This is a genomic window from Serratia proteamaculans (assembly GCF_004684015.1).
Classification (GTDB): domain Bacteria; phylum Pseudomonadota; class Gammaproteobacteria; order Enterobacterales; family Enterobacteriaceae; genus Serratia; species Serratia proteamaculans_F.
The window spans coordinates 1-113878 of sequence record NZ_SRIA01000013.1 but is presented as its reverse complement, the minus strand read 5'-3'; the positions used below and the strand labels follow the sequence as shown (position 1 = coordinate 113878).

At 54.2% G+C, this 113878-nt stretch carries 112 protein-coding genes, 3 tRNA genes and 3 pseudogenes (1 of these 118 cut by a window edge); 49 read left to right on the top strand and 69 right to left on the bottom strand.

What is annotated here, in order from left to right; genetic code table 11:
* The 3 genes from E5C26_RS09895 to E5C26_RS09885 all read right to left on the bottom strand — a co-directional run.
* Positions 1 to 719 carry the 5' portion of an ABC transporter permease gene (locus tag E5C26_RS09895; protein ID WP_135316136.1) on the bottom strand. The gene continues 310 nt to the left of window position 1, outside the view, so 719 of the gene's 1029 nt are visible here — the first part of the coding sequence; its start codon is at positions 717 to 719; its stop codon lies beyond the left edge, outside the window.
* A 17-nt stretch (positions 720 to 736) separates the two neighbouring features.
* Positions 737 to 2221, bottom strand: a complete 1485-nt coding sequence (locus E5C26_RS09890) for a sugar ABC transporter ATP-binding protein (RefSeq protein WP_135316135.1) — start codon at positions 2219 to 2221, stop codon at positions 737 to 739.
* 77 nt (positions 2222 to 2298) lie between these two features.
* Positions 2299 to 3228, bottom strand: coding sequence for a sugar ABC transporter substrate-binding protein (locus tag E5C26_RS09885; RefSeq protein WP_135316134.1), 930 nt, complete (start codon positions 3226 to 3228; stop codon positions 2299 to 2301).
* Between the two features lie 535 nt (positions 3229 to 3763).
* Here E5C26_RS09885 and E5C26_RS09880 point away from each other — a divergent pair.
* From E5C26_RS09880 to dcuR, 3 genes are all read left to right on the top strand, one after another.
* Positions 3764 to 4606: a class I fructose-bisphosphate aldolase gene (locus E5C26_RS09880; RefSeq protein WP_135316133.1), complete on the top strand. Its 843-nt coding sequence runs from the start codon at positions 3764 to 3766 to the stop codon at positions 4604 to 4606.
* Positions 4607 to 4727: 121 nt separating this feature from the next.
* Positions 4728 to 6329 carry a sensor histidine kinase gene (locus tag E5C26_RS09875; protein WP_135316132.1) on the top strand — a complete coding sequence of 534 codons (1602 nt, stop codon included), beginning with the start codon at positions 4728 to 4730 and terminating at the stop codon, positions 6327 to 6329.
* A gap of 3 nt (positions 6330 to 6332) precedes the next feature.
* Positions 6333 to 7046 carry a two-component system response regulator DcuR gene (gene dcuR / locus E5C26_RS09870; protein WP_135316131.1) on the top strand — a complete coding sequence of 238 codons (714 nt, stop codon included), beginning with the start codon at positions 6333 to 6335 and terminating at the stop codon, positions 7044 to 7046.
* A gap of 39 nt (positions 7047 to 7085) precedes the next feature.
* On the opposite strand, the gene E5C26_RS09865 is transcribed toward dcuR, so the two are convergent.
* Positions 7086 to 7634: a nuclear transport factor 2 family protein gene (locus E5C26_RS09865; RefSeq protein WP_135316130.1), complete on the bottom strand. Its 549-nt coding sequence runs from the start codon at positions 7632 to 7634 to the stop codon at positions 7086 to 7088.
* A 17-nt stretch (positions 7635 to 7651) separates the two neighbouring features.
* Entirely contained in the window at positions 7652 to 8749 is a 1098-nt protein-coding gene (locus tag E5C26_RS09860) for an NAD(P)-dependent alcohol dehydrogenase (RefSeq protein WP_135316129.1), read from the bottom strand.
* A 117-nt stretch (positions 8750 to 8866) separates the two neighbouring features.
* Here E5C26_RS09860 and E5C26_RS09855 point away from each other — a divergent pair, with 117 nt between their 5' ends.
* The gene (locus E5C26_RS09855; RefSeq protein ID WP_135316128.1) at positions 8867 to 9799 is read left to right on the top strand and encodes a LysR family transcriptional regulator; all 933 of its coding nucleotides are present in this window, start codon (positions 8867 to 8869) and stop codon (positions 9797 to 9799) included.
* Positions 9800 to 9893: 94 nt separating this feature from the next.
* Here the strand turns inward: E5C26_RS09855 and fabV are convergent, their stop codons facing one another.
* Positions 9894 to 11093 (bottom strand): enoyl-ACP reductase FabV, encoded by a 1200-nt coding sequence (gene fabV, locus E5C26_RS09850; protein ID WP_012006373.1) that lies wholly within the window; start codon positions 11091 to 11093, stop codon positions 9894 to 9896.
* Positions 11094 to 11310: 217 nt separating this feature from the next.
* A complete protein-coding gene (locus tag E5C26_RS09845) occupies positions 11311 to 11661 on the bottom strand; it encodes a DUF4377 domain-containing protein (RefSeq protein WP_135316127.1) in 351 nt (116 codons plus the stop codon).
* Between the two features lie 209 nt (positions 11662 to 11870).
* Between E5C26_RS09845 and E5C26_RS09840 the strand changes: the two genes are divergently transcribed.
* Complete coding sequence (locus E5C26_RS09840; RefSeq protein ID WP_240775958.1) at positions 11871 to 12407, top strand: DUF4136 domain-containing protein; 537 nt, start codon at positions 11871 to 11873, stop codon at positions 12405 to 12407.
* A gap of 118 nt (positions 12408 to 12525) precedes the next feature.
* Here the strand turns inward: E5C26_RS09840 and E5C26_RS09835 are convergent.
* Positions 12526 to 12942, bottom strand: a pseudogene (locus E5C26_RS09835) (GNAT family N-acetyltransferase); the annotation flags it as partial.
* A 7-nt stretch (positions 12943 to 12949) separates the two neighbouring features.
* A complete protein-coding gene (locus tag E5C26_RS09830) occupies positions 12950 to 13843 on the bottom strand; it encodes a LysR family transcriptional regulator (RefSeq protein ID WP_240775957.1) in 894 nt (297 codons plus the stop codon).
* A gap of 116 nt (positions 13844 to 13959) precedes the next feature.
* On the opposite strand from E5C26_RS09830, the gene E5C26_RS09825 reads away from it, so the two are divergent.
* The 4 genes and pseudogenes from E5C26_RS09825 to E5C26_RS09810 form a co-directional block, all read left to right on the top strand.
* Complete coding sequence (locus E5C26_RS09825) at positions 13960 to 14715, top strand: SDR family NAD(P)-dependent oxidoreductase (protein ID WP_135316125.1); 756 nt, start codon at positions 13960 to 13962, stop codon at positions 14713 to 14715.
* Between the two features lie 21 nt (positions 14716 to 14736).
* A complete protein-coding gene (locus E5C26_RS09820; protein ID WP_135316202.1) occupies positions 14737 to 15684 on the top strand; it encodes an alpha/beta hydrolase in 948 nt (315 codons plus the stop codon).
* A gap of 220 nt (positions 15685 to 15904) precedes the next feature.
* A pseudogene (locus E5C26_RS09815) lies at positions 15905 to 16647 on the top strand (transposase).
* Between the two features lie 35 nt (positions 16648 to 16682).
* A pseudogene (locus tag E5C26_RS09810) lies at positions 16683 to 16844 on the top strand (tyrosine-type recombinase/integrase); the annotation flags it as partial.
* Positions 16845 to 17162: 318 nt separating this feature from the next.
* On the opposite strand, the gene E5C26_RS09800 reads toward E5C26_RS09810, so the two are convergent.
* The 4 genes from E5C26_RS09800 to ftnA all read right to left on the bottom strand — a co-directional run bounded on the left by E5C26_RS09800 (position 17163) and on the right by ftnA (position 19683).
* Positions 17163 to 17504, bottom strand: coding sequence for a YebY family protein (locus E5C26_RS09800; protein ID WP_135316123.1), 342 nt, complete (start codon positions 17502 to 17504; stop codon positions 17163 to 17165).
* Between the two features lie 69 nt (positions 17505 to 17573).
* Positions 17574 to 18455: a copper homeostasis membrane protein CopD gene (copD, locus tag E5C26_RS09795; protein WP_135316122.1), complete on the bottom strand. Its 882-nt coding sequence runs from the start codon at positions 18453 to 18455 to the stop codon at positions 17574 to 17576.
* A gap of 3 nt (positions 18456 to 18458) precedes the next feature.
* Positions 18459 to 18842, bottom strand: coding sequence for a CopC domain-containing protein YobA (gene yobA / locus E5C26_RS09790; protein ID WP_135316121.1), 384 nt, complete (start codon positions 18840 to 18842; stop codon positions 18459 to 18461).
* A gap of 322 nt (positions 18843 to 19164) precedes the next feature.
* The gene (gene ftnA / locus E5C26_RS09785; protein WP_135316120.1) at positions 19165 to 19683 is read right to left on the bottom strand and encodes a non-heme ferritin; all 519 of its coding nucleotides are present in this window, start codon (positions 19681 to 19683) and stop codon (positions 19165 to 19167) included.
* Positions 19684 to 20057: 374 nt separating this feature from the next.
* Between ftnA and E5C26_RS09780 the strand changes: the two genes are divergently transcribed.
* Positions 20058 to 20288: a DNA polymerase III subunit theta gene (locus E5C26_RS09780; protein ID WP_012006365.1), complete on the top strand. Its 231-nt coding sequence runs from the start codon at positions 20058 to 20060 to the stop codon at positions 20286 to 20288.
* Positions 20289 to 20466: 178 nt separating this feature from the next.
* Here E5C26_RS09780 and pip read toward each other — a convergent pair whose 3' ends face one another.
* Complete coding sequence (gene pip / locus E5C26_RS09775) at positions 20467 to 21420, bottom strand: prolyl aminopeptidase (RefSeq protein ID WP_135316119.1); 954 nt, start codon at positions 21418 to 21420, stop codon at positions 20467 to 20469.
* A gap of 172 nt (positions 21421 to 21592) precedes the next feature.
* Positions 21593 to 22018, bottom strand: a complete 426-nt coding sequence (gene dksA / locus E5C26_RS09770) for an RNA polymerase-binding protein DksA (RefSeq protein WP_135316118.1) — start codon at positions 22016 to 22018, stop codon at positions 21593 to 21595.
* A 437-nt stretch (positions 22019 to 22455) separates the two neighbouring features.
* Here dksA and exoX point away from each other — a divergent pair, with 437 nt between their 5' ends.
* Complete coding sequence (gene exoX / locus E5C26_RS09765) at positions 22456 to 23124, top strand: exodeoxyribonuclease X (protein WP_135316117.1); 669 nt, start codon at positions 22456 to 22458, stop codon at positions 23122 to 23124.
* Positions 23125 to 23157: 33 nt separating this feature from the next.
* Here exoX and E5C26_RS09760 read toward each other — a convergent pair whose 3' ends face one another.
* The 6 genes from E5C26_RS09760 to E5C26_RS09735 form a co-directional block, all read right to left on the bottom strand.
* Positions 23158 to 25191, bottom strand: a complete 2034-nt coding sequence (locus E5C26_RS09760) for a S9 family peptidase (RefSeq protein WP_135316116.1) — start codon at positions 25189 to 25191, stop codon at positions 23158 to 23160.
* Positions 25192 to 25259: 68 nt separating this feature from the next.
* Positions 25260 to 25913 (bottom strand): tellurite resistance TerB family protein, encoded by a 654-nt coding sequence (locus tag E5C26_RS09755; protein ID WP_135316115.1) that lies wholly within the window; start codon positions 25911 to 25913, stop codon positions 25260 to 25262.
* A gap of 169 nt (positions 25914 to 26082) precedes the next feature.
* Entirely contained in the window at positions 26083 to 26670 is a 588-nt protein-coding gene (locus tag E5C26_RS09750) for a TorD/DmsD family molecular chaperone (protein ID WP_135316114.1), read from the bottom strand.
* Positions 26671 to 26713: 43 nt separating this feature from the next.
* The gene (locus E5C26_RS09745; RefSeq protein WP_135316113.1) at positions 26714 to 27451 is read right to left on the bottom strand and encodes a phosphatase; all 738 of its coding nucleotides are present in this window, start codon (positions 27449 to 27451) and stop codon (positions 26714 to 26716) included.
* An 86-nt stretch (positions 27452 to 27537) separates the two neighbouring features.
* The gene (gene ghrA, locus E5C26_RS09740; protein WP_135316112.1) at positions 27538 to 28479 is read right to left on the bottom strand and encodes a glyoxylate/hydroxypyruvate reductase GhrA; all 942 of its coding nucleotides are present in this window, start codon (positions 28477 to 28479) and stop codon (positions 27538 to 27540) included.
* Between the two features lie 126 nt (positions 28480 to 28605).
* On the bottom strand, positions 28606 to 30108 hold the full coding sequence (locus E5C26_RS09735; RefSeq protein ID WP_135316111.1) for a peptide MFS transporter: 1503 nt from the start codon (positions 30106 to 30108) through the stop codon (positions 28606 to 28608).
* Positions 30109 to 30519: 411 nt separating this feature from the next.
* Here E5C26_RS09735 and E5C26_RS09730 point away from each other — a divergent pair.
* Together E5C26_RS09730 and E5C26_RS09725 are read left to right on the top strand one after the other, a co-directional pair.
* Positions 30520 to 30609: transfer RNA gene (locus E5C26_RS09730), tRNA-Ser, on the top strand.
* Between the two features lie 222 nt (positions 30610 to 30831).
* Positions 30832 to 30921: transfer RNA gene (locus E5C26_RS09725), tRNA-Ser, on the top strand.
* Positions 30922 to 30978: 57 nt separating this feature from the next.
* Here the strand turns inward: E5C26_RS09725 and E5C26_RS09720 are convergent.
* The gene (locus tag E5C26_RS09720) at positions 30979 to 31335 is read right to left on the bottom strand and encodes a helix-turn-helix domain-containing protein (protein ID WP_135316110.1); all 357 of its coding nucleotides are present in this window, start codon (positions 31333 to 31335) and stop codon (positions 30979 to 30981) included.
* A gap of 295 nt (positions 31336 to 31630) precedes the next feature.
* Here E5C26_RS09720 and E5C26_RS09715 point away from each other — a divergent pair, with 295 nt between their 5' ends.
* On the top strand, positions 31631 to 32818 hold the full coding sequence (locus E5C26_RS09715; RefSeq protein WP_135316109.1) for an efflux RND transporter periplasmic adaptor subunit: 1188 nt from the start codon (positions 31631 to 31633) through the stop codon (positions 32816 to 32818).
* 23 nt (positions 32819 to 32841) lie between these two features.
* Positions 32842 to 35988 (top strand): multidrug efflux RND transporter permease subunit SdeB, encoded by a 3147-nt coding sequence (gene sdeB / locus E5C26_RS09710; protein WP_135316108.1) that lies wholly within the window; start codon positions 32842 to 32844, stop codon positions 35986 to 35988.
* An 83-nt stretch (positions 35989 to 36071) separates the two neighbouring features.
* Here sdeB and E5C26_RS09705 read toward each other — a convergent pair whose 3' ends face one another.
* The 9 genes from E5C26_RS09705 to hinT form a co-directional block, all read right to left on the bottom strand.
* Positions 36072 to 36557, bottom strand: coding sequence for an RrF2 family transcriptional regulator (locus E5C26_RS09705; RefSeq protein WP_135316107.1), 486 nt, complete (start codon positions 36555 to 36557; stop codon positions 36072 to 36074).
* Positions 36558 to 36847: 290 nt separating this feature from the next.
* Complete coding sequence (locus tag E5C26_RS09700) at positions 36848 to 37384, bottom strand: glycine zipper 2TM domain-containing protein (protein ID WP_167796634.1); 537 nt, start codon at positions 37382 to 37384, stop codon at positions 36848 to 36850.
* 360 nt (positions 37385 to 37744) lie between these two features.
* Positions 37745 to 39049, bottom strand: a complete 1305-nt coding sequence (locus tag E5C26_RS09695) for an NAD(P)/FAD-dependent oxidoreductase (RefSeq protein ID WP_135316106.1) — start codon at positions 39047 to 39049, stop codon at positions 37745 to 37747.
* A 332-nt stretch (positions 39050 to 39381) separates the two neighbouring features.
* Positions 39382 to 39924, bottom strand: coding sequence for an alpha/beta hydrolase YcfP (ycfP, locus tag E5C26_RS09690; RefSeq protein ID WP_135316105.1), 543 nt, complete (start codon positions 39922 to 39924; stop codon positions 39382 to 39384).
* A gap of 72 nt (positions 39925 to 39996) precedes the next feature.
* Positions 39997 to 41016 (bottom strand): beta-N-acetylhexosaminidase, encoded by a 1020-nt coding sequence (gene nagZ, locus E5C26_RS09685; RefSeq protein WP_135316104.1) that lies wholly within the window; start codon positions 41014 to 41016, stop codon positions 39997 to 39999.
* A gap of 31 nt (positions 41017 to 41047) precedes the next feature.
* Positions 41048 to 41917, bottom strand: coding sequence for a phosphotransferase (locus E5C26_RS09680; protein WP_135316103.1), 870 nt, complete (start codon positions 41915 to 41917; stop codon positions 41048 to 41050).
* Positions 41898 to 42485 (bottom strand): penicillin-binding protein activator LpoB, encoded by a 588-nt coding sequence (gene lpoB, locus E5C26_RS09675; RefSeq protein WP_135316102.1) that lies wholly within the window; start codon positions 42483 to 42485, stop codon positions 41898 to 41900. Before lpoB ends, E5C26_RS09680 begins: the two co-directional genes overlap by 20 nt.
* 27 nt (positions 42486 to 42512) lie before the next feature.
* Positions 42513 to 42902, bottom strand: coding sequence for a YcfL family protein (locus tag E5C26_RS09670; protein WP_135316101.1), 390 nt, complete (start codon positions 42900 to 42902; stop codon positions 42513 to 42515).
* Between the two features lie 12 nt (positions 42903 to 42914).
* A complete protein-coding gene (hinT, locus tag E5C26_RS09665) occupies positions 42915 to 43265 on the bottom strand; it encodes a purine nucleoside phosphoramidase (protein ID WP_026142310.1) in 351 nt (116 codons plus the stop codon).
* A 254-nt stretch (positions 43266 to 43519) separates the two neighbouring features.
* On the opposite strand from hinT, the gene E5C26_RS09660 reads away from it, so the two are divergent.
* Positions 43520 to 44425, top strand: coding sequence for an ABC transporter substrate-binding protein (locus tag E5C26_RS09660; RefSeq protein WP_135316100.1), 906 nt, complete (start codon positions 43520 to 43522; stop codon positions 44423 to 44425).
* Here the strand turns inward: E5C26_RS09660 and E5C26_RS09655 are convergent.
* Positions 44422 to 44799 (bottom strand): winged helix-turn-helix transcriptional regulator, encoded by a 378-nt coding sequence (locus E5C26_RS09655; RefSeq protein WP_135316099.1) that lies wholly within the window; start codon positions 44797 to 44799, stop codon positions 44422 to 44424. The two genes, E5C26_RS09660 and E5C26_RS09655, sit on opposite strands and share 4 nt — an antisense overlap.
* Positions 44800 to 44898: 99 nt before the next feature.
* On the opposite strand from E5C26_RS09655, the gene E5C26_RS09650 reads away from it, so the two are divergent.
* Positions 44899 to 45645, top strand: coding sequence for an SDR family oxidoreductase (locus tag E5C26_RS09650; RefSeq protein WP_135316098.1), 747 nt, complete (start codon positions 44899 to 44901; stop codon positions 45643 to 45645).
* A 52-nt stretch (positions 45646 to 45697) separates the two neighbouring features.
* Here the strand turns inward: E5C26_RS09650 and E5C26_RS09645 are convergent, their stop codons facing one another.
* A complete protein-coding gene (locus E5C26_RS09645) occupies positions 45698 to 46216 on the bottom strand; it encodes a YybH family protein (protein WP_135316097.1) in 519 nt (172 codons plus the stop codon).
* 155 nt (positions 46217 to 46371) lie between these two features.
* Here E5C26_RS09645 and E5C26_RS09640 point away from each other — a divergent pair, with 155 nt between their 5' ends.
* Together E5C26_RS09640 and E5C26_RS09635 are read left to right on the top strand one after the other, a co-directional pair.
* A complete protein-coding gene (locus E5C26_RS09640) occupies positions 46372 to 47283 on the top strand; it encodes a LysR family transcriptional regulator (RefSeq protein ID WP_135316096.1) in 912 nt (303 codons plus the stop codon).
* A gap of 292 nt (positions 47284 to 47575) precedes the next feature.
* Entirely contained in the window at positions 47576 to 47851 is a 276-nt protein-coding gene (locus E5C26_RS09635) for a hypothetical protein (RefSeq protein WP_135316095.1), read from the top strand.
* Between the two features lie 54 nt (positions 47852 to 47905).
* Here E5C26_RS09635 and E5C26_RS09630 read toward each other — a convergent pair whose 3' ends face one another.
* Positions 47906 to 49210: an Nramp family divalent metal transporter gene (locus tag E5C26_RS09630; protein ID WP_135316094.1), complete on the bottom strand. Its 1305-nt coding sequence runs from the start codon at positions 49208 to 49210 to the stop codon at positions 47906 to 47908.
* 228 nt (positions 49211 to 49438) lie between these two features.
* On the opposite strand from E5C26_RS09630, the gene mntR reads away from it, so the two are divergent.
* Positions 49439 to 49909, top strand: a complete 471-nt coding sequence (mntR, locus tag E5C26_RS09625) for a manganese-binding transcriptional regulator MntR (protein WP_135316093.1) — start codon at positions 49439 to 49441, stop codon at positions 49907 to 49909.
* Between the two features lie 57 nt (positions 49910 to 49966).
* Here mntR and ptsG read toward each other — a convergent pair whose 3' ends face one another.
* From ptsG to yceD, 14 genes are all read right to left on the bottom strand, one after another.
* The gene (gene ptsG, locus E5C26_RS09620; RefSeq protein WP_135316092.1) at positions 49967 to 51400 is read right to left on the bottom strand and encodes a PTS glucose transporter subunit IIBC; all 1434 of its coding nucleotides are present in this window, start codon (positions 51398 to 51400) and stop codon (positions 49967 to 49969) included.
* Between the two features lie 339 nt (positions 51401 to 51739).
* Positions 51740 to 52516, bottom strand: coding sequence for a metal-dependent hydrolase (locus tag E5C26_RS09615; RefSeq protein ID WP_012006337.1), 777 nt, complete (start codon positions 52514 to 52516; stop codon positions 51740 to 51742).
* Positions 52517 to 52530: 14 nt separating this feature from the next.
* Complete coding sequence (gene holB, locus E5C26_RS09610; protein ID WP_135316091.1) at positions 52531 to 53538, bottom strand: DNA polymerase III subunit delta'; 1008 nt, start codon at positions 53536 to 53538, stop codon at positions 52531 to 52533.
* The gene (gene tmk, locus E5C26_RS09605) at positions 53538 to 54176 is read right to left on the bottom strand and encodes a dTMP kinase (RefSeq protein ID WP_135316090.1); all 639 of its coding nucleotides are present in this window, start codon (positions 54174 to 54176) and stop codon (positions 53538 to 53540) included. Before tmk ends, holB begins: the two co-directional genes overlap by 1 nt.
* The gene (mltG, locus tag E5C26_RS09600) at positions 54166 to 55191 is read right to left on the bottom strand and encodes an endolytic transglycosylase MltG (protein WP_135316089.1); all 1026 of its coding nucleotides are present in this window, start codon (positions 55189 to 55191) and stop codon (positions 54166 to 54168) included. The genes tmk and mltG overlap by 11 nt, the downstream gene beginning before the upstream one ends.
* Before the next feature lie 13 nt (positions 55192 to 55204).
* Complete coding sequence (gene pabC / locus E5C26_RS09595; RefSeq protein ID WP_135316088.1) at positions 55205 to 56002, bottom strand: aminodeoxychorismate lyase; 798 nt, start codon at positions 56000 to 56002, stop codon at positions 55205 to 55207.
* A 177-nt stretch (positions 56003 to 56179) separates the two neighbouring features.
* Entirely contained in the window at positions 56180 to 57421 is a 1242-nt protein-coding gene (gene fabF, locus E5C26_RS09590) for a beta-ketoacyl-ACP synthase II (protein WP_135316087.1), read from the bottom strand.
* An 81-nt stretch (positions 57422 to 57502) separates the two neighbouring features.
* Complete coding sequence (acpP, locus tag E5C26_RS09585) at positions 57503 to 57739, bottom strand: acyl carrier protein (protein WP_004719003.1); 237 nt, start codon at positions 57737 to 57739, stop codon at positions 57503 to 57505.
* A gap of 154 nt (positions 57740 to 57893) precedes the next feature.
* The gene (gene fabG, locus E5C26_RS09580) at positions 57894 to 58628 is read right to left on the bottom strand and encodes a 3-oxoacyl-ACP reductase FabG (protein WP_012006331.1); all 735 of its coding nucleotides are present in this window, start codon (positions 58626 to 58628) and stop codon (positions 57894 to 57896) included.
* Positions 58629 to 58639: 11 nt separating this feature from the next.
* Positions 58640 to 59569 (bottom strand): ACP S-malonyltransferase, encoded by a 930-nt coding sequence (gene fabD / locus E5C26_RS09575; RefSeq protein WP_135316086.1) that lies wholly within the window; start codon positions 59567 to 59569, stop codon positions 58640 to 58642.
* Positions 59570 to 59586: 17 nt separating this feature from the next.
* On the bottom strand, positions 59587 to 60540 hold the full coding sequence (locus E5C26_RS09570) for a beta-ketoacyl-ACP synthase III (RefSeq protein WP_135316085.1): 954 nt from the start codon (positions 60538 to 60540) through the stop codon (positions 59587 to 59589).
* Positions 60541 to 60546: 6 nt separating this feature from the next.
* Positions 60547 to 61581, bottom strand: a complete 1035-nt coding sequence (gene plsX / locus E5C26_RS09565; RefSeq protein WP_012006328.1) for a phosphate acyltransferase PlsX — start codon at positions 61579 to 61581, stop codon at positions 60547 to 60549.
* Positions 61582 to 61592: 11 nt separating this feature from the next.
* Positions 61593 to 61760, bottom strand: coding sequence for a 50S ribosomal protein L32 (rpmF, locus tag E5C26_RS09560; RefSeq protein WP_012006327.1), 168 nt, complete (start codon positions 61758 to 61760; stop codon positions 61593 to 61595).
* A 16-nt stretch (positions 61761 to 61776) separates the two neighbouring features.
* Positions 61777 to 62298: a 23S rRNA accumulation protein YceD gene (gene yceD, locus E5C26_RS09555; protein ID WP_012006326.1), complete on the bottom strand. Its 522-nt coding sequence runs from the start codon at positions 62296 to 62298 to the stop codon at positions 61777 to 61779.
* A 141-nt stretch (positions 62299 to 62439) separates the two neighbouring features.
* Here yceD and E5C26_RS09550 point away from each other — a divergent pair, with 141 nt between their 5' ends.
* Complete coding sequence (locus E5C26_RS09550) at positions 62440 to 63021, top strand: Maf family protein (RefSeq protein WP_135316084.1); 582 nt, start codon at positions 62440 to 62442, stop codon at positions 63019 to 63021.
* Positions 63022 to 63029: 8 nt separating this feature from the next.
* Here E5C26_RS09550 and rluC read toward each other — a convergent pair whose 3' ends face one another.
* Positions 63030 to 63992 carry a 23S rRNA pseudouridine(955/2504/2580) synthase RluC gene (rluC, locus tag E5C26_RS09545; protein WP_135316083.1) on the bottom strand — a complete coding sequence of 321 codons (963 nt, stop codon included), beginning with the start codon at positions 63990 to 63992 and terminating at the stop codon, positions 63030 to 63032.
* Between the two features lie 552 nt (positions 63993 to 64544).
* Here rluC and rne point away from each other — a divergent pair.
* Positions 64545 to 67913: a ribonuclease E gene (gene rne, locus E5C26_RS09535; RefSeq protein WP_135316082.1), complete on the top strand. Its 3369-nt coding sequence runs from the start codon at positions 64545 to 64547 to the stop codon at positions 67911 to 67913.
* Between the two features lie 63 nt (positions 67914 to 67976).
* On the opposite strand, the gene E5C26_RS09530 is transcribed toward rne, so the two are convergent.
* Positions 67977 to 68264: a putative quinol monooxygenase gene (locus E5C26_RS09530; protein ID WP_012006322.1), complete on the bottom strand. Its 288-nt coding sequence runs from the start codon at positions 68262 to 68264 to the stop codon at positions 67977 to 67979.
* A gap of 224 nt (positions 68265 to 68488) precedes the next feature.
* Here E5C26_RS09530 and pyrC point away from each other — a divergent pair, with 224 nt between their 5' ends.
* From pyrC to E5C26_RS09490, 8 genes are all read left to right on the top strand, one after another.
* The gene (gene pyrC / locus E5C26_RS09525) at positions 68489 to 69535 is read left to right on the top strand and encodes a dihydroorotase (RefSeq protein ID WP_135316081.1); all 1047 of its coding nucleotides are present in this window, start codon (positions 68489 to 68491) and stop codon (positions 69533 to 69535) included.
* Between the two features lie 80 nt (positions 69536 to 69615).
* A complete protein-coding gene (gene dinI / locus E5C26_RS09520) occupies positions 69616 to 69855 on the top strand; it encodes a DNA damage-inducible protein I (protein WP_135316080.1) in 240 nt (79 codons plus the stop codon).
* Between the two features lie 137 nt (positions 69856 to 69992).
* On the top strand, positions 69993 to 70271 hold the full coding sequence (locus E5C26_RS09515) for a hypothetical protein (protein ID WP_135316079.1): 279 nt from the start codon (positions 69993 to 69995) through the stop codon (positions 70269 to 70271).
* Positions 70272 to 70468: 197 nt separating this feature from the next.
* Entirely contained in the window at positions 70469 to 70723 is a 255-nt protein-coding gene (bssS, locus tag E5C26_RS09510) for a biofilm formation regulator BssS (protein WP_012006318.1), read from the top strand.
* A 143-nt stretch (positions 70724 to 70866) separates the two neighbouring features.
* Entirely contained in the window at positions 70867 to 71982 is a 1116-nt protein-coding gene (gene solA / locus E5C26_RS09505) for an N-methyl-L-tryptophan oxidase (RefSeq protein WP_135316078.1), read from the top strand.
* A gap of 225 nt (positions 71983 to 72207) precedes the next feature.
* Entirely contained in the window at positions 72208 to 72834 is a 627-nt protein-coding gene (locus E5C26_RS09500; RefSeq protein ID WP_135316077.1) for a helix-turn-helix transcriptional regulator, read from the top strand.
* A 120-nt stretch (positions 72835 to 72954) separates the two neighbouring features.
* Positions 72955 to 73071: a DUF2770 family protein gene (locus E5C26_RS09495; RefSeq protein ID WP_135316076.1), complete on the top strand. Its 117-nt coding sequence runs from the start codon at positions 72955 to 72957 to the stop codon at positions 73069 to 73071.
* Positions 73072 to 73074: 3 nt separating this feature from the next.
* Entirely contained in the window at positions 73075 to 74052 is a 978-nt protein-coding gene (locus E5C26_RS09490) for a zinc-dependent alcohol dehydrogenase family protein (protein ID WP_135316075.1), read from the top strand.
* Here the strand turns inward: E5C26_RS09490 and E5C26_RS09485 are convergent.
* On the bottom strand, positions 74039 to 75091 hold the full coding sequence (locus E5C26_RS09485) for an AI-2E family transporter (RefSeq protein WP_135316074.1): 1053 nt from the start codon (positions 75089 to 75091) through the stop codon (positions 74039 to 74041). The two genes, E5C26_RS09490 and E5C26_RS09485, sit on opposite strands and share 14 nt — an antisense overlap.
* A gap of 424 nt (positions 75092 to 75515) precedes the next feature.
* Between E5C26_RS09485 and E5C26_RS09480 the strand changes: the two genes are divergently transcribed.
* On the top strand, positions 75516 to 76070 hold the full coding sequence (locus E5C26_RS09480) for a cytochrome b (protein ID WP_135316073.1): 555 nt from the start codon (positions 75516 to 75518) through the stop codon (positions 76068 to 76070).
* Between the two features lie 23 nt (positions 76071 to 76093).
* A complete protein-coding gene (locus E5C26_RS09475) occupies positions 76094 to 76672 on the top strand; it encodes a YceI family protein (protein ID WP_135316072.1) in 579 nt (192 codons plus the stop codon).
* Between the two features lie 60 nt (positions 76673 to 76732).
* On the opposite strand, the gene torD is transcribed toward E5C26_RS09475, so the two are convergent.
* From torD to torC, 3 genes are read right to left on the bottom strand one after another with little or no spacing between them, the layout of a single operon-like run.
* A complete protein-coding gene (gene torD / locus E5C26_RS09470; RefSeq protein ID WP_135316199.1) occupies positions 76733 to 77368 on the bottom strand; it encodes a molecular chaperone TorD in 636 nt (211 codons plus the stop codon).
* Complete coding sequence (torA, locus tag E5C26_RS09465; protein ID WP_135316071.1) at positions 77349 to 79925, bottom strand: trimethylamine-N-oxide reductase TorA; 2577 nt, start codon at positions 79923 to 79925, stop codon at positions 77349 to 77351. Before torA ends, torD begins: the two co-directional genes overlap by 20 nt.
* Positions 79926 to 79937: 12 nt before the next feature.
* Positions 79938 to 81101, bottom strand: coding sequence for a pentaheme c-type cytochrome TorC (gene torC, locus E5C26_RS09460; RefSeq protein ID WP_135316070.1), 1164 nt, complete (start codon positions 81099 to 81101; stop codon positions 79938 to 79940).
* Positions 81102 to 81226: 125 nt separating this feature from the next.
* Between torC and torR the strand changes: the two genes are divergently transcribed.
* Positions 81227 to 81958: a two-component system response regulator TorR gene (gene torR / locus E5C26_RS09455; RefSeq protein ID WP_135316069.1), complete on the top strand. Its 732-nt coding sequence runs from the start codon at positions 81227 to 81229 to the stop codon at positions 81956 to 81958.
* On the opposite strand, the gene torT is transcribed toward torR, so the two are convergent.
* The gene (gene torT, locus E5C26_RS09450) at positions 81931 to 82974 is read right to left on the bottom strand and encodes a TMAO reductase system periplasmic protein TorT (protein ID WP_135316068.1); all 1044 of its coding nucleotides are present in this window, start codon (positions 82972 to 82974) and stop codon (positions 81931 to 81933) included. The genes torR and torT overlap by 28 nt on opposite strands.
* A 78-nt stretch (positions 82975 to 83052) precedes the next feature.
* On the opposite strand from torT, the gene torS reads away from it, so the two are divergent.
* Positions 83053 to 85791 (top strand): TMAO reductase system sensor histidine kinase/response regulator TorS, encoded by a 2739-nt coding sequence (torS, locus tag E5C26_RS09445; protein WP_135316067.1) that lies wholly within the window; start codon positions 83053 to 83055, stop codon positions 85789 to 85791.
* A 22-nt stretch (positions 85792 to 85813) separates the two neighbouring features.
* Here torS and trhO read toward each other — a convergent pair whose 3' ends face one another.
* The gene (gene trhO, locus E5C26_RS09440) at positions 85814 to 86869 is read right to left on the bottom strand and encodes an oxygen-dependent tRNA uridine(34) hydroxylase TrhO (RefSeq protein ID WP_135316066.1); all 1056 of its coding nucleotides are present in this window, start codon (positions 86867 to 86869) and stop codon (positions 85814 to 85816) included.
* 176 nt (positions 86870 to 87045) lie between these two features.
* On the opposite strand from trhO, the gene E5C26_RS09435 reads away from it, so the two are divergent.
* Positions 87046 to 88143, top strand: a complete 1098-nt coding sequence (locus E5C26_RS09435) for an NADH:flavin oxidoreductase/NADH oxidase (protein ID WP_135316065.1) — start codon at positions 87046 to 87048, stop codon at positions 88141 to 88143.
* A 16-nt stretch (positions 88144 to 88159) separates the two neighbouring features.
* On the opposite strand, the gene E5C26_RS09430 is transcribed toward E5C26_RS09435, so the two are convergent.
* A complete protein-coding gene (locus tag E5C26_RS09430; protein WP_135316064.1) occupies positions 88160 to 88321 on the bottom strand; it encodes a histidine kinase in 162 nt (53 codons plus the stop codon).
* A gap of 276 nt (positions 88322 to 88597) precedes the next feature.
* Here E5C26_RS09430 and E5C26_RS09425 point away from each other — a divergent pair, with 276 nt between their 5' ends.
* The 4 genes from E5C26_RS09425 (at position 88598) to E5C26_RS09410 (ending at position 93369) form a co-directional block, all read left to right on the top strand.
* On the top strand, positions 88598 to 89518 hold the full coding sequence (locus E5C26_RS09425) for a Kdo(2)-lipid IV(A) acyltransferase (RefSeq protein ID WP_135316063.1): 921 nt from the start codon (positions 88598 to 88600) through the stop codon (positions 89516 to 89518).
* Positions 89519 to 89617: 99 nt separating this feature from the next.
* Positions 89618 to 89902 (top strand): YciI family protein, encoded by a 285-nt coding sequence (locus tag E5C26_RS09420; protein WP_135316062.1) that lies wholly within the window; start codon positions 89618 to 89620, stop codon positions 89900 to 89902.
* A 201-nt stretch (positions 89903 to 90103) separates the two neighbouring features.
* Positions 90104 to 91339, top strand: coding sequence for a multidrug efflux MFS transporter MdtG (mdtG, locus tag E5C26_RS09415; protein WP_135316061.1), 1236 nt, complete (start codon positions 90104 to 90106; stop codon positions 91337 to 91339).
* 476 nt (positions 91340 to 91815) lie between these two features.
* Positions 91816 to 93369 (top strand): peptide MFS transporter, encoded by a 1554-nt coding sequence (locus E5C26_RS09410; protein WP_135316060.1) that lies wholly within the window; start codon positions 91816 to 91818, stop codon positions 93367 to 93369.
* A gap of 49 nt (positions 93370 to 93418) precedes the next feature.
* Here the strand turns inward: E5C26_RS09410 and E5C26_RS09405 are convergent, their stop codons facing one another.
* Genes E5C26_RS09405 through E5C26_RS09390 form a run of 4 tightly spaced genes read right to left on the bottom strand, consistent with a single transcriptional unit; the run spans position 93419 to position 94982 of the window.
* Positions 93419 to 93817, bottom strand: a complete 399-nt coding sequence (locus tag E5C26_RS09405) for a VOC family protein (protein ID WP_135316059.1) — start codon at positions 93815 to 93817, stop codon at positions 93419 to 93421.
* Complete coding sequence (locus tag E5C26_RS09400; protein WP_135316058.1) at positions 93804 to 94235, bottom strand: YeeE/YedE family protein; 432 nt, start codon at positions 94233 to 94235, stop codon at positions 93804 to 93806. The genes E5C26_RS09405 and E5C26_RS09400 overlap by 14 nt, the downstream gene beginning before the upstream one ends.
* A gap of 4 nt (positions 94236 to 94239) precedes the next feature.
* Entirely contained in the window at positions 94240 to 94674 is a 435-nt protein-coding gene (locus E5C26_RS09395; RefSeq protein WP_135316057.1) for a YeeE/YedE family protein, read from the bottom strand.
* Positions 94671 to 94982 carry an ArsR/SmtB family transcription factor gene (locus E5C26_RS09390; protein WP_135316056.1) on the bottom strand — a complete coding sequence of 104 codons (312 nt, stop codon included), beginning with the start codon at positions 94980 to 94982 and terminating at the stop codon, positions 94671 to 94673. Before E5C26_RS09390 ends, E5C26_RS09395 begins: the two co-directional genes overlap by 4 nt.
* Before the next feature lie 137 nt (positions 94983 to 95119).
* Between E5C26_RS09390 and E5C26_RS09385 the strand changes: the two genes are divergently transcribed.
* Positions 95120 to 95881 carry an AraC family transcriptional regulator gene (locus tag E5C26_RS09385; RefSeq protein ID WP_135316055.1) on the top strand — a complete coding sequence of 254 codons (762 nt, stop codon included), beginning with the start codon at positions 95120 to 95122 and terminating at the stop codon, positions 95879 to 95881.
* Here E5C26_RS09385 and leuA read toward each other — a convergent pair.
* Entirely contained in the window at positions 95866 to 97536 is a 1671-nt protein-coding gene (gene leuA, locus E5C26_RS09380) for a 2-isopropylmalate synthase (protein WP_135316054.1), read from the bottom strand. The two genes, E5C26_RS09385 and leuA, sit on opposite strands and share 16 nt — an antisense overlap.
* 206 nt (positions 97537 to 97742) lie before the next feature.
* Here leuA and E5C26_RS09375 point away from each other — a divergent pair, with 206 nt between their 5' ends.
* Entirely contained in the window at positions 97743 to 98120 is a 378-nt protein-coding gene (locus E5C26_RS09375; protein ID WP_135316053.1) for a MysB family protein, read from the top strand.
* 65 nt (positions 98121 to 98185) lie between these two features.
* Positions 98186 to 98734 carry a GNAT family N-acetyltransferase gene (locus tag E5C26_RS09370; protein WP_135316052.1) on the top strand — a complete coding sequence of 183 codons (549 nt, stop codon included), beginning with the start codon at positions 98186 to 98188 and terminating at the stop codon, positions 98732 to 98734.
* Positions 98735 to 98736: 2 nt separating this feature from the next.
* Here the strand turns inward: E5C26_RS09370 and E5C26_RS09365 are convergent, their stop codons facing one another.
* The 3 genes from E5C26_RS09365 to E5C26_RS09355 all read right to left on the bottom strand — a co-directional run bounded on the left by E5C26_RS09365 (position 98737) and on the right by E5C26_RS09355 (position 103267).
* Positions 98737 to 98982, bottom strand: coding sequence for a YceK/YidQ family lipoprotein (locus tag E5C26_RS09365; RefSeq protein ID WP_135316051.1), 246 nt, complete (start codon positions 98980 to 98982; stop codon positions 98737 to 98739).
* 162 nt (positions 98983 to 99144) lie between these two features.
* Positions 99145 to 101706 carry a glucans biosynthesis glucosyltransferase MdoH gene (gene mdoH, locus E5C26_RS09360; protein WP_135316050.1) on the bottom strand — a complete coding sequence of 854 codons (2562 nt, stop codon included), beginning with the start codon at positions 101704 to 101706 and terminating at the stop codon, positions 99145 to 99147.
* A complete protein-coding gene (locus tag E5C26_RS09355; protein ID WP_206194255.1) occupies positions 101699 to 103267 on the bottom strand; it encodes a glucan biosynthesis protein G in 1569 nt (522 codons plus the stop codon). The genes mdoH and E5C26_RS09355 overlap by 8 nt, the downstream gene beginning before the upstream one ends.
* Positions 103268 to 103525: 258 nt before the next feature.
* Here E5C26_RS09355 and mdoC point away from each other — a divergent pair, with 258 nt between their 5' ends.
* The 4 genes from mdoC (at position 103526) to E5C26_RS24880 (ending at position 107611) form a co-directional block, all read left to right on the top strand.
* Complete coding sequence (mdoC, locus tag E5C26_RS09350) at positions 103526 to 104656, top strand: glucans biosynthesis protein MdoC (protein WP_135316048.1); 1131 nt, start codon at positions 103526 to 103528, stop codon at positions 104654 to 104656.
* A gap of 319 nt (positions 104657 to 104975) precedes the next feature.
* On the top strand, positions 104976 to 105200 hold the full coding sequence (locus tag E5C26_RS09345; protein ID WP_135316047.1) for a hypothetical protein: 225 nt from the start codon (positions 104976 to 104978) through the stop codon (positions 105198 to 105200).
* Between the two features lie 286 nt (positions 105201 to 105486).
* Complete coding sequence (locus E5C26_RS09340; RefSeq protein ID WP_135316046.1) at positions 105487 to 107208, top strand: potassium/proton antiporter; 1722 nt, start codon at positions 105487 to 105489, stop codon at positions 107206 to 107208.
* A gap of 274 nt (positions 107209 to 107482) precedes the next feature.
* Positions 107483 to 107611, top strand: a complete 129-nt coding sequence (locus tag E5C26_RS24880; protein ID WP_017892392.1) for a hypothetical protein — start codon at positions 107483 to 107485, stop codon at positions 107609 to 107611.
* Between the two features lie 85 nt (positions 107612 to 107696).
* Here the strand turns inward: E5C26_RS24880 and E5C26_RS24875 are convergent, their stop codons facing one another.
* The 4 genes from E5C26_RS24875 to E5C26_RS24605 all read right to left on the bottom strand — a co-directional run bounded on the left by E5C26_RS24875 (position 107697) and on the right by E5C26_RS24605 (position 109110).
* Positions 107697 to 107828: a hypothetical protein gene (locus E5C26_RS24875; protein ID WP_260516241.1), complete on the bottom strand. Its 132-nt coding sequence runs from the start codon at positions 107826 to 107828 to the stop codon at positions 107697 to 107699.
* A 69-nt stretch (positions 107829 to 107897) separates the two neighbouring features.
* Positions 107898 to 108401, bottom strand: coding sequence for a YlaC family protein (locus tag E5C26_RS09335; protein WP_135316045.1), 504 nt, complete (start codon positions 108399 to 108401; stop codon positions 107898 to 107900).
* A 127-nt stretch (positions 108402 to 108528) separates the two neighbouring features.
* On the bottom strand, positions 108529 to 108828 hold the full coding sequence (locus tag E5C26_RS09330) for a hypothetical protein (RefSeq protein WP_012006289.1): 300 nt from the start codon (positions 108826 to 108828) through the stop codon (positions 108529 to 108531).
* A gap of 187 nt (positions 108829 to 109015) precedes the next feature.
* Positions 109016 to 109110 (bottom strand) — tRNA-OTHER (locus E5C26_RS24605).
* 252 nt (positions 109111 to 109362) lie between these two features.
* On the opposite strand from E5C26_RS24605, the gene E5C26_RS09325 reads away from it, so the two are divergent.
* Genes E5C26_RS09325 through E5C26_RS09315 form a run of 3 tightly spaced genes read left to right on the top strand, consistent with a single transcriptional unit; the run spans position 109363 to position 113849 of the window.
* Positions 109363 to 110544: an efflux RND transporter periplasmic adaptor subunit gene (locus E5C26_RS09325; RefSeq protein ID WP_135316044.1), complete on the top strand. Its 1182-nt coding sequence runs from the start codon at positions 109363 to 109365 to the stop codon at positions 110542 to 110544.
* The gene (locus tag E5C26_RS09320) at positions 110541 to 112481 is read left to right on the top strand and encodes a MacB family efflux pump subunit (protein ID WP_135316043.1); all 1941 of its coding nucleotides are present in this window, start codon (positions 110541 to 110543) and stop codon (positions 112479 to 112481) included. Before E5C26_RS09325 ends, E5C26_RS09320 begins: the two co-directional genes overlap by 4 nt.
* Before the next feature lie 3 nt (positions 112482 to 112484).
* Entirely contained in the window at positions 112485 to 113849 is a 1365-nt protein-coding gene (locus tag E5C26_RS09315; protein ID WP_135316042.1) for a TolC family protein, read from the top strand.
* The last annotated feature ends 29 nt before the right edge of the window (positions 113850 to 113878 follow it).

Here is a 113878-nt window from a genome sequence, read left to right as displayed (position 1 = left end):
ACCGTCACCAGGTATTTATTGACGTTAATCCCGGATACCCTGGCCGACGTCATGTTGCCGCCGATAGCGTAGATGTATTTACCGTAACGGGTGTGCTTGAGCGCAATATGGAAGATCACCGCAACCACCAGGAAGATGATCACCGGCATCGCGCCCTGGCCGATAGAGGTAAAGCCGTCGGACAGGAAGCTGACCGGGTTACCCTGGGTGTAGTACTGCGCCAGACCGCGAGCCGACACCATCATGCCCAGCGTGGCGATAAAAGGTGGGATACCGGTGCGGGTAATCAGGAAGCCGTTGATGAAGCCACAGATAATGCCCACTCCGATCCCGGCGCCGATAGGGATCGCCGCCGGCAGGTCGAGCAACGCCGGGTACATCGGTGAAATGCTGTCCGAGGTTTGCGCCAGGCTGGCCGCCACCACCGCAGTTAAGGCAATCAGCGAGCCGGAGGAAAGGTCGATACCGGTGGTGATAATAACCTGGGTCACACCCACCGCGATGATGCCGATAATCGCCACCTGCAACACAATCAGCAACAGGCGGTTGGGGTTCATCAGGAATGACTGGTCGCGGATGTACCAGCCAAGAATTTCAAACACCAGCGCAATACCGACCATCACGATGAAGATGCCGGTATCTTTCGGCATTTTGCCACTCAGGCCAGCGAACAGCGGCGCTTTACCCGTAAGTGGCTTCTCGATTTTTACATTACTCATGGGGATTCACCTTTGCGTTATTCAGAGGCCAGCGCCAGGATTTTTTCCTGATTCGCTTCTTCTTTATCCAAAATGCCGGTAATACGACCGCCGTGCATCACCATCACCCGGTCGCTCATGCCAAGGATTTCCGGTAACTCCGATGACACCAAAATAATGGCGACACCACGGTTCGCCAGTTCGCTGATCAGGCGGTAGATTTCCGCCTTGGCGCCCACATCGATGCCGCGCGTTGGCTCATCGAGGATCAGTATTTTCGGCTGGGCCAGCAGCCAGCGGGCGATCAGTACCTTCTGCTGATTGCCGCCGCTCAGGTTATTGATGATTTGATCCATCGTCGGGGTCTTGATGTTGAGCTTTTTGATCTGATCCATGCAGTCTTTGGCCATTTGCACATGGCTGACAAAACCATTCTTGCCGATGTATTCCGACAGGTTGACGATGCTCATGTTCTCGACCACCGACAGCACCAAAAACAGTCCGGATTTTTTGCGATCTTCGGTCAGGAACGCCAGCCCGAGTTCAATCGCCCTGGAAGGGGAGTCGACCTTTGCCGCCTTGCCCTCAATAATGATGCTGCCGCCGTCCGCCGGGTGCATGCCGAACAGGCTTTCCATCACCTCACTGCGGCCGGCGCCCACCAGCCCGGCGACGCCGAGGATCTCGCCGCGTTTGACGCTGAACGAAATATCGTGGAACCAGTCGGCACGTTGCAGTCCTTCGACACGCAGCACTTCCTCGCCGATATTATTGTTGAATTTGGGGAACATCTGGGTCAGTTCGCGCCCGACCATCATGGTGATCAGCGATTGTTTGGTCAGGTTTTCGGTCTTGTCGCAGGCGATGAAGGTACCGTCGCGGAAAATACTGACTTCATCGGTAATGGCAAAAATCTCGTCCATCTTGTGGCTGATATAAATAATGCCTTTGCCCTGATCACGCAGTTCGCGAATGATGGCAAACAAGTGCGCGACTTCACTTTCAGTGAGCGCCGACGTGGGCTCGTCCATGATCAGCACGTCCGCGTTGTAGGAAACTGCCTTGGCAATCTCCACCATTTGCTGGCTGGCGATACTCAGTTCGCCAACCAGTTTCTCTGGTTTGAGTTTAATGTTCAGTCGCGCCAGCAATTCGGCAGTCTGCTTGTTCAATTGGTCATGATTGACAAAGCCCAGCTTTGCCGGCTCACGGCCCAGCCAGATGTTTTCCGCCACCGTCATATAAGGCACCAGGTTGAGTTCCTGGTGGATCATGGAAATACCCGAATGCAGCGCCTGCAGCGTATCGCTGAAGGTCACCGGCTGGCCTTTTATTTTAATGGTGCCTTCATCGGGGTGATAAATGCCGATTAAACATTTCATCAGCGTGGATTTACCCGCGCCGTTTTCTCCCATTAGTGCGTGTACGCTGCCTGGTTTGATTTTAATTGAGACTTTATCCAGCGCCTTCACGCCGGGAAACTGCTTACTGATGCCTTCAGCCTCAAGAACATAAGGATACATGCTGATAACCTCCGCCGTTCGTCAATGCATCCCTGCCCGGTATATGCGGCAGGGATATAACTGCGCTGCCTTAACGCTTATTTTCTGTTCTTGTCGGCAAATTCCTGATAGTTGGCCTTGGTGATCAGTTGGTACGGGATCAGCACGTTGCTTTCCACCTTCTCGCCTTTCACCAGTTGAATGGCCGTTTGCACCGCACCTTCCCCCTGCCCCTTGGCATCCTGGAACACGCTCAGCGCCAAATCGCCCTTCTTGATGAACTCCAGTGCGTCCGGTGTGCCGTCAACGCCGGCCACCAATACCCCGCTTTTCTTCGCCTGCTTCAGCGCCAGGATGGCACCAATCGCCATTTCGTCGTTGTTGGAGGCAATGGCATCAATCTTCTGGCCGGTCAGCACCCAGTCGGTGGTGATGTCGACGGCCTCTTTACGGCCCCACTTGGCAGTTTGCTTGTCGAGGATTTTGATGTCGGGATACTTGGCCGCCACCTCTTCCACGCCGCGGGTACGGTCGCGGGTCGCTTCATTGGACAGTTCGCCCATCAGGATCATCACATTGCCCTTGCCGTTCATCAGCTTGGCCAACTCTTCCATCTGCAGCTTCCCGGCCAGTTTGGAGTCGGAACCTACATAGGCCATGCCCTCAGGAAACTTGACTTCCGGGCGACGGTTGACGAACACCAGTGGGATTTTGGCGTTTTCCGCCAGTTTGATCATCGGCTTCACGCCCTGGGTATCGACCGGGTTGAGGATGATGGCGTCGACGCCCTGGCTGACAAAGTTCTCGACCTGTTGGATCTGCTGGGCGATATCCCCTTTCGCATCTTCAAACTGACCGCTGACATTGCCGTCCTGTTTCATTTTGTTCTGCATTGACTGGCGTAGGATGGTGAGAAAATTGTCATCAAAATAAGCCATGGATACGCCGATTTTGATGTCTTTTGCCAACACGCTGGCCGGCAACATGCACATCAATACCGAGGTGACGATCAGTTTCTTCAGCTTCATGTTCTGTACCCTTTAATCGTTAGAGTGAAGAGGCCTGTTGATTTGACAGCTAATGAAAAATATTTTTTACATTCAAACAACAATCCGTTCGGTGTTATCCCTTTGATACGGCAGATTTATCGCTTTATTCCCGTATTCAGATGCGGTGTAAAACTTTGATCAATGTCTCAAAATAGAACAAAAACAACATCTTGAAATAAACCCTTTGCCAACTGATTTATGTTATCAGGTCGTTATCAAATGTTTATTTCAAAATTGAGATTATTGAAACTTTTTAACTCAAACAAGCGAAACATGCGTTTTGGAATGGCCAAGTAACAAAAACATGACACGGATCTAACAAATGGCGCAAAAGCCAGCAGCCTGCTCGTGGTTCAAGTGTGACAGACCGCGATAAGGGGCCTGCCGCGATGAAAAATGGCTCTGCGCTTTCTCACCAAATGTGCGAGCGAGCACGCAGTTTGCAGATCCGCTGTTTCATCCCCGGCGTTACTCGACAATACTGAATGGACGTGTATTTTCAGGAGGATCAGACATGCAGCTCAGCAGTAAGGTACGGATGAACCGGCTGTTTAATAACGGCAAATGCCTCGACGTGGCGATTGATCACGGGATTGCCAATGAACCGGATTTTTTAATTGGCCTGGAAGATATCGAACGGGTAATGGACAGCCTGATCGTCGCCCGCCCTGATGCCATTCAGGTCAACTACGGTCAGGCGGATTTATTGCAACGTGCCACCCAGCGCGATAAACCGGCACTAGTGATGCGTACCGACGTCGGCAACGCTTATAACGCTGCACGCCATCGTGAAATGTGGGCGGTATTGCATAACCCGGAAGCACCGATCCTCGCGGCGTTGCAGATGGATGCGGCGGCAGTGGTGGTTAACCTGTACCTGATCCCCGATGAGCCGGGTATTTTCCGTCAATGCGTCGAGAATATTGGCCGCCTGCGCCATGCCTGCGATCGCTACGCCATGCCGCTGATGATCGAACCGCTGGTGATGGCTCCGGCCGGCCAGGGCTCCGCCTATGGCTCGCTCGGCGACGTAGAAAAAATGGTGCCCCTGGTGCGTCTGGCGCGTGAATTAGGTGCCGATATCATCAAGGCCGACCCCACCGAGCGGGTGGAGGACTTCCATCGCGTTGTGGAGGCGGCACGTTGCCCGACGCTGGTGCGCGGCGGCGGTAAAGGTGAACTGGGCGCGGTGCTGGAAAAGTCTGCCGCGCTGATGGCGCAGGGTGCATCCGGCATGGTGTATGGCCGTAATGTCTATCAACACAGCAACCCCTCTAAAGTGGTCAGCGCGTTAATGGCCATCATCCATCAGGGTGCCAGCGGCCAGCAGGGGCTGGAAATCTACCATCAACCCTGACAACCGCTTTTGTAATTAAAATAATCCCCCTCCGGCGGCAGCATGTTATAACCTGCTGCCGGTCGCTGCCCCGCGCTCCATTCCCCGCTATTATCCTGACTGGCCCATTCGGAGAACCGCCATGCCCAAACAACGGATACCGCTGAAGCTCAGCACCACGCTCACGCTGATGGTGTCTGCCATCATCGCTTCGGTGCTATTGGTGGTATATGCGCTGTTTTTCGTGCAGATGAATCATCAGGGACAAGATCAGCAACGTCAAAAAGCGATGGCGATTGCCGAAACGCTGGCGCTCTCCGGGAATGTGATTGATGGCCTGCTGCGTGAAGATCACAGCGGTGCGGTCCAGCGCTTTGCCGAGCAGGTACGCCAAAAGAATGAATTACTGTTTGTGGTGATAGTGGACATGAAAGGCATCCGCTACTCACACCCCAAGCCCTGGCTTGTCGGCCAACATTTTATCGGTGACGATTTGGAGCCTGCGCTACGCGGTGCAACCAACAGCGCCATTAATCGCGGCGCATTAGCCCCTTCACTGCGGGTTTTTGCCCCGGTTTACGACAGCGAACGGCGGCAGATTGGCGTGGTGGCACTGGGGATTGCGCTCGACACCGTTCAACGCGTAGTGGGCGAAAGCCGCTGGATCATCTACTGGACACTGGCCTTCGCCGCACTGGTCGGTACGCTCGGCATCTTCTTTTTGGTTAAGGCCCTCAAGCGCATTATGCTCGGTTTTGAACCTTACGAAATCTCCAACCTGTTTGAACAGCGCAATGCCATGCTGCAATCAATTAAAGAAGGTGTTATCGCGGTCGATAACCAATCACGCATCACCATTGTCAACGATGAAGCCAAACGTCTGTTGCGCCAAAATGGGCCTTTCGAAAACCTGCTGTTGGAATCCGCCAGCAAATACTGGCCGACACAGCTGCATCTGGCGGAAGTGTTGGAAAGCGGTCAACCGCTACGTGACCAGCAGATCAGCTTTAATGGCAGCGAACTGCTGACCAATACCGTGCCGGTGATCGTCAAGGGCCAGGTGATTGGTGCTATCGCCACCTTCCGCGATAAAACCGAAATCAGCCAGTTGGTGCAGCGCCTGAGCGGCATGGCACACTATGCCGACGCGTTACGCGTCCAGTCACATGAATTTATGAACAAGCTGCATGTGATCCTCGGCATGCTGCATATGAAGGCCTACCAGCAGTTGGAAAACTACATCATCAACACCGCCAGCACCTATCAGGAAGAGATCGGCGCACTGCTGAGGAAAATCCAGTCGCCGGAAGTGGCGGGCTTCTTTATCGGCAAAATCAACCGCGCCCATGAAGCCGGTATTGAGCTGACCATTGACGAAACCAGCCTGCTGCCGGAAACCGACGATGCGGAAACCACCCACGTGCTGATCAGCGTACTGGGCAATTTGATTGAAAATGCCATTGACGCTATCGATGGCGTTGAGGGGCACGAGATCAACCTGAGCTTTCATCACAATGAGAATCACTTACACTGTATAGTCAGCGATGACGGTCCCGGTATCGATCCGGCTCTCGGCGCACGTATCTTTGAACAGGGTGTTTCAACCAAAGGGCCGGGGCGTGGTATCGGGCTGGCGTTGATCCGCAGCAGTCTGGAAAAACTGGGCGGCAGCATTGATTTCGAATCTGAACCGGGTGAACTAACCCAATTTTTTGTCCATATCCCCTATCAGGCCAAGGGCTGAACCATGATTAACGTATTGATTATCGACGACGACCCGATGGTGGCGGAGTTAAACAAATACTACCTGAGCCAGGTGAGCGGCTTTCACTGCCTGGCGACGGTCGCCACCCTGGCACAAGCACGCGCACTGCTGGCCGACGCCGAAGTCAGTATCGATCTGGTGTTGCTGGATATTTATATGCAGCAGGAAAACGGGCTGGACTTACTGCCTGGCCTACGTGAATTGGGTGAAAAAACCGACGTCATTATCATCTCTTCCGCCAGCGACGTGGATACGGTGCAACGCGCCCTGCACTACGGCGTGGTGGATTACCTGATCAAACCTTTCCAGTTTGGGCGTTTCAAAGAGGCGTTAAATAACTATCAGCAACAGTCGCAAATTTTGGCGCAGCGCGAATTCTCGCAAGGGGATGTGGACAGCCTGTTACGCCGCCAACCCACCAGCACCGAAGGGAAGAAGCTGCCGAAGGGGCTGACCAGCATCACACTGAGTACGGTGTGCGAATGGATTGAACAACAGCACGACGGTGAATTTTCAACCGACAACCTGGCTAATGCCATCGGGATTTCACGCGTTTCTTGCCGAAAATATCTGATCTATTTGGCGGAAAGCGGCATTCTCGGCACCCGTATTCTGTATGGCACTACCGGCAGGCCGGTCTATCTTTATCAGCTAAAGCCGGATGCCATCGCCATGCTGAAAGAGTATTGCCGTTAGCCGATGTCCCCGGAGCGAACCGGGGGCATCTACGGGCTGTTATTGCGTTTTACGGATCAGACCAAAATCATGCAGCGCCACATACGGGTTCCAATATTCGCGGGCGCTGGCAATCTGCCCATCGTTGATGGTCACGATGGCAATAAACTGCTGATTATAATCGCCGCCACTTTGTTTGATTTTACCGCTGCTGGTGTATTCAAACACAAACACGCCAGGTTCCGCCGTCACCACTTTTCTCCAGCCCTTCCAGTCGGCATATTTCAGATCGCCGAGGTATTCGCTCATGCCGGTAAAGTAACGGGTCATATTTTCACGCCCCTTGGAGGCCGTGGCAAAGAAGCTGAAATCTTCTACCGGCGCATAAGGCAGTTCAAACACCCCTTGCGGCGTAAAGTATTTCGCCACATTATCCGGTTTTTCCGACCAACCGTTCAGGCTACGCCAGTAAAACTCGGCGACATCATTAACGTCGTAGCCTGGCTGCAAGTAATACAGCCCCTGTTTTTCGATAATATGGTCGTTAGCCTGCACGGACGCAGCCGCGCCCATCAGCCCCAGCAGGGCCGCTGAAAAAAGTTTTTTCATGTTATTTACCTTGAGGGTTACATACGAATAACGGCTTTAATGGTTTCACCGGATTGTGAATCCGCCATCGCCTGGTTGATGTCTTTCATCGCATAAAAACGGATCAGGCGATCGATCGGGAACCGCCCTTGTTGGAACAACTGTGCCAGCATCGGGATAAACACCGCCGGTGCCGCATCGCCCATAATGGAGCCCTGCACTGCCCGCCCTCGGATCAGATGCATAATGTCGAGCGGCAAGGATTCGCCTTGTGGCACCACGCCGGTCAGCACACATTTGCCATTTTCCGCCAGCACCTGCACCGCATTCGCCATAACACCCGCGTGCCCGGCAGCTTCAACGCTATAGTCCGCACCGCGCCCACCGGTCAGTTGATTAATCACCTCGGCGACATCCGCCGTTTTCGGGTTAATCACCGTAGTGGCTCCCAGTTCTTTGGCCAATGCCAGACGATTCTCTTTGATATCCACGGCGACAATTTGGCCGCAGCCCACCACCCTCGCCGCCATCACTGCCGCCAGTCCCACCGCCCCCAGACCAAACACCACCAACGTGGAGCCCACCTGCGCCCGCAGGGTGTTAATGACGGCCCCCGCACCGGTCATCAGCCCGCAGGCCAGCGGCCCAAGGAACTCCAGCGGAATGGCTTTATCGATCGGTACAATACTGCTGGCATTGACCACCGCGTATTGCGCAAATGAAGACTGGCCGAAAAAGTGGCTGTGTACGTCGCCCTGCTCATCACTCAGGCTGACCGAACCGTCACTGCGCTGTGCCAGCCAGTTTAACGGCACATGTTGGCGACAATAAGTCGGCAGGCCGATACTGCACTTGTCACAAGCGCCGCACGAGGCCAGAGACAACACGACATGATCGCCGGGTGCCACTTTACTGACACCGGCCCCGACCCGCACCACCACCCCGGCCCCTTCGTGCCCCAACACCACCGGCGCTGGCATCGGGATAATGCCTTTGTGTGCCGCGATATCGGTATGACACAGGCCGGTAGCCACCAGTTTAACCAACACTTCGTCAGCACGGGGGTCGCCAAGCTGCAATTGCTTGAGGGAAAAACCCTCGGCCGCGCTTTCACTGACTGCTGCTGTAATTTCCATATTCTCTCCCACTGAACCTGATGCTGATGCTTTGGTGTGGAGCAGTATAGGGTGCGCTATTGGACGCAAAAAGATGCCATACTCTGATTCACTGTTCTCAAATTAGGGACAATAAGCATGCAGAAAGGCATATTGAAAGATCTGAACGACCTTTATTATTTCGCCCAGGTGGCCCAGTACGGCGGGTTTTCCGCGGCCAGCCGTGCGCTGGATATCCCAAAATCCAAACTGAGCGCCCGTGTGCTGGCACTGGAAGAGCGTCTTGGCGTGTTGCTGTTCCAACGCACAACCCGACGGGTCAAGCTGACGGAGACCGGCTCGATGCTGCTGCGTCATGCGCAGGTGGCGATCAACGAGGCTGAGACAGCCCAGGAGATGATTGACCAAAGCATGGCGAAACCTTCCGGTCTGGTACGCGTCAGTTGCCCAAAACTGGCAACCGATGTGTTGCTTTCCCCTTGCCTGCCCGCCTTTATGGCAGCAAACCCCGGTATTCAGGTGCAGCTGCTGGCAAGCGACACCCGGTTTGATCCCGTGGCCGACAAAATCGATGTGGCATTGCGTTTGCGCCAACGCAAAGACATGAGTGAAGGCATGATAGCCCGTGAGCTGGGCCAAAGCGTGCGTATCCTGGTCGCTTCGCCGCAGTATCTGGCGCAACACCCCCCGTTGACCGATCCGCAACAATTGGGCACTCACGATCTGCTGACGCTGGTCGACATTTGCGAACAACAAACCTGGGATTTAGAAGGCCCCGACGGGGAAAAAAGAGCAGTGCGCGTTAACCCACGCTTGATGTGTAGCGAATGGGGGGTTATCCACAGCGCGCTTTATCAGCATCTGGGTATCGCGTTGCTGCCGGACATCAGCTGTCGTCAGGCGCTGATGCAGGGTGAGCTGGTCCGAGTGTTACCACAATGGGCCTGCGCACCACTGATCATGCACGCGGTGTTTCCGACCCGACGCGGCATGCTGCCTTCGGTTCGTGCACTGGTAGATTTTTTGGCGTTGCAGGTACCGCCGCTGCTGTTGAAAGGTGCGGTGAAATAATATCGAGTCTTGGGTTGTTAGCGGATTTTTGCAGCAGATGCAGTTAGAGAAAAGGCCGGGATTTCTCCCAGCCTTCTCTCAATGCCCGAGGAAGTTAGACTAACTCAACCACATCAAACTTAACTTCACCGCTGAGGTCGGCTTCGTAATCAACACCTTGCAGACCAAAACCGAACAGGCGCAGGAACTCGGCCTTATAGCCCAGGTAATCGGTCAGTTCATTGATGTTGTTATCGTTGATCTGTGCCCAGATTTCACGGCAGGTGTTCTGCACGTCGTCGCGCAGTTCCCAGTCATCCAGACGCAGACGGTGCTTCTCATCGGTATCCGGTGCGGTGCCACTGTACAGCTTGGTGGCGAACAGGCGCTGGATTTGTTCGATGCAACCTTCGTGGATCCCCTGTGCCTTCATGATTTTGAAGACGATAGAGATATACAACGGCATTACCGGAATAGCGGAAGAAGCCTGAGTCACCACCGACTTCAGCACGGCAACGTAAGCCGCGCCGCCTTTGGCCTTCAGTTTCTGATCGATGGCCAAAGCCGCGCGATCCAAATCTTCTTTTGCCTTGCCCAAAGTACCGTGCCAGTAGATTGGCCAGGTCAGATCGGTACCGATATAGGAGTAAGCCACGGCCTGCACGTTGTCCGCCAGCACGCCGGCTTCTTCCAGTGCGTCCATCCACAGCTGCCAGTCCTGGCCGCCCATCACTTTGACGGTATCAGCAATTTCTTGCTCGTTGGCCGGTTCAACCACGGCTTCAACCAGCACGTCTTTGTTGGTATCGAGCGCCACGGATTTGTACGGTTCGCCGATAGGTTTCAGCGCGGAGCGCACCACTTCACCGGTTTCCGGCATTTTACGCACTGGCGAGGCCAGCGAGTAAACCACCATGTCGATCTGGCCCAGATCCTGTTTAATCAGGTCGATAACCGTTTGGCGGCATTCGTTGGAGAACGCGTCGCCGTTAACGCTTTTTGCGTACAGGCCTTCTTCTTTAGCTGCCTTGTCAAAACCAGCAGAGTTGTACCAGCCGGCAGAACCGGTTTTGGCTTCGCTGCCCGGCTTTTCAAAAAATACGCCGATGGTGGCTGCACCGCTGCCGAATGCGGCATTGATACGTGACGCCAGGCCGTAACCGGTGGAAGCACCGATCACCAGCACTTTTTTCGGACCGTTTTTCAGTTCACCACGTGACTTAACGTAGGCAATTTGCTCACGGACATTGGCTTCACAACCTGCCGGATGAGCGGTAGTGCAGATAAAACCACGAATTTTAGGTTTGATAATCATAGTAATTTTTTCTTGGTAGCTAAAAACCGAAGGACAATATACCTGATTTTCTCAATATACTTAAGCTGGGTGCGTGGCAGAATCGCAACAAGTGCAGTGAACAGACCAGTTGTGCCGTTTAAAAACTTGTTAACGCAGCAGGATCATGGGGACAGGCGCGAGGGGCCTGGGGGAGTTTCAAGGCCAGGCGGTTGTGCGCCCGGCCCGATAAAACCACTCAGGCTTTATTCTTTTCCAGCTGTTCAATCAACGTATAACGCAGAGAGGAAGCATCGGCCGGCGGGTTTTCCACCTCCGTCACCTGCACTTTCAGGCGATAGTTATAGCCCGGTTCAAAAGTAAAACCTTCAATTCCGGTATAGAACAGCCCCCACGGCTCTTGCGCGGAATGACGCACCTGCATGCACTTCATTGGGGCAACGCCCGTACAATTTACCAGCGCGCTGTTCACCAGCAACACTTCCGTATGGTTTCCGTCTTTAGTCACGGGTTGGCTCACTTTCGTTCCCTCTTGGCTGCAGCCGACCAGACCGGCCAGGGCCACAAATAACAACGCTTTGATTTTCAATGTAATGTGCCTTTAAGTCTTTAGGTGGTGCGAATAGTAACAAAGCTACCGCTACCGGGGCCAGAGGCGCATGCTGAATTTGGGTCATCGTTAAGGGAGCCTGCGTTCCCTCATACGCCCAACACAAAAAAGTGACTTCTTTTCGTCATTTGCTAACCCTGACTTCTGAGTATAAGTTTATGAAACCAATAATCCTTAAGGGGTTTTCTATGCGTTCACTTTCTTGCATTTTTGTCGCCGGTTCGATGGCTTTACTATCGGGTTGCGCCAGCCAACCGCAGGTGACCAGCGATTATGACCACAGCGCTAACTTCACCCAATATCACACCTACGGTTTTGCCACAGAGACTACCGAGCAATACCAAACCTTGACGGGTAAATACATTCAAACGGCGATTAAGCAACAGATGGAACAGCGCGGTTATCAACCCAGCGCAACCCCTGATCTCTTGGTCTACAGCAGCGTTATGAAACAAAACAAAGTACAGGTGAATGACGCCCCGGTTCCGGTTGGCCGCCGAGGTTATGCAGGCTGGGGCGGTTACAATCAAACCGTTTGGAGCTATACCGAAGGCACCCTGACGGTTGACCTGGTGGACAGCAAGAAAAAACAATTGGTTTGGCGTGGAACCGCCAGTAATACGCTCAATTCGGATGGTAAACCAGCCAGTCAGACCCAGATCCAACAGGCGGTGACCGCCCTGTTTGCCACTTACTCCTTTAAGGCCGGCCCGGCAAGTCGGTGATTGTTTTGCATTGGTCAGAGCGACAGCCCTATTTCGGTAAATAGGGCTTAATGCAGCGTATAAATTCAGGATTTTTACCCTTAGCTCTCTGGTCGACTTGCCAGCACATGGAGTTACTTCATTCCGCTACTGCTGCTATTTTGAAAAATGCTTCAAGATTGCACTTTTGAGTTCCACCTTTTGTGAAGTTATCGGGTGAAAGCCAACCTGAAAGAGCCCTGTCTATAATTGGCCATTCGATATCGATAACTGATAACCAGTTCGTATCGCGGTTACGTTGTTTACGAGTCATCGCCTGACGAAAACATCCTTCAAACGAAAACCCCAGCCTTTCAGCAGCCTTTCTTGACGCCACATTCAGTGAATCACAACGCCACTCAACCCGACGGTAGCCTAAAGAAAATGCACTTTTGAGTAGCAGTTGTATGGCCTCTGTACCCATGGTGGTTCGTTGCATTAATGGTGACCAGGTAACATGCCCTATTTCCAGTGCGCCGTTAACGGTATCGATGCAGCTATAGCAGACAACGCCAACTTAGCTGTCATGTTCTCTGCCTGAGCGCCGTGAGGATAACGTTGAATGCGGTAGAAGATTGCAAACGACTGGTGTAATACAAGTAGTATTCGGGATGGGTGATACTGAAGGTTTCCAGCACGGTAATCAGATTGCCGGACGTGAGGTGAGTTTGTGCTAATGCCTTGGGTAAAAAGGCAAAACCATAGCCGTCGATGGCAGCCTGGAGTGCCTGATTAATCCCATTCACCACCAGTTGCCCATTCACACTCAGCTTGTGCTCTCGCCCCTCAATGGAAAATACCCAGGGTAAATTTTTGCCGTGGGTAGGCAACTGCAGATTGATACAGGGGAATGCCAATAATTCACTGGGTACGCGGGGTGATGGGTGTTCAGAAAGAAATTTTGGGGAGGCTACGACCACCATGTGGTGTTGTCCACTGATCGGAACGGCAATCATATCTTTGGCGATCATGCCACCACGTCGCACCCCCGCATCAAAGCGCTCTTTGGCGATATCGACCAAACCATAATCCGTGATGATTTCCAGTTTGATTTCAGGATAATTTTTGAGTACTGGAGCCAGCTTGGGCCACAGGACCTGTTGCACCGCGTATTCATCAGCTGAAATACGCACCGTGCCGGAGGGCTTCTCACGCAGATCTGCCAATTGATTCAATCCGGCGGAAATTTCTTCAATGGCGGGGCCGACCAGACCGAGTAGCCGCTCCCCGGCTTCTGTCAGCGTCAGGCTGCGGGTCGTCCGATTCAACAGTTTGAGCTGCATTCTGCGCTCCAGGTTACTGATAGTTTGACTGACGGCAGATTGCGATGTGCCGGCTTTTGCCGCTGCGCGAGTAAAGCTTCTTTCCTGGGAAACCGTTATAAACGTGACCAGATCGTTGAGATTTTCTTTCATCATTTTATAACCTAAACTTATAACTGAAATCTGATTATCCCTACTAATCAAAGTGAATGTACAGACTTATCATGAATCACATCATTCTTGAATTTGTATACACACTCGGAGATATCCAGATGAAATACACCCTGATCACCGGTGCCAGTTCAGGCATTGGCAAAGCCCTCAGCTATCAGTTCGCCGAGCGTGGCCATAACCTTATTATTACCGCCAGACGAGAAGAGGAGCTGAACCAGATCAAGCAGGATATCGAGGCGCGTTATCAGGTCCAGGTACTGGTTAACGTCTGCGATCTGTCGCAAGAGTGGGCGGCTGAACGTCTTTATAATCAGCTGCAGCATGTTGAGCTGAGTGTCATGATTAACAACGCTGGATTTGGCGATTTCTCCATGCCCTGGGAGCTGGATCTGGTCAAGGCAAACCGCATGCTGGACTTGAACATCAAGGCACTGACGACGCTTTCGTTACTGTACGTTAAAGACTACGCAAATCAGGACGCGACCTTGATTAACGTCGCTTCGGTTGGCGGTTATGCCATTTTTGACATTGCTGTGACCTACTGTGCCACCAAATTCTATGTTGCAGCCTTTACCGAAGGGCTGGCGCAAACGCTACGCGATCAGGGCAAAAGCCTGCGGGCGAAAGTGATTGCCCCGGGCCCCACGCACAGTGAATTCGTAACTCAATCGTCGGATAAAGGCGCGATTGCGGGAGATGGCCTGTTTGCCGAAGACGCTTTCATCACCGCAGAACAGTTGGCGTCTTATACCTATCAGTTGTTTGAAAGCGAGCAGGCCGTGGGGATCGTCAACGAAAACCGCCAACTGGTGCTGCAATCCCCGGTTTATCCGTATATCAACGTACCGCACTAACCAGCATACAGGAGCCAAATGATGAAGAATGTCCTCTTTAAAAACCGGGACTGGACCGTTGCCGCCGTCATCCGTTTCCCTGAAGGTTTCGATGTCAAGCAAACCTATCCGGCAATTATTTGCGCGCATCCTATCAGCAGTTGTAAGGAACAAACCGCCGGGAGTATCTATGGAGAAGCGTTGGCCAAGGCCGGATTTATCACGCTGGCTTTCGACGCATCCACACAAGGTGGGAGCGGCGGTACACCACGCTTTAGTGAGGATCCGGCCACCCGTACGGAAGATTTCCGTTGCGCCGTCGATTACCTAGTGACGCTGCCTTACATCGATGAGAATCGAATTGGGGTGTTGGGTGTATGCGGTGGAGGTGCTTACGCGGTAAACGTTGCGATGACCGAAAAACGTATCAAAGCGGTGGGCGCAGTGGTAGCGACCAATTATGGCCGAATGATGCGTGAAGGAGATATGTCGCCGGACGCAGCACTGAATCTACTGGAGTTCCTCGGGCAGCAGCGCACAGCCGAAGCCCGGGGTGCAGAACCGTTGATCACCGGTTACATTCCCTTTGCCAGCCAGGCGGAATGCGAAGCAGCGGGAGTACAGGAAGTGGATATGCTCAATGCGGTTGATTACTACTTAACGCCGCGCGGCCAACAACCTGGCTCGCCGAATAAACTGCGCCTGACCAGCACCGCAGCGGCCATTGGCTGGGACGCCTTCCATCTGGCGGAAAAACTGTTGACTCAGCCGTTGCATGTAATTATTGGCAGCGTCCCCGGAGCTTTTGGTTCTTATCGTGATGGGTTTGAGCTTTACCAGCGCGCACGCTCAACTGAGAAAACCCTGCAGGTAGTGGAAGGTGCTAGCCATTACGACTTGTACGATCAACATGAAGCGACCACCAAAGCGCTGGAACAGTTAATTCCGTTTTATCAAAAACATCTCTGTGACGCGGCAAGCAAGCAATAGGGTAAGTCGGAGAAAACCATAACGATATAGAGCCCGCAGGGACACTTCTGCGGGCTTTTAGCTGTTCTCAGTGGTAAGTGTATCCATGAACAGGTTTGCCATAGAGGTCGCTTTTTTACCAAGAAAAACACCTCGTTTGAGGTAGCATCTGACCTGCTCCCCGTTGATTAATACACCCTGATGTTAGTAATGTCTTCATAAGCCACATGAGGACATCCCCATGAAGAAGCGTTTTTCCGACGAACAGATCATCAGTATTCTCCGCGAGGCTGAAGCCGGGGTATCCGCCCGTGAACTCTGCCGCAAGCACGCCATTTCCGACGCCACGTTTTACACCTGGCGTAAAAAGTATAGCGGTATGGAGGTGCCCGAGGTTAAGCGCCTGAAGTCGCTTGAGGAAGAGAACGCCCGACTCAAGCAGCTGCTGGCCGAAGCCATGCTGGATAAGGAGGCGCTTCAGGTGACCCTGGGCCGAAAGTACTGACGACAGACCAGAAGCGGGAAGCCGTGGTGTTGATGTGTGATGCGACCGGTCTGTCGCAACGTCGTGCCTGCAGGCTGACAGGTTTGTCCCTGTCGACCTGCCGTTACGAAGCGCAGCCTCCGGCATCGGATGCGCATTTATCCGGACGCATCACCGAACTGGCACTGGAGCGCAGGCGTTTTGGCTACCGCCGCATCTGGCAGTTGCTGCGCCGTGAAGGGATTCATGTTAATCACAAGCGAGTATACCGGCTCTACCATCTCAGTGGACTGGGCGTAAACGGGCGCTTTCGCGATGAATGCCTGAATGAACACTGGTTCAGCGACGTCAGCCATGCCAGGAAAACCATCAGTGAATGGCGTCAGGATTATAACGAGTGCCGCCCGCACTCCACGCTGAATTATCAGACGCCGTCTGAGTTTGCGGCGGGCTGGAGAAAGAGTAATTCTGAGAGTGAAGGATCCGACATTACTAACTGAGCGTTGTATCTAATCCTGGGGGCAGGTCAGATCTTGGTGACAATCCACCAACATTTCACGAGATTCGCAGCCTCGCGTCACGGCTATACAGCATGGAAAAAGGGGAAGAGTTTGCACAGCGCCTACTGGGCCACAAATCAGCAATCATGACGAAGAAATATCTCGATCCCAGAGGCAAGGAATACGTACTTGTCTAAAAAGACCGGATATAGGTTTTCGTGGAAATTTCGTGTATTTTCGTGCGTGGGTGAAATTTTACCTTATAAATCAAACACACAAAAAAAGACCGAATACGATTCCTATATTCGGTCTAGGGAAATGGCTCTTGGGAGAGAGCCGTGCGCTAAAAGTTGGCATTTTGTGCAAAGCTTGTTCAGCCGTGCACTTTAAGAGTAGCTTACCGCGCTATTTTTGCCAGCCTGCCACACGGCGAGTGATAGTTTCATTAAGAAATTATTTCTGCGTAATTTTTCGTCACCGGTTAACCCCAAACTAAACCATTGTGGGATAAGCGATTAGTTAGCGCACAGCTTCTCGGCACGTTCGCGGTACGGCTCAACACTCATTTTATGACCGGGATTAGCAACGTCATCCAACAGGATCACGTCCAGCGGCTGGGCGCGCTGCTGCCCTGCTTTCACCTGCGCCTCTGCGGCTTCGTTGAGCGGGTACTGCATCAGCGTGCTGTTGTTGAGTACGAACAGTGCGCCGCCGCTGCGGCACTGCAATGTCACCTCTTCTTTGGTGAACGCCCATTGTTTGCCGTATTCCAACTTGGTGATGTTCACCAGTTGATCTGCCGCCAGCGCACCGGTCGCGGTTGCCAGCAGCGTTATGCCAAGTAATGCCGATTTCATGTTGTGGCCTTAAGGTTGCTATTTGATTCAATTTTCCCGCAGTTTGGGGGCATCCGGCAAGCCGCAATGTTACACCGGCGCATAAGTTGCAAATAAACTGACCAGCAGCAGCACGCCCGCGCCCAACCCCACTTCAATCCAGCAGGCCAACACCAGCCCGCGCTGTGCCAACTGCGGCATGCTGCTCATCGCCGGGACGATGGCGTATCGGTTGGCCAACGCCACCATCATCATCAGCGCCACCAGTGCGGTTTTGAACAGCAGCAGGCGCTGGTAAGGAGAATCAACATCCAGCGGCCAGCTACCGAGAATAATCAAACTGTTGATTACGCCGGTCAACACCACCAGCGCTACCGCCAGGTGGCCCCAACGCGAGAAGCGTATCAGCGTGGTAACCGCGTCGCTACGGCTTTGTGGTTCAGCCAGATAACGCAGGCAAACCAGCAACGGCAACAAGCTGCCAAACCAGTAACCAGCGGCCAGCAGGTGCAGTGCGTGGTTAAAACGATGCAGTGCGCCCAATGCCCCTTCATGCATCGCTGCATGACCGATAAACGCCATGCTGATCAGCAACAATGTGGAAAGCAGCGCCAAAATCTGCGTGCGGCGCGGTTCTGCCAACCACAGGCTCAGCAACGCCAATAATGAAATGCCCAGGTGCCAGCGCCAGACCTCACCGAAGGTGGTCCCCAGTACCGCCCACCACACGTCCAGCCGCCAGGTGTCGGCCCAGCCGTCGCCCATCTGTCCGGCCTGAATAGCCAGCAGCGCCACGGCAGAAAGCCCGGCAAGCCAGGTGCAGGAGACCAGCAAAGGACGCACATCACGGGTGAGATACGGGGAAAGGCGCTGCGGCGACAATAAGGCGGTGAACAAGCTGGATCCAAACATCAGCATCACCGCCGCAAAGTGCACAAAGCGACACAGGACAAACAGGGTCGCCAGACTCATCAGTTAGTTTACGGTGAAGCTGTACTGGCCTTTGGTTTTATGACCGTCGACCGAAACCACATGCCAGCTGACGTTATATTTTCCTGCCGCCAGGTCACCTTCGATAGGCAGGTTAACCTGGGTATTGTTGTTCGCATCAAGCTGCAATTTGCCGGTTTTTACTTCGGCATTGTTCGGCCCGGTGATTTTAATGCCGCTAAAGTTAGGCTCGATACCTTCGGAGAAGTTAAGCGTCAGCACTTTTGGTGCCGGGCTAACGCTGGCATCTGCCGCCGGCGTTTCAACTTTCAAATGAGCATGCGCCAGCGCCTGCTGTGAAGACAGCCCGACAAACAGCACGAAAATAGTGGAAAGCAGGCGATAAGAAGAACGAATTTTACCAATCACAGTGATATCCCTTAAAGCAATAATCGAGGGTGATAAGGGTTAAGGCTAACCGCCAGGACGATGTATCAGCAGCCCAACCCACCGCAGATGATTGCGCCACGGGTAAACAGAAGAAGGGATTAACCAGTAACCCACTGTTTTAACTCTCTACCCTCCCTGTAGCGTATCGGGTCAAATGATAACGAGTGTCATTATGCAAGTCGAGCAGAACGCTGACATTTTGCGATCTGGTAGCACATATCGCTGTATAACCGCGATAAACTCAGGGCATAAAAAAACCGCGCACCGGGCAAAGCCGATACGCGGTTTTCAATAAGGGCAATTAAACCTGGCCGTTACCGTTCTCGCCGGCCGCACCCATTTTCTTCAGATCTTTATCAATGAAGAACAGTGCATTACCGCTGTTACCCACCAGCGCCAGTTTATCCAGCACGGATTTGAACAATTTCTCTTCTTCGTGCTGCTCGGCAACATACCACTGCAGGAAGTTGAAGGTAGAGTAATCGTGGGCAGTCATGGCAGCATGCGCCAGTTCGTTGATCTGACGGGTAATCAATTGTTCATGTTCGTAAGTCTGCTTGAACACATCCGCCAGGGAGGCAAACTCAACCGGCGGTGCAGCGATGCTGCCCAGCAGAGGCAGGGAACCGGTGTCGCTCAGGTATTCGAACAGGCGTTGCATGTGCTGCATCTCTTCCTGAGAATGCTCTTTAAGGAATGAGGCAGCCCCTTCAAAGCCTTTATCGCTACACCATGCGCTCATTTGCAGGTACAGGTTAGCAGAGTAAAACTCCAGGTTCAGTTGCTCATTCAGCTTCTTGGTCATTTCTGGCGTCAGCATAATCATTCCTTTATTTTGCAGGTATCAACTTAATTTTCCGCATTATGCCTTGGTGAAAACAAAATAAATACACCTGATTCACATCATTACCCATTTAATTTTTAATTACTTCAAAATCAGTGGCTTATTAAAAACTCAAATTACTCATTTAAATTATTATGATAACCATTTACATCTTTATATTTAATCAAAAGGCGAATCATTCTTATTTAAAATAATAAATAGATTACATTGCCATCAGTGTAATAAATAACCCTTCATACCGCCTGCCATTCTTTGTACTTAACTCCCCTTCTGCGCTTCAGGCTTGCCAAGCGCCGCCGGGTGCATTACCTTCTGCGCTGATCCAATGCGGTAACAGTAAGGAGAATACGGTGGGTTACAATCTGGCAGAGCTTTCCAAAGAAGAGATGGACAAAGTGAACGTTGATCTCGCAGCTTCTGGCGTGGCGTTTAAAGAACGCTACAACATGCCGGTGATCCCGGAAATGGTTGAGCGTGAACAGCCGGCGCACCTGCGTGACTATTTCCGCGAGCGCGTGGCGCATTACCGCGTCGAATCACACAAGTTTTCACGTCTGCCCTACGAGCCGAAGTCCAAATAGTAAAAAGCCCGCCGTCATGGCGGGCTCAGATTGCTGACAAAGTTCTTTGTGCTTAAAAGTCTTGATTTGGGGGCTAATAAAAACAAAGAATTATGTCCTCTGATTTACCCCAAACATCCGAAAACCACGTTTTTCGGGTGTTTGTCATCAGATTAAGCCCGCCGGGGCGGGCTTAATGTCACTTGCCGGCAAACCTGTCAGTGGCCAGCATCAGCTGATGCAGGATACCCGGTTCGTCAAACGAGTGTCCGGCCCCCTCGACGATATGCAGTTCCGCCTCCGGCCAGGCCTTCGCCAAATCCCAGGCGTTTTGCACCTGGCAAGCCATATCGTAGCGACCATGGATAATCACCGCCGGGATATGGCGGATCAGCGGGACATTGCGCAGCAGTTGGTCATCGCTTTCCAGGAAGCCCAGATGGGTGAAATAGTGGTTTTCTATGCGGGCAAACGCCAGCGCAAAGTCATCCTCACCAAAAGAAGCCGACTCGCTGCTTGGCAGCAAGGTAACCGTCTCCCCTTCCCACACGCTCCACAGCTTCGCCGCCTCAAGCTGCACCTGCAAATCCGTTGAGGTCAGACGCTGGCGATAAGACGCAATGACGTCCTTACGTTCTTCCTCTGAAAGAATCGACAAGACACGCTCCCATTTCTCCGGGAAGAAGCGCGAAGCACCGTCCTGATAGTACCAATGCAGCTCCTGCTTACGCAGTGTGAAGATACCGCGCAGCACCATTTCGCTGACGCGTTGCGGGTGGGTTTGCGCGTAGGCTAACGCTAGCGTCGAGCCCCAGGAACCACCAAACACCAGCCACTGATCGACACCGGCCATTTCGCGCAGCCGTTCAATGTCCTGCACCAGATGCCAGGTAGTGTTGTTGTCCAGACTGGCGTGCGGCTTGGAACGGCCACAGCCACGCTGATCAAACAGCAACACCTTATAACGCTGCGGGTCGAACAGTTGGCGATGATAAGGGGAAATACCACCGCCCGGCCCGCCGTGAATAAACACCGCCGGCTTACCGTTAGGGTTGCCGCTCAGCTCCCAGTAGATCCGGTGGCCATCTCCAGTGTCCAGCCAACCGCTGTCATATGCTGCTAACGGCGGGTACAAACCTCTTAATTGTTCCATGGCGCTTCCGTCTCTGAGTGGGTCATACCCTCATAAAAGCCGAAGCCACTCATTTGGTCAACGGTAAAACCTGAAAACTCCTACCCTCCCCAACAAGTTAGGGTGCGTTTGCTTAAAATGAATACGAACTGACTGCAAAATAGCGGCTGACCACGAGTAGCCAGCCGTGAACTTAGCCCCGTTTACGCAGATGTGGCTCACGCATTTCCTGAGCGGTTTTGGCTTCAATGCTTAGCTCCGCCGTCGGTCGCAGCAACAGGCGCGCCAGCCCGATAGGCTCACCACTTTCACGGCAATAACCGTATTCGCCGTTATGTAATCGCGTCAACGCCGCGCTGATTTTCGGCAGCAGACGGCTTTCACGATCCAACTGGCGGAAAAGCAATCGCAGGTCCTCTTCGCGGGCGGCTTTATCCGCTTCGTCACCGGACACCTCCCCGCCATCGATATCCCGCTTCAGCGCATCAATGTGCTGCAACAGCTTTTGTTGCTCATCCAGCAAGCGCTGGCGGAAGAAAGCCCGCTGCGCCGGGTTCATGTAATCAGACTCCGGCATGGCCAGGAGCTGCTGTTGGTTTAGTAAGGTCACAACGTTCATTGCGCTCTCCGGTTATCGTTTAATTGTTATATTATAACATATCAAAACAATTAAGCAGCCATGCATAAGAAAACAAAATTGCACCTATAAACAATCGATTAACAAAACCACCGACTTTCCTGCTTGCATCCGACAGGCGTAAGGGGGTTAATGACTGAGCAACCCACCCAACCATAGGTAACTGAGAGGCCATCATGAGTAAGGGAATGGATAGCAAAAAAAATGCGAAGAAGAAGCCGTTGAAAACCCCTGCAGAAAAACGTGCAGGCAAACGCGCGAAGAAAGGCCAGTCGACCGGCGAGTAAGCGAACTTCTAACCGTAATTAAACCCGCCAAGGCGGGTTTTTTGTTGCCTGAAATAACTCCACGCCTTTCAGCGGTTGGCAGGCGCAGGCCTGCCGGTTAAGCTAAACCTGTGCAGCCACTCTGAGGAAACCATGAATTTACGCGTAATAGACACTGAAACCTGCGGGCTGGAAGGCGGCGTGGTAGAGGTGGCCTCTGTTGATCTGATCGACGGACAGATCGCCAACCCAATGAGCGATTTAATCAGCCCAGACCGCCCTATTGGCATTGAGGCCATGGCCATTCACCATATCACCGAGCAGATGGTCGAAGGGAAACCACGCATCGCGGTAGCGATCGGTCGCTATCAGGGCAGTCCCTACTATGTCGCGCATAATGCGGCATTCGATCGCGGCGTGTTACCAGAAATGCACGGCGCCTGGATATGCACCATGAAACTGGCGCGCAACCTGTACCCGGACATCAAATACGGCAACCAATATCTGCGCTATGCGCTGAATCTCGATGTTCAACTGCCGCAGGACACCACGCTTTACCCACACCGGGCGTTATACGACTGCTACGTCACCGCTGCGCTGTTGCAACGCATCATCAAGGATTCAGGTTGGACGCCGGAACAGATGGAGCAAATCACTGACCAGCCAGTGCTGCTGAAGAAGTTTAAGTTCGGTAAGTATCGTGGACAGGAAATTGATCGCGTAGCGCAGGAAGATCCCGGCTATTTGCGCTGGATGCTGAAATCTATCGAAGACCTCAGTCCGGACATGAAGCACACGCTGAAATACTATCTGATTGGTTGAAAAAGCGGGCAGCGCCAGCCGCCCGCCTGAAGGTTACTCCGCCAGCGCCAGAATAAAGGCGTACTCCAGCGCGATATCTTCATAAGCTTTGAAACGCCCGGACTTGCCGCCGTGGCCGGAATCCATATCGGTATACAGCAACAGCTGGCGATCGTCGGTCTTCAGCTCACGCAGCTTGGCCACCCACTTGGCCGGCTCCCAATACTGTACCTGAGAGTCATGCAGGCCGGTAGTGACCAGCATATGTGGATAATCCTGCGCCTTAACCTGATCGTACGGGCTGTATTGCAAAATGTAGTCGTAATACGCCTGTTCGTTCGGGTTGCCCCATTCGTCGTACTCACCGGTTGTCAGCGGAATAGACTCGTCGAGCATGGTGGTGACCACATCAACAAAGGGCACCTGCGCCACAATGCCGTTGAACAACTTGGGTGCCTGATTAATCACCGCGCCCATCAGCAAACCACCGGCACTGCCGCCCATGGCGAACACCCGTTTGGCATCACCGTACCCCTGGGCGATTAACGCTTCGGTCACGTCGATAAAGTCGTTGAAGGTGTTTTGCTTTTTGAACAGTTTGCCGTCTTCATACCACAGTTGCCCCAGCTCACCGCCGCCGCGAATGTGTGCCAGTACAAATACAAAACCGCGATCCAACAGGCTTAAGCGGCTGGCGCTGAAGGCCGGATCCATGCTGCTGCCGTAGGATCCGTAGCCATACACCATCAACGGGTTAGTACCGCGCGTAAAGCTATCGTGGCGGTAAACCAGCGAAACCGGCACTTCGACGCCATCGCGAGCCTTCACCCATACCCGCTCGCTGCGGTAATTTTCCGGGGTGAAGTTTTTCACTTCCTGCTGCTTGAGCATCACGCGCTCACCGCTATCGAGATTAAGCTCATACAGCGTGGTCGGCGTGGTCATCGAAGAATAGCCATAGCGCAGCAGCTCGGTTTCCGGTTCCGGGTTATACGCCAGCCAGGTGGTGTAGGTAGGATCGTCGAAGGCAATGCGCTTCACTTCGCCGCTCTGCCAGTGGATCTGTCGCAGTTGGGTGAGGCCTTCGCTGCGCTCTTCCACCACCAGCCAGTCGCGGAACAGGCTAAAGCCCTCCAGCATCACTTCGATGCGCGGAGCGATCAGCGTCTGCCACTGCACCTCATCCGCCTGCTCACTCTGGTAGAGGCCAAAGTTCTTGCCGTCCTTGTTGGAACGGATATAGAAATGCTGGTGATAGTGATCGATACCGTATTCATGATCCTTACGACGCGGCACAAACATCTGCGGCTTGCTGTCGGCGCGATCGGCGTCCAGCAGCAGGATTTCCGAAGTGGTGGTGCTGCTCAGGTGGATCAGAATAAAACGATCGGAGGTAGTCTTTTCCAAGCCGACGTAGAAGGTGTCATCCTTTTCTTCGTAGATCAGCTCATCGAGTTGCGGATCGGTGCCCACCACGTGGCGATAGACCTGATAAGGCAGCAGCGTTTTGGCATGTTTGCGTACGTAATACACGGTGGCCGAGTCGTTGGCCCATTCAAAGCTGCCGGAGGTATTTTCCAGCACTTCGTCAGTCCAGCTATCGTCGCTGAGGTTTTTGAAACGAATGTCGTACTGGCGACGGGAAAGGAAATCCTCCGCGACCGCCAGCTTTTGGTTGTCAGGGCTGACTTCCAGCCCGCCAAGGGTATAAAACTCACGCTGCTCGGCACGTTGGTTACTGTCGATGAGGGTGTCCCAATGCTCGCTCTCGGCCTGCGGCTGACGGACGTAAATCGCGTATTCATTGCCCGGTTCGAAGCGGGTCTGATAACGGTAGCCGTGCCGGACGTAAGGCACCGAATGTTCCTGCTGGGGAATACGCGCCACCATCTCTTCATACAGAGTTTCGCGCAGCGCCTGCTGCGGTTTCAACACTGCGTCGGTAAAGGCGTTTTCCGCCTGCAGATAGTCCAGCACCTGGGGGTCTGCGCGCTCATCGTCGCGCAGCCAATAATAGTCATCTACCCGTGTGTCGCCGTGGGTAGTGATGGGATAAGGACGTTTTTCTGCCTTAGGGGGTGTCATCATTGCTAAATCATCCGCTTACCTTGATTAAGGCAAGAGTGACACGATTCCCCCCGGCTTGCCAAGCGGCGCTATGCCAGCTCGCGCTTTTTCTCGTTCACGTCGTTTTCGATGCCCTGCTTAACGTCCGCCGGGATCTTCAACGACTGCGCCAGCGCGTCGAGATAACCACGCTCCATAAAGTGATCGACGTCGATCACCATGCAGCTCAGGTAATAAACTTCTAACGCTTCGTCTTCATTCTTCACGCTCTGGGCGATCAGATCCGGGTTCAGCGGCTGATCGATGGCCTCTTGCACCCATTTTTGCGCTTCTTCCCCTACCTGCAGCTGTTCCAGGCTGTGGTCGATAGCGAGCTTTTCTTCCGCATCGATATGGCCATCGCTCTTGGCGGCAAACACCAGTGCCTGCACCAGCCGTTTAGCGCGTAAATCCACCGGTGTGGCTTGCAGACCGAACTGCGGTTCATCCTGATGGGTTTCTTTCACTCTCTGCTTGTACTTGTTCCACAACACCGCGCCCACCGCCGCGCTGCCGCCGATAATCAACGCGTTCTTGCCGAATTTACCCACCAATTTGCGTGATGACTTGTTCGCCAGCAAGACGCCCACCAGGCCACCCAGTGCGGTCGGGGCCAGCAGTTTGCCGATGCCTTCCGACCCGCCGATTGAACCGGCCTTTTGCCCAATCATCGATTGGATCTGCTGCATCCAGTTATTTTTCATACTTTACCCTTTGCCGAAGGAAACGAAGCGCGCAGGCACAGATTGGCCAAACCGCCGGTGAACCGTCAGATTAGGGGATTATTTGTCAATTTACGTATGGGGGATGAAAACCTGTGTAGCGAGGAAATTGGCCGGTTCCGCCGCTTGGCGCAAACCGGCCGGCAAGGCATTAAGGCTGTTCGCCCTCTTCACCCGGCTGTTCTTCGTCTTGTTCGTACTCCGCCAGTTCGTCACGCATCGCCTGAATGGACTCGCGTGCCAGCAGCGACAGCGTGCGGTAAAAACCGGTGGTGGCATGAGCTTCCACTTTGCCAAGGAAACGGCCGCACCAAGGCAGCAAATAGTCGTCAAACAAGGTGATCTGCGCCTGGGCTTCGTCTTCCTGTGCCTGATCTTCCAACCAGGAAGCGGCCAACAGCAATGAACCGAAGTGATCGGCCGGCGTTTCGCCAAGCGGCATACCGCGCTGCTGCAGGAAAGTTCGTACTTCCGCTTCTGTCGCCCCTTCAACATAGGCAGAGCGGAATGGCGACACGCTGCATTCACTACCGACAAACATCGCGTTGAAATCGCTGGACAGCTGGTTGACATCGCAACCCTGCTGCAGACGCACCAACAGGTCATCCTGCTCCAGCGGCCAGTGCTGTCGCAGTTTGCCTTCTTTGATCAGCGCGAACAGCGGCACCAGCAACGGATCTTGCGGCTGACGATAAAACAGCGTACCCAGCACGCGGCAAACAACAGAAAACTCATTCATGATAATGCCTTATACAATACGGAAAAAATTTGCCGGGACGATGTCACAAATCGGCCAGTTCCGCAATCGCCGGCTTACCGCGCCGTTCGAGAAAGTCCAGCAGGCGCCGAGGGCTAACATTAAGGATGCGTTCCTGCGGGAACTCCACTTCGGCAATAATGCGCTCGCAGTGTTCAAAGCCTCCGAGCGAGAAGGCAATATGTGAATCCGAACCCAGCGCCAGCCACCCACCGGCATCACGTACAGCCGCAGCAATCGCACGGCAGTTGTCTTCGCTGCCCTTGCGCGAATGGGTGAACGACGAGTTATTCAGTTCCAGCGCCACTTCATACTTCGCCGCCGCAGCAGCAACCGCGGCAATATCAATCGGGTATCTTGGGTTACCGGGGTGGCTGATAATGTGTACGTCCCCCTGCGCCATCGCGGCGATCATCGCTTCGGTATTGGCGGCCTTGTCCTGTGGTGCAAACACCGGCTCATGGAAACCGGCGATAATCACGTCGATTTTATCCAGCATCGGACCGGTGCAGTCGATATCACCCTGCCGATTTTTGATGTTGGCCTCAATACCGCGCAGAATGCCCACGCCGTCTACCAGACGCGGCCACACGTGCATATTCATAAAGTGCCAATAATGCGGTGCATCGGCCATATCCGGGCCGTGGTCGGTGATGGCGAACAGTTTGATGCCCTTTTGCCGGGCTTCGACGATGTAATCATGCAGCGTGCTGTAGGCGTGGGTGCTGGCGACGGTGTGCATATGTAAATCAACGGGGTACATTGCTTCTCCTTCTGAGCGGCCTGCCAGAATGCGGCGGCAGGCGCGGTTTATTATTTATTTAGCTTAGCAGGTGCATCACCGAAAGATCAGTAACCGCGCTGCACATCCACTACGCCGGCCGGTGTTTGTCCGGCCTCAAGCGCGAGAATGTTCGCCGCTATCTGATCCATCGCCGCTTCCGGCAAGGTGATGGCAGCAATATGCGGGGTAATGGTGACACGCGGATGACGCCAGAACGGATGCGCCTGCGGCAGCGGTTCGGTGACGAACACGTCCAGCGTGGCGGCGGCAAGCTGGCCTTGCTCCAGCGCCTGCAATAAATCGTCCTCAACCAGATGCGCACCGCGTGCCAGGTTGATCAGGTAAGCTCCCGGCGCCAAATGCGCGAACAGTTGCTGATTGAGGATCCCGGCGGTTTCCGGCGTATTGGGCAGCAGGTTGATCAGCAATTGCACCCCATCGAGAAACGCGGCGCGCTGTTCGGCTCCGGCAAAGCTCCGCACGCCGTCGATTTGTTTGGGGCTACGGCTCCAGCAACGCACGTTAAAACCAAACGCCGTCAGCTTCTGCGCCACGCTTTTCCCCAACACCCCGGCACCGAGAATGCCAATAGTGAAATTATCCTGCTGATGGGGATCGAGCGGCCGCCACTCCTGCTGCTGTTGCAACAGCTGGTATTCATCAAAACGGCGGAAATAGCGCAGTACATAGCTCAGTGCATATTCCTGCATCTGTTGCGCCATGCCGGTATCTTCAAGGCGCAGCAACGGCACACCTGCCGGCAGGGTGCCGGGGTAGTCGCGTTCTTGCTCCAGGATAGCATCGACGCCGGCGCCGAGGGCAAACACGCCTTTCAACTGACCACGGTTAGCCAACATCTCATGGGGTGGCCGCCACACCAGCGCGTAATCTGCCGGACGATCATCGCCCGGTTGCCAGGCACGAACCTGCGCTTGTGGCAGGCGCTGTGACAGGCCTGTGAGCCATTCCCCGGCATTAAAGAAAGGGTGGTAAAAAATGATGTTCATCTTGGCAACTCCGTCTGTTTTTATCTGTTTCCATCCAGACTTCCGCGATTCGCCGACAGATGCAAGCGTTAAAGCCCAAAACGAAAACAGCCCCGACCAGTGGGGCTGTTTTTATGCTGTGGGATCTCAGGCGGCAACAGGCGTGTCGTGCCTGATAAGACGGCGCAGCAGCGGGATCAAAATCAGCATCACCACGCCAACGCCTGCGGCTCCCCAGCCCAGCACGCTGAATACCTCGCTATAACCAGGGTTGGTCAGCACCGGAGTACTGCCGCTGTTTTCCGGCATCAGGCCCGAGACATAGCCCGCCAATACCGAAGCGACGCCGGTGACCATCATCCAGCACCCCATCATCACACCCTGATAGCGCGGGGGAGCCAGTTTGCCGATCATCGCGTAGCCGATTGGGGAAATCATCAGTTCACCGATACTCTGCAGCACATAACTGATGGCAATCCATTTAAACGCCACCAGCCCATCACCGCCGGCCAGGCTAATACCCAACGGCAATACCAGCATCCCGAGCCCGATACAGAACAAAGAACCGGAGAACTGCATCGGAATGTCGATTTTGCAGCCACGGGCGCGCAGGCGATTGAACCACCAGGCCATCAACGGCCCGCCAACCACGATCACCAGCGTATTGATGTTCTGGATCCACTGCGGTGCCACCTGAATGCCGTAGACGTTCAGGTTGATATTGTGCTCGGAGAACAGCATCAGCCCCATCGGCGCCAACTGATACAGCGCCCAAAACACCAATGAGCCCAGCGACAAGATAAGGTAAGCCGTCATCCGGCGACGTTCGTCACGCGGGTGATGACGCAGCGTAACCACGCACAACATCAGGAAAATCAGCACGCCAAGGCCAATAACGAAATAGCCGCTGAACTCCGCGTGGGTCAGCATTACGCGGATAATAGGCACCAACACCACCAATACCGCTAACCCGACCAGCATGCGCCAGCGATATTCTCCACGGCTGGCGTCATGCAGCGGTGTGTTGAGATCGGCCAGAATGCGCCAACGGCTGACGGCGACGATGATTGCCGCCGCATTGCCCAGTGTGGCGAACAGGAATAGCGCACGGTAGTTTTCGGTCAGTTGGAAATAGCCGGCGACGGTAAAACCGACAAAGAACCCCAGGTTCATCCCGGCATAGTTCCACAGGAAGGCTGATTCGCGCCGATCGTCGTCCGGCTTAAAACGCTGGGTCAACATCATATTAATGCAGGTGACGTTCAGCCCACTGCCGGTCAGGAACATCGCCAGGCCCCAGTAAAGTCCCCAAACCCCGGCAACGGCGATCAATGCGCAGCCGATCACCTGCAGCACCATACCCAGTACGAACAGGTTGCGGTTACTGAGGAAGCGCCCACCCAGATAGCCGCCGAACATATGCAAGCCGTAGTTGAACGCCCCGAACACGCCCATCATGGCGTTGGCGTTAGTTTCGCTGAAACCAAGTCGCTTGGTGGCGTACAGTACCAACGTTGAGTACAGCACGGCAAAACCCAGCGTGGCGAAGATTTGGATAAAGAACAGTGCCCCGGCCCCCGGGGGAATGGCATGGCGCTGTGGCGCCGTCGGTGTGGAATCTGTCGAAGTCAAAGTGAACCTCTGCTGCATTATTATTTGTTAGATCAATCCCTGTCTGCTTATCGCCGGGTCGTTGCCCGGCAACCTGCGCGGCGGTGTGAAGATCCTTGCCAAAACCCCGCGCCAGCACCTTTCCATTTAGCGACACATATGACTAATAATCCAGTATTAATGCATATAACAGCACTGCAGACTTCACTCCTGCTGATATATTGAGCTAATACATACTGAAGCGTTCAAATATTAGCCTGCTATATAATTTTACGCCATGTCTCCCCCGCAAACTCATACGATATGGCGGCCGATCGCTCGGGAAATCAGCAAATTGCTGCAACTTTGGCTAAACAGTCATGGTTATGTCACAAGAGGGTTGACGCTGGGATCAGATTCTCCTACATTAGCGCCCGTCGGCAGCGCAATGCGTTAGCGATGAAGTAAAACGGTGAGGTGTCTGAGTGGCTGAAGGAGCACGCCTGGAAAGTGTGTATACGCGAAAGTGTATCGAGGGTTCGAACCCCTCTCTCACCGCCATATTCCACGAGAAAGCCTGAACGAAAGTTCAGGCTTTTTTGTTGTCTGTGAAACAGGGAATTGGGCTGCCTGGCCCCCGTCCCTGCCGTTCGCCGCAGTTTTCAGCAAAGCGAACACGGCTTAAGCGGACGCACCGAAACGCAGAAATTCTGCTTGACCGGATCGCTCGGTCTCCCTATAGTAGCGCCCCGTTGCAGCAGTGAGCACGCAACGACAAAATACGGTGAGGTGTCTGAGTGGCTGAAGGAGCACGCCTGGAAAGTGTGTATACGCGTAAGTGTATCGAGGGTTCGAACCCCTCCCTCACCGCCATATTTTACGAGAAAGCCTGAACGCAAGTTCAGGCTTTTTTGTTGTCTGCAATCCGCCTCAGTGCGTGCGACCAACCGCCATAGAGGGCTGCATCACCGCGCGGCGCCAGTCGCCCGGGGTTTGCCCATAGTGGCGTTTAAAACTGCGATTGAAGGACTGCTGCGAGTCAAAGCCGAGTGAGATCGCCACGCTGACGATCGGTTCGCCGCTGTTGGCCAGGCGCTCTGCCGAGACCCTCAGCTTCTGCATGCGAATATACTCCCCCAACGCGTAGCCGGTCTGGCGTTTGAACATTCGCTGCAGGTGCCACTTGGAATACCCCGCGCGGCCCGCTACGGTATTGATGTCCAGCTTCTCTTCCAGATTGTTATCAATCCACTCAATCAAATCAGTAATAAAACCCGTGCTGTTCATGCTGACGCTCCCATGACTTGGCAGGTAGATCCGCTGCCCGATGCCATTACGTTGCAGCAGTTTCGCATTAAATGCAATTTTTATTATTGCATTTAACAGAGAGGCACTTCTATAATCCAGCCAATTAATGTAACCGATATTGATACATTAATGTGACAACAATGTGTTTCAAAACCTAACCGTTGCGCCGATGACCGGTGCAACCGCTCTGCCGCCGGTCACAGGCCAGGGAAGTTACCCGGATAACAGGGCCGGGTGTATCGCCAGATCGTGCTTACTACTGGAAAGAAAAATAATGCCAAGCCAGCCAAACTCATTGTTCCATTCACACCGTCGCCAAAGCGGCATCGGTATCAGCACTCGCCTTTCTGCCGTCGCGTTGCTGGTCGCTCTGCTGGCCGGGTGTGACAACAGCGTCGCTCAAAATGCGGCCCCCCCGCCACCGGCCGTCAGCACCGCCGACGTGGTGATAAAACCCATCAGCCAATGGGACGCTTTCAACGGTCGCATCGAGGCGGTGCAAAGCGTCCAGCTACGGCCACGGGTTTCCGGCTATATCGATAAAGTGAATTACACCGAAGGCGATGAAGTGAAAAAAGGCCAGGTGCTGTTCACCATCGACGACCGTACCTACCGTGCCGCTCGTGAGCAGGCACAGGCTGAACTGGTTCGGGCTCGCAATCAGGCGGCATTGGCCCGCAGTGAATCCGGCCGTACCGAGAAATTGATCAGCAGCCAGGCCATCTCTACTGAAGTATGGGAACAACGTCGCTCTTCCGCCGCTCAGGCACAGAGCAACGTGCTGGCGGCTCAGGCCCAGTTCGACCTGGCGCAACTGAACCTCGATTTTACCCGGGTGATTGCACCGATTGACGGGCGCGCCAGCCGCGCAATGATCACTGCCGGTAACCTGGTGACCACCGGCGACAGCGCCAGCGTACTCACCACGCTGGTGTCGCTCGACAAGGTTTACGTCTATTTCGACGTCGATGAAGCCACTTTTCTGCGTTATCAAAACGATGGGCGACGCACGACAAAACTGCCGGTGAAAGTTGGGCTGGTCGGCGAAGACGGCTATCCGCATCAGGGCATTGTTGATTTTACCGACAACCAGTTGAACGCCGGTACCGGCACTATTCGCATGCGCGCCCTGCTGGAAAACGCTGAGCGCCGCTTCACGCCAGGGCTATTCGCCCGGGTGCAGATGCCCGGCAGTGCCGAGTTCAATGCCATGTTGATCAACGATAAATCGGTCATGACCGATCAGGACCGCAAGTTTGTTTATATCGTCGATAAAGACGGCAAGGCGCAACGACGCGATATCGAAGTGGGCCGGGTGGCTGGCGGATTGCGCATTGTACAGAAGGGACTGGCTGCCGGTGACCGGGTGATCGTCGACGGTATGCAAAAAGTGTTTATGCCGGGTATGCCGGTCGCTGCCAAAAACGTGGCGATCAACGCCGACGCTTCCGCGCTTAACTAAGCCCCAGTAAAGGATCCTGATCCATGGACTTTTCTCGTTTTTTCATCGACCGGCCGATATTTGCCGCGGTACTGTCGATTCTGATTTTTGTCGGCGGTGTTATTGCCATTCCGCTGCTGCCGATCAGCGAATATCCGGACGTGGTGCCGCCCAGCGTGCAGGTACGTGCCCAATACCCCGGCGCTAACCCGAAAGAGATCGCTGAAACGGTGGCAACCCCGCTGGAAGAAGCGATCAACGGCGTCGAAAACATGATGTACATGAAGTCGGTGGCCGGTTCCGACGGCGTACTGGTCACCACCGTCACCTTCCGCCCAGGAACAGACCCCGATCAGGCACAGGTGCAGGTACAAAACCGTGTGGCGCAGGCCGAAGCACGTCTGCCTGAGGACGTGCGGCGGCAAGGGGTAACGACCCAGAAGCAATCCCCGGCTCTGACGCTGGTGGTCCATCTGGTTTCCCCTTCCGGTAAATACGATTCGCTCTACCTGCGCAACTACGCCACTCTGAAGGTCAAGGATGAGCTGGCCCGCCTGCCCGGTATCGGCCAGGTGCAGATTTTCGGTGCCGGTGAGTACGCTATGCGTATTTGGCTCGATCCGAACAAGGTGGCCTCACGCGGGCTGACCGCCTCTGACGTGGTCTCTGCCATGCAGGAGCAGAACGTACAGGTTTCTGCCGGGCAACTGGGTGCGGAACCGATGCCGACCCGCAGCGATTATCTGCTGTCGATCAATGCGCAGGGTCGCCTGCAGACCGAGGAAGAGTTTGGCAATATTATCCTCAAGAGCGGCGACAACGGCGAAGTCGTTCGCCTGCGCGACGTCGCACGCATTGAAATGGGTTCCGGCAGCTACGCTCTGCGTGCCCAGCTCAATAATAAGGACGCAGTAGGGATTGGTATCTTCCAGGCTCCGGGGGCCAATGCCATTGAATTGTCCAATGCGGTGCGGGCCAAAATGGCCGAGTTGTCGACCCGTTTTCCGGACGGCATGAGCTGGCAATCCCCGTACGACCCAACGGTATTCGTGCGCGATTCGATCCGCTCGGTGGTAGATACCCTGCTTGAAGCGGTGCTGCTGGTGGTACTGGTGGTCATTCTGTTTCTGCAAACCTGGCGGGCGTCGATTATTCCCCTGCTGGCCGTGCCAATCTCAATCGTCGGTACCTTTGCGGCGCTCTATCTGTTGGGCTTTTCGCTCAACACCTTGAGCCTGTTCGGACTGGTGCTAGCCATAGGTATCGTGGTCGATGATGCCATCGTGGTGGTAGAGAACGTCGAGCGTAATATCGAGGAAGGTCTGTCACCGCTGGCGGCGGCGCACCAGGCAATGCGTGAAGTGTCTGGCCCGATTATCGCCATCGCTGTCGTACTGTGCGCAGTGTTCGTGCCGATGGCGTTTCTGTCCGGCGTCACCGGCCAGTTTTATAAGCAGTTCGCCGTGACTATCGCCATTTCGACCGTGATCTCGGCTATCAACTCGCTGACCCTGTCACCGGCGTTGGCAGCGTTGCTGTTGAAGCCGCACGGCGCACCAAAAGACATGCCATCACGCCTGATTGATCGCTTGTTCGGCTGGCTGTTCCGTCCGTTTAACCGCTTCTTTGCCAGCAGCTCACAACGTTATCAACGTGGGGTTTCCCGGGCGCTGGGCAAACGCGGCGCGGTATTTGTGGTGTACGCGCTGTTGCTGTGCGCCGCCGGGGTGATGTTTAAAACCGTACCCGGTGGATTCATCCCGACTCAGGACAAGCTTTATTTGATTGGCGGCGTGAAAATGCCGGAGGGTGCGTCGCTGGAACGTACCGACGCGGTGATCCGCAAAATGAGCGCCATCGGCCTGAGCGTCGACGGGGTGACGGATGCGGTCTCCTTCCCTGGGCTGAATGCATTGCAGTTTACCAATACGCCCAACACCGGCACCGTGTTCTTTGCGCTGGAGTCATTAAGCACCCGTACCCGCAGCGCGGCGCAGATCAATGCCGAGATTAACGCCAAGATTTCACAGATCCAGGAAGGGTTCGCGTTCTCGATTATGCCCCCTCCTATCCTCGGTATCGGCCAGGGTTCGGGTTACTCACTGTATATTCAGGATCGCGCGGGTCTGGGCTATGGCGCGCTGCAAACCGCAATCAACACCATGTCGGGCGCGATCATGCAAACGCCGGGCATGGGCTTCCCGATCTCGTCCTATCAGGCCAACGTACCGCAGCTGGACGCGAAGATTGACCGCGACAAGGCCAAGGCGCAAGGGGTGCCGCTCAATGCCCTGTTCAGCACCTTGCAAACCTATCTCGGTTCGTCTTATATCAATGACTTCAACCGCTATGGCCGCACCTGGAAGGTGATGGCGCAGGCCGACGGTCAGTTCCGCGACAGCGTGGAAGATATCGCCAACCTGCGCACCCGCAACGATAAGGGGGAAATGGTGCCGATTGGCAGCATGGTCAGCATCAGCACCACCTACGGCCCGGATCCGGTGATCCGTTACAACGGTTTCCCAGCGGCAGATCTGATTGGTGATGCCGATCCGCGTGTGCTGTCATCGTCACAGGCCATGAGTGAACTGACGGTCATGGCCAACAAGCTGTTGCCGAATGGCATGAACATTCAGTGGACCGATCTGAGCTATCAGCAGTCCACCCAGGGCAACGCGGCCATTATTGTCTTCCCGGTGGCGGTGCTGCTGGCCTTCCTGGCGCTGGCAGCCTTGTACGAAAGCTGGACGCTGCCATTGGCGGTGATCCTGATCGTGCCGATGACCATGCTGTCGGCACTGTTTGGGGTCTGGCTGACCGGCGGTGACAACAATGTGTTCGTGCAGGTGGGACTGGTCGTGTTGATGGGGCTGGCCTGTAAGAACGCCATTTTGATCGTCGAGTTCGCCCGTGAACTGGAGCTACAGGGCAAAAGCATTATGGAAGCGGCACTGGAAGCCTGTCGTCTGCGACTGCGGCCGATTGTGATGACCTCCATCGCCTTTATCGCCGGGACTATTCCGCTGATCCTCGGACACGGTGCCGGTGCTGAGGTTCGCGGCGTCACCGGCATCACGGTATTTTCCGGCATGCTGGGGGTCACACTGTTTGGGTTGTTCCTGACCCCAGTGTTCTACGTTACTCTGCGCCGTATGGTGACACGCAAAACACGGCAATCCGTGGCGGAATAATTCGCCTGCCGCAGCCATAAAAAAGCCCGGTTTTTAAACCGGGCTTTTCTTGGTCTTATTCTTTATACCGCATGTATCGCAGACTATTTTTCTGCTGTCTCTTCGTCTTTCTCGTCTTGCATTGCATAGGCCGCGCAGGCTCGCTTATCGCCCCGCTCCAACTCGGCCAGAGAATCCGCCACCGTGTAGCCCGCCAGTACGTTCAACGATGCCTCTTCCGCCTCGTTCACCACCGACTTGAAATACCAACAGGCGTTGGCACTGACCAGGCAACGCGCCGGCCCTTCCGGTCGGGCGGCCCAGATGCGTTTATCATCAATAACGGCCAGATAGATATCCCGCAGGGTGATCTGATCCGCCGGGCGACCCAGGTGAATCGAACCGTTACGGCCCAGGGTCGAAACAATAATGCCATTTTTGGTCAGGGGCACCATCAGTTTGCGGATAAAGCTGGGATTGGCTTCCAGACCGGCGGCAAGCACCGCACTGGTCGAACGCACGCCCAGCTTCTCAGCCACGGCCACGCTAAGTACCATTTGCATTGCAGTCGGAAAGCGAAAATCTAACATGTTTTTATCTCTGTCTCCGGGAGACCAAATGCCTGGACTGGGCCGGTGTGAGATAACGTCATCACACCTACCCAACTGCACAATAATATAACAAACACCGTTGCACTATTGAAGGTATGCCCGGATAAATCGCACGGATACATTAGGTCGGAAATCGCGTCAGAACTGGCCTGAGGGTAAACTGCGGGGATTAAGAATGCAGAAACCCGCGTCAATATTAATGCCGCTCGCTTAACTGGGTTAAACGATCAGAACTAACACTGTCCGCGGGTTTGATTCTTGTCTGTTGATTAGGCTTTATTCAGCACCAGTTGGCCGCTTTTATCCAGCGGGATCTGGGTGCCGGGATCGTGATCCATACGGATCTTGCCCTGCTGAGTGCCAATCTTGTAGGTCACATCGTAACCCAGCATTTTCTGTGATTTGTCGTAGACCGTTTTGCAACGCTGCTGCGTGCTGGTGGTGCTGTCGTTATTTTGCATCGCACCCTGCACCTGGTTACCGGCATAACCGCCGCCCAAGGCACCGACCACCGTCGCCACATCACGACCACGACCACCACCGAACTGATGGCCAATAACGCCACCGGCAACTGCACCCAGAACCGAACCGGCAATGCGGTTCTCATCCTGTACTGGCGCACGATGAGTGACGGTCACATTACGGCATTCCTGACGCGGGGTTTTGATGGTTTCTTTGATCGGCGTTGCGGCAATAACCTGCGCATATTGCGGACCGGAAGAAAAAACATCAAGACTGGCCACCGCAGCAATACCCAGAGCGGCTGCAATACCAATACCCACACCAGCTAACATTGACTTGTTCACAGGAAATCCTCCTGAAAGTGTTACCACGCATTTGTACCGGGGATTTTACCGACATTGCACCGCGCTTATTATTTTGCGCATTGGCGGCACGTGGTATTCCGGTTTACGGCGTGCGCGACGCGCCGTCTGTAAACAAGATAAAGTCTGCACAATGTTCCAGAACCTCGCAATAAGACAATGTGACCAAAAATGCCGTAAAGCACGCTTACCCCTAGCGTTTAGGAGGATTCTTAAGACTTTTACCCATACTGACGGGACATTGTGCTGAACGATCAGTCCGTCGCTACCCTATCGCGCGGGAACAGGCATAAAAAAACCCACGCGGGCGAACCGGCGTGGGTCAGTCGATATGGGGGGCTGTTAGTGCATTTTCAAACGCGGGCGGATCACCCGGTTGATGCCGCCGACCAGCATCATCAGGCCGGTTTTGATATAACCGTGTAACGCGACCTGGTGCATACGATACAGCGAAATATAGACGAAGCGCGCAATGCGGCCTTCGACCATCATCGAACCACGCATCAGGTTGCCCATCAGGCTGCCAACGGTGCTGAAACGGGACAGAGAGACCAGCGAACCGTGGTCTTTGTACACGTAAGGCTTCAGCGTCTGACCGTTCATCAGAGCCAGAATGTTGGTAAAGCAGCGTGACGCCATCTGGTGCGCCGACTGGGCGCGTGGTGGCACAAAGCCACCGCCCTCTTTCGGACAAGAGGCACAGTCACCGATAGCGAAGATATTCGGATCGCGCGTGGTCTGCAGCGTAGGTTCCACCACCAGCTGATTAATGCGGTTGGTTTCCAGCCCGGCGATGTCCTTCATAAAGTCCGGCGCCTTGATACCGGCCGCCCACACCATCAAATCGGCATCGATAAATTCGCCGCCCTTGGTGTTCAGACCCTTGGCATCCGCGCTGGTGACCATAGTGTTGGTCAATACGCGCACGCCCAGTTTGTTCAGTTCCTGATGCGCAGCGGCGGAAATACGCGGCGGCAGTGCAGGCAGAATACGCTCGCCCGCTTCGACCAGGGTCACGTTCAGTGCGCTGTTGTCCAGGCCTTCAAAGCCGTAACTGTGCAGTTGCTTCACCGCATTATGCAGCTCTGCAGACAGTTCCACACCGGTGGCACCACCGCCGACGATGGCGATATTCACCCGCTCTTTTTGCCCTGGCTGCGCCGAGAACTTGAGGAACAGGTTCAGCATTTCGTTGTGGAAACGACGTGCCTGGTGGGGGTTGTCCAGGAAGATACAGTGATCTTTCACGCCGGCAGTACCGAAATCGTTCGAGGTGCTACCCAGCGCCATCACCAGGATGTCGTAAGGCAGCTCGCGTGCAGGAACCAGTTCAGCACCGTGCTCGTCGCAGATTTGCGCCAACTGCAGGGTTTGCGTTTCGCGATTAATGTTGGTCAGCGAACCCAGTTGGAAGCTGAACGAGTGATTGCGCGCGTGTGCCAGGTAGCTCAGCGCGTCGACGCCGTCATCAAGGGAGCCGGTTGCTACTTCATGCAGCAAGGGTTTCCACAGATGGCTGTGATTGCGGTCTACCAGCGTGATGTCTGCTTTGTGCTTACGACCGAGTTTATGGCCCAGGCTGGTCGCCAGTTCCAGACCACCGGCACCACCGCCGACAATGACGATTTTTTTCTTTGGCGTTGTCAAAATAACCCCCTAAATGTGAACCAATTGTTGCCTAAGGGTAAATAAATAATATCCTTAGAATACATAGGGTTCGCTTAAAATAAACCTGCTATCTGAAGTCAGAATAGCATGTGGGGTTATTTGGTCATACCAAAATTGATGTACATCAAACTTTTTTGGTTAAAGCCTGGACGAAGCGAAATTTTGAGGATTGTGATTCAAATAGTTAGCGCGAGATCACAGTTTTAAATTTTGTCCCCCAACGGGAAAAACGGGGCTTTCAGGCAAAGAAATGCCGCAATTTTTGTCTGTTCAGAACAATCATTGCGGCGCTGTCGGGCGTTATGAAACTGTTAAGGCAGGGTCTTGAATGCCTTGATGCGTTGCAGATGTGGCGAGAGGTTTTTGAATTTGTGGGTTTGTTGTTCATCCCAGACAATTTCATAGTATTTGTGCAACAGTTCAGCACTGATCTGGCTGTCCAGCACCTCGTCGTGGCGGGAAAGCACCACCAGACAGCGATCGCGGTTTTTCTCACGGAAGTCCTCAACGCACTTGGTGGCGATATCGCGATACTCTTCCGGCCGGTCGATTTTGCCTTGCATATGTTGTTCAGGAGACAAATTGGGGTTGAAGATCACCTGGCGGATACCGCACAAAAAGCCGATACGCTCGGCCCAAAAACCCCCGAGGCCCACCCCGCAGATCAGCGAATGCTTGTCGCCTCCCTGCTGAACCGCCTTGTCCACTTCTTTCAACAAATGCTGCATGTCATGGCGTGGGTGCAAGGTGCTGTAACTGATAAAGCGTACGTCAGGATCAATAAACTGTAGCTGTAACACCTTCTCATGATTGCCGGGACTGGTGGAATCAAAGCCATGTAAATAGATAATCATCTGGATCCTCGCAACAAACGGAGGGCCGCGCCGCAGCCCTCATCATTTACGCCGCACTACGACGTCCTGGGTTCACCCCGCATTACGCTGCTTGTGCTCTTCCCAGCGTTCGCTGAGCGCATTCAGCTCTTTATGCGCCTGCTGCCAGCGCGCAGAATCGCGCAGTTCCTGACGGGTGAACTGACCGCGATGATATAACTGCTTCACCCGCTCTGCTTTGACCGGGGACAGTTTATCCAGCACGCTGACCGCCCCTGCGCGGTTATTGCATACCAGGATCATGTCGCAGCCCGCATCCAATGCGGCCTGGCCGCGCTCGGCATAACTGCCCATAATCGCCGCCCCTTCCATCGACAGATCGTCCGAGAAGATAACGCCGTCAAAACCCAATTCCTGACGCAGGATCTCTTTTAGCCAATAAGGCGAGCCGCTGGCGGGGCGTGGGTCTGCTTCAGTATAGATGACGTGAGCCGGCATCACGGCGTCCAACAGCTGACGGTTAATCAATTCACGGAAGATCGACATATCATGTTCGCGGATCTCAGCCAATGGACGCGGATCTCGCGGAGTTTCTTTGTGCGAATCCGCACTGACCGCACCGTGGCCAGGGAAATGCTTGCCGGTGGTTTTCATCCCGGCACTGTGCATGCCCAGAATGAAACGCTCGGCCATCGCCAACGCCTGCTGCGGATCGCTGTGGAACGAACGTTCACCAATCGCCGCGCTGACGTGGCCAATATCCAGCACCGGTGCAAAACTGATGTCGATGTCCTGCGCGATCATTTCCGCCGCCATCAACCAGCCGGCTTCCTGTGCCAGACGCCCGCCCTCATGCGCTTCGTTTAATGCGGCAAATGACTGCGCCGCCGGCAGACGGGTGAAACCTTCGCGGAAACGCTGCACGCGGCCGCCTTCCTGATCCACCGCCACCACCAGCCGATGGTGAGAAGCCTCGCGGATTTGGCGTACCAGCTCACGTAATTGCTGCGCATCGTGGAAATTGCGGGTGAACAAGATCAGGCCGCCCACCAGCGGGTGTTTCAGGATCTCACGTTCTTCTGCGTCCAGCTCATAGCCGGCGACATCTAACATTACTGGGCCCACGGCCACCTCACTTCACTATTTATTCAGAACATGGGGATGTTAAACAAAAACGCCGGTGCAACACTGCGCCCCAGCGCAAAAATTCGGGATCGCCGGTTTGTTGCCAGCGCACTTCAAACCATAGCAGCATCAGGTAATCTACCCACGGCAACCAGCGCTGCACCTGTGCGCTGAGCAAGGATAAATTTGAGTAACCGATACGGGCATAATGCCGCAAAAATTGCTGTTGATCGGCTGGCGACCAGGCATTGCCGCGAAACAGGGCGGCGATGTCCAGCGCGATATCCCCGTCTGCCGCATACTCCCAGTCAATCAGCCGCAGGCCTTGGCCCTGTGCGATCAGATTGCCCGGATGAATATCCATATGCAAAGGAGCCAGTTTTAGTGGCGTTGGGGGCCGACGACGCAAAAAACGCTGATGCAGCTTTAACCAGGCGGGTGTCAGGCGTCGGGGATCCAGCTGCTGCCAATAGCGAGTAAACTGCCGATGCAGGCTCAGCGGGTAGCTACTGGGCGCCCGTTGATGTAAACCGGCCATCACCTCAGCCAGATTGCCGCCCTCATTCAGCCGAACAAAACCCGCCTCAGTGACAACGTCACCAGTGAGCCATTGCAAGATAATCCACTGATTATTCTGCGCTAAAACCTGCGGCCCGATACCCTTGCCAGCACGACACAACACCCGTGCCTCACGTCGACGACTGACGCCCAACGCGCTTTTTTCTGCACTTTGCTGGCGAGCCAATAGCTGCACGCCCTCGCCTTCAATCCGCCAGCTTTCACCGGTCAGGCCCTGCACCGGACTGAAACGACAACCGGCGGTTTTCACCGCCGGCAGCTTATGCTCAATCAGTCTTCGCAGTGCGGCTTCAATGTGTAACGGCGCCATTACCTGACCAGACGATTTCACCACTTTGCACCAGCATTAATTGCATATCCAGCGTGGGTGATTTCACATCACCGCTGACGTCGCTGTACAGCACGTACTGCGCGCTGACGATGCGCGCCAGACCAATCGCCTTGCTGCGTGAGCCCAGGCTGTCATCCACCGACAGGCCCAGCGTCTGTTTGGCAGTGGCCAACTGCGCTTCCGGCACGATGGAGAAGGTTTTATTTGATGCCAAAGCCTTGTGCAGTGCGGAGGTCGCTTTCGCGGTCTGCAACGCACCGTTGGTGTTGTTCTTCACGCTGTCGAGCAGCAGCACGCTGCCTGGATTAACCCCATCGGCTTTCAGCATCTGATTGACCAGCGGCTGTACGCTGCTCAGCCAATCGAGCTGCTGAATCTTTGGCGGTTGTGGTACCGGTTCGGTGACCGGCGGCTGCGGCTCTTCGGTCACCGGCGGCGTCACCGGCTCAACGGTCACCGGCGGTTGCGGTTGTTCCGGCTCCGGCGGACGAGACAGACAACCGGTTAACACCAACGCGGCCAGCGCGACAAGTAGATACTTTTTCATTAATCCCTCTCTCAATGAACCAAGAGTTTACAAGAATAGATACAGACGCACGCGCTTGGCATCGAGGTTGCCATTGAGCGAGTAAATGGTGGCGTCTGAATTTGGCGCAATAGTAATGGTGCGCGGCGCTTCAAAAGGCCGGATATCCAGCCCCTGATCGTCATACCAGTAGAAGCGATAGTGCACCGTGACCGGCGTTGGTTGGCTGTTGCTGAGTTCCGAAGTCGCCATCACCCGCCCGGAAGCATTCGAAATCGACGGATTGTCGGCCAGAATGCCCGCGGTCAGCACCGGCGAATCCATCACCACCGTCTGGCGTTCGTTAACCGCAATGCCACGCGGGCTGCTACAGCCCATCAGTATGATGGCGGGTAACGTCAGCGCCATCAGACAACGCAGGGGTTTGCTATAGCGCATTATTTTCCTCGATTAACGTGACAGCAGCGGCCCCAGGGAGCGGCCACCGACCAAATGCATATGAATATGATAGACCTCCTGGCCGCCATGACGGTTGCAATTGATAATCAGGCGGTAGCCGTCTTCGGCGATACCTTCCTGCTCGGCAATCCTGGCGGCGGCGGTGATCATACGGCCCAGAGCGGCTTCGTGCTCAACAGTGACGTCGTTGATGGTGGGGATCAGAACATTGGGTACGATCAGAATATGGGTCGGAGCCTGAGGTGAAATATCACGGAAAGCGGTGACCAGTTCATCTTGGTAAACCACATCAGCAGGAATTTCGCGGCGGATAATTTTACTGAAAATCGTTTCTTCGGCCATCTGGCGTTCCTTGTAGAAGAAAATAAGCTGTACGCAGTATGAGTGACAAATTCTACTGCTTTCAACCTGATTGCGCACTTCCCGTGTCGAATGATGCAGAATCAGACAACCGGTCAGAGTAATCGTGCCGCTATCAGCGTTACCCAGCGGCATTCATCTGATTTTTTTCACTTTGGTTATTCACTATTGTTGCTTTACTTGCCTGTTGCCGCCGCCAATAGTAACCCTATGATTAAAAACGGATAGGTAACGACATGCGATGCAAAACTCTGGTACTGAGCGCGCTGCTGCTATGCGGCCATGTAGCGGCTGAAACCAAAAGCATTATTGACCTGCAGGCTAATCAGCAACATTTGCGTGCCGCGAAAAACCCAGCCGCGGTGGCACTGATCCCGGCTAATTACCCTTTTGCCATACCTGGCAAACTGACCGTCGCGGTGGCGTCTGAAAATTCCCCGCCACTGGCGCTGTTTGCCGAAGACAATAAAACGCTGATTGGCAGCGATCCGGATATTGCACAACTGGTTGCGGACAGCCTGGGGCTGGAGCTGAATCTGGTGCCTACTTCCTGGGAAGACTGGCCACTCGGGATCAGTTCGGGCAAGTACGATGCCGCCATTTTCAATATTGCCGTCACCAAGCTGCGCAAGACAAAGTTTGATTTCGCCACCTACCGCGTGGATACACTGGGTTTTTATGTGAAATCCACCAGCAAAATAACCTCAATCAACCGACCTGCAGACATTGCCGGGTTGCGGGTTATTGTCGGCTCGGGGACCAATCAGGAAAATATCCTGCTTGGCTGGGATAAACAGAACCGCGCCAACGGCCTGGCAGCGGTGCAACCGATTTATGTCACCGACGATGCAGCCGCCAACCTGAGCATTCAGTCTGGACGCACCGATGCATTTTTCGGCCCCCACTCTACTGGCGCCTACAAGGCGGCACTGACCGGCAAAACCAAAATGGTCGGGATTGGACCGAACGTGGCCTATGTGGCAGTGACCACCAAAAAAGATAACGGTCTGGTTGCGGCCATCAATGCCGCCATCAATGGGGTGATTGCCAGCGGCGAGTATGGCCAGGTGCTGGACCGTTGGGGCGAACAGGATGAGAAGGTCCCACGCTCAACCATCAACCCGCCGGGCATTGGCGACTAATTTTCTATCAACTGAGGGGCGTGCGTGCGCATCCAGTTGGCCAATGAGTCGAGCGTCGGGCGCAGCGTTTTGCCCAGCGGCGTAATCTGATATTCAACACGCGGCGGGACTTCAGGGAACACCTGTCGCGTGACCAGGCCGCGCTGTTCAAACTGCCGCAGTTGGCGTGTCAGCTCTTTCTGGGCGATCGGTGCCACGGCACGCTGCAGCTCGCTGAAACGCACCGGGCCATCGATCAGTATCAGCCGGTAGAGGATCGGAATAGCCCACTTCCCGGCGACCAGATTAACAAACCCCACCATCGGGCAAGGTTCCCCTGCTGCCGGCAACGCCGCTAAATTTTTTTCCGCTGTCGAACGCCCTGTATCGGTCATTTCATCCCACCTTGTCCTTTAGTATCCAAAAGGTGCCTACTATGCAAAAGGTACTATAGCGCAAATAATGCCGAGATCGACAACAATGGGGGGTGGGTTATGTCACGACTTAAAGGCAAATATGCATTGATTACCGGTGGCACCAGCGGCATAGGTTTGGAAACTGCGCGTCAATTTATTGCCGAAGGCGCCAGCGTGGCGATCACCGGGCGCAGCCAAAGCGCCCTTGACGCAGCGGGTGAAGCTCTGGGCAAGGTGTTGCTGTTGCACAGCGATGCCGGGGATATTGCTGGGCAGCGCGTGTTAGCCCAACAGCTGGCCAGCCATTGGCCACGTCTCGACGTGCTGTACATCAACGCTGGCGACGTCACTCATCACCCGTTGCAGGAATGGGATGAGCAGAGCTATCAGCGGTTGATGGATATCAATCTCAAGGGGCCGTTCTTTCTCATCCAGGCGCTACTACCGCAGTTGGCCAATCCGGCGTCGATTATTTTGTGTGGCTCGGTCAGCGCACATATTGGTCTGCCATTAAGCAACGTTTACGCCGCCAGCAAAGCCGGCCTGCTTTCGCTGGCCAGAACGCTGTCCGGTGAGTTGCATCCACGCGGTATCCGGGTTAACGGCCTCAGCCCCGGCCCGACAGCAACCCCGGCGCTGGGCAAGCTCGGGTTGAAGGATGCCGATGAGCAAACGTTACGCGATGAGATCCGCGCGCTGGTACCGATTGGCCGCATGGGCACGGCGCTGGAATTGGCCAAGGCGGCGGTGTTTTTGGCGTCTGACGAGTCCGCCTTTATGGTCGGCAGTGAGTTGTTGATCGACGGTGGCGTAAGAAACCTTTAGTCGCTTCAGGCCATAAATAAAGACCGCAAAGCGGTCTTTATTTAATAATCAATCAGCCTACTCCCTGAATGGGGTTAGTATTAAAGGTGTAAACGACAATATTCCAGCGCCCCTGCTGTTTTTCCAAAACAAAGACCTCCCGATTTAAATCAATTAACGTAGCGCCATCGCTAATTCGGCTTACCGTCGCCCCGCGATGATGGTGAGTGCGCACATAGGCCATATTGCCATTGACGCTAACGCTGTCATAAGCAAATTCCGTTTCAAACTTTTCTTTCTTAAATAAATCGTCATATTGTTGTCGACGTTTTTCGCTGGTGTCCGCCGTTGGTTTATCATTCCATTGCGAATAACTCTCTTTGGCGAACAGCGACAAGATAGTCTTGGTATCGCCCGCATTAAGTGCAGTCTGGTAGCGATTTATCGTATCGTAAACCGCTTTTTGTTCCGCTGCTACGCTAGCGTCAGCAGAAACCTTATAACGTTGAGGCGCTGAATCATTTTCAGCCGCGTAGGTTTGAGTGAATAAAACAGGCCCCGCCAGCAATAAAGCAGCGATTAATTTTTTCATGATATTTCCTTAACGGATTTATTTAACTGCGCAAAAATCAAGTCATCATTAAACGATAGATAACGAAAAAATAATTTACCCAATTCCCACCTTGATTGACAGCCGACAGATTTAAAAATATTATTTTAAAAACTTAAATAATGGATGTGGCCAAGATGAATGAATTGCACGCCCTGCGCGTTTTCTGTCAGGTAGTGGAAATGGACGGGTTCAGTCAGGCTGCAACCAAACTTGGATTATCCCCCGCCAGCATCACTTACAGCATTAACCAGCTTGAGAAACAATTTCAGCAACCCCTGTTTAAACGCTCAACCCGTCGTTTTTCGCTGACTGGAGCCGGCGAGCGCTGCTACCGTTCGGCGCAGGAGATATTGCAGCAGTTTGATCGGTTGAAAAACGACATGTCCGGAGAGTTTGAACAGCCTCGTGGCCCCTTGCGCGTTGAGATCGCCTCGATGCTCAGCAGTATGCATATCGCCCCGGCACTGCCGGCATTCCTGGCGCAATATCCAGAAATACAGCTCAGCGTTTCGGTGAACGATCGACTGGTAAATCCTGTGGAGGACCGTGCAGACGTGTTTATTCGAATCGGTGCCAACGACGTGCCAGATATGGTCAGCCTCAAACTATTCCAACCCCGCTACCTGTGCTGCGGTTCAAGTGTTTACTTTGAACGTTATGGCCGACCGAAGACCCCGGAGCAGCTGCAAGAACACGTGCGGCTTGGCTTTATACGCTCAGGCGAGATAATGGCGGACTCGTGGCAATTTATGCGTAATGAGCAAGTCTACCAATTGGCACCCAGCCCGCTGCTGAGCTTTAATCATTCGCAGTCTTTGTGCGAAGTGGCAAAAAACCATCTTGGACTGGTTTACTTGCTCGATTGCACCTTGGAAAGTTACCTTCGCGCAGGCGCGCTAGAACCGGTACTGCAGGAATGGGCGCCTGTCGGGCCACCGGTCAATATTCTTTACCCAAGGCTGCGCGATCGCAGCCATAAAATACGCGTATTCGTCGATTTCATCAGCGCGCTTTTTGCCGAAAAACAAAAAAACAGAACGACCTGATGTTGTTCAGGGCACATCAATAAGACCGGGCTTTCTCACATTGCCAGCATGCAAATCATTTCGCATGAAACAGTCTTACATACTCGCTTAGAGATTAACGATTCCGTTTACATCAACATCACCGCAGCCACAGCCCCTCAGACCTAGACTGTATATACAGGGCGTATTGTGGATCCCTTATCGCCAGCCTGAATCCGACTGACCCTAGCTATCCCTCCCCCTCGTTGTATTTTCCTAATAACGCCATGCCTCCCCCAACCGGGTGCCATGGGCATAAGTGGAGATTAAGACGATGAGAGTAAAAAACCTGATTAATATTGCGTTGCTGCTGATCCCTTTGGCTTTGGGCGGCATCGCTCAGGCCAACGATCAGACCATCCCCTGGGGGGAAAACACCGGCGGCGTGGAATCCAATCACATTGCTGCCGTCGGCCAGAATCTGAATGCTACCCATCAGAAAGTGACCAAGACGCAGGAAGGCGTGTGGGCGGCAAATACCGGCAGTATTTCCGCCGACGAGAAAGCCCTGACCGATAGCCAGAACCCAGCGCCGAAAACGACGCCTTAACGGAAGTGATAGTGAAGCGACCAGCCGTGACAGCCAGGCTGCACGGCTTGTCGGTCAGGCCAGACCGGGGATGGCAACGCCGAAGGTCTGCAGCAGTAATACCATGTTAAGCAAAAGAATAATCACCGTACCTATGACTGACACCAGGCTGGTCAGGCGGCTATTGACAAATTCGCCCATAATGTCGCGACGGCGGGTGAACATCACCAGAGCAATCATGGGTGCCGGCAGCGCCAGGCTCAGTACCACCTGGCTGTAAACCAGTGCATCGGTGGCATTCACCCCTAACGCAACCACGATGAACGCCGGGATCATGGTCACCATGCGGCGTACCCATACAGGAATGCGGAAACCGACAAATCCCTGCATGATCATCTGGCCCGCCATGGTGCCCACCACCGAGCTGGAAATGCCGGAGGCAATCAACGACATCAGGAAGATCCCTGCCGCGGCAGCACCAAACAGTGGCGTCAGCGTATGGTAAGCGGTGCCAATCTCCGCCACGTCGCTATTACCGGCATGAAAGGCGCTGGAAGCCATTATCACCATGGCGATATTCACCAGTCCGGCAATAGACAGCGCTATCACCACCTCAATGTTGGAAAAGCGCAGCAGTTTACGGCGTTCGCCGCTGTCACTGGCCGGCGCACGGTGCTGGGTCAGGCCCGAGTGAAGGAAGATGGCATGTGGCATCACGGTGGCACCAATGATACCGACGGCAATGGTCAACGCCTGTGCATCCGGCAATTGCGGGGTAACCATGCCAATACCGGCTGCCGCCCAATCGACTGGCACGATAAACATCTCGACCAGATAACACAGGGCAATCACCGCGACCAAGCCGCCGATCATCAGTTCTACCGGGCGGAAGCCTTTCTTCTCCACCATCAGCAAGGCATAGGTGATCACCGCCGTCACTCCCATTCCCGGCAGCAGCGGCATATGGAACAGTAACGCCAGCGCTATCGCACCGCCGAGAAACTCGGCCAGATCGGTAGCCATTGCCGCCACCTCACTGAGCAACCACATGCCAATGACCACCGGACGAGAAAATTGATCGCGGCACATCTCCGCCAAATTGCGGTTGGTAACGATACCCAGCTTGGCCGACAGCGCCTGAAACAGCATGGCGATCAGGTTAGCCATCACCACCACCCACAACAGGCTGTAGCCGTATTTCGAACCGGCCTGAATATTGGTGGCGAAATTACCCGGGTCCATATAAGCAATGGAGGCAATCACGGCAGGGCCGGCGAACAGTAGCGGCGTGAATGCACCACGCTTGCGCCCGGCAAGTGCGTTACCAATTGCCGTATTGGTTCGTTCGGTTAACGATGTGCTGGTTGCCGCATCACGCATGTTTACCCTCAATCTTTTTCTGGTTATTTTTCACCCAACACTCACAGCAATGTAGCATCGGCTACACTTTATGCAAAATGGAAGATTCACTGCCTTTGTGTACAAATATTTCTTATTGTCATCGAATACGCCAGCCGAATTGATAATGCGTCGCCTTTGGACTAACGTATGGCGGAACTGCATTAACCTGCAACTTACTGGTTTATCGTTTAAAGGACGTCTCAGACTATGGCAACAAGCGCACCAGACGACGCAGAACGCCCCGTGGTGGCTGAAATGCCGGACGAGGCTGAACATGCCCTGCGCTTCACCCGCGCTCGTGAGGCGCAATCCAATGCGCTGATAGAGGATTATGTTGAGCTGATTGCCGACCTGCTGGTCACCACTCGCGAAGCCAGAACCACGGATATCGCCAAACGCTTCGGCGTTTCGCACCCGACTGCGATCAAGAACATCGCCCGGCTTAAAAGCGCCGGCTTGGTAGAGTCACGCCCTTACCGGGGAGTTTTTCTGACCGAAGAAGGTGAACAACTGGCGCAGAAGGTACGGCGTCGCCACCGGATTGTGGTCGATCTGCTGGTGTGCCTTGGTGTATCGAATGAAACGGCAGAGCTGGACAGCGAAGGGATTGAACATCACATTTCTAACGACACCCTGGCGGTGTTTGAACAGTATCTGCAAAAGCACGCAGTAAAATAAATTCTCGCCAATAAAAAAGGGAGGCTTTCGCCTCCCTTGAAACTCCCCCTACCTGAATTAATGATTACGGATGTATTCGTCCATATCCGTTTTCAGGTTGTCAGATTTGGTACCAAAGATAGCCTGAACGCCCGAGCCTGCGACAACGACGCCGGCAGCACCCAGTTTTTTCAGGCCAGCCTGGTCAACCTTGCTCACGTCCGCCACGCTAACGCGCAGACGGGTGATACAGGCATCCAGGTTGGTGATGTTATCTTTACCGCCAAAGGCCTGTACCAGCGCCGCAGACATTTCAGAACCGCCCTGTGCAACTTGCTCAGAAACAGTGTCTTCACGCCCTGGGGTTTTCAGATCCAGCTTGGCAATCAACACGCGGAAGATGGTGTAGTACACCAGACCGTAGATGATACCGACGATTGGGAACAGCCAGATTTTGCTGCTGTTGCCGCTCAGGACGATAAAGTCGATCAGACCGTGTGAGAAGCTGGTGCCGTCACGCATCCCCAACAGGATACAGATCGGGAACGCCAGGCCAGCCAGGATGGCATGGATTGCGTACAGGATCGGCGCAACGAACATGAAGGAGAACTCGATCGGCTCGGTGATACCGGTCAGGAACGAGGTCAGCGCAGCGGAGATCATGATACCGCCGACTTTAGCGCGGTTTTCCGGCTTGGCTGAGTGCCAGATGGCAATCGCAGCAGCAGGCAGACCGTACATTTTGAACAGGAAGCCACCGGACAGTTTACCCGCAGTTGGGTCACCCGCCATATAACGTGGAATATCGCCGTGGAACACCTGACCCGCTGCGTTGGTGTATTCACCGATCTGCATTTGGAACGGCACGTTCCAGATATGGTGCAGACCGAACGGCACCAGCGCACGTTCAACCACGCCATAAATACCAAACGCCACTACCGGGTTCTGATAAGCCGCCCACTGGGAGAAGGTCTGGATAGCCGTACCGATTGGAGGCCAGATAAAGGACAGCACTACGCCCAGAACGATTGCCGCCAGGCCGGAGATAATCGGCACAAAACGCTTACCGGCAAAGAAGCCCAGGTATTCCGGCAACTGAATGCGGAAGAAGCGGTTAAACATATAGGCAGCGATGGAGCCGGAGATAATCCCCCCAAGCACACCGGTATCCGCCAGGTGTTTAGCCGCAATTTCTTCGGCCGGCAGGTGCAGCACCAGCGGTGCAACCACCGCCATGGTTTTCACCATGATGCCGTAAGCCACTACCGCGGCTAACGCGGAGACACCGTCGTTATTGGTGAAGCCCAGGGCAACACCGATGGCAAAAATCAGCGGCATATTGGCGAAAACGGAACCGCCGGCTTCCGCCATCACGTGTGAGACTACCGCGGGTAGCCAGCTAAAGTTGGCGGAACCGACGCCCAGCAGGATACCTGCGATAGGCAATACGGATACCGGCAGCATTAGCGACTTACCTACTTTTTGCAGGTTTGCAAATGCGTTCTTGAACATAGTTGAGTGTGCTCCTGAGTAATAGTGCTTTGCTACTTTTCGCGATTCTTCGCGTTGCAAGGGGGGGAGAAAAAACCCCTGCAATTCAGGGTGTCTGAGCACCCCTTGAATTATTACGCAGAGTAAAATAAATAGGCTGCGCAATGTTTGATGACAGTCACGTTTCGATGAACAAAACCGGGTATTTTTCTTATATCGCCTATTTTTTGTTAAAAATGAGCAAAAAACGCCCGCACCTCGCCCGAAAAACGGGTGGGAACATTACCCGTTTCGGCGATTAATTACGAGCTTAAAAAGAATTCAGATTTCGTTAACCACAGCTATAGCCTAGGCCAAAGATTAGAGTTCGATGTGAAATAAGCGTGAAAAGTTGGCGGTGGTGGCTTCGGCCAGCGTTTCCAGGCTCACGCCCTTCAATACCGCCATGTATTCAGCCACATCGCGCACATAGGCAGGTTGGTTTTCTTTGCCGCGATGCGGCACCGGGGCCAGGTACGGCGAGTCGGTTTCCACCAGAATACGATCCAGCGGCACATAGCGCGCCACTTCGCGCAATTGCTCTGCATTGCGGAAGGTCAGGATACCGGAGAACGAAATGTAGAATCCCAGATCCAGCAACGCCTCTGCGGTAGCGCAATCTTCGGTGAAGCAGTGCAGCACACCGCCACAGTCCTGGGCATTTTCTTCACGCAGAATAGCCAGTGTGTCTTCCCGTGCATCGCGGGTATGCACGATCACCGGCTTGTTCAGGTCGCGGCCGATACGAATGTGTTCACGGAACGACGCTTGCTGCAGCTCAAGATTGTCTTTCTGATAGAAGTAGTCCAGCCCGGTTTCACCCAGTGCCACCACCTGCTCTGCTGCTGCCAATCGGCGCAGCTCAGCGTAGTCGTAGCCGCCCTCCAGATTGAGCGGATGCACCCCGCAGGAGAAGGCCACGTCATCGCGTTGGCCAATCAATTGCGTCATCGCCTGATAGCCCGGCAAGGTGGTGGCAACCGCCAGCACGTAACCGACATCACGCGCCTTGGCCTTCGCCAAAGCATCATCCACATTTTGATGCAGCGTTTGGTAATCCAGGCCGTCAAGGTGACAATGAGAATCTACTAACAACATAATATTTAACTCTTTTACAGCGAATGAGGGTGAGAATAGCCGGTAGCGCCGAGCAATTGCTCCCAGCCAAGTAACTGTTCGGTCAGCAGCAGCTCGCGGTTAACGCCAACGACGCTAAGCAACTGATGGCGACAATGCAGCCATTGCTGCACGGCTTGCTGCAGCGACGTGCTGCTCAGACGGCTGGCCAACTGATGCACCAGCGGCTGCTGATCCTGGTTCAGTACAAAGCTGGCGGCGCCCTGCTGCCATTTCATGGCGTCCATCAACAACGAACATAGCCAGTGTAGCCGCTCAGCGACGTCTTCGTGATTCAATACCGGCAGCAGCGATAACATGTCGTGCTGCGGCAAAGCGGCACTCAGGGCCGCGCACAGCGCGCTACGCTGTTGCCAGGGTCCCGGCTGGAGCAATTGCTCTGCGGCCAACGGCGCGCCGTCATGCAGGCGCAAGGCGGTCAGGAGATCGATCTGATTACCCGGCGTCTGCCGATTCAGCCATTGCAGACTGAGCTGTTCGTCCGGGCTGGCGAGATGCCAGTACAAACAACGGCTGCGCAACGTCGCCAGCAGGCGTGAAGGCTCACGACAGCTCAGCAGGAAATAGGTTTTTTCCGGCGGCTCTTCCAGCGTTTTCAACAGGGCATTGGCGGCCGCCTCGGTCAGCAACTCCGCCTGTGGTAGCCAAATCACCTTGGCACCGCCCTGCTGCGCATGAGAGTAAAGGATCTCAATCAGTTGGCGGATAGGCTCCACCCCCAGGCTGCTTTTGCCTTTTTCCGGCGTCAGCACGTGATAATCCGGGTGATTTCCCGCCAACATCAACCGGCAGCTATGGCATTCACCGCAGCTTTTCTCGCCGTTGCGACGTTGGCAAATCAGCCAACGGCTCAGACCATAGGCCAGCGCATCCTCGCCATGGCCCGCAGCGGCATGCAATAACAGTGCGTGATGACCGCGCCCGGTAGCATATTGCCCGACCAACTGCCGGTAAGGGGTATTCAGCCACGGGTACCAGTTCATTACGCGCCTTCCTGCTGCTGTAACCATTGGCTGACGCAACGACGGATCGCCGCCATCACCTGCTCCAGCGATTGGGAAGCATCTATGGTGATGATGGACGTATCTTGCGCCGCCAACTCCAGATAACGCGCGCGGGTACGCTCAAAGAATGGCAGGGCTTCCTGTTCGATACGATCCAGTTCGCCGCGCGCGCGAGCACGCTGCAGGCCAACTTTCGGCGGTAAGTCCAGGTAAAGTGTCAGGTCCGGACGAAACTCCCCCAGCACCGTATCACGCAACGAAGCCATCAATTGCTGATCCACACCCCGGCCACCGCCCTGGTAGGCTTGAGAAGACAGATCGTGACGATCGCCCACCACCCAGGCACCGCGCGCCAATGCCGGTTTGATCACCGTTTCCACCAACTGTACACGAGCCGCATACAGCATCAGTACCTCGGCCTTGATGGTCGGCAGTTCGCCATCCACGCCACGTTTGAACAGGTCGCGCAGTTTTTCCGCCAGCGGTGTGCCACCCGGTTCACGGGTGAAGGCAATCTCGTTGATGCCGTGCTCGCGTAGTACGTCAACAACGGTATCACGCGCAGTCGTTTTGCCCGCACCTTCCAGCCCTTCGATAACCACGAATTTACTTTTCATTCTTTTCCTTTAACGCCTGACGATAAGCGCGCACCGCCTGATTATGGCTGGCCAGGTTAGTAGTAAACTGATGCCCGCCCTTACCATCGGCAACAAAGTACAAATAAGGCGTCTTCGCCGGATTGGCTGCGGCTTCCAGCGAGGCCTGGCCCGGCATGGCAATCGGCGTTGGCGGCAGACCATTAATCACGTAGGTGTTGTACGGCGTCGGCGTTTCCAAATCCTTGCGGGTAATGTTGCCATTATAAGCCTCACCCATGCCGTAGATCACCGTCGGGTCGGTCTGCAAACGCATGCCAATACGCAGGCGATTAATGAATACCGAGGCCACTTTGGTACGTTCTTCCGGCACCGCAGTCTCTTTCTCAATGATCGAAGCCATGGTCAGCATGTCTCCCGGCGTCTTGTACGGCAGGTTGTCCTCACGGCCCTGCCAGGCGGTCTGCAACGCTTTAATCATTCGCAGATGGGCACGTTTCAACAGCGCCATATCGCTCATGCCTGCGGTGTACAGATAGGTATCCGGGTACAGGCGCCCCTCCGGGCTGGTGCCTTCTGGCAGGCCCAGCGCCTCGGCGATTTCCGCTTCGCTTTTACCGGCCAACGTATGTTTAAGGTATTTTGACTGTTGCAGCACCGTCAGCCAGTCACGCAGGCGGGAACCTTCAATAAAGCGCGCACTGAACTGGGCCTCTTTGCCGCTGGCCAACAGTTGAAGCATTTGGCGTACCGTCATGCCCGGCGTGAAGCGATAGGTTCCGGCCTTAAACTCCGCCAGTTGTGGCTCCAGGCGCAGCAACCATGGGAACCACTTGCCATTGCGTATCAGCTTATCGCGTACCAACAGCCCTTCCAGTGCCACCCGTCCGGTACCCGCCGGTAGTTTGAAAATAGCCTCCTGCTGGATCGCCAATGGCATATCCGCAAAGCGTTCAACCTTCTGGTAACCCCAAAACAGCAGGCCCAATACCAGAACAACAATAATAGAAACGAACTTCAGCTTTCTTTTCTTCATCAATCAGCCATCGTTAACAGTGTGGGCGCAAAAAATCATAAAGTTGGCGCGAAGGGTAACACCATGATTGCGCAGTATTGACCGGCAGCAACGGCATTAACGCATTGCTCACCAGCACCTCTTCAGCATCGGCCAGCGTCTCCAGCGGTTCGCTGACGCAATGCAGCGAGTATTCACTGCCCGCCAGCAGCTCAATAACCCGGCGACGCATCAGCCCAGCCACGCCTGCCTGGCTCAAATCTGGCGTAAATACTGCTTTTCCCTTACGCCAGAACAAATTAGCCGCACAGCATTCCACCAGCATACCGGCAGTGTCAAGCACCAGCGCCTCGTCGGCGGTTGTCTGGTCAAGATGCGTGCGGATCAACACCTGCTCCAAACGATTCAAATGCTTCAACCCAGCCAACAGGGGATTGCGCCCCAGCGCTACCGGGCTGAGCGTCAGGCTTATGCCCTGCTCTCGCCATGGCAAATAATGCATGGGATAGGTGCTACGAGAGACTATCCGTGTGGGGGCCTCACACCCTTGCGGGCTGTACCCCCTGCCACCACTGCCGCGTGTCAGTATCGTTTTGACCACGCCCAGCGGGATAGATTCTGCCGCGCGCACCATTTCAGCTTCCAAAGCGTTCCAGTCGCAGGACGGCAACATCAGCCGTTGCGCTGCCAACTGTAGCCGCTCGATATGCCAGGGCAACAGGTCTATTTTCCCGTCAATAACCCGGGCAGTAGTGAAACAGCCGTCACCAAACTGCAAGCCGCGATCGCTTGGCGCTAGCGCATCGTGCTGATGCCCATTAATCCAGTACATAGACTCCCCCTGACCGCTTTGGTATCGCTACAGAATAACAGGCGCAGGTACCATTAGCAGCAGCTTGCCGTTTGGCCACAGCACCGGCAAGCAGAGCTTTCCGAGTCGCGGGTCAGCGCCATAAAAAAAGCCCGGTTCAAAAAAACCGGGCTTTTTTACCGTCTGCCAACAGAGGCATTACACCTTGCGGAAGATCAGTGAACCATTAGTGCCGCCGAAGCCGAAGGAGTTACACAGCGTGTACTGCATATCACTCACCTGGCGAGCTTCGTGTGGAACAAAGTCCAAATCGCAACCTTCATCCGGATTATCCAGATTGATGGTGGGTGGCACGGCCTGGTCACGCAAGGCCAGTACGGTGAAGATCGACTCAATCGCGCCTGCGGCACCCAACAGGTGGCCGGTCATCGATTTGGTCGAACTGACCAATACGCGCTGCGCATCGCTGCCAAATACCGACTTCACTGCCTGCGTTTCGGCTTTGTCACCGGCTGGCGTTGAAGTGCCATGCGCGTTGATATAACCGATTTGTGACGTGGTCACACCGGCATCAAGCAATGCATTTTCCATTGCCAGCGCTGCGCCCGCCCCATTCTCTGGAGGTGACGTCATGTGATAAGCATCGCTGCTCATCCCAAAGCCGACGACTTCAGCATAAATCTTGGCACCGCGTTTTTTGGCGTGTTCGTACTCTTCCAGCACCATCATGCCGGCTCCGTCACCCAGAACAAAACCGTCACGGTCTTTGTCCCATGGGCGGCTGGCCGCTTGAGGATCTTCGTTGCGGGTCGACAACGCGCGTGCTGCGCCGAAGCCGCCGACACCCAACGGGGTACTGGCTTTCTCTGCCCCACCGGCCAGCATGACGTCGGCATCATTGTAAGCAATGATACGCGCGGCATGGCCGATGTTGTGCACACCTGAAGTACAGGCAGTGGCGATTGAAATGCTCGGGCCACGCATGCCGTACATGATAGTCAGGTGGCCTGCAATCATGTTAACAATGGTTGACGGCACAAAGAACGGACTGATTTTCCGTGGGCCACCGTGAACCAGTGAACTGTGGTTCTCTTCAATCAAACCCAGGCCGCCGATACCGGAGCCGATAGCGGCACCAATGCGGTTGGCGTTAGCCTCGGTGATATCCAGCCCAGCATCCTGCATGGCTTGCATGCCGGCAGCAATACCGTACTGAATGAAGGCGTCCATCTTGCGCGCATCTTTGCGGGAGATGAAATCTTCAACGTTAAAATTCTTTACCAAGCCAGCAAAACGCGTTGCATAGGCAGTAGTATCGAAATGGTCGATCAGGCTGATGCCACTCTGACCGGCAAGAAGAGCGTTCCATGTGGACTCTACCGTATTGCCGACAGGAGACAACATGCCCAGTCCGGTCACAACTACTCGACGCTTAGACACGTTTGTCCTCCAAGGAGGGAAAATATAACACTAGGGATAGAAAAAACTTAGGCGGTCGAGTGACCGCCTAGATATGTTCTCTTACTGCTGGCTGGCGTTGATGAAATCAATAGCTGCCTGAACAGTAGTGATTTTCTCAGCTTCTTCGTCTGGAATCTCTGTGTCGAACTCTTCTTCCAGAGCCATTACCAGCTCAACGGTGTCAAGAGAATCAGCACCCAGATCTTCAACGAAAGAAGCGTTATTTAAAACTTCTTCCTGTTTAACACCCAATTGCTCAACAATGATTTTCTTAACGCGTTCTTCGATAGTGCTCATACTCTTAAATTTCCTATCAAAACTCGCTTTCGCGATGGTTTTCGTAGTGTATAAAATGTTGAAAAAGATGCAACTAAATCCCGGCTGGTCAAACCACGATTTTACGCTATTCTGCGGTTTTTACCCCAAATAACGCAAATAGTTTTCGCATTTTTTAAATCATGTACATGCCGCCATTGACATGTAACGTTTCACCGGTGATGTAGCCAGCCTCATCAGAGGCTAAAAATGCAACAGCGCTGGCGATTTCTTTAGCATCCCCCAGCCGATTGGCTGGAACTGATGACAAAATGCCTGCACGCTGATCATCTGTCAACGCCCGTGTCATGTCCGTCTCAATAAAGCCAGGTGCCACGACGTTGACCGTAATGCCACGCGAAGCAACTTCACGTGCCAAAGACTTACTAAAACCAATCAAACCGGCTTTAGCCGCCGCGTAATTAGCCTGCCCTGCGTTCCCCATGGTACCAACTACGGAACCGATGGTGATGATACGGCCAAACCGCTTTTTCATCATAGCTCGCATTACCGCTTTTGACAGACGGAATACGGAAGTCAGATTGGTGTTCAGGATATCCTGCCACTCGTCGTCCTTCATACGCATCAGGAGGTTATCACGCGTAATACCGGCATTATTCACTAAAATGTCGATTTCGCCAAATTCAGCACGAATAGATGCCAGAACGCTGTCGATAGATTGAGCATCGACCACATTCAACGCAAACCCTTTGCCGCTTGCACCCAGGTAGCTGCTGATAGCCTCAGCGCCGCTTTCACTGGTGGCGGTGCCGATCACTTTGGCGCCACGTGCCACAAACGTTTCTGCAATAGCCCGGCCAATACCCCGGCTCGCGCCGGTGACCAGAACAACTTTACCTTCGAAGCTCATTGTTTTCCTCTTTATTGTTCAAGCGCCGCTGTCAGGCTGGCTGCGTCATTAACCGCCGCCGCCGTCAGGGTGTCAACAATACGTTTAGTCAGACCGGTCAGAACTTTACCCGGACCAACCTCTAGCAGCAAGGTAACGCCCTGTGCTGCCATAAACTCTACGCTTTCGGTCCAACGCACCGGGCTGTACAACTGGCGCACCAGTGCACTGCGGATCGCTTCTGGATCGGTTTCGGTGCGCACGTCGACGTTATTCACCACCGGTACCTGCGGAGCATTGAAGGTAATCTCCTGCAACGCCACCGCCAGCTTGTCTGCAGCCGGTTTCATCAGTGCGCAGTGCGAAGGCACGCTCACCGGCAACGGTAACGCACGCTTGGCGCCAGCGGCTTTACAGGCCGCACCTGCACGTTCAACCGCTTCTTTGTTACCGGCAATAACCACCTGGCCCGGTGAATTGAAGTTCACCGGTGAAACAACCTGCCCCTGGGCAGACTCTTCACAGGCCTTGGCGATAGCTGCGTTGTCCAGGCCAATAATGGCGGACATCGCGCCAGTGCCTTCCGGCACCGCTTCCTGCATCAGTTTGCCGCGCAGCTCAACCAGACGGATTGCCGCCTGGAAATCCAGCACGCCCGCGCACACCAATGCCGAGTATTCACCCAGGCTATGGCCAGCCATGATGGCAGGCATTTTACCGCCCTGCTGCTGCCAGACGCGGAAAATCGCTACGGAAGCGGCCAGCAATGCCGGTTGCGTCTGCCAGGTTTTGTTCAGTTCTTCCGCCGGCCCTTGCTGAACCAGTTGCCACAGGTCGTAACCCAGGACGGAAGAGGCTTCGCTGAAAGTCGCTTCAACGATCGGATATTGGGTGGCCAAATCGGCCAGCATGCCCAGAGTCTGTGACCCCTGGCCTGGAAAAACAAAAGCAAATTGCGTCATTTTTTCTTCCTGTTATATCAGAAACGAACCAGCGCCGAGCCCCAGGTAAAGCCGCCGCCAAAGGCTTCCAGCAGCACCAGTTGGCCGCGTTGAATTCGCCCATCACGCACCGCTTCGTCGAGCGCTGCAGGGACCGAGGCGGCAGAGGTGTTACCGTGACGATCGAGCGTCACTACCACCTTATCCATCCCCATACCCAATTTTTTAGCCGTCGCGCTGATAATGCGCAAATTGGCCTGGTGCGGCACCAGCCAGTCCAGCGCGCTGCGGTCCAGATTATTGGCCTGCAGCGTTTCATCAACGATGTGAGCCAGTTCGGTAACCGCTACCTTGAAGACTTCATTACCCGCCATGGTGACATAGGCCGGCTTGTCCTGATCCTGACGATCCTTGAACGGCAGCGTCAACAGGCCGCCGTAGCTGCCGTCGGCGTGCAGATGGGTCGACATGATGCCCGGCTCTTCAGAAGCCCCCAACAGCACCGCGCCTGCACCATCACCAAACAGAATGATAGTACCGCGATCTTCCGGATCCAGCGTGCGTGACAACACGTCTGCGCCGATCACCAGAGCATGCTTCACCGCGCCGTTTTTAACATACTGATCGGCGACGCTCAACGCATAGGTGAAACCGGCACAGGCCGCAGCCAGATCGAAGGCCGCGCAGTCTTTGATGCCCAGCATCTGCTGCACCTGGCAGGCAGAACTTGGGAACGCGTGGCTCGAGGTGGTGGTAGCCACAACGATCAGCCCGATGTCTTCTTTAGCCACACCTGCCATTTCCAGCGCTTTTTCAGCAGCATGGAAGCCCATCGTCGCGACTGTTTCATCAGCGGCGGCAATACGGCGTTCACGGATACCCGTACGTGAGACGATCCACTCGTCAGAGGTATCCACCATTTTTTCTAGGTCAGCGTTGGTGCGCACTTGTACGGGTAAATAACTCCCCGTACCGAGAATCTTTGTATACATGTACGATCAGTCACTCTTAGGTAATACAGCTTCAAGGCGCGCAGCAATCCTGTCAGGGACTTGCCGCTGCACCGCCTGCACAGCCTGTTCGATTGCCACTGCAAACGCGTGTGGGTTTGCAGCGCCGTGGCTCTTGATTACGGTGCTGCGCAATCCTAACAGACATGCGCCATTATACTGGTCGGGGTTCAGGTGGCCGAACCGCTTTACCACCCGTTTTTGCAACCAACGGCCCAACAATTTTAACCACCACGCCTGCTTGCCACCGTCTCCGGATGATTTCAGCAGCGATAAAAAGACTCTTACCACCCCTTCCATGGTCTTCAGGGTGACGTTACCCACAAAGCCGTCGCAGACCAACACATCGGTTTTACCGGTGAGAAGATCGTTGCCTTCCAGGTAACCAATATAGTTGATTGCCGGAGTATTTTTTAGCACGGCGGCCGCTTCGCGGATATTATCCAGGCCTTTGGTTTCTTCTTCACCAATATTCAGCAGCGCCACGCGAGGTTGCGCAATCCCCACCACCTCTTCGGCCATCACCGCACCCATCACCGCGAACTGCACCAGCATGGTACTGTCGCATTCGACGTTGGCGCCCAGATCCAGCACCACGGTTTTGCCACCCAGCTGATTCGGGATCACCGTCATCAGCGCCGGCCGTTCAATACCGTCCAGCGGCTTGATCAGCATTTTCGCCAACCCCATCAACGCACCGGTATTCCCTGCGCTGACACAACCTTGCGCATCGCCGTTTTTAGTCAGTTCCAGCGCAATGCGCATGGAAGAACCGCGGCTGGCGCGTATCGCTTGTGAGGGTTTGGCGTCGCCGGCAATCACAGATTCAGCGGGCACAACTTGCAAACGTTCCAGAAGAACCGGATCGGCTTTGGCAAGTAAGGGAGAGAGGGTGTCGGGATTGCCGACCAGCAGAAGATGAAGCTGTAAATTAGAGGCCAGTGCCTGCAATGAAGCAGGCACTGTGACGCAGGGACCGAAGTCCCCGCCCATTGCATCTAACGCCAGGGTTAGACGAGTCAAGGTATCGCTACTTAGCCGATAACCTTGCGACCGCGGTAGAAACCGTCGGCAGTGATATGGTGACGCAGGTGAGTCTCGCCAGATGCTTTATCAACAGACAAAGTGGCGGTGGTCAGAGCATCGTGTGAACGACGCATGCCACGCTTGGAACGGGTTGGTTTATTTTGTTGTACGGCCATGGACCTTACTCCTTGATTACTTACGCTTTAAACTGGCTAATACGGCAAATGGATTTGGTTTCTCCGCCTCTTCAGGCAGTTTGCCAAACACCATATCCGCTTCGGACACTTCACAGTGTTCAGATTCATGTACCGGGACGACAGGCAGTGAAAGAATAATTTCGTCTTCAATCATTGCCAGCAGATCGACTTCGCCAAACTCATCGACTTCGATCGGCTCGTACGCTCCCGGTAATGCCTCAGCCTGCTCATCATTGACGACCGGGCTAAAACAATATGTTGTGTGAACATGATGTTCAAACGGAACTCCACAGCGTTGGCACATCAGCATTACCTGGACGTCCGCATGCCCTGTTATCACCGCGAGGCGCTGGTTATCAATATCAAAGGATAACGAGACCTCAACATCACTGTCCACACTGACCACAGAGGCGGCAACACGTGTAACCTGCTCAGGCGCATAGGAACCAACATAGTCCAGGCGTTTCTGAGCGGTACGTACCGCATCAATGGTCAAGGGTAATTTTACCTTTTGCATAGGGCGCGCATATTAACTTTGTAACGACTTAGAGTCAAAGAAAAAGGCCGTAAAACGGCACCTTTCACCAATATTCGCTTCCTCAGCGGCGGACAGTTTAAAATGACTACTCTATTTACGCTACGGTTTACGAAAAAAATTATGCAAAGACTCCTGCTTGCCTCCACCTCGACCTACCGCAAGATGCTTTTGGAAAAACTGCATCTGCCTTTTATCTGTGACGCTCCGCAGGTCGATGAAGCCCCACAGGCCGGGGAAACCGCCGAAGCGCTGGTGCTGCGACTGGCAACGGCGAAGGCCCAGGCATTAGCCGCCGCCTACCCCGACCACCTGATTATCGGCTCCGATCAGGTCTGCGTGATCGACGGTAAAATCACCGGGAAACCATACACCGAAGAAAATGCCCGCGCGCAATTGCGCCAGGCCAGCGGCCAAAGGGTCACTTTTTATACCGGCCTGGCGCTATACAACAGCCATAGCAAACACCTGCAGGTGCTTTGCGAACCTTTCCACGTGCACTTCCGTGCGCTGAGTGACGCTGAAATCGCCGCCTATATCCGCCTTGAGCAACCGCTCAACTGCGCAGGCAGCTTTAAAAGTGAAGGTTTGGGCATTGCGTTGTTCGAAAAACTGGAGGGACGGGATCCGAATGCGTTGATTGGCCTGCCGCTGATTGCGCTACTGGAGATGCTGCGGGCTGAAGGCATCAACCCGCTGGCATAAAATACGGTTTACTGCGGTTTGGACTGCTTGCGCAATACCTGCAGGCAGTGGCGCAACTCTGCGTCCATCGGTGCTTCAATGCGCATGGTTTCGCCGGTGCCCGGATGTTCGAAGCGTAACGCCGCGGCATGCAGGAACAAACGTTTGAGCCCGGTGCCCGCTAATTGGCGATCGAACTCACGATCGCCATAACGATCGTCAAAGGCGATTGGATGCCCGGCGTGCAGCGTGTGAACGCGGATCTGGTGAGTACGCCCGGTGATCGGGCTGGCCTTGACCAGCGTCGCATGCTCAAAACGCTCTTCCACCTTGAAACGGGTTTCCGATGGCTTGCCTTCACTGCTGACACGCACGATGCGTTCCCCGCTCTGCAGAATGTTTTTAAGCAACGGTGCCTGCACCGCTTTGCAATGCGACTGCCATTCACCGCGCACCAGCGCCAGATAATCCTTCTGCATCCCTTTCAGGCGCAGTTGCTCATGCAAGGATCGCAGCGCAGAACGTTTCTTCGCCACCAGCAGCACGCCCGAGGTATCGCGGTCCAAACGGTGAACCAACTCCAGGAAGCGGGCTTCCGGGCGCAACGCTCGCAGGGCCTCGATAACGCCAAAGCTCAGGCCGCTACCGCCATGCACCGCCGTGCCGGAAGGTTTATTCAGCAGCAGCAGGTGATCGTCTTCATACAGGATGCAATTGGCCAACGCGGCCACTTTATCCAGTTTGGCCGAGACCGGCGCCTCTTCACGCTCGGCAACGCGTACCGGCGGCACACGCACCACATCACCGGGCGCCAGCTTGTATTCCGCCTTGATGCGTCCTTTATTAACGCGCACCTCACCTTTGCGCACGATGCGATAAATCATGCTCTTCGGCACGCCTTTCAGGCGGGCAAGCAGAAAGTTGTCGATTCGCTGACCGGCTTCGTCGTCAGAAATCGTGATTAGTTGTACTGCAGGAATGTTCGTTTTCATGGGGCTGGATTCTAAATAGAGCGCGTAAATAGCGCCACTTCTTTTTATGTGCTTAACTGTCTCTCTGACTGCAGGCGAAATTCCAGCGGACAATAAGGCAGCAAGCCGGTTTGAACGTTTGCGATTTCTTCCGCAGTTAAGGAAAAGTCACCTTGCTATAACAGTATCAGCAGTGGAATAATGCGTTTACTTTCCACGTTGATTCTCGTTAAACAGGGAAAACTGTGGAATTATAAAATTTGTCTGATGGCACAAAAACGCAGCAATGGCGTAAGACGTAATGTGAAATCAAACAATTAGCGGGCTGCGGGTTGCAGCTTGGCCGGCAAACGGAATCAGATCTGTCGACGTAAATCAGAGGCTATTCCCCTAGTAAAAGTGCTGTTTTTCACAAAGAAATACAGGCTTACCGAGATAATGCGCCCCTATGCAGGCGACAACCGTGAGGTTGACGGCTTTGCGAGAAGACACGGGGTTTTCGGTTTTAATCCGGCCATGAGGTTATTTTGCCCGCAGCTTTGTCGATAATGTAAAAATAACGAGTAAGTTAAGATGAAAAGAATGTTGATTAACGCAACTCAGCAGGAAGAGTTGCGTGTTGCCTTGGTAGATGGACAGCGGCTGTATGATTTGGATATTGAAAGTCCGGGTCATGAACAGAAAAAAGCGAATATTTACAAAGGCAAAATCACTCGTATAGAACCAAGTCTTGAAGCAGCGTTCGTTGATTACGGCGCCGAACGACATGGTTTCCTCCCTCTTAAAGAAATCTCTCGCGAATATTTCCCAAGTAACTACTCTTCTCATGGTCGCCCAAACATCAAAGATGTGCTGCGCGAAGGCCAGGAAGTGATCGTTCAGGTTGATAAAGAAGAACGTGGTAACAAAGGCGCAGCCTTGACCACCTTCATCAGCCTGGCCGGCAGTTATCTGGTGCTGATGCCGAATAACCCACGTGCCGGTGGTATTTCACGCCGCATTGAGGGTGACGACCGCACCGAACTCAAAGAAGCCCTTTCTTCCCTGCAACTGCCTGATGGCATGGGTCTGATTGTTCGCACCGCCGGCGTGGGCAAATCTGCCGATGCGCTGCAGTGGGATCTGTCATTCCGCCTGAAGCACTGGGAAGCGATTAAAAAAGCCGCTGAAGGCCGCGCTGCGCCATTCCTGATCCATCAGGAAAGCAACGTTATCGTGCGTGCATTCCGCGACTATCTGCGCCCGGACATCGGCGAAATCCTGATCGACAACCCAAAAGTTCTCGATCTGGCCAAAGAGCACATCGCTGCCCTGGGCCGTCCAGATTTCAGCAGCAAGATTAAACTGTACAGCGGCGAAATCCCTCTGTTCAGCCACTATCAAATCGAATCCCAAATTGAATCCGCTTTCCAGCGTGAAGTTCGCCTGCCTTCCGGCGGTTCGATCGTTATCGACTCCACCGAAGCGCTGACCGCTATCGACATCAACTCCGCGCGGGCAACCCGCGGCGGCGATATCGAAGAGACTGCGTTCAACACCAACCTGGAAGCAGCCGACGAGATCGCTCGCCAGCTGCGTCTGCGTGACCTTGGCGGCCTGATCGTTATCGACTTTATCGATATGACCCCGGTTCGCCATCAACGTGAAGTGGAAAACCGTCTGCGTGACGCCGTTCGTCAGGACCGCGCGCGTATCCAAATCGGTCGCATTTCCCGTTTCGGCCTGCTTGAGATGTCGCGTCAGCGCCTCAGCCCATCACTGGGTGAATCCAGCCATCACGTCTGCCCGCGCTGTAACGGCACCGGCACCATCCGTGATAACGAATCGCTGGCACTTTCCATTCTTCGTTTGATTGAAGAAGAAGCGCTGAAAGAAAATACCAAAGAAGTTCACGCCATCGTGCCCGTTCAGGTTGCCTCTTACCTGCTGAACGAAAAACGTGAATCGGTGAGCGCGATCGAAAAACGTCAGGGTGGCGTGAAAGCGATCATCGTGCCGAACGATCAGATGCAAACCCCGCACTACTCGGTACTGCGCGTGCGCAAGGGCGAAGAAACGCCAACCCTGAGCTACCTGCTGCCGAAACTGCACGAAGAAGAGATGGCTCAGCCGCTGGAAGATGCCCCGATGGAGCGCAAGCGTCCGGAGCAACCGGCTCTGGCTTCGTTCTCCCTGGCTGCAGATGCTCCACCGCCGGCAGAAGAACCTGTTGTGGCTCAAGCTACCGTCGCCGCTACTGCGACCAAACAAGCTGCGCCAGCCGCTGCCAAGCCGGGCCTGTTGGGCCGTCTGTTCGGTGGTCTGAAAGCGCTGTTTGCCGGTGAAGAACAACCGGTTGTCGAAGCCAAACCTGTCGTTGAGGCGCCGAAGTCCGAAGGCAACGGTGAAAACCGCCGTCAGGATCGTCGTGGTCAGCGTCGTCAGGGCACTGGTCGTAAAGATCGTGGTGAGCGCGGAGAACGTGGTGAGCGTGGCGATCGTCCAGAACGTGGCGAGCGTAAAGAGCGCGGTGAAGGTCGTGATAATCGTGAGCCGCGTGAAAATCGCGAACCACGTGACAACCGCGAAGGCCGTGAAACACGTGAAGTGCGTGATGAGCAGCGTCGTAACCGTCGCAATGCGCCGCAGACTACTGCTGCCGTAACCGAAGAGCCACTGTCTGAAGAAGCCGCCAAGGCACAGCGTGAAGAGCAACAACAGCGCCGTGACCAACGTGCCGAGCGCCAGCGTCGTCGTCAGGAAGAGAAACGTCAGGCTCAGCAGGAAGTGGCTGCGCTGGAAAGCGTAGAAACCGCAACCCCTGCCAACGCCAGCGTTGACGAAGATCTCGAAGAACGTCAGATGCAGAACATGCAGCGTCGTCAGCGTCGTCCTCTGTCGCAGAAAGTTCGCGTGCTGTCTGCGGAAGAAGAACTGCATCGTGCAGCGGAAGAACTGCTGGCGCCAAAAGCACCGGTAGTGAAAGCCCAGGACGTGAAGCCGGCACAGGTTGAAGACAGCGTTAAACAGCTGCCGGAAACCCTTGAGGCGCAGAGCGAAGATGATGCACAGGACAACCGTGCTAATGGCGAAAACGGCATGCCACGCCGCTCACGTCGTTCTCCGCGCCACCTGCGTGTTAGCGGTCAACGTCGTCGCCGTTACCGTGACGAGCGTTACCCTACCCAGTCGCCAATGCCGCTGGCAGGGGCTTTCGCCTCTCCAGAAATGGCTTCCGGCAAGGTGTGGGTGAGTTACCCTGTCACACAAGCCGCGCAACTGATTGAAGAAGCAGAAGTTCAGGCCGAAGCTGTTGAAATCGCCACCGACAACGTCATGGCACAAGAAGCCGTTAGCGTAGCCGCTCCGGTTATTGCCCAAGCCGTTGCTCCGGTGACCGAACCAGAAGTTGTGACTCCGGCAGAAGAACCAGCCCAACCGGTTGTTGAAACCGCTGAGCCGGCAATCGCTGCCCAGGCAGAAGAAACCCCAACTGCAACGGTGGCTGAAGCGCCTGCAGTGGTCGAAGAAACCGCGGTGGTTGAAGCGGCACCGGTGGTAGAGGAAGCCCCTGTGGTTGAATCTGCCCCTGTGGTTGAAGAAACGCCAGTCGTTACGGCAGCAACCGTTGCTGAAGAAACTGTCGCTGAACCAGCCCCGGTGTTCGTTGAACCCGTCGTTGAAGCCGCACCAGTGCAGGAAGTTGCTGCCCCGGTAGTGGTCAAAGAAGAAGCGCCGGTTGTGCAACAACAGCCAGTGCCGGTGCCAGATGTGTTGTATAAACATATCGCCACTGCGCCAATGACCAAAGCGCCTGCGCCGGACTATGTACCGGAACAGCAGCAGCAAAGTGATTGGCAGCGCCCTTCCTTCAACTTCGAAGGCAAAGGTTCCGCGGGTGGTCATGCGGCGGCAAACCAGGCCACCGCACCGGCAACCAAACCGCAGCCGGTTAACGATTAAGTTAATCTGCACCGATAAAAAAACCCGCCAATTTGGCGGGTTTTTTATTGCCGACAAATCGGCTCAGGCAATTTTCTTCAACTGTTTGATATCCAGCGAGTCCAGCTTGCCCTCTAACTGGCTGACGAAATGCTTGAAATGCTCGGTGGCATTGTGTTTTTCCAGTGCCTCAGCGCTTGCCCAACGCTCAAAGAATACGAAGGTGCCTGGCTTTTCGAGATCGCGGTGCAAATCATATTGCAGATTACCCAGCTCCTGACGGCTTGGATCGATAATCGCATGCACCACATCACTGACGGCGGACACAAATTCAGGTTTCGCCTGTAAGGTGGCAATAACACGTACTTCCATTTCTCTCTCCCATTCCACATGATTAAGGTTGATTACCTGATAGTTATGACGCAGGTATCATTCAAATCCCTGTCACTATGCCCCCGATAGCCAATTGATTTCAACTTGCCGTGAACAAACAGATGCATCGCAAGCGCTTTACGCTTATCCTTACACCCCGGCGTGAATAACCCCCATTATTCGCTTTTACGTAGACCCGTTTCTAACCGCCGGAGCCTTGCAACATGACCGCACAACCTCAAGCCCTAAAAATTCGCCGCCCTGACGACTGGCACATCCATCTGCGCGATGACGACATGCTGAAAACGGTATTACCCTATACCAGTCAGGTCTTTGGCCGGGCGATTGTGATGCCGAACCTGGCTCCGCCGATTACTACCGTCGCCGCGGCTTGCGCTTATCGTGACCGTATTCTGGCAGCGGTCCCTCAGGGGCATGATTTCACCCCGCTGATGACCTGCTACCTGACCAATTCGCTGGATGCAGCCGAACTGGTCAACGGTTTTGAACAAGGCGTGTTCACCGCCGCCAAGCTGTACCCGGCCAATGCCACGACCAATTCCAGCCACGGCGTCAGCGATGTGAAAGGCATTTACCCGCTGTTCGAACAAATGCAGAAAATCGGCATGCCACTGTTGATTCACGGTGAAGTGACCGATGCTGCCGTTGATATTTTCGATCGCGAGGCTCGCTTTATTGAGCAGGTCATGGAGCCGATTCGTCAACAGTTCCCTGAACTGAAAATCGTCTTCGAGCACATCACCACCAAAGAGGCGGCTCAATACGTGCAGGAAGGCAATCGTTTCCTTGGCGCGACCATCACCCCGCAGCACCTGATGTTTAACCGCAACCACATGCTGGTTGGCGGCATCCGTCCGCACCTGTTCTGTCTGCCAATCCTTAAACGCAATATTCACCAGGACGCACTGCGTAAAGCCGTTGCCAGCGGTTCGGATCGCTTCTTCCTCGGCACCGACTCCGCACCTCATGCCAAACATCGCAAGGAATCAAGCTGCGGCTGCGCCGGCGTATTCAACGCCCCCAACGCGATCCCGGCTTACGCCAGCGTGTTCGAACAACTCGGTGCGTTGGAGCATCTGGAAGCCTTCTGCTCGTTGAACGGCCCACGTTTTTATGGCCTGCCGGTCAATACCGATTTCATCGAGCTGCAACGCGTAGCGACAACTCAGCCGGAAGAGATCGCCATGGGCAGCGAAACGGTCATTCCATTCCTGGCCGGAGAGAATCTGAGCTGGTCGGTGAAAGCATAATTATCTTTTTTTAATCCAGCCTCTTGCCCCCACGCACGGTTAACTGTATAAATATCCAGTAAATCGCTTCGGGGGCAATTATGCGTGTTGAAGTCACTATAGATAAAACCAAACCGCTACCGTCAGGGGCCATCGAAGCTCTGACCGGTGAGTTGAGCAAGCGAGTAAACCGCCTGTTTCCAGACACTGTGGTTCAGGTCCGTTATGCCGGTTCCAATGGGCTTTCGGTACTGGGCGGCCTGAAAACAGATAAAGATCTGATCACGGACATTCTCCAGGAAACCTGGGAAAGTGCTGACGATTGGTTTAGCGCAGAATAATACTGCAATGTAGTTTTTGCCGGGGGTCGCTCTCCGGCTTTTTTGTATTTGAAGCCCAGAGCAACGAGGCTTAATTTTCTGCTGGAAGAAAAGCCTTATCTGGTCTGTACTGAATGCTTTAACAGGAGGTATTTAAGATGGCCCCGGACAAGGTAAAAACCGAAGAAGCGATGACTTTTGGCGAACTGCTGGCACTGATTGCCGACCAAAAACGACGTTTGAGCGTGCTGGAAGTGGCATTTTCCTATCTGGCTTTTGGTCTGGATGACAAAGCCAATCAATTGTTAATTCACAGTTTGAAGCTGGAATCGCAAAATCAAAATCGTGATGCCGAAACCCAGCAACACTTTGCCCATCTGGCCCTCGAACTGGAAAAACGATTGCACAGTGTTCCACTCCCCCCTGATGTTGAATAAATGTAATGTCACCGTTCTCATGATTTGCGTGCCGATATGTCGAATAATCACTCAAATAAATAATTATTTTGCAAAAGAAAGCAGGAAACTCTCCACCACTGTAGCCAGATGCGTATACTGTAATTGCTCACATGATGATGAGCCGCATTGATCCTCGTTAGTCACTCACGGTAGTCACTACTCAATAAGGGGTCTTTATGGACAGAAATGATGAAGTAATTCAGACACACCCGCTTGTTGGTTGGGATATCAGTACTGTCGACGCTTATGACGCCATGATGATACGCCTTCATTACCTGTCTTCACGAGATCAGACACCCGAAGATGCCCAAGTAGACAGAACGCTTTGGCTAACCACAGATGTCGCACGTCAATTAATAAATATCTTAGAAGCCGGCATCGCCAAGATTGAAGCAACGGATTACCAGGACCTTGACCGTAAAAAGCACTAATTCACTGTACCAAAATGCCTAAGGCGCCAGCGATTATCTCTGGCGCCTTTTTCTTTGTCTGCGAACGGCACAACGGGTGCATTGCGGCAGCCAACCTTTTATCATAATGAAATAAGCAACGTATAACAGAGAGGGTATGGCACGTGGAATATGACTTAATTGTTGTGGGCAGCGGTTCGGTAGGCGCAGCGGCAGGTTACTATGCGACACGGGCCGGCCTGAAAGTATTAATGATCGACAGCGCCATGCCCCCGCACCGCAACGGTAGCCACCACGGCGATACCCGCATCATCCGCCATGCCTACGGTGAAGGCGAAAGATATGTGCCGATGATCCTGCGCGCCCAGGCCTTATGGAACGCCCTGATTAAACAAACCGGCGAAGAACTGTTCCAGGACTGCGGCGTTCTGAATATGGGGCCACAGGATTCTGAATTTATCAACAACGCCCAATACAGCGCGCAAAAATTCCGCCTCAATACGCAAAACCTTAGCGCAGAACAGATTAACCAGCGCTGGCCGGAATTCAACGCACCGGAAGGCTACGTGGGGGTGTTTGAGCCTGACGCCGGGTTCCTGTGCTCGGAGCAGGCCGTTGCCAGCTTCATCAAACTGGCTAAAGATGCGGGCTGCGGCCAGTTGTTTAATTGCCCGGTTAGCGCCGTCCAGCCGATTGACGGCGGTGTGGAAGTCGTCACCCCCGAAGGTCGCTTTCAGGGACGTAAAGCCGTGGTCACCACGGGGACCTGGGTAAAAGCCCTGCTGCCGGAGTTACCCATCGCCCCACTACGCAAGGTGTTTTCCTGGCATCAGGCGGATGGCCGTTACAGCGTCAACAATCATTTCCCGGCATTTACCGTCGAAGCGCAGGACGGCAACCATTATTATGGTTTCCCGGCCGATAACGACGGATTGAAAGTAGGCAAACACGATGGTGGCCAACCGATGGAAACCCCGGAACAGCGCAAGCCTTTTGGCAGTTTCACCAGCGATGGCACCGAGGTCTTCCAGTTCCTGCGCCAATTCTTACCGGGTGTAGGGGTATGTTTACACGGTGAAGCATGCAGTTATGATATGAGTCCAGATGAAGATTTCATTATCGACACCCTGCCAGGTTGCGATCGCTTAATGGTCATCAGCGGCCTGAGCGGCCATGGTTTCAAGTTTGCCAGTGTGTTAGGTGAGATCGCCGCACTGTTTGCTGAAGATAAAACCCCACCGGTGGACATCACTCCTTTCTCACTGAAACGCTTTAATTAACCCCTTCTTGCTGATTTAAATCGCAGCCGCCAACTCGCCGGGCTGCGGTTTAGCCTTTAGTTACATAACGAAACCATCATAGTAATCTGAAATCTATCGTGAAAAATATTTCAACGGAAATTTCTGGCGCAAGTATCCGGATTTCCGAATTGATCCCCTGTGGTGTAAGTTCTATTTTACAGCTGATATGCCCCTGCTAACTCTTCGAACAACAAGGACGTGACCATGAAACTGCTTGTCGTGGACGAATGCTGCTTCACTCGGGTCGGGATCGATAACTATTTTACTGATAATGTTTTCACCCAGATAAAATGTTGCCACAGCCTGGAACAAGCGACTCCGCTGCTGGATCACTACCAACCGAGCCATATCCTGGTAAACCTGACCAAACATTGCCGTCATAGTGAGGATGATGCCCAGCTCCAGGCCTTTATTGAGGCGACCTCATCCGCACTGCTGTTTATTTATCTGGACACCCCCTACCCCTACAGCGAAACGCCAATGCGCATCGCCGACCATGCTTTTCTGTTCAATAAAGCCACGTTGCCCGTGACGCTACGAATGATGCGGGAAAAACCGGTGTCACTGATGGATAGCAATGTTGAACACTCGTTGTTCAGCCCGCAGGAACTGACGGTGATGAAGCACTGGATGGCAGAAATGCCTAATTACCGCATCGCAAAAAAGCTGCAAATCAGCTCGCACACCGTCTATGTTCACAAGCGTCATATCACAGAGAAAATCAACGCCCGTAACCGGCTGGAATTTTATTCGCTGTATAACGTGCTGCGTTACTTCTATCCGCCAGCGGTTCCTGCCAGCCCGATGTCACTGTCCCTACTGGCGGTATGATCAAAGTAGGCCGATTTTAGCGGTGAAATTGGCCTATCTACACGCTTTACTCTATCGGCAGTATTAACGCCGCCCACAAAAATCTATACTCTGCCAGTCCCTATCTTTTGGCTGCTGAGAATGCTAAACAAAATACTGTCGGCGATCGTCAACAACGTACGCGAACATCTGGTGTTGTATCTCTGCCTGTGGCTGGTGTTGTTAGCGCTGGACGTCTATTTCTTCTTTATGCCTTAACTCATGTCACCCACGTTCCCTCGTTTGTGCTTCCACCATTTTGGCTGCCCGGAGCAGGTCATTGCCCTGGAACATACCGACCTTCCCAGATTGCAATCCGATCAGCTGCTGTTGCAGATGCGCTATGCGCCTATCAATCCCTCCGACCTGATCCCGATACATGGCCAGTATGCGCACCGTATCGCCTTGCCTCAGGTTCCCGGTTACGAAGGTGTTGGTGTCGTAACAGATCCGCGCGGCCAGTCAACCGGCAGACGTGCGCTGGCAGTGATGGGGGATGGCAGTTGGCAAACCTTCATCACACTCGACCGCGACAGGGTTATTTGGCTACCGGACGATATTGATGATGTCAGCGCGGCGCAAATCTACATCAATCCACTCACCTGCTGGGTAATACTGACGCAATGGCTGCCGCTAGCGGCTGGTGACATTCTGCTGATTAACGGCGGAGGGTCGGCGATTAGTCTGTTGTTCTGCCAATTGGCTGCCTTGCGCGGGGTTAAATTGGCCGTGGTGGTACGTAACACAGCCCATCGCCAGGCGCTGCTAAATGCCGGGGCCTGGCGGGTCTTTGAAGAAAGTCTGCTCCGGCAATATGACCTGCGGCAACTCACCGGTCATGCCGCACGCGCGGCGATCGACTGCGTGGGCGGGGAAAGCGGTCTGAATACGGCACGTTCAGTCGGCGCCGGCGGCGACTTTGTTGCCCTGGGTCTACTCGGCAACCAACAGGTTGACTGGCAGCACATTGCCCATCAACTGCAGTTACACACCTCACTGTTCCATCTGCGTAAATGGAATGCGCAGGCAACCTCGGCTCAATGGCAGGCAGCGTTCCAACAACTTTTCCACCTGGTGCGGCGTGGCCAATTGGAGTTACGTCCCCCGGCTGCCATCTACCCGTTGCGGCACTATAAACTGGCGCTGCAACATGCCGCCGATGGCAAAACGCAGGGGAAAGTTTTCTTTACTCCGGAGTAGCCGGTTTGCTCGGCTGACCATCACCGAGAATCACCGCCAATTTATGCCCGCCTTCTGTGGCTTCCAGCGCGATACGGGTAATAATGGTCAGCGGCACCGACAACAACATCCCTACCGGCCCCATCAGCCACCCCCAGAAGATCAATGACAGGAACACCACCAGCGTCGATAGCCCCAGTCCGCGCCCCATGACTCTTGGCTCCAGCATATTGCCAATCACCAAGTTGATAGTGACGAAGCCGGCAGCCACCATCAAAGCATCGCCAAAACCGTTAAACAACAGAGCCTGAATCAACGGCGGAACGGCGGCAAGTACCGAGCCAATATTCGGGATATAGTTCAGCAGAAATGCCAGCAGCCCCCAGATAAAGGCAAAACGCACATCAATAGCGGCCAGGAAAGCCCAGGCAATGATGCCGGTCGCCAGACTGATCGCCGTTTTGATCAGCAGATAGCGGGTGACACCGTCCAGCGCACGCTGGATGTTGGCAATACCTTCGCTGGGTTTATCCAGCGCCTGCTGCAATTTATATGGCAACAGTTGGACTTCAAACAGCATAAATACCACAGTCATCAGCAACAGGAAGATATTGGTCATGGCACCGGAAAAACGACTCAGCAGGCGAGTAATCAAATTCATTGCCGCGCTGGGGTCGACATACTGCAACATGGCCTCGGTGGAAATGGTGATTTTGAAGCGGTCAGCGAAGTGCTGCAGCTCGCTCAGTTTCTCCAGCATCAAGCCGCGGTACTGTGGCAATGAACGTGCAAATTCGTTCAGCGTCGCGCCCAACACACCGATAAACAGCATCAGCAATACCACCACGACCACTACCAGCAGGGTCACGCCCAGCACTCGCGGTATCCGCCAGCGCTCAAGCTGCGTTACCAGGGGATTGAGTACCATAGCGAGGAACAGCGCCAGCAGGAATGGCACCACAACATCCACTGCCGCTTTGACACCGGCAAGAATAATCACCAACATCGCCAGCATAATTGCCAGGCGCAGGCTGCGATCGGTCAACAGAGTTCGGCCCATACATTCCCTTTGCGTTAATAACACTGGCCCAGAGGGCCAGCAGATGAATGTTATGTTAGCAAATTCTGCACTCAGGCCGCAGGGCTATTACTGTACGAATAAAAATCTTGCTTTACCAAATCTCGGCTGGAAATAATCGATAATCTTGACTAGGATTTATTTGTTAAAAAAAACCATTGAATTTACGCAACCTGACAAAATCTGACATTAATATATAAAGTCTTTTATTTTCAATCGATAACATGAAAATAATATGCATCATTCAGTAATCACTCCAACGATTTCACTGATTGACTTAGCGTCATATCAGCCAAATTCTCTGATTAATATTATTAAGAAGTAACATAGTTAAATTTATTATTGATTTTATGTTTCTTAAAGTTTAATTATTGCAGCCGGATAATGAGGAAAGTAAGGAAACAGGATGCTTTGGAAAAATACCGCCAACCGCTTTGGTCATATTTCAGTGCTGATCCACTGGCTGGTTGCCCTGACGGTGTACGGCATGTTTGCCCTGGGCCTCTGGATGGTCACACTGGGATATTACGATGTCTGGTATCACCAGGCACCGGAGATTCATAAAAGCATCGGCACACTGCTGTTTATCGTCATGGTGGTACGAGTGGTTTGGCGTTTCGTTTCACCGCCACCCAAACCTTTAGCCAGCTACAGTCGCTTTACTCACGTAAGCGCGATCCTCGCTCATCTGGCGCTGTATGTTGTGCTGTTCAGCATCCTGATCAGTGGCTACCTGATTTCGACCGCCGATGGTCAACCGATCAGCGTTTTCGGCTGGTTCGATGTCCCCGCTACCGTCACCGGTATGGCGGAACAGGCCGATACGGCCGGTACCACTCACCTTTACCTGGCCTGGGTCGTGGTAGTGCTTTCAATACTGCACGGTCTGGCTGCGCTTAAACATCACTTTGTTGATCGTGATGTTACTTTGAAACGGATGCTGGGTCGCAGCGCCGATTAACCTTTGGATTTATGGAGATTGCCATGTTGAAGAAAACCGTACTGGGCCTGACCGCAGGCGCACTGCTGCTGAGCGCCGGTTCCGCGCTGGCTGCCGACTACAAGATTGACAAGCAGGGTCAGCACGCCTTTATCGAGTTCCGCATCCAGCACCTGGGTTACAGCTGGCTGTACGGCACCTTCAAGGATTTTGACGGTGGCTTCACCTTCGACGAAAAAGATCCGTCCAAGGACAAGGTTAATGTCACCATCAACACCGCCAGCGTCGATACCAACCACGCTGAGCGTGACAAACACCTGCGCAGCGCCGAGTTCCTGAATGTAGACAAGAACAAACAGGCCACGTTTGAATCCACCGAGGTGAAAAAGAACGGTGAAGGCTATGCAGTGGTCGGTAACCTGACGCTGAACGGCGTAACCAAGCCCGTCACGCTGGACGCCAAACTGATTGGCCAGGGTAACGATCCATGGGGCGGCTACCGTGCCGGCTTTGAAGCCAACGGCAAAATCAAGTTGAAAGACTTTGGTATCACTACCGATCTCGGCCCGGCATCGCAGGATGTGGAGCTGATTATTTCGGTGGAAGGCGTTCGCGCGAAGTAATTATTCTTCATCGCAAAAGTCATACCGGCGCCGTCTTTAAGACAGCGCCGGTATGATGCGTTATGTTGATGCATCAAGACGCATCAGCGACAGCAATAGCACACTGAGCGCCGCATAAAAACCGAACGGATCATGACGTGAGCAGTTTGCATCAAACTCGGGTAACCACCCCAGACAGTGCTCAAGCGTTTTTTGCTTTAACACTGGTGCCCATACCGGGGGGGACTCATCGCACAGGACGAAATTCAGGTAACTGAGCAGCTCCAGAGTTAATGCCAGGTGATCTTCCGGTTCAGTAAACTCCGGATTTACAGCCAGGCCACTGGCGATAAACAATTCTCGTAAATTGTCACATGATGATGAATTAAAACAGGTCTCGCCCGCTTTCGTTTGATAACAGGATGCGTAAGGCAAGGCCGCAGCACGATCCGACATCAGAAACAAACCGGCGAAGTCCGCAGCCAGTTCCAGTTGCGCATCAGGCCGTTGCTGCAAGCGTTCAATGGCGTTTCGCAATCCCTCAACCGCTGCCGCCAATTCAGGCTGATTTGCCATCAGCGCCAACCAGGCCGTTAGCTCCCCCCCATTAAGCTGGGCCAGGTGATCCTGATTCAATTCGCGAGCAAAACAACCTGACAGCCAACTATAGAAGCAGGAGTAATGTGCGGCCTGTAACCTATTTTCCTCGAGTTGCATCCAGGCCTCCTTGTTCCTGCGCTCCATTCGATGACAGCGGAACATATTCACAAAGCGACACCATCTCGACAGGTCCATCAAACGCGGTCACCGCGGCCGGTGTGCCTCGGTATTTTTCAATTTCGACCAATACCGTATGCGCACTGGTGGCCTGTGCCAGATCAGAAGTGCCGATATCCAGAGTCAACACATTGGGGTTGCCGTATTTGCATAACGCGCCGCTCACGCCACCACGATCGGGATCGTACCAGGCACCTTCATGAATCCGGATAACGCCAGGAGCATAGCGATCTGATATGACGGCTCCCGCCAATACCTGCCCACGTGCATTATAAACCCGGACGATATCCCCCCCGTTGATCCCGCGAGCGTTGGCATCTTGTGGGCTAATGAAAATCGGTTCACGATCAGCGACACCATAAAGGCGACGTAAGGTCTCGGAAGCACATAGCTGTGAATGCAAACGGAAATCCGGATGCACTGACTGCAAATGTAGCGGGTAGTGTTTTGAACCGGGGCCGCCATGAGAACGCTCCGCTTTCTCAAACCACATCGGATGGCCCTGACAGTTGGCATACTTCAACTCGGCGATACTTCTCGAGTAGATTTCAATCAACCCACTGGGTGTTCCCAGCGGTTCCAGATCGGGATCCTCACGAAAAGCCTGATGGCGAACGAACATTTCAGGTTGATCAAACTCGATATACCCCTCACCCTGCCAAAACAGATCAAACGTCGGCAGCGAGATCCCCCTGCCTTTCCCTTGCTGCATGCCATCCTTATAAATACGTTTGAGCCATCCCGCTTCATCAAGCCCTTCACTAAATTCTTGCTCGCGACCAAACAACCGACAGAGTTCGCGGAAGATATCAAAATCATTACGCGCCTCAAATTGCGGAGGAACCAGTTGTTTCATGGCGATCAGTCCACGATTTGAGTGGTTGCCGTACTGGTCGAGATCATTACGTTCAAACTGTGTTGTCGCAGGTAAGACGATATCGGCAAAACGGCAGGTGGCCGTCCAGTGGTTATCGACCGAAATCACGGTCTCCAGTTTCTGCCAGCCTTCAATCATGCGATTAACTTGCTGGTGGCGATGAAAAGGGTTGGTGCCCGCGAAAACACACATCTTCAGCAACGGCAATTTAACCCGCTTACCATTCCAGTTGATTTCTTTTCCCGGTTCCAGCATCGCATCGACAAAACGGGCTATCGGGATGGTTTTGCTGTACCCCTTGAAATCACCGTTGGCATGCACTGGCGGCGTGGTTGTCGACCCGGAAAAACCGCTGAGTATGATGCCTTTGCGGCTGGGTGTTCCTGCGCCATTATAATGCCAACCAAAACCGAAGCCGCCACCGGGCAGGCCGATTTGCCCCAGCATCGCCGCCAACACGACCGTCATCCACGCCCATTGCTCACCGTGCTGCATACGCTGCACACACCAGCCCGCCACGATCTGAGTGCGGCCGGCAGCCATCTGACGTGCCATCGCCCGGATCACTTCAGCATCGATACCACAAATTTTCGCAGCCCATTGTGCATCTTTCGGCTGACCATCACTTTCCCCCAACAGATAAGGCAGGAATTGATCGAAACCGACGCAGTAAGTCGACAGGAAATGACGGTCATGAAGTTTTTCCTGATAGAGCGTATGTGCCAACGCCAGCTGTAACGGGACATCAGTCTGAGGATGTAATGCAATATGCTGAACTTGTTCGCGTCCCAAATATTCATGGGTGTTGGTGACGACAGGATCGATACTGATCACCTTGATATCGCCGCTGGCCAGCTTCGCCTTCAATTGTTCATAGTAGCCATAAACATCGTGGTCCGGACACCACCAGTTGGCCTGTTGGTTCTTGATTAAATCCGAACCCCACAGCACCAGCGTTTTGCTATGTTCAAGCACCAGCGGCCAGGAAGTCTGTTGTTCATAAACTTCCATGGAGCCAACGACGCGCGGCAGGATGACCTGCGCGGCACCGGTAGAATAATCACCGCCGGTACCGACGGACTCCCCATGAAGGGCCAGGGCTCGCGCCAACATGCCCCCGGCGTTATGAAACATGCCCGTAGATTGCCAACCACTGCTCGACAACAGTGCGGAAGGCCCATGGGTTTTCTGGACACGTTCCAGCTCCTCATGAAACAGCTTGAGTGCGTCATCCCAGCTCACCCGCACAAACCGGTTATCGCCACGCTGCCGCGTATCGCTGAGATGACGCTTGCGCAGCCAATCGACACGTACCATCGGATAACGGATACGCGATGCGCCATGCACATGATCAGGCAGGCCGTAGATCATTTGCGAAGGAAACTTATCCTTCTCGAAAGGTTTCACGGCAACGAAGCGGCCGTCAACCACGCTGGCGCGTATTGCGCCCCAGTGAGAGGCCGTCAACACTGAGGATTGCGAGCCCGCCGCCGGCCCCTGCTGCGCGACCGCTTTACGCGGCGTCAATAGTGCCGGCCCGAACATGCCCAGTGCGGTCAGTCCCCCCAGCTGTGATAGAAAGCGACGGCGGGATACACGAATAGATTGTGAATGTTTCATTGGACTTTTCCCTTAATGATCCTGCCCTGAGCCACCGGTATCAGAGGCATTCATTTGTAGATATTTCAGCAGGGTGCGCTCTTCGCGTTTATCCAGACTGGTAAAACCGAGCATACCGTTGAGCGTGCCTATCCAACCATTGGCGTCAAAATGCGCTTTATCCGGTGCGCCGTGGCACTGATTGCAACTTGAGGAATACATCGCCTCGGCATACGCCCAGATAGGTTTTACGTCATTGACCAAATCGCCCTGCTGCACCCATGCCGATGTCTGCAACTTGCTCCATTCCGCTCCGGTTGCCGCCACGACGGTTTTTTCCAACGTTTTCGCCTGCGTTTGCACCTCATCGCGTATTGACGAAACAAAAATACGCTTACCCGGGAACTGAGAAAGGACACGCTGGCGCCCTGCGGTTTCCGCCCAGCCGGTAATCTGCACCTGCAACCAGTCACCCTCACGTTTCATCACCGCCACCTCTGAAGCCGGCAGCAATGAACCCGATGGATCTTTGGCGCCTTTTTCGGCATAAATCGGTTTCATGTCCAGGGTGTACAAAACATCGCCATCGTTATGGCTGGCAGCCATTTTGCGCAGTTCGACAAACTGTTGCCGGAAACCACTGCTCATGTCAGGTAACTCGTGCGCAATACCCTTGTGGCAATCGATACAGGACTGATTATCTTTGGCGGCAATGCTCATTTGTTTCGCCGCTTCCGGGTGTTGTTTGGCATGGTCCATCGCGTCATAGTTGTGGCAGGAACGGCAAGTGGCGGAGTTATTGGCTTTCATCCGTTTCCACTCACGCTCTGCCAAGACTGCGCGTTTGGCTTCAAATTTTTCTGGCGTATCAATGGAGTGTGCGATGAAGTTCTGATAGAGATCGTTTGCCGCTTCCAGTTTTCGCCAAAGCATGGCGGGGATTTCGGTTGGAATATGGCAGTCACGGCATTCAGCCCGCACCCCGGAGGCATTTTTGAAATGTACGGATTGTTGATATTCCTGATAGACCGGTTGCATCGCGTGGCAACTCACGCAAAATGCGGTAGTACTGGTTAACTTTATTCCCGCGTGCGGCAAGACAACTAACGCTCCCCCGACGACGCAGCCTATCGCCAGCAGCGCCAAAATGGACCATTTGGCACTTGGCCGACTTAGTTTTCGCCATATCCTTCCCATAAAATAGCCCTTTGATTATTATGGATACCCCTGAGTATGATAGGGAAAAGATATGAACAGGGTCAGCGTGAAATATTAAAAAAATAACTAGAAACATGAACATAATTGAAAGAACACCAACAAATATGAAAACATATGAAAGAAAAGAACAACCCGATACGTCGGTTTTTCATCTGGTCATTGTTGAAGATGATCCGGTCACTCAGGCGCGTATGCGCGATTACTTCCTCCACGAGGGATATCAGGTTTCCACCACCAGCGACGGTGCCGGGTTGCGGGAAATCATGTCGTCGCAACCTGTTGATCTGATCCTGCTGGACATTAACCTGCCCGGTGAAAACGGCTTGTTGTTGACCCGCGCACTGCGGGAACGCTCAAACGTAGGGATTATTCTGGTGACCGGCCGTTGCGATCAAATCGACCGTATCGTCGGACTGGAGATGGGCGCCGATGACTACGTCACCAAACCGCTGGAGATGCGTGAGCTACTGGTCCGGGTAAAGAACCTGCTATGGCGCATGCATGTCGTCGTCAGTGACACTGAACCAACCCCCAATGAAAACTGTTATCTGTTTGCCGGTTATCAGCTTGATGTCTCACGGCATACACTGCAGCTGGAAGATGAGCAAATTAAGTTAACGCGCGCGGAATATGACCTGCTGCTGGCCTTTGCCACCAATCCCGGGGTGGTCCTCAGCCGCGAACGTTTGTTGCGCTCTCTTTCTTCGCATCGGGTGGCTCAACCCGACCTGCGCACCGTTGACGTGTTGATCCGTCGCCTGCGTAATAAATTACGGACGGACTTGTTTATTACCTTGCATGGCGAAGGTTATCTATTGGCTGCCGAAGTTCGCTGAAATGCATACACCGGCCGGAATCCCAACGGTGACAACGATGAGGCGACCTTTTGCCGGCTCACGTTTTCCGGCGTCAGTAGCAGAATACGGGGGCTAAGGTTATCGACCACCGGTTGGTGCTGCAAAATGCGGATCGCCTGGCTGACAGCCAGTTCGCCCTGCAAGACCATCTGGTCGCTGACAGCCATAATGATACGGTTACGCTTTAACCCGCGATAAACCTGGTGTGACAGGTAAAACGAGACAACCCCCAAGGGATGTTGCCGATTTCGAGCCTCCCCCATGGCGACCTCCGCCGCGATGGCGGTGCCGGCAACCACATTAATCTGCGGGTGTTTCTCCAGCATACTCTGTAATTGATTGCGTTGGACCTCAAGATCGTTGTCGCCGTAGGCCACGTCAACGATATGAATATTGCTGTTAATGATCGCCTGACGGAATCCTTGTTCCATCGCCTGGCTTCCTCCCGCCTCTTTCGGCCCCGGCATCAGCAAAACATTGAGCGTTTTCTGTTTCTGGTGCGTCGCCAGATAATGCCCTGGAATGTAGCCCATCTGATACCAGGCTACGCCTACACGAGTGCGATTCCCCCCATCATGCACGGCATTGACGACCTCAATAACCGGTGTTTCTCCCAGGCTTTCAGCCAGAGCCGGAAATTGCGAAACACTGCTGCTCAGCAAAATAGCGTCCGCTCCCCAGCGGCGGCAATGAGACAGTTGTTCACGCTGCATCGCCAACTGCTGGTAACCACCGGCCTCAAAAATTTTTAGCGCAACCCCGGAAACCCGCGCCTGTTTTACCATTCCATAATTGATCGAGAGCCAATAAGCATCTTTAAGATTGGGGTAAAGTGCGCACAGTTTCCATTCACGCGTGGCCTTTACTGGCGTTAGCGGGGGCAGTGGCTGATGAACCATATTATTGGACCAGCGAATTAACGGCGGTGTCTCCGCCAGTGACTGCAACGCGGAAAAGAGTACCCCGAGCGGTAATAACAAAAGAAAAATGCGCATGATAACCTCACTTTTGACATGGGTTATGCTAGCGACTTCCGGCCAGGGAAAACAACCTTTTTCAATACGGGATACCCCATGACACTACCATCTCTGACACGGCGACTTTGGCTGGCATTTATGCTGATGAGCCTGCTGACGCTATTATGCTCCCTGGTGGGTTGGTTTGGGTTGCGTATTCTCGGCGACATAGAACAACGCAGCACTCACTCATTGATTCCCACCATGAATATTGCCCGCGAATTGAGTGAAGCCAGTGCCAGTGAATTGCTGTCGGCTCAAAATTTAACTGCCGTAGAAAACCACATCGAACGGGAAGCCCAGAGCAAAATACTGGCGACGCAAAGCTTACGCATCAGAAGATTACTCCGAGCCCTGCAGCAACAAGGTTTTGATACCGCGAGCATTGAACAGCAGGAAGCACAGATCGCGCATAGTTTGCTGGCGCAGGAAGCACTGGTGATACGTAAATTAAACCTGACGGAGCAACAACAGCAGTTGCTCACCAGGATCATGACGGCCAACATTGACGTTGCGGCGCTGGCGAAAGGCCAGCAGAATATCGCCACAACAGCCGCTGGCGCTACACAAGTCGGGCTGTACGATTTAATCGAGCGGCATCAACTCGGGCAGGCAAAACAAGCGCTGGATCGTCTGATTGATATCGATTGGGAATACCAGAACCGAATGAGTGAACTGCGCTTGAGCGCCACACGGGTAAACCAGTTGTTGGCTCAACTGAGCAAGCAAAGCTTGCACCCCGTATCCCCCGCACTCACCACTGCCATCGAGGAGCATGTCCGTATATTGCGGCGGCGACAACAGCGGGTTGAGGATCCACAGGTCAGGCAAGAAATTGGCACCCGATTGGCCGTCGTTGAACACTATCCTCAGTTGATGGCGCTTTACCAGCAACTGTTTGATATTCATCAGCGATTACAGCAGCAATCACGCGATAACGTGCAAACTTATACGCAATTCAGTCGCGAGATCAACCGTCAGGTCGATACGATAGAACAACACAATATCCAGGCATTGGCGCAGTTGGCGCAAACCCGCAAATACGGACAGTATTGGTTGATCGCGCTGAGTATATTGACCTTACTGCTGCTTTTGTTGATCCTTTGGCGCGTGGTCTGGCGCTCAGTCACTCTGCCGCTGGCACGGCAAACTGCAGCGCTCAAACGCCTGCTCCAGGGGGATCTCAACTCGCCGTTTCCTAACGCCTCCCATGCCGACGAACTCAATACCATCGGCCGAATGATGGAAGCTTTCCGGACCAACACCCTGCAGCTGCAACACCAGCAACGGCACCTGCAAAATCAGGTGGCGCAGCGCACTGCCGAACTCGAATCCCTGGTCAAGCGGCATAACCAGGCCCGGGACGAAGCAGAACAGGCCAACAGAGCCAAATCGGCCTTTCTGGCCGCCATGAGCCATGAAATCCGCACGCCCCTGCACGGTATTTTGGGCATCACGCAACTGTTGCTGGATCAACCGCTGTCAAACCAGGTGCTCAACTATGTGAAAGCCATGCATGACTGCGGTGAGAGCCTGTTGACGATTTTGAACGATATTCTGGATTACTCTGCCATCGAGGCGGGCAAGCACAGCCTGGTCATCAACGATGATCCTTTCAATCCCCGAGATTTGATAAACAGCATCGTCAAACTGATGCACGCACGCTTTGAACAACAGCATCTCACGTTGACGCTGGACTTTGCTGCCAACGTGCCCACGGGGGTGTATGGCGACGCCAAAAGGATCCGCCAAGTCATCAGCAATTTATTAGGTAATGCCCTACGTTTTACCTCGCAGGGCGGTATCAAACTGAGGATCTTCGTGCAGGACGACAGTTGGCAAATTGATGTGTCAGACAGCGGCGAGGGTATTGCCGCCGACCAATTAGTGAAGATCTTTCACCCTTTTGTACAACTCACCAATAAACGGGGGGGAACCGGGCTGGGTCTGGCGATCAGTCGCGAACTGGCACATGCGATGGCGGGCACGCTGACGGTGCAAAGTACCGTGGCACAGGGGAGTTGCTTCTCGCTGCGATTACCTCTGCGACCGGCGATTCTCACACCCAGTAATCGCGACAAGAGCGAAACACGTCTGGATGGCATACGCATCCTGGTGGTGGAAGATAACCCAACCACACAACATATTACCCGGGAGATGCTGCATTTTTGCGGCGCGCAATGTGACGTGACGGCCAATGGTAGCGCGGCCCTGGCGCTGTTACAGCAAGATAGCCATTACCATTGTGCGCTACTGGATTTGAATTTGCCCGATATGGATGGCATCACGCTCGCCCAGCAGTTGAATGCCCGGCATCCGGCGTTGGTGCTGATTGGTTTTAGCGCACAGGTTATGGACGATGACCTGTACCGCCACGCGATGACATGGCTGCGTGGCATTATTGACAAACCCTCTCCACGCGCTGAGTTAGCCCGGCTCATCCGTCACTATCTGACAATGACGGATAATGTACGACAGAAGACAGGTAACCCGTTACAACAAGACCTTTTAGCACTCGGCAGCGCAAAAATTGGTGAATGGATTGCGCTGTTTGAGACACATTCGATACCGCTGTTGGACAGCATCGATGAAAAGATCGGCTGTGGCGATGCCCAGTCAGTGAAGCGATTGGCGCATCGGTTAAAAAGCAGCTGCGCCAGTCTGGGCCTGCATCAGGCGACCCTACAGTGCGAAATGTTGGAGCAGCATCCGCATGCCGCTCCGCCATTGCGTAGCACCCTGTTACGCGAACTTCATCAGCTTAAACGCTGGTCAGCCGCAGTTGTTGAACGTTGAGCGACGTTCGGTTTACGGCAGACTATTCTTCTTCCGGTGCCGGAATGTGCATCGTGGTCTGCAATAATCCTTTCGACTTATTGAAAATCTTGACGCCATTTTCGCGGCCGGCTCGGCGCGCACGCTGTTCTTCACGTGGCAACTTCAACTCTTCGCGGCAGATCTCGCTGCAGCAACCTTCAAATTTGGCTGCGCAGCTCGGACACTGAATAAACAGCAGGTGGCAGCCGTCATTCAGGCAGTTGGTGTGAGTATCGCAGGGTGCACCGCACTGGTGGCAATTGGCAATGACATCGTCAGAAATTCGCTCGCCCATACGCTCGTCAAACACAAAGTTTTTGCCGATAAACTTCAACGGCAATCCCTGCTCTTTAGCCTTACGCGTATATTCGATAATACCGCCTTCCACGTGATAGACGTTCTTGAAGCCGTTATGCAACATGTAGGCGCTGGCTTTTTCACAGCGGATACCGCCGGTGCAGTACATGACGATATTTTTGTCTTTATTGTCCTGCAACATTTCAACCGCCATGGGCAGTTGATCACGGAAAGTGTCTGACGGCACTTCGATAGCATTTTCAAAATGGCCGACTTCATATTCGTAATGGTTACGCATATCGACAAACAGCGTATCCGGATCGTCAATCATCTGATTAACGCGATCGGCCTGCAGATACTCACCAACGTTCGCCGGGTTGAAGCTTTCGTCATCGAGCCCGTCGGCAACGATACGTTCGCGCACTTTCAGGCGCAGAACCCAGAAGGATTTTCCATCATCTTCGAGGGCGATATTCAGACGTACCTGATCCAGCGCCGGATGCGAAGCAAACAGTGCGGCTTTGAACGCCTCAAATTTATTCTGCGGCACGCTGATTTGTGCGTTGATACCCTCTTTCGCCACATAAATGCGGCCAAACACCTTCAGCTTGTCGAACTGAACGTACAGGCTGTCACGAAACGCTTTGGGATCGTCGATGGTGAAGTATTTATAAAAAGAAACTGTGGTGCGCGGCTCGGTTTCGGCCAGCATGCGCGCCTTCAGTTCCTCATTAGAAATTCGGTTATGTAACACTGGCATGGTGTACTTTCCTGTCTTTCGGGAGGTGACTGATTTGAGTGCGTGCCGGCCACCGGCCCACGCGCGGCGCACATAATACCCGATGATGTGAAGCGCTGGCAACTTGACGCTGCTCACAAATCCCGATATTCCTGAGGGGAGTTTACCCCCGATTTACCACGGATCTGGAGAACGTTATGAGTCAGCTGTTTACCCCGATTGCGCTGGGAAAACTGAGTTTACCCAACCGTATTATTATTGCACCGATGTGCCAATATTCCGCCGACCACGGCAAAGCCACCGAATGGCATACCCTGCATCTCGGGCACCTGTCGCTGTCCGGTGCCGGCCTGCTGATCGTCGAGGCCACCTCGGTCGCCCCCGAAGGGCGCATTACGCCGAGCGATCTCGGCCTGTGGGATGACGCTACCGAACAGGCGCTGGCCGAGGTCGTGCAGGCGGTCAAAAAACACGCCACCATGCCACTGGGCATCCAGTTGGCTCATGCCGGGCGCAAAGCCTCCTGCGCAGTGCCCTGGGCAGGCGGTGGCCAACTTAAAGCCACCAGCGGGGGCTGGCAGACGCTCTCCGCTTCCACCTTGCCCTTCGCCCCGCAGGACGAATCGCCGACAGCCATGAGCCTGGAACAGATTGAACAACTGAAAGCACAGTTTGTTGATGCGGCAAAACGTGCCGATCGGCTGGGTTTTGAATTGATTGAGCTGCATGGCGCACACGGCTATCTGTTGCACCAGTTCCTTTCACCCTTGGCCAATCAGCGCAACGACCAATACGGCGGTTCTTTGCAAAACCGCATGCGCCTGCTGCTGGAAATTTTCACTGAAGTCCGTGCCGTGTTCCCGGCACACAAGGCGCTCGGCGTGCGTATTTCCGCCAGTGACTGGGTCGAAGGGGGTTGGGATGAACAGCAGTCGGTCACACTGGCAAAAACCTTGAAGGAACTGGGCTGCGACTATATTCACGTTTCCAGCGGCGGCCTTTCACCGTTGCAGAAGATCCCGGTTGGGCCAAATTATCAGGTTCCCTTTGCCGAAACCATCAAGCGGGAAAGCGGATTACCGACTATTGCCGTGGGCTTAATCACCGAGCCGGAACAGGCGGAAGCCATTGTCGCCACCGGACAGGCAGATATGGTGGCGCTGGCACGCGGCATCCTTTACAACCCTCGCTGGCCATGGCATGCCGCCGCAAAACTGGGTGAGAAGGTCAGCGCACCGCCGCAATATTGGCGCTCTGAACCGCACGTATTGAAAGGCTTGTTTAAAAACGGCTAAGCAATCCGGGGCGGACTCAGCGCCCGCCCCGGCATTCGGTAAAACCGGAAATCACTGTTCCCGCTGCCAGGGCGATACCCGCCACCGCCAGCAACGGATTAAACTGCAGATGCGCCCCCAGGCTGCCCAGCAATGCTCCACTGACCAGCAATCCCGCACTTAACCAGGTTGCCAACATAAATTCCCCCTAAATGATCGCGGTGCCATTATACGTATCACTCGGCTATCACTTTATCCTTTAGAGCCATTTACCCTGGTTTTGCGGTTCGTTATATCCGTTAATCATTAAAAATGATGTTTTAATGCGGTGCCTTTTCACGTTGCGCGATAAAAATGCCACAATAGTCGGGTATAAACGGCAGAAAATAAACGTTTGGTCAAAATTTCTCCACAGGAGAGACCATTCGGGAACTCTGTTATTATTATTAAATGACTGCTTCTAAGCTGAGAACACATGACTCAAGTTCCTTCTTTTAATCGCTCTTTACTGCATCCGCGTTACTGGCTCACCTGGATCGGCATCGGTTTGCTTTACCTGTTGGTCTTGCTGCCTTATCCGATTATTTATCGCCTCGGCACCTCGCTGGGTCGTTTTTCCATGCGCTTTCTCAAGCGCCGCGTGGCAATAGCCCAACGTAATCTGGTGCTGTGCTTCCCGGACATGCCGCAAGCCGAACGCGATGCGTTGGTGGTGCAAAATTTTGAATCCGTCGGTATGGGGCTGTTTGAAACCGGTATGGCATGGTTTTGGCCAAACTGGCGTATCGAACGCTGGTTCCAGGTTAGCGGGCTGGAACATATTCAGAAGGCGCGAGACAACCATCAGGGGGTGTTGCTGATCGGTCTGCACTTCCTGACGCTGGAACTGGGTGCCCGTATCTTTGGCATTCATAATCCGGGCATCGGCGTTTACCGACCGCACGACAACAAGCTGATGGACTGGCTGCAAACCTGGGGCCGCATGCGTTCCAACAAGTCGATGCTGGACCGTAAGGACGTAAAAGGCATGATCCGCGCCCTGAAGCAGGGGGACATCATCTGGTATGCCCCGGACCATGACTATGGCCCACGTAGCAGCGTGTTCGCCCCGCTGTTCGCCGTAGAGAAAGCTGCCACCACCACCGGCAGCTACATATTGGTCAGAATGGGCAAGCCAGCCATTATTCCCTTTACCCCGCGCCGCCTGCCGGATGCCAAAGGGTATGAGCTGATTATGCAGCCGGCGGTGGAAAACTTCCCGCTGGATAATGAGCTCGAGGCCGCCGTCTTTATGAATAAAGTGGTGGAGAAGGAAATCCTGATGGCGCCGGACCAGTACATGTGGCTGCACCGCCGCTTCAAAACCCGCCCGGAAGGCGAACCTTCACTGTATTGACCGCAAACCCGCCACCGGCGGGTTTTTTCTTCCGCAGATCTTGAGAATCAGTAGTAACGGTGGGATGGTAAAGCCCTCGTCGTTAATTCTGGAGTCGCCATGTACATCGTTAACCTGACCTACCACCGTCCAATAGAAGAAGTCGACAACCACCTTGAAGGGCACATCGCCTGGCTGAAAAAATATTTCCAGAACGGTACCTTCATCGCCTCCGGCCGTAAGAACCCGCGTACCGGTGGTGTGATCCTGGTAAAAGGTATCGAGCGTGCGCAGCTGGATATCATTGTCGGGCAAGATCCTTTCAACGCCGTAGCCCACTATGAAATTACCGATGTCGCCCTCTCCACCACCGCCAGTGGTTTTGAACTGCTCGCCGGGCTTTAAATTCGCCTTTTTTCCGCGCGTACAGCGCGGAATATTGCCAATATTCTATTTTTAAAACTTTATTTCATTTCCCGTATATCTCACCCCACATCAATTGATGCCACCTATAATTAAGCGCATACTTACCAGGCTAACTTTTTTTGCTTTGCCCGATCAACTGCTCATGTGAGCAAAGCCCTCTACCTTACGTAACAGGAACTTATGGCTCCGGCACCCGAAATCATCAACTGGAAACGCAACCTCTTCGTCGCCTGGCTAGGGTGTTTCCTCACCGGTGCCGCCTTCAGTCTGATCATGCCATTCCTGCCGCTGTATGTAGAAACCCTTGGCGTCACCGGTCATCAGGCCCTGAACATGTGGTCCGGCCTGGTTTTCAGTATTACCTTCCTGTTCTCTGCGATTGCCTCCCCGTTCTGGGGTGGGTTGGCCGATCGCCGTGGGCGTAAGTTGATGCTGTTGCGATCGGCATTGGGCATGTCGATAGTGATGCTGTTGATGGGCATGGCGCAGAATATTTGGCAGTTTTTAGCGCTACGCGCGGTGCTGGGTTTGCTCGGCGGTTTTATCCCCAATGCCAATGCGCTGATTGCCACGCAGGTCCCGCGTAATCGCAGCGGTTGGGCACTGGGTACCCTGTCCACCGGTGGCGTCAGCGGAGCGTTGATCGGGCCGTTGATTGGCGGCCTGCTGGCCGACCAATATGGTCTGCGGCCGGTGTTCTATATCACCGCCGGCGTCCTGTTGACCTGCTTTGTTCTGACGCTGCTGTATGTCAAAGAGCAGTTCACCCCGGTGCAGAAAAAGGACATGCTGCACGCCCGCCAGGTGTTCGCCGCGCTGAAAAGCCCCAAACTGATCCTCAGCCTGTTTGTCACTACGATGATTATTCAGATTGCCACCGGCTCCATCGCCCCCATCCTGACACTGTACGTCCGGGATTTGGCCGGTAACATCCATAATCTGGCCTTTGTCAGCGGGCTGATCGCCTCAGTACCGGGCGTCGCCGCGCTAATGAGTGCACCACGGCTGGGCAAGCTGGGCGACAAAATTGGCCCGGAGCGCATTCTGGTGTTTATGCTGATCGTCTCGGTGCTGTTATTGATCCCGATGGCCTTTGTGCAAACCCCGTGGCAGCTCGGCGTACTGCGCTTCCTGCTTGGCGCTGCCGATGGCGCACTGCTACCAGCGGTACAAACCTTGCTCATCTACAATTGCACCAATCAGGTCGCCGGGCGGATCTTCAGTTACAACCAATCTTTCCGCGATATCGGCAACGTCAGTGGCCCATTAATGGGGGCCGCCGTCTCCGCCAGCTACGGCTTCCGCGCGGTATTTTGTGTCACGGCATTGGTGGTGCTGTTCAACGCCGTTTATTCCTGGTGGTGTTTGCAACGCCGACCGGCGCGGATGAGAGAAGACACCCTGCAAGAAGAGTAATAGCCGCATTTATCACCAGTTCCGTCACTTAAACGAGTCGACGGCCCGTTTACCCTACTTTTAGTATTGATACCCCACAATCCCCCTTTCTCGCCACCCATCAGAATAATCTTAGTTCAATCAGTTGATTTTAAAAAAGTTATTAACTTTTAGCGCAATAAACCACCTGTCAATAACATTCCCTTCGCAACCAACATAAAAACCAGGAAAGGAGATGTTTGTCGACTTTTCATCTAAAAAATGGGATACAGGGACTAGACAAAACCACCATCCAGTTATCAAATGGTTAAATAATATCACGCCCAATGTAAACCATTGGCCAAGTGAAAAAAGGCCGACGCGCTTTCCACGGTTAACGGGCGCTGCGGCTACGGTTTTGTCGGGTAATCTGCCCCAGGTGGATCACCTTCCTTAAATACACATACATACCACAGTATAAGCTGCATAAATGCGGCGCATTTTATTGGGAAGACGTTATGAAATCCTCTGTTAATAACCAAGAAAGCCGGACCTTCTTCGGCCATCCTTATCCGCTGGGATCCCTGTTCTTTACCGAAATGTGGGAGCGGTTCTCGTTTTACGGCATTCGTCCATTACTGATCCTGTTTATGGCCGCTACGGTCTACGACGGCGGCATGGGCCTGGCACGTGAAAATGCCTCGGCGATTGTCGGTATCTTTGCCGGCAGTATGTATCTGGCGGCCCTGCCGGGCGGCTGGTTGGCCGATAACTGGCTGGGCCAGCAGAAAGCGGTCTGGTACGGCTCTATTCTGATCGCTCTCGGCCACCTGTCGATCGCGCTGTCTGCCTTTATGGGCAACAACCTGTTCTTTATCGGCCTGATGTTTATCGTGCTGGGTTCCGGCCTGTTCAAAACCTGTATCTCGGTGATGGTCGGTACGCTGTACAAGAAAGGCGACAACCGCCGTGACGGTGGCTTCTCGCTGTTTTATATGGGCATCAACATGGGGTCGTTTATCGCCCCGTTGATTTCAGGCTGGTTGATCCGTTCCCACGGCTGGCACTGGGGCTTCGGCATCGGTGGTATCGGCATGCTGGTGGCGTTGGTGATCTTCCGCGTCTTTGCCGTACCGGCGATGAAACGCTATGACAGCGAAGTCGGCCTGGATTCCACCTGGAACAGCCCGGTCGCCAAGAAAAACGGCGTCGGTGCCTGGTTGATTGCGCTGGCGGTCGGCGTGGCGGTGGTCATCACCCTGATTGCCCAGGGCGTTATCGTGATTAACCCGGTCGCCGTGGCCAGCATGCTGGTTTATGTGATTGCCGCCTCGGTCACCCTGTATTTCATTTATCTGTTCGTGTTTGCCGGCCTGAGCCGCAAAGAACGCGCTCGCCTGCTGGTCTGCTTTATCCTGCTGGTGTCCGCCGCCTTCTTCTGGTCAGCCTTCGAACAGAAACCGACCTCGTTCAACCTGTTCGCCAACGACTATACCAACCGTATGATTGGCGGCTTCGAGATCCCGGCGGTGTGGTTCCAGTCCATCAACGCCCTGTTCATCATCCTGCTGGCACCGGTATTTAGCTGGGCATGGCCGGCGCTGGCACGTAATAAAATCCGTCTGAGCAGCATCACCAAGTTTGTTATCGGTATTTTGTTTGCCGCTGCGGGCTTTGGCCTGATGATGCTGGCCGCACAGAACGTTCTGAGCAACGGTGGCGCAGGCGTGTCGCCAATGTGGCTGGTCGGCAGTATTTTGATGCTGACACTCGGTGAACTGTGCCTTAGCCCGATTGGGCTGGCAACCATGACCCTGCTGGCACCGGAAAGAATGCGTGGCCAGATGATGGGCCTGTGGTTCTGCGCCAGCGCACTGGGTAACCTGGCGGCCGGTCTGATTGGTGGCCATGTGAAAGCCGACCAGCTGGACATGCTGCCTGACCTGTTCGCACGCTGCTCGATTGCACTGCTGATCTGTGCTGCGGTACTGACCCTGCTGATCGTCCCGATCCGCCGGATGATGGAAAACACTCAGGGTAAAAGCGCGCAGAAACCGGCTACCAACGCCTGATCACCGTTTCGCTTAACCCTTCAGCCAGCGCCCGGTGCGCTGGCTTTTTTTATGCTTCCCACGCCCGCTGTTGCAGCACCACCCGGTAACCGTCCAAATCCTCGAACGTCTGTCCGCAGGCATCCCAATACGGGTTGTAGGCTGCAACACGCCGAAAACCGGCGGCCAGCATGCGCTGACATCCCACCAGCCATTCCTGTTCATCCGGCAAATAAAACACCAGCAAATTGTCTTGCGTCGGTGCCTGCCCCACTTTCACGCCACGATGGTGGGTAAATTCCAGGTGATAACCGTGCTGCGGGTGCCCGACCATCACGCCGTCAAACCCCTGGTGATCTGCAAACTCCCCCAAGCGTGCAAACCCCAACCCCTGGCAGTACATAGCCGCAATTTCCTGCAGGCGATCGGTCGGGCGCGCAATGCGCAGTACCGCATTAGCTATTGGCATTATTTCTCCGCATCATAATCATTTCATACAGCGCCATGCCCACCAGCATAGCCACCACGAACTGCCAGCCAGCCAACGATCCCGCCCCGGCCAGTACCCAGGCCGGTCCGGGGCAAATACCCGCCATGCCCCAACCGATACCAAACAGCGCGCTGCCAACCAGCAAACGACCATCGAGGCGGCGGTTGGCTGGGATCTGCATCTCTTCCCCCAGTAAACTACGCTGTCGCCTGCGTGCCCAGTAAAACGCCGGTGCGGCCACCGCAATAGCACCCACCATCACCAGTGCCAGTGAGGGATCCCAGTGGCCGGTAATATCGAGAAACGCCAATACCTTGGCCGGGTTGGCCATTCCTGCAACGATCAGACCGAGGCCAAAAATGGCACCGCTCAGCAAAGCAAACAGATATCTGAACATACGGTTAGCTCCCCAGCCAGTGACGAACGACCCATACTGTGGCAAAGCCCAGTAACATAAACACCGCCGTGGCCGCCAGAGAACGCGGTGCCAGTCTTGCCGCACCGCAAACCCCATGACCGCTGGTGCAACCGCCCCCCAACCGGGTGCCAAACCCCACCAATAACCCGGCCATAATCAGCCACAGGCTACTGCCGCTGACCGGCATTGCCGGCAGGGGAACAGCAATACGATACAGCCAGGGCGAAGCCAACAACCCGACAAGAAATGCGACTCGCCAGGCCTTCTCTTTGCCTTGGGGTGTCAACAGACCGCCGGTAATGCCGCTAATACCGGCGATACGGCCGTTAAACAGCAACAGCAACGCTACCGCAAGACCGATAATGCCGCCGCCTGCCAAAGCAGACAGCGGCGTAAAATGCAGCCAGTCAATGGTCATGATGCCTCCTCCGGTTGTGGGCAATAGAGTTGATACAGGGTATTCAATATTGCCAGTGCCTTTTCATCACTGACCGCGTAGTAAATTTGCTTGCCATCACGCCGTGTGGATACCAGCCCTTCCTGGCGTAATACGCCCAGCTGCTGTGACAGTGTCGGCTGACGAATTTCCAAGGCTTGCGCCAATTCCCCCACCGACATCTCGCCCTGGCTGAGCTGACACAACAGCAATAAGCGATCCTCATTGCCTAACGTACGCAACAGCATGCCGGCCTGTGCCGCCGCCTGCCGCATTTTGTCGATTTCCATTGTCGCCCCAAACAATATACAAAACTATATATTGTATATTTATATACTATAATCTCCTTTCACGCCACGGGCTGGTACGAAAGGGTTCGGCATGGCATGCTGCCGCTATGATTTTTCGCAGACGGTGGATGCCCAAAATGCTGCTTTTCCAAGGCGCTATGCCAGCCAACCGGTCGATTGTGCCGGTCGCCAAAGATTATCAACACGGCGACTTCGAGCCACCTCACCACCATGACTGCGCGCAACTGATCCATAGCCTCAGCGGCGTGGTGCAGGTCAATACCCGTCAGGGGAGCTGGGTGGTGCCCCCAGGCCGCGGCGTCTGGCTGCCAGCAAGGGTTGAACACAGCCTGCGCATCACCGGCAAGGTGGCGGCAAGAGCGCTGTTGGTCGATCCGCTGGCGCGAGCCGATCTACCGGCATGTTGTGAAGTGGTTCAGGTCTCGCCGTTACTGCGCGAACTGATTATCTGTGCGATGGATATTACGGCGGATTACCCCGTCGGCGGACGTGAAGAGCGAATAATGGAGTTAATCCTGGATGAGCTACGCGTACTGCCGATATTGCCGCTGAATTTGCCAGAGCCGCGCACTGAGGCCCTGCTGACGCTGTGTCGGCATATTCAGCAATCGCTGGCCCATCCCTGGGAATTAGAACAGGCAGCCGGTTATATCAGCGTCAGCGGTCGCACGCTGTCACGGCGTTTTCAACGTGAGACCGGGTTGCGCTTTGGCGACTGGGTGCGTCGCGCCCGTTTGCTGGCGGCATTGAACGCCCTGGCCGCCGGGCATTCGGTGCTGGAAGTGGCGCTGGACTTGGGTTACGACAGCCCCAGTGCCTTCAGCGCCATGTTCCGTCGCCTGCTGGGGGTTGCGCCCAGCGCCTATTTCGCCAAATAGCCTGCGGCGACGTTGAACAGGGCTTGCAGCGAGGCGCTGGCGGAATCGACGTCGATACCCACGCCATAAGCCGCTTTGCCGTGCGCCAGCGTGCAGCGAATGTAGGCAACGGCACGGCTGTGGCTCTGATGCCCCAGCGTATGCTCGTGGTAGTCCTCTATCGCCAGGTTCAGACCAAAGCGCTGGCGCAGTGCATCTACTGCGCTGGATAACAACCCATTCCCTACACCCAGCAATCGCTGCTGTTGCCCATCGAACAACACCCGGGCGCTAAAGCTATAAGCCTCGGCGCTGTGGCTTTCTGTCTGGTAGCTCAGCAGTTGCAGGCGCGGCTGCTCAACCAGACCATAGCTGAGGCGAAACAGCCGCCACAGCTCGGCAGTGCCCATCTCTTTGCCGCTGCCGTCGGTGACTTGTTGCACCCGTTTACTGAAATCAATCTGCAGCCCACGTGGTAACGACAACCCATGGTTCTGTTCCAGTAGCCAGGCCGCCCCGCTTTTGCCCGACTGACTGTTAACCCGGATCACCGCTTCATAACTGCAACCGACGTCCGCCGGATCGAGCGGCAGATAAGGCACCTGCCACCAACCGTCCTGCCGTTGCTGCTGGGCGGCAAACCCCTTCTTGATCGCATCCTGATGCGAGCCGGAAAAAGCGGTGAAAACCAGTTCACCGGCATAAGGATGACGCGGATGTACCGGCAGCTGGTTGCACTGCTCCACCACCTCCACCACCTGCTTCAACTGGCTAAAATCCAGCCCCGGCGCTATGCCCTGGGTGTACAGATTGAGCGCCAACGTCACCAGATCGACATTGCCGGTGCGCTCACCGTTGCCAAACAGACACCCTTCCACCCGATCGGCACCGGCCAGCATCGCCAGTTCGGCACAAGCGACCCCGGTGCCGCGATCGTTATGCGGATGCACGCTGATACTCACTCGATTGCGCTGGCTAAAGCGGCGGCAAAACCATTCAATCTGATCGGCGTAAACGTTGGGCGTACTGACCTCCACCGTTGCCGGCAGGTTAATAATCATTGGCCTGCCCGGTCCCGGCTGCCAAACATCGGCGACCGCTTCGCAAATCTCCAGCGCAAACTCCAGCTCGGTAAAGCAGAAAGTCTCTGGCGAGTACTCGAAAGTCCAGGCGGTGTCCGGCTGCTGCTCGCACCGCTGACGGATGCGCAGCGCCCCATTAACCGCCAGCGCAACCGTCGCCGCCTTGTCCTGTTTGAAGACAATGTCACGGAACATCGGCGCAGTGGCGTTATACAAATGCACGATTGCCCGCGGAGCCCCCTGCAATGCTTCAAAGGTGCGATCGATCAGATCGTCACGCGACTGGGTCAATACCTGAATACTGACGTCATCGGGGATTAACTGCTCATCAATCAACGAGCGAACAAAATCAAAGTCGGTTTGTGACGCCGAAGGAAAGGCCACCTCAATCTCTTTAAACCCACACTGCAACAGCAGTTGATAGAACTGACGCTTGCGGGCGTTATCCATCGGCTCCGCCAGCGCCTGGTTACCGTCACGCAGATCGCTGGAGCACCAACGCGGAGCCTGTTGCAGGGTGCGGCCGGGCCACTGACGATCCGGCAATGCCACCGGCGGGAACGGACGATACTTGATTGAAGGCTGGGTTAACATGGCACACTCCTGGGCTGTCATAAGCGATGCCTATTATTTCTCGCCGGAAGATGCGTTGCTCCCGCCTGGCGGACAATCATCGTCGCGAAACGGACAACAAAAAAATTTGCATCCTGCGCCAGTACGGCAACAATTAATTTTGACGTTAGTCATGGCGCTTTGGTGCTGCCAAAACCCTTTCGTTACCCTCACCACTGGAGATGAATATGAGCCTGTATGCAACCCTGGAAGAAGCTATTGAAGCAGCGCGCGAGGAGTTTATTGAATCCGCTGAGAGCGGTAACGACGAGCAACCACCGGCGGTGCAACAATTCAATTTGCAAAAATACGTGATGCTGGATGGTGATATCATGTGGCAAGCCGAATTCTTTGAGCAAGAAGGGGAATCGGTTGAATGCCTGACGTTACGCAGCGGTGCCGCCGCCCAGGCGATTTATGACGGTGATTATGATGACGTCGAAATTAACGCCGAATGGATAGATGAAAACACGCTGCACGAGTGGGAAGAAGGTGATTTCCAACTCGATCCCCCGTTGGATACCGAAGAAGGCCAAACCGCCGCCGATGAGTGGGATGAACGTTGAATGATCGCGGGCGGGAGCGCACCATCCCCCGCCCATAAACTCCCCATCATTTTCAGAGAGGCAGCATGATTATCCGCCAGGCGCGTCCCGAGGATTACCCCGCCATTTTGCAGTTGCAAACCCAAAATACGCCGGCCAATTTAAGCGACAGCCAAAAGCGTCAGGGTTTTATCGTTTCGAGTATGAGTGAAGCGCAATTGGCCCACATTAACCAGGGGTTGGGTATTCTGGTGGCAGTGGAAGATCAGGCGCTGGCCGGTTTTGTCTGCCTGATGCCAACGGATGCGCAACCGCGCCCACCCGTAGTGGATGCCATGCTGGAAAAGCTCGCCGCTGAGTCATTCAACGGACGTCCGCTGAGCGAACAGCGCGTGTTTATGTACGGCCCAGTGTGCCTGGATACAGCCTGGCGTGGTAAAGGCGTGCTGAAGCAGTTGTTTGCCGCCGTTAAAGCGCAAACCCGGGAGAAATTCGACGTTGGCGCCCTGTTTATTGATGACAGCAACCCGCATTCACTGGCGGCACATCAGCAAGGGCTAAAGATGACGGTGCTGGCACCCTTCCATTGCGGCCCGCATGGGTACCAGTTGTTGGTGTTTGCCACCCGGGAATAGACTTACTCGTAAGGCCCGTGCTGTGCATCAAACGGCAGCATAAAGGTATCCACCACCATCGACAGCGGCACATCGATCACCGTGACATAGCGCCAGGGGGTATCACGCAGATCCCATTGCACACCCGGGTAGTATTGATGGCCGTGCCCAGCGCCCGGCACTGTGCGACTGATAATACTGCCGCAGCCGGTTAGCAGCGTCACGCCCGCAGCCAATAATGCCAGCCGAAGAAAAGAAGAGAGATTCACCAAATTGACTCTTAGCCCTGGTTGTTCTGAAAGTAAACAACGCCCGGCGCGAATGTTAGCATAGTTTTTACCCGGCAGATCGTCAGCATTACGTAAGCAAATAGCCAAAAAAAACGGGGAACACGCTGTGCGCATTCCCCGTTTGGGCTACCCAATCAACGCTTAGCGCTGACCTTGCGGATGAGCCCGTTCATTGTGTGGCAGTTGCTGATAATGCTCACGCCAGGCGGCACCTTCCGGCAACAACCAAACACGTTGATGCAGGCGCGACAGAGCAACGGGATCGCTCAACAGTTCCAGGCGTTTGCCCTTCACCAATTTCTCCGGCCCCAGTTGCAATGCCTCATTCACTCGTTCTTCACGATTGCGCTCGATAGCACCACGCAGATGGTGACGAGCGGTCGCCAGCGCAGCCGCCAAAGCATTGAACGACGGGTTAACCACGGCGTGCATAAAGCCATTAGCCAGAGCACGTTCACGGTTAAGCTGTAGATACTCTTCGGTCGCCAGCAGTTCACGCGGAGGAGAATACTCTTCCGGGATCAGGAACAGTTTGGCACGCTTGCTCTTGATCCCCAGCGTCGCACGGCTCGACAGAGACGAAACGATCGGTGACAGGATCAGCGAGAAGACGATTGGCGACAACCACCACAGGAAGCGCAGATCCAGCCAGGCCATGCCACCGGCCCAGACCAGACCAAGCAGCATCTGTGAACCATGGCGTTTAAAGGCTTCGCTCCATGGCGTGTCATCATCGTCACGCTGCGGTGAGTTCCACACCACTTCCCAACCGAGGAAGGCACTGACCACAAACACCGTGTGGAACAACATGCGTACCGGTGCCAACAGCACCGAGAACAGCATTTCCAACAGCATCGACAGGAACAGACGCACGCCGCCGCCGTATTCTTTAGCGCCCTTCGCCCAGATCAGCACAATACTGAGCAGCTTGGGCAGGAACAACAGCACCAGAGTAGTGGAGAACAGCGCTATCGCCAGTTCAGGACGCCACTGCGGCCAGACCGGGAACAGCTGACGCGGCTGCAGGAAGTACTGCGGCTCCATCAGGGTATGCACCACCTGCAACGCGGTGGACAACGCCAGGAACATAAACCACAGCGGCGCCGACAGATAAGACATTACGCCGGTCAGGAACACCGCCCGGTGTACCGGGTGCATGCCTTTCACCAGGAACAGACGGAAGTTCATCAGGTTACCGTGGCACCAGCGACGGTCACGCTTGAGTTCATCCAGCAGGTTAGGCGGCAATTCTTCGTAGCTGCCCGGCAGATCATAAGCGATCCACACGCCCCAACCAGCACGGCGCATCAGTGCCGCTTCCACAAAGTCATGCGACAAGATGGAACCGGCAAACGAGCCTTCACCCGGCAATGGTGCCAGTGCACAGTGCTCGATAAACGGCTTCACGCGGATAATCGCGTTGTGACCCCAGTAGTGCGACTCACCCAACTGCCAGAAGTGCAGACCGGCGGTAAACAGCGGCCCGTACACCCGAGTGGCAAACTGCTGCACACGGGCATACAGCGTATCCATACCCGAAGCTTTAGGCGCAGACTGGATGATACCGGCGTTCGGGTTGGCTTCCATCAGACGCACCAGACCGGTGAGGCACTCGCCGCTCATCACGCTATCGGCATCCAGGATCACCATATAGCTGTACTCGCCACCCCAGCGACGGCAGAAGTCGTCGATGTTGCCGCTTTTACGTTTCACACGGCGACGGCGACGGCGATAGAAGATACGGCCATGGCCATCTACATCACGGCACAGTTCCATCCAGGCCTTCTGTTCCGCCATGCAGATATCCGGGTCGTAGCTGTCGCTCAGCACGTAGATATCGAAATGTTCCAGCTGACCGGTGGCGGCAACCGACTCATAGGTCGCACGCAGGCCGGCGAACACCCGTTCGACGTCTTCGTTACAGATAGGCATGATCAACGCGGTGCGGTGCGCCGGATTGATTGGCTCATCGCCCTTGATGGTGGAAGAGATACTGTATTTGTCTTTGCCGATCAGCAACTGCAGGAAGCCCATCAGCGCAGTCCAGAACCCGGCCGACACCCAACAGAACAAAATGGCGAACAGGATCAGAATGCCGGTTTGCAATACGTAAGGCAGCAATTGCAGCACCGACTGCATCAGATCCTGGTCCAGCATCGCCATCGGGTCGATCAGCGCCCAGCCCTGATACGGCAAAATGGTTTTCATGTACCAGGTGGCAATACCGGTCTGCACCAGCATCAACACCAACAGCACATAACGACGCATTGAACCGACCACACGCCAGCGGTTTTCCGCAGCGGCTTCCTCTTTGGAAGCATGGCGGTTGTGCGGCGAACGCCCCAACAGAGAATCCCAGAAGCGCGCTACCGGGTTGGTACGCCAGGCTTCCGGGAACATGCTGGTACGTTTAATCGGTGGCGTGGCCTTCAAAATACTGCGGCCTTCCACGTCATTGTCAAAATCGTCGTCACTGACCGCATCCGGCCAGGCGCTTTCGATACGCGCTTTGACCGAGGCCAGTGCGACGTCATCTGCCGGCAGGGTGTCAACGTTGGCATCGGTAGCGCCCATCTTGCGATGCAGCGCCTCCAGTGCCTGGGCGTCATCCGCTCCCGGCTGGGGTTTAAGCGCCTCCGACCGCTCAGCGGTCAGAGGCATTGCCGCCAGATAATCCTGGGCAATTTGAGTAGGCTTATTCATTGGCAGGTAGCTGATAGCTCCAGGTTTCCGACAGGGTCTTATCACCATTGACCAGTGCTGCGCGCATTTCTACCGGCTTCTTGTCGTCTTTCACTTTCAGACGCAGCGTCAGGCGCCAGCCTTTGGTCACTGGATTATAGCGGACATTGTTTTCTACCATTTCACCGTTATCACCGATGCTCACCTGAGCGGCAACCGGCGTAGCGCCATCCAGGCCTTTCAGTACCGGCCCGACGAAGTCGACCAGGAATGCCACGCTGCCGTCTGGCTCGCGGATCAGGTTCGACTGCTTCACGTCACCGGTAGAGCGCATGGTCTGGCTGACGTAGGCAATGTCCTGCGAATGCAGCTTGTCTTCGTCACGGGTGAAATGCAGACGATAGTTCAGTGCCAGTGGCGTTTTGGCATCCGGCAATACGTCCGGGGTCCAGAAAGCAACGATGTTGTCATTGGTTTCATCCGCGGTTGGAATTTCCACCAGCTCAACTTTACCCTTGCCCCAGTCGCCACGTGGTTCGATCCAGGCGCTTGGGCGCAGATCGTAACGATCGTCCAGGTCTTCGTAATCTTTAAAGTTACGGCCGCGCTGCAGCAAACCGAAACCTTTAGGATTTTCGACCTGATAAGTACTGACGGACAGGTGCTTCGGATTGTTCAGCGGACGCCAGATCCATTCACCGTTACCGGCATGGATAGACAGACCGTTGGAATCATGCAGCGCCGGACGGTAGTTCAGGGTTGGCGAAGGCTGGTTTGGCCCGAACAGGTACATGCTGGTCAGCGGTGCCATACCCAATTTGCCGACCTTGTCGCGCAGGAACACTTTAGACTCGACGTCCACCGTGGTATCGCGGCCTGGATAGACCACAAAACGGTAAGCCCCGGTAGCGCGTGGTGAATCCAGCAGCGCATAAATGACCAGATGCTTGTCGCCCTGCTTCGGACGTTCAACCCAGAACTCGCGGAAACGCGGGAACTCTTCCCCGGACGGCAAGGCGGTATCAATGGCCAGACCACGGGCCGAAATCCCGTAAACCTGCCCCTTACCTACCACGCGGAAGTAGCTCGCGCCCAGCAGGCTCATAATTTCGTCGTTCTTATCCGCACTGTTGATCGGATAAATCACCTTGAAACCGGCAAAGCCGAGGTTTTTTACCGATTCAGGATCGTGCTTGACCGAACCAAAGTTGAAGTAGTCCGGGTTGTACTTGATCTGCTTGACAGTGGTCGAGGTGACCTCGTTGATTTTCACCGGCGTGTCGAAGTACATCCCCTGATGATAAAACTCAAGCTTGAATGGGGTTTTCAGCTTGCTCCAATAGGCTTTATCGTGATTGAACTGAATTTGCTGATAGTCCGCGAATTTCATCTCACGGAATTGAGAAGGAAGGTTGCTTTTCGGCGCCTCAAAGCCTTTCCCTGCCAGATCCTGCGCCTGCTTGGCCACATCATCAATAGAAAAAGCCCATGCCGGCGAAGTCAACAGCGTGAACAATACGGTCGCACCTAACCAACGTACGCTCGCGGCGCGTGGTTTCTTGGATAATATATTAACTAGCACATCCCCCCCTATTCGTGTGCTCAAATCATTTAAATCCATATTAATGGATTATTCAGCTTTCCGACAACATGATAAATGGATGGTTCATGTTTATGGCTCATTGTTTAAGCAGCTGACTAAACACCAGCGTAGCAAGCCCCGCAACAAGACGCTATGGAAAAATGTGAAACGCTATAGTAGGGTTTGAGGTTCGATTTAACCATTGCCGACTTATTAAGCGTGTTAATGACCATTCGATAAAATCATCAGCGGTAAACTATGACTAAAGGCAGCAACCAACGCGAGTTTTTCCTCGATTCGATCCGGGCTTATTTGATGCTGCTCGGCATCCCTTTTCATCTGTCCCTGATCTATTCCAGCCATGCCTGGGCGGTGAACAGCGCTACCCCCTCCTTCTCGCTGACGGTGCTGAACGACTTCATCCATGCCTTTCGTATGCAGGTGTTCTTTGTGATTTCCGGCTACTTCTCATACCTGCTCTATGAGCGTTATGAACGTCATAAGTGGTTGAAGGTAAGGCTGGAACGAGTGGCGATCCCGCTGCTGAGTTCGATCCCGTTAATAACGGTGCCACAGTTTTTCATGTTGAAATACTTCACCGATAAATTAAACGGCTGGGACAATTTTTCGCTCTATCAGAAAATAAATGTAACAATTTGGGAACTGGTTTCTCACCTGTGGTTTTTATTAACGCTGTCATTACTGACTACCCTTTGCTTTTATCTTTTCAAAAAAATCAAGGCAATTAAAAGTAATACCCCGCCTTATCCAATAAATAAAATGACCGGATTAGGAAATATCTCACTGTTCTTTCTTATTTATGCTTTATTCTATTCGGTCGGGCACCGCGTTATTTTAATTTTTGCCCCATATTTACTCTCCAATGGCCTGTTCAATTTCGTGGTCATGGAGACGATGTTCTACCTGCCGTTCTTCATCCTTGGCGCTTATGCCTTCAAGTACGTGTGGTTGAAAGAGATTTTCCTCAAACCCTCTGTCTGGTCACTGCTCGGTTCACTGCTGCTGTTCATTGCCTACATGCTGAATCAGAAGTATCTGGCCCACAGCAGCTATATGTTTGAACTGGAAGTGTTGATCAAAACCCTGCTGGGGATCCTGATGGCCAACGTGGTTTTCTCATTCGGACATACCCTACTGAATTATCACTCGCCACGGATCACTTATCTGGTCAACGCGTCGCTGTTTATATATCTGGTGCACCATCCACTGACCCTGATATATGGCGCGTTTGTGACGCCATATATCGACAATAATCTGCTGGGCTTCGTGCTGGGGTTGGTGTTTGTCTTCTCCTGTGCCTTCGCCTTATATGAGCTGCACAAACGCGTTCCACTGCTCCGCTTCCTGTTCTCCGGAAAACCGCAATAACCGATTGGCCCGGCATGCTTCTGGGCCATTTGCTGTCATGTGTATGTACGCCATAACCATTATCATAATTTTGCACGCCAGCACCGCCGTCCAATTCAGCCACTGAGCACACATTGCTCACCCCGGTGGTGAAAGTTAAGGCAAAGTTATGCTGGAGCATATTGCTGCTAGTTGTTATAACTGCAACGCATAAGTGGAAATCCACATCCCTGCCTTACGGTAGTGATTGGGCTCAATGAACCCTGAGGGACGGCGTTGTCGCTATCATTACGACAATGTTTGCAGTATCTCCCTTCCGTCACGACAGAGAGGATTTTTAATGACTGATAAAGACACTTCGGTTCCGGAAGCCGTACCAGAAAATGCCACCCTGCTGAAAATTCTTGGCCGGTTGCTTTCCGCACTGGATGCATCAATCAGCGGCAAGGACCGCAGCATTCTGGTCACCGAGCTTTCCAGCCTTAACCTTGATGGTATTTCAGAGTCAGAACGAAAACTGGCTGCCGAGTTGATCAAGCGGGCTTTGCAATCACTCGACCATTAATGACACCACGCCTGCAAACCATTAAGCCTCCTCACGGGGGTTTAATGGTTTTTCCTTCCCGCCGTTTTATTGCTCGCATAGAACCACAGCAAGCTGATAACTATAGATAAAAGCGAGAAGTTCATCGTTTTCTCCCCACTTCCTCACACTTTCTCTCTTAAATGACAATAAATGCCAAACTGTTTTCGAATCACCCTTGGCGTTTTACCTAAAAAACAGGCTATCATCATGGGGTATCTGCGCCCGCGCGCAACGCCTTTCCCCCAGCCTGCAGGAGAACGTTATTTTGGATGCCAGCACCATTAACAGTTTGTTCATCATCGGTGCCGTGTTGGTGGGAGCAAGTATTCTTCTCAGTTCATTTTCTTCTCGCCTGGGTATTCCCATTCTGGTGATCTTCCTCGCTATCGGCATGCTGGCGGGGGTTGATGGACCGGGCGGTATCGTTTTCAGTAATTACCCAGTAGCCTATCTGGTGAGTAACCTCGCACTGGCCGTGATCCTGCTCGATGGCGGCATGCGCACCCGCGTGAGTTCATTTCGCGTGGCGCTGTGGCCGGCACTTTCCCTCGCCACCGTCGGCGTGGTGATCACCGCCGGGCTGACTGGGCTGGCTGCTGCCTGGTTGTTCAACCTCGATTTGCTCCAGGGCATGTTGATTGGTGCCATTATCGGTTCCACCGATGCCGCGGCGGTATTTTCACTCCTCGGCGGTAAAGGACTTAACGATCGCGTCAGTGCCACGCTGGAGATTGAGTCCGGCAGCAACGATCCGATGGCGGTGTTTCTTACCATCACGCTGATTGCGATGATCTCCGCCGGTGAAACCACGTTGAGCTGGATGTTCCCGCTCCATTTGCTGCAACAGTTCGGTATGGGCATTGTCTTTGGGCTCGGCGGCGGCTGGCTGCTGCTGACCTTGATCAACCACATCAAACTGGCCGAAGGTCTCTACCCACTGCTGGCCGTCAGCGGTGGTATTTTGATTTTTGCGCTGACCACTGCGCTGGATGGCAGCGGCATACTGGCGGTATACCTGTGCGGGCTGACGCTGGGTAATCGTCCAATCCGTAACCGGCACGGTATTGTCCAAACCTTTGACGGCCTGGCCTGGCTGAGCCAGATCGGCATGTTCCTGGTGCTGGGCCTGCTGCTTAATCCGCACGAGCTTTTGCCTATTGCCATCCCTGCCCTGCTGCTGTCGCTGTGGATGATCCTGTTCGCCCGGCCGCTTTCAGTATTTATCGGGTTACTGCCGTTTCGCAGCTTTACTCTGCGTGAACGCAGCTTTATTTCCTGGGTCGGTCTGCGCGGAGCCGTGCCGGTCATTTTGGCCGTCTTCCCGATGATGGCCGGATTGCCAAACGCGCAGTTGTTCTTCAACGTGGCCTTTTTTGTGGTGCTGGTTTCACTGTTGTTGCAAGGCACTACACTGTCGTTCGCCGCGAAGAAAGCCAAGGTCATAGTACCGCCAGCCCTGGCGCCTATTTCACGGGTCGGGTTGGACGTACACCCGGAAAACCAGTGGGAACAGTTTGTTTATCAGCTCTCGTCGGAAAACTGGTGTGTGGGCGCCGCACTGCGTGAATTGAAAATGCCACCCGGCACACGTATTGCCGCACTGTTCCGTGGCAAAGAGTTGTTGCACCCTAGCGGCAGCACGCGTTTGCGCGAAGATGACATCCTGTGCGTTATCGGCCACGAGCATGACCTGCCAGTGCTGGGTAAACTCTTTAGCCAGGCACCGGTGGTCACTATGGATGAGCGTTTCTTCGGCGACTTTATCCTGCAATCAGACGCACGCCTGAGCGATATTTCACAGCTGTATGGGCTTAACCTGCAAGAAGGCGTGGACGAGCAGCAAACACTGGGCCAATTCGTCATTAAACTGATTGGCGGCGAACCCGTGGTAGGTGATCAGGTCGAATGGGATGGCCTGACCTGGACCATCGCCGAGATGGATGGCAATGCCATCAGTAAAATCGGCGTAAGAATTGTAACTGACTGATCCTTCCTCAATACCGGTCGCTGCGTGGCAACACCCGCAGCGGCCCTCTCAAAACAGACGGAACTTATAGACCCGGAAAGGTTCTTAAACTCTGTGATTATCAAAACCGGGCGTTCAGCCCCGACGTTTTAACCTTTACTCTGGGAACGCTGCGTAGCAGTGATGGGTATTGATTTGAACAGTAAAACTCGATTTCTATCGGCCATGCTGGGAATTGCACTGACGGTCATTGTGCTGGATCTGAGTATCGCCGATTTGGTCCACAGGCTCTTAATTGGATAATTTTAACGTGGCACAGCAGCAACAAGAAAAAGACATTCTGGGCAAGATACTGATTACCGTCTCCGCACTCTGCCTGATTACCGTGGCGGCGTTACTGATTTGGGGCTTTGTGCTGGATTAACCACCGGCCTGACGAGCGCCCCCTCCCCCTCGAATTCGGACATAAAAAAAACCGCCGCAGCGGTTTTTTTTATTGGCGATGGCAATCAGATCTTGCAGCCTTCGCAATCTGCCTCATCCTCAAGGATTTCTGGCAGTTCTTTTACTTTCTGCGCCGCTTTCTCTTCTGCTTCTGCCAATTCGGCATCGATATCAAAATCGAAAATATCATCACTCATGGTAAATTCCTCACGCTTAACTGGCTTCAATGCGTGAGTATAATCGACAACTCTTCAGGCGCAAACTCTTCAGTTGAGCACCGCCACCTGTGACTGTTCATCCTGTGGCTTCTTTGAATACGCCAGGTCGTAAACGTCATAGAAATCGATTTCGCCTTTATTGGCGATGATTTCCTGCATACGCGTTTTCATCGCTGCTGCGATCGACGGTTCATCCAATAACGCCTTCACCGACTGCGGCGACAGTGCGCGAGTGAAATACCATTCGCCGTTATAGCATACGCGCAAATCCAGCACGCCGATGTCCTCAAAGCGATACACCGGTTTGATTTCAATCAACAGCATGGCGAACATGAACAACACGAAGGCAGTGAAAGCCAGGAAGGAGATAAAGCCCATATAGGGGACCTGATACATCACGGCGATCACGGCAAAATAACCGGCAAACATGGCAAGACACAGGTAACGGTGATCGCGGGCAAATTCACTGTTAAAGCGCAGTTTGCCATCGCGCCCTTCCTGCCGATTGATACGCTCGATTTCTTTTACCAAGATGCTTTTAATCGCGTCCATCGCTACAACCTTATGCCTGGGGGACATTATTGCTATCAATAATCATTCCTCAAACTAACATAAGTACAGTTTGCACAGGTAGATCAGTTAAGCAATTTTAAATGGGTAACTGTTATACCTCTAAGGGCTAACGTTGCAGAGAGTTTTTACCTTGGGCAAACATAAACATCCGCTGAGCGATATCGTCAGCCTGTTTGATTTTTTGCTTTTGCGGCTCATTGCAGCGCTGGATGGCACGAGCATAGGCAAGCTCATGCGCCTGGTCGATCATCGCTATAATTTTGTCGCGATCCTGTTTATCCAGATTGCCGAGCATGGTGGTGATAATCGCCTGATAGGCGTTGGAGGCGGCGGTCAGCGACTTTTCTCTGGCTTCAAGTATCGCTACGCGTTGCATTAATTCCTGCAGTTGATCGGACTCTGACATAGCGATCTCCTGTTGCCGGGCAGCATACCTGCCTGATTACAGTTTAGCAAAGATCGCTGGAACGGAAGAAAACATAAAGAAAGGAAGAGAAACGGTTACGGCAAAGCACACCCGAAAAACCCAACAAGGAGCCGATAGTGCAAATCAACCCGGGTGCACTTTGCCGTAACAGTTCACAAAAGGAAGCTGGCGCGCTATGCAGGACTCGAACCCGCGTCTATCAATTTTGTAGCCAAAAAAGCATTTTAAAACCAACCACTCTGCCAACTGAGTTAATAGCGCATTCCTTCGCTTCGGGGAGTTATTATCCATATTAATGTTATGGATTCAAGCTATCGAACTACAACCCACTGCATTTGCAGAGAAATCTTATATTTTCGCCTATTTAATCCCCAGCCTGAGAATTAATTTCATTTTGTGATAATTGAGATTGGTAATTTTATGGCCCGCATGCGGTGTGTTTATTGTTAGTTAAGCCGCTGGATGCCACTATAGCGCCTTCTGGGATCATCGTTTTCTGTTATGGATAACACTATGAAAGTCACTCCGCGCCGCCTGGCGTTTATCCTGATCGGCGCTCTGCTGGTCATACTCGCCCTGGTGGCATTCTCTTTACAAAGCCCCCCGCAAACCGCTTCGGTCACCGCACCGGCTCGTCTGGGCGATATTGAAAACGCCGTACTGGCCACCGGCAAACTTGATGCGATAGAACGGGTCAACGTCGGGGCGCAGGTTTCCGGCCAGGTCAAATCCCTGAAGGTCAAACTTGGCGACAAGGTCACCAAAGGCCAACCCATTGCCGACATCGACGATCTGCCACAACGCAACGACCTGCGCAACGCCGAAGCCGCGCTGAACGTCGCCAAGGCGGATTTGCAGGCCAAACAGGCCCTGTTGAAACAGGCCGAGTCCCGCTTTAAGCGCCAAAAACGTATGTTGAGTGATGAAGCCGGCTCCCGCGAAGATTTTGAGACGGCAGAGGCCACGCTCGCCGCCACCCGCGCCGAACTGATCGCGTTGAATGCACGCATCGTGCAGGCACAGATTGAGGTAGACAAGAAAAAGGTCGACCTGAGTTACACCCGTATTCTGGCGCCGATGGACGGCATCGTCATTGCGGTGATTACTCAGCAAGGCCAAACGGTGAATGCCAACCAGAGCGCACCCACCATCGTCAAATTGGCGCAGTTGGACGTAATGACCATCAAGGCGCAGATTTCCGAGGCCGACATTACCCGCGTTTCACAGGGGCAAAAAGCCTACTTCACCATTTTCTCCGAGCCGGACAAACGTTACGACGCCACGCTGCGCACCGTCGAGCTGGCGCCAGAATCGGTGATGAAAGACGACTCAGTCTCCGGTGGCAGTTCGTCCTCTGGCTCCGGCACCTCCAATGCCTCGGTGTATTACAACGCATTGCTGGACGTCCCAAACCCGGATAACCGGTTGCGGATTGCCATGACGGCTCAGGTTTCATTGCTGCTCGGTGAGGCGAAAAACGCGCTGTTGGTACCGATCCAGGCAGTGCATAAAACCGCAGATAAAAAACAACAGGTGCAGGTGCTGACCGGAGACAACCGGTTGGAAATGCGCGAGGTGAAAACCGGCATTACCAATAACGTCGATATTCAAATCCTGTCCGGATTAAAGGTGGGTGAAAACGTGGTGCTGGTACAGGAAAACACCAGGTCGGGCGAGGAAGGCCTCTCACTGTGAACACTATCATTGAGCTGAAAGGTATCGGCCGCACCTACACCAACAGCAGCCAGCCGCTGACCGTCCTGAAAAACATTAACCTGAGCATCGCTGCCGGGGAGTTGGTCGCGATCATTGGCGCTTCCGGTTCCGGTAAGTCAACACTGATGAACATCATCGGCTGTCTGGACGTACCGGACCAGGGTGATTATTACATCAACGGCCAAAACGCGGCTCATTTATCGCCGGATCAACTGGCCAGGCTTCGCCGCGAACACATCGGTTTTATCTTCCAGCGTTATCATCTGATGCCGGATATCAGCGCTCTGGGCAACGTCGAGATCCCTGCGATTTACGCCAACAGCCAGCGAGACCAACGCCGACTGCGTGCGGCACAACTGTTGGCCCGACTGGGGCTGGAAGGTCGTGAACACCATAAACCAGGGCAGCTCTCCGGCGGCCAGCAACAGCGCGTCAGTATCGCCCGATCGTTAATCAACGGCGCTGAGATCATCCTGGCGGATGAGCCCACCGGCGCCCTGGACACCCGCTCGGGCCAGGAAGTGCTGGAGATCCTCAGCGAACTTAATCAACGCGGCCATACGGTAGTGATCGTCACTCACGATATGAAGGTGGCGCAGCACGCACAGCGCATCATCGAATTGCAGGACGGCGAGATCGTCGCCGACAGTGGGCGTAAATCCGCGCTTCCTCTGCCGGTGATGAAAAAGACCCCGCCGATTGCTCAAGGCTACTGGCAGAGCCTGCTCGATCGCACCCGCGAATCGTTACAGATGGCGCTGAAGGCCATGAATGCCCATCGCTTGCGTACCGCATTGACCATGACCGGCATCATTTTCGGTATTGCTGCGGTGGTGACAGTGGTCGCGCTGGGTGAAGGTGCCAAACAGCGCACGCTGGAGAGTATTAAAAGCCTGGGCACCAACGTGGTCAGCATCTACCCCGGCCGTGATTTCTTTGATGATGCCATCGACAACATCCGCACTCTGGTACCGGCGGATGCCGACGCGTTGGCCCGCCAAAGCTTTGTCGATAGCGTCAGCCCTGAAGTCACGGCCTCAGACAGTATCCATTTTCGCAGTAAATCGGCCAACGCATCGATCACCGGTGTTGGACGCGATTATTTACGCGTTAACGGCCTCACTCTGCTGCAAGGTCGCAATTTCCAGGATGACCGCAACGCCCTGCAGGAAGTGATCATTGACGAGAACGCACGCCAGTCGTTGTTCGGTGATTTCGGCGTAGAGCCGCTGGGCCAGATCGTGTTTCTTGGCGCCGTACCGGCCCGGGTGATTGGCGTGGTTCAAAGTAACCAGGACTCTGCCCCCAACCGCATCAGAGTGTGGATGCCCTATACCACCGTCATGTACCGCATGGTGGGTCAAACCAAGTTGAGCAGCATCAGCGTAAGGTTGAAAGATGACGTTGCCAACGAAGCCGCTGTCGCCGCCATTAACCAGTTGCTGACCCAGCGTCACGGCGTTAAAGACTTTATGCTGTTCAACCTCGATAAATTCCGTAAGTCGATAGAACGAACTTCGATGACTCTCAGCCTGCTGATCCTGATGGTGGCCTCAATTTCCCTGATCATCGGCAGCCTCGGCGTGATGAACATCATGCTGGTCTCGGTGACCGAACGGACGCATGAAATCGGTGTGCGTATGGCCGTCGGCGCACGTCGCAGCGACATTATGCAGCAATTTATGATTGAAGCGGTGCTGGTCTGCCTGATCGGTGGCGTACTGGGCATTTTGTTGTCTTTCGCCGCCGGCTCGCTGTTCACCCTGCTGGCGGGCGGCATGCTCACCGCCATCTATTCCTGGCAGGCCGCCGCCGTGGCCTTTTGCTGCTCCACTCTGATCGGCATGATCTTCGGTTATCTCCCGGCCCGCAAAGCGGCGCGGATGGATCCGGTCATTTCACTGGCCAGCGAGTAACTTATGAAAATTTTATCCCCCCTGGCGTTATGCCTCGCCGCCCTGCTCAGCACCGGCTGCGGTAATACGTTGAAAAGCGAATATCAGCCTCCGAAGGTGGACTATCCAACCCAGTGGCAGCCCGGTGCCGATGCCGCTACGTCAGTCCCTTTTGCCTGGCGGGACTTCCACGATCCTCAACTAGACCACTGGCTACAACAGGTGATGCTGGCTAATAACGATCTGGCCGCCGCCGCGTTGCGCGTCTATCGCGCCCAGTTGGCGGCCCAACGGGTCGACATCAGCACCGCTCCCAGCGTAAACGCAACGCTCAATACCGGCGCCAGCAGGCCCCTTTCCGATTCATCCCCCTGGAATAAAAACAGCAGCGCCAACCTCGGCGTCAGCTATGAGGTCGATCTGTGGGGCAAACTGGCACGACAGCGCGACGCCGCAGAATGGGCCAGTCAGGCCACCCAACAAGATTTGCAAAGTGCGCGCTTGGCCTTACTCGCCAATGCCAGCAAAAATTACTGGCGCCTCGGTTTTATCAATCAAAGGATCGGCGTCAGTCAGCAAAATATCGCTTACTCCCGGCAGACCTTACAGTTGGTCAATGCCCGCTACCGTGCCGGCAGCATCTCTTCATTGGACGTGGTGGATGCCGAGCAGAATTTGATCAATCAGGAGAGCAGCCATCTGGCGCTGTTGCGTGAACGTCAGCAAGCCTTGAACGAACAAACGGTATTATTGGGTTCGCCGCCGGGTAAGGCTCTGGTCGAACCCGCCCGCTTACCCAGCGGTCCGCTGCCGCAAATCAATGCCGGTATCCCGGTCAACGTGCTGCGCCATCGGCCGGATATCAGCGCCAAAGAACTGCGGTTGCGTGAAGCGCTGGCCAACGTCGATGTGAAACGAACAGAGTACTATCCGGCGTTCAGCCTGACCGGTTCATTGGGGGCCAGCAGTACCGCCTTGCTCGAATTTTTGCGCAACCCGTTGGCCTCGGTGGGGGCTGGGTTGTCGCTGCCGTTCCTTGAATGGCGGCAGATGGATGTTGATATCAAAATTGCCCGCAGCGACTATGAGCTGCAGGTGCTGGAATTCAAGCAGGCGCTGTATAAAGCCATGGCCGATGTGGACGATGCCTTGTCGTTGCGTAGCCAATTGATAGCTCAGGAAAAACACTTACAGGCTTCGTTGGCGTTGGCACGTAAATCTGAACGCTTGAACGAAAGCCGCTACCGGCAAGGCGCCGTCCCAATCAGCTTCTGGCTGGACGCACAAAATCGCCGCAGGCTGGCAGAACTGACGCTGGATGAAAACCGTTTTGGCCAATATCAGAATCTGGCACAACTTTATCTGGAATTTGGCGGTTCAGCTCAATAACGCCCCCCAGCCTGGCGTCTGCGTCAGGC

What these genes read in the sequence shown, in the direction of transcription:
- E5C26_RS09890 (WP_135316135.1), bottom strand. Translation starts at nt 2,221, where the DNA reads ATGTATCCTTATGTTCTTGAGGCTGAAGGCATCAGTAAGCAGTTTCCC.
- E5C26_RS09885 (WP_135316134.1), bottom strand. Translation starts at nt 3,228, where the DNA reads ATGAAGCTGAAGAAACTGATCGTCACCTCGGTATTGATGTGCATGTTG.
- E5C26_RS09880 (WP_135316133.1), top strand. Translation starts at nt 3,764, where the DNA reads ATGCAGCTCAGCAGTAAGGTACGGATGAACCGGCTGTTTAATAACGGC.
- E5C26_RS09875 (WP_135316132.1), top strand. Translation starts at nt 4,728, where the DNA reads ATGCCCAAACAACGGATACCGCTGAAGCTCAGCACCACGCTCACGCTG.
- dcuR (WP_135316131.1), top strand. Translation starts at nt 6,333, where the DNA reads ATGATTAACGTATTGATTATCGACGACGACCCGATGGTGGCGGAGTTA.
- E5C26_RS09865 (WP_135316130.1), bottom strand. Translation starts at nt 7,634, where the DNA reads ATGAAAAAACTTTTTTCAGCGGCCCTGCTGGGGCTGATGGGCGCGGCT.
- E5C26_RS09860 (WP_135316129.1), bottom strand. Translation starts at nt 8,749, where the DNA reads ATGGAAATTACAGCAGCAGTCAGTGAAAGCGCGGCCGAGGGTTTTTCC.
- E5C26_RS09855 (WP_135316128.1), top strand. Translation starts at nt 8,867, where the DNA reads ATGCAGAAAGGCATATTGAAAGATCTGAACGACCTTTATTATTTCGCC.
- fabV (WP_012006373.1), bottom strand. Translation starts at nt 11,093, where the DNA reads ATGATTATCAAACCTAAAATTCGTGGTTTTATCTGCACTACCGCTCAT.
- E5C26_RS09840 (WP_240775958.1), top strand. Translation starts at nt 11,871, where the DNA reads ATGCGTTCACTTTCTTGCATTTTTGTCGCCGGTTCGATGGCTTTACTA.
- E5C26_RS09830 (WP_240775957.1), bottom strand. Translation starts at nt 13,843, where the DNA reads ATGATGAAAGAAAATCTCAACGATCTGGTCACGTTTATAACGGTTTCC.
- E5C26_RS09825 (WP_135316125.1), top strand. Translation starts at nt 13,960, where the DNA reads ATGAAATACACCCTGATCACCGGTGCCAGTTCAGGCATTGGCAAAGCC.
- E5C26_RS09820 (WP_135316202.1), top strand. Translation starts at nt 14,737, where the DNA reads ATGAAGAATGTCCTCTTTAAAAACCGGGACTGGACCGTTGCCGCCGTC.
- E5C26_RS09800 (WP_135316123.1), bottom strand. Translation starts at nt 17,504, where the DNA reads ATGAAATCGGCATTACTTGGCATAACGCTGCTGGCAACCGCGACCGGT.
- copD (WP_135316122.1), bottom strand. Translation starts at nt 18,455, where the DNA reads ATGAGTCTGGCGACCCTGTTTGTCCTGTGTCGCTTTGTGCACTTTGCG.
- ftnA (WP_135316120.1), bottom strand. Translation starts at nt 19,683, where the DNA reads ATGCTGACGCCAGAAATGACCAAGAAGCTGAATGAGCAACTGAACCTG.
- pip (WP_135316119.1), bottom strand. Translation starts at nt 21,420, where the DNA reads ATGGAACAATTAAGAGGTTTGTACCCGCCGTTAGCAGCATATGACAGC.
- dksA (WP_135316118.1), bottom strand. Translation starts at nt 22,018, where the DNA reads ATGAACGTTGTGACCTTACTAAACCAACAGCAGCTCCTGGCCATGCCG.
- exoX (WP_135316117.1), top strand. Translation starts at nt 22,456, where the DNA reads ATGAATTTACGCGTAATAGACACTGAAACCTGCGGGCTGGAAGGCGGC.
- E5C26_RS09760 (WP_135316116.1), bottom strand. Translation starts at nt 25,191, where the DNA reads ATGATGACACCCCCTAAGGCAGAAAAACGTCCTTATCCCATCACTACC.
- E5C26_RS09755 (WP_135316115.1), bottom strand. Translation starts at nt 25,913, where the DNA reads ATGAAAAATAACTGGATGCAGCAGATCCAATCGATGATTGGGCAAAAG.
- E5C26_RS09750 (WP_135316114.1), bottom strand. Translation starts at nt 26,670, where the DNA reads ATGAATGAGTTTTCTGTTGTTTGCCGCGTGCTGGGTACGCTGTTTTAT.
- E5C26_RS09745 (WP_135316113.1), bottom strand. Translation starts at nt 27,451, where the DNA reads ATGTACCCCGTTGATTTACATATGCACACCGTCGCCAGCACCCACGCC.
- ghrA (WP_135316112.1), bottom strand. Translation starts at nt 28,479, where the DNA reads ATGAACATCATTTTTTACCACCCTTTCTTTAATGCCGGGGAATGGCTC.
- E5C26_RS09735 (WP_135316111.1), bottom strand. Translation starts at nt 30,108, where the DNA reads ATGCAGCAGAGGTTCACTTTGACTTCGACAGATTCCACACCGACGGCG.
- E5C26_RS09720 (WP_135316110.1), bottom strand. Translation starts at nt 31,335, where the DNA reads ATGAACAGCACGGGTTTTATTACTGATTTGATTGAGTGGATTGATAAC.
- E5C26_RS09715 (WP_135316109.1), top strand. Translation starts at nt 31,631, where the DNA reads ATGCCAAGCCAGCCAAACTCATTGTTCCATTCACACCGTCGCCAAAGC.
- sdeB (WP_135316108.1), top strand. Translation starts at nt 32,842, where the DNA reads ATGGACTTTTCTCGTTTTTTCATCGACCGGCCGATATTTGCCGCGGTA.
- E5C26_RS09705 (WP_135316107.1), bottom strand. Translation starts at nt 36,557, where the DNA reads ATGTTAGATTTTCGCTTTCCGACTGCAATGCAAATGGTACTTAGCGTG.
- ycfP (WP_135316105.1), bottom strand. Translation starts at nt 39,924, where the DNA reads ATGATTATCTATTTACATGGCTTTGATTCCACCAGTCCCGGCAATCAT.
- nagZ (WP_135316104.1), bottom strand. Translation starts at nt 41,016, where the DNA reads ATGTTAGATGTCGCCGGCTATGAGCTGGACGCAGAAGAACGTGAGATC.
- E5C26_RS09680 (WP_135316103.1), bottom strand. Translation starts at nt 41,917, where the DNA reads ATGGCGCCGTTACACATTGAAGCCGCACTGCGAAGACTGATTGAGCAT.
- lpoB (WP_135316102.1), bottom strand. Translation starts at nt 42,485, where the DNA reads ATGAAAAAGTATCTACTTGTCGCGCTGGCCGCGTTGGTGTTAACCGGT.
- E5C26_RS09670 (WP_135316101.1), bottom strand. Translation starts at nt 42,902, where the DNA reads ATGCGCTATAGCAAACCCCTGCGTTGTCTGATGGCGCTGACGTTACCC.
- hinT (WP_026142310.1), bottom strand. Translation starts at nt 43,265, where the DNA reads ATGGCCGAAGAAACGATTTTCAGTAAAATTATCCGCCGCGAAATTCCT.
- E5C26_RS09660 (WP_135316100.1), top strand. Translation starts at nt 43,520, where the DNA reads ATGCGATGCAAAACTCTGGTACTGAGCGCGCTGCTGCTATGCGGCCAT.
- E5C26_RS09655 (WP_135316099.1), bottom strand. Translation starts at nt 44,799, where the DNA reads ATGACCGATACAGGGCGTTCGACAGCGGAAAAAAATTTAGCGGCGTTG.
- E5C26_RS09650 (WP_135316098.1), top strand. Translation starts at nt 44,899, where the DNA reads ATGTCACGACTTAAAGGCAAATATGCATTGATTACCGGTGGCACCAGC.
- E5C26_RS09645 (WP_135316097.1), bottom strand. Translation starts at nt 46,216, where the DNA reads ATGAAAAAATTAATCGCTGCTTTATTGCTGGCGGGGCCTGTTTTATTC.
- E5C26_RS09640 (WP_135316096.1), top strand. Translation starts at nt 46,372, where the DNA reads ATGAATGAATTGCACGCCCTGCGCGTTTTCTGTCAGGTAGTGGAAATG.
- E5C26_RS09635 (WP_135316095.1), top strand. Translation starts at nt 47,576, where the DNA reads ATGAGAGTAAAAAACCTGATTAATATTGCGTTGCTGCTGATCCCTTTG.
- E5C26_RS09630 (WP_135316094.1), bottom strand. Translation starts at nt 49,210, where the DNA reads ATGCGTGATGCGGCAACCAGCACATCGTTAACCGAACGAACCAATACG.
- mntR (WP_135316093.1), top strand. Translation starts at nt 49,439, where the DNA reads ATGGCAACAAGCGCACCAGACGACGCAGAACGCCCCGTGGTGGCTGAA.
- ptsG (WP_135316092.1), bottom strand. Translation starts at nt 51,400, where the DNA reads ATGTTCAAGAACGCATTTGCAAACCTGCAAAAAGTAGGTAAGTCGCTA.
- E5C26_RS09615 (WP_012006337.1), bottom strand. Translation starts at nt 52,516, where the DNA reads ATGTTGTTAGTAGATTCTCATTGTCACCTTGACGGCCTGGATTACCAA.
- holB (WP_135316091.1), bottom strand. Translation starts at nt 53,538, where the DNA reads ATGAACTGGTACCCGTGGCTGAATACCCCTTACCGGCAGTTGGTCGGG.
- tmk (WP_135316090.1), bottom strand. Translation starts at nt 54,176, where the DNA reads ATGAAAAGTAAATTCGTGGTTATCGAAGGGCTGGAAGGTGCGGGCAAA.
- mltG (WP_135316089.1), bottom strand. Translation starts at nt 55,191, where the DNA reads ATGAAGAAAAGAAAGCTGAAGTTCGTTTCTATTATTGTTGTTCTGGTA.
- pabC (WP_135316088.1), bottom strand. Translation starts at nt 56,002, where the DNA reads ATGTACTGGATTAATGGGCATCAGCACGATGCGCTAGCGCCAAGCGAT.
- acpP (WP_004719003.1), bottom strand. Translation starts at nt 57,739, where the DNA reads ATGAGCACTATCGAAGAACGCGTTAAGAAAATCATTGTTGAGCAATTG.
- fabG (WP_012006331.1), bottom strand. Translation starts at nt 58,628, where the DNA reads ATGAGCTTCGAAGGTAAAGTTGTTCTGGTCACCGGCGCGAGCCGGGGT.
- fabD (WP_135316086.1), bottom strand. Translation starts at nt 59,569, where the DNA reads ATGACGCAATTTGCTTTTGTTTTTCCAGGCCAGGGGTCACAGACTCTG.
- E5C26_RS09570 (WP_135316085.1), bottom strand. Translation starts at nt 60,540, where the DNA reads ATGTATACAAAGATTCTCGGTACGGGGAGTTATTTACCCGTACAAGTG.
- rpmF (WP_012006327.1), bottom strand. Translation starts at nt 61,760, where the DNA reads ATGGCCGTACAACAAAATAAACCAACCCGTTCCAAGCGTGGCATGCGT.
- yceD (WP_012006326.1), bottom strand. Translation starts at nt 62,298, where the DNA reads ATGCAAAAGGTAAAATTACCCTTGACCATTGATGCGGTACGTACCGCT.
- E5C26_RS09550 (WP_135316084.1), top strand. Translation starts at nt 62,440, where the DNA reads ATGCAAAGACTCCTGCTTGCCTCCACCTCGACCTACCGCAAGATGCTT.
- rluC (WP_135316083.1), bottom strand. Translation starts at nt 63,992, where the DNA reads ATGAAAACGAACATTCCTGCAGTACAACTAATCACGATTTCTGACGAC.
- rne (WP_135316082.1), top strand. Translation starts at nt 64,545, where the DNA reads ATGAAAAGAATGTTGATTAACGCAACTCAGCAGGAAGAGTTGCGTGTT.
- E5C26_RS09530 (WP_012006322.1), bottom strand. Translation starts at nt 68,264, where the DNA reads ATGGAAGTACGTGTTATTGCCACCTTACAGGCGAAACCTGAATTTGTG.
- pyrC (WP_135316081.1), top strand. Translation starts at nt 68,489, where the DNA reads ATGACCGCACAACCTCAAGCCCTAAAAATTCGCCGCCCTGACGACTGG.
- dinI (WP_135316080.1), top strand. Translation starts at nt 69,616, where the DNA reads ATGCGTGTTGAAGTCACTATAGATAAAACCAAACCGCTACCGTCAGGG.
- E5C26_RS09515 (WP_135316079.1), top strand. Translation starts at nt 69,993, where the DNA reads ATGGCCCCGGACAAGGTAAAAACCGAAGAAGCGATGACTTTTGGCGAA.
- bssS (WP_012006318.1), top strand. Translation starts at nt 70,469, where the DNA reads ATGGACAGAAATGATGAAGTAATTCAGACACACCCGCTTGTTGGTTGG.
- E5C26_RS09500 (WP_135316077.1), top strand. Translation starts at nt 72,208, where the DNA reads ATGAAACTGCTTGTCGTGGACGAATGCTGCTTCACTCGGGTCGGGATC.
- E5C26_RS09495 (WP_135316076.1), top strand. Translation starts at nt 72,955, where the DNA reads ATGCTAAACAAAATACTGTCGGCGATCGTCAACAACGTACGCGAACAT.
- E5C26_RS09490 (WP_135316075.1), top strand. Translation starts at nt 73,075, where the DNA reads ATGTCACCCACGTTCCCTCGTTTGTGCTTCCACCATTTTGGCTGCCCG.
- E5C26_RS09485 (WP_135316074.1), bottom strand. Translation starts at nt 75,091, where the DNA reads ATGGGCCGAACTCTGTTGACCGATCGCAGCCTGCGCCTGGCAATTATG.
- E5C26_RS09480 (WP_135316073.1), top strand. Translation starts at nt 75,516, where the DNA reads ATGCTTTGGAAAAATACCGCCAACCGCTTTGGTCATATTTCAGTGCTG.
- E5C26_RS09475 (WP_135316072.1), top strand. Translation starts at nt 76,094, where the DNA reads ATGTTGAAGAAAACCGTACTGGGCCTGACCGCAGGCGCACTGCTGCTG.
- torD (WP_135316199.1), bottom strand. Translation starts at nt 77,368, where the DNA reads ATGCAACTCGAGGAAAATAGGTTACAGGCCGCACATTACTCCTGCTTC.
- torA (WP_135316071.1), bottom strand. Translation starts at nt 79,925, where the DNA reads ATGAAACATTCACAATCTATTCGTGTATCCCGCCGTCGCTTTCTATCA.
- torC (WP_135316070.1), bottom strand. Translation starts at nt 81,101, where the DNA reads ATGGGAAGGATATGGCGAAAACTAAGTCGGCCAAGTGCCAAATGGTCC.
- torR (WP_135316069.1), top strand. Translation starts at nt 81,227, where the DNA reads ATGAAAACATATGAAAGAAAAGAACAACCCGATACGTCGGTTTTTCAT.
- torT (WP_135316068.1), bottom strand. Translation starts at nt 82,974, where the DNA reads ATGCGCATTTTTCTTTTGTTATTACCGCTCGGGGTACTCTTTTCCGCG.
- torS (WP_135316067.1), top strand. Translation starts at nt 83,053, where the DNA reads ATGACACTACCATCTCTGACACGGCGACTTTGGCTGGCATTTATGCTG.
- trhO (WP_135316066.1), bottom strand. Translation starts at nt 86,869, where the DNA reads ATGCCAGTGTTACATAACCGAATTTCTAATGAGGAACTGAAGGCGCGC.
- E5C26_RS09435 (WP_135316065.1), top strand. Translation starts at nt 87,046, where the DNA reads ATGAGTCAGCTGTTTACCCCGATTGCGCTGGGAAAACTGAGTTTACCC.
- E5C26_RS09430 (WP_135316064.1), bottom strand. Translation starts at nt 88,321, where the DNA reads ATGTTGGCAACCTGGTTAAGTGCGGGATTGCTGGTCAGTGGAGCATTG.
- E5C26_RS09425 (WP_135316063.1), top strand. Translation starts at nt 88,598, where the DNA reads ATGACTCAAGTTCCTTCTTTTAATCGCTCTTTACTGCATCCGCGTTAC.
- E5C26_RS09420 (WP_135316062.1), top strand. Translation starts at nt 89,618, where the DNA reads ATGTACATCGTTAACCTGACCTACCACCGTCCAATAGAAGAAGTCGAC.
- mdtG (WP_135316061.1), top strand. Translation starts at nt 90,104, where the DNA reads ATGGCTCCGGCACCCGAAATCATCAACTGGAAACGCAACCTCTTCGTC.
- E5C26_RS09410 (WP_135316060.1), top strand. Translation starts at nt 91,816, where the DNA reads ATGAAATCCTCTGTTAATAACCAAGAAAGCCGGACCTTCTTCGGCCAT.
- E5C26_RS09405 (WP_135316059.1), bottom strand. Translation starts at nt 93,817, where the DNA reads ATGCCAATAGCTAATGCGGTACTGCGCATTGCGCGCCCGACCGATCGC.
- E5C26_RS09400 (WP_135316058.1), bottom strand. Translation starts at nt 94,235, where the DNA reads ATGTTCAGATATCTGTTTGCTTTGCTGAGCGGTGCCATTTTTGGCCTC.
- E5C26_RS09395 (WP_135316057.1), bottom strand. Translation starts at nt 94,674, where the DNA reads ATGACCATTGACTGGCTGCATTTTACGCCGCTGTCTGCTTTGGCAGGC.
- E5C26_RS09390 (WP_135316056.1), bottom strand. Translation starts at nt 94,982, where the DNA reads ATGGAAATCGACAAAATGCGGCAGGCGGCGGCACAGGCCGGCATGCTG.
- E5C26_RS09385 (WP_135316055.1), top strand. Translation starts at nt 95,120, where the DNA reads ATGCTGCTTTTCCAAGGCGCTATGCCAGCCAACCGGTCGATTGTGCCG.
- leuA (WP_135316054.1), bottom strand. Translation starts at nt 97,536, where the DNA reads ATGTTAACCCAGCCTTCAATCAAGTATCGTCCGTTCCCGCCGGTGGCA.
- E5C26_RS09375 (WP_135316053.1), top strand. Translation starts at nt 97,743, where the DNA reads ATGAGCCTGTATGCAACCCTGGAAGAAGCTATTGAAGCAGCGCGCGAG.
- E5C26_RS09370 (WP_135316052.1), top strand. Translation starts at nt 98,186, where the DNA reads ATGATTATCCGCCAGGCGCGTCCCGAGGATTACCCCGCCATTTTGCAG.
- mdoH (WP_135316050.1), bottom strand. Translation starts at nt 101,706, where the DNA reads ATGAATAAGCCTACTCAAATTGCCCAGGATTATCTGGCGGCAATGCCT.
- mdoC (WP_135316048.1), top strand. Translation starts at nt 103,526, where the DNA reads ATGACTAAAGGCAGCAACCAACGCGAGTTTTTCCTCGATTCGATCCGG.
- E5C26_RS09345 (WP_135316047.1), top strand. Translation starts at nt 104,976, where the DNA reads ATGACTGATAAAGACACTTCGGTTCCGGAAGCCGTACCAGAAAATGCC.
- E5C26_RS24875 (WP_260516241.1), bottom strand. Translation starts at nt 107,828, where the DNA reads ATGAGTGATGATATTTTCGATTTTGATATCGATGCCGAATTGGCAGAA.
- E5C26_RS09335 (WP_135316045.1), bottom strand. Translation starts at nt 108,401, where the DNA reads ATGGACGCGATTAAAAGCATCTTGGTAAAAGAAATCGAGCGTATCAAT.
- E5C26_RS09330 (WP_012006289.1), bottom strand. Translation starts at nt 108,828, where the DNA reads ATGTCAGAGTCCGATCAACTGCAGGAATTAATGCAACGCGTAGCGATA.
- E5C26_RS09325 (WP_135316044.1), top strand. Translation starts at nt 109,363, where the DNA reads ATGAAAGTCACTCCGCGCCGCCTGGCGTTTATCCTGATCGGCGCTCTG.
- E5C26_RS09315 (WP_135316042.1), top strand. Translation starts at nt 112,485, where the DNA reads ATGAAAATTTTATCCCCCCTGGCGTTATGCCTCGCCGCCCTGCTCAGC.